Here is a 115,343-nt window from a genome sequence, read left to right as displayed (position 1 = left end):
GGGCAGAGAAAGACCAGATCTTTTTCTTTAGAAGCCGACACGTAGACCTCACCGTTATCAATGTCGCCAGCGTAATACGAACCACTGGAAATCGCCTATTCTAGCCTAGTACTCGGCGTGAGTAACGCAAATTTAGAAAGATCCTGCATGACTTTACGTCGACTTGACCAAGAGGACGCCGGATTGCTTGCTTTACCGCCTGATTGCTTGACGGGCCGGCTGACTTCGCCAAACTAGACGCAGCGAATCTCCTGCTTTTCTCGACCGGAATATCTTCCCTCATGAACAAAATACGCGTTACTTGTCCACATTGCTTCAAACGGTACGACGTCAGCGACAAATTTGCTGGCAAAGAGGGCCCTTGCCCTAATTGCAAAAAAAAGATCCGGATTCCCACCCTGGACGAACAAGTTGTCATTCATGAGAAAGAGCAGTTTGGCGGGGTTAAGGACACGGCTGGACGGCTCGTTTTTGTGCCGGTCAAGCGTGAAGATGCCGTCTTTTCTCCAATCGCTTTGGGGATTGTAATTGTTGCGTCGATCCTGGTGCTGGGGATCGCGTTTGTCGTCCGCGGAATGGAAGATTCGGCCAAGACCCCGATCCTGGTCATCGGTTCGCTGGCGTTGGCCTTTCCGATCGTTTACGGCGCCTACTGGTTTACACGCAATGACGAGCTCGAAGCGTTTCACGGCGGAGAACTCTGGATTCGCGTATCGCTGTGCGCCGTAGCGTTCGCCGCGATCTGGGGACTGTATGCGTTTGTGATCCCTTATATCAATATCCAACCGGACGAGTTTCCTTATCTTTTGATGTGGGTTTCAGTCTGCATCGCCGCCGGTTCGTTCGCTGCAATGGGCTGCTTTGAGGTCGATTTCATCATCGGCTTTATGATCTACGCAACCTATCTGATCGTCACGGTCGCCCTGCGCTGGATCATGTTGCTAATGCCTCATTGCCCGCGGTGGTGGGAGCCTTAGGAAAGCGGACCGGACTGCAACGTTTTTTTGCGTGCCAGATTCTTCGTAGCCCTAGCGAGTGAGAGAAATTCGGTAGCAAGTAAATGACGAAGCACAGATACTGCACATCGTCGATGGGAATCTCTCTTAGTTAGGCATTCGTCATTGGCCTTCCCGAGTGGACTCAGCTACCGCGTTTTTTTCACTGGCCCGCGAATTTCAAAGGCGACGAATCCCGCGCAGCAAACAATCCCGCCAACCTCGCTTGAAGTTGCCGATCTTCAACCACAAAACAGCGCCTCAGTGAGACCAACTGGCGGCACGGCTTCCTTGAATGTGTGAATTAATAATCGCAAAATCCTAAGACTTTGTCAAGGTGCAATCTTCGCCCTCGCCACCTGACCTTGGCCAAAGCGGTTCGGCTTGCGGCAGCTATGCTTTTTCGATGAGCTGACGATGCTCCTCAGTAATCTGCTTGAGGTTTTGCTCGGTTTCTGAGAGCCGATCACGGCATTTATATAATGCGGACGCAACCTTTTGGGTGGCCAAATCACAGGCAGCCAAAGCGTTCTTAATTTTTGACTGCACAACCCAATCTGCGATCAATCCGTCGAAAAAGTAGTCTGCAAAGGTTGAAAATCCACCGATGTCTTCCAATGAAAGCTGAAGACGCAGGTCAGCGTCAGCAAGTTCTGCTTGGAATTCTCGCAGGTGTTGCTGGGCGATTTGTGCTTGGCTTTTGGCAGAGTCGATTTTTGAATGCTTGGCCCAAGTTGTAATTGTCCCGCCACCCAGCATGTCCCATGTGCCCCAATTTTCGGCAGCGTAAAGTTCGGACCGAACCTGTTCCAGCGACTGCTGGGCAGTGGAGCCTGCCTTGGCCGCCTCGCGAAGTTCTTTGCGGTCCGCTGCTAAGTCAGCCAGTTGATCCGCTAGTTTTAGGATCGTAGCGGCATTTGGTGCGCCAGTTTGCGAGAGGAGCTGCTGCTTCTCCTTTAACAGTCGATGATAGTCGCTCTCTGCATCGCGTAGGATCGTTCGTTGGGTGCGCAGCTTTTCGATTTCCTGCTGGGCGTCATCGACTGCTCGAACGCATGCTTCGTACTTCAGCTTTGCGGCGAGATATTCTTGTCGCTCCGTTTCTAGTCGCGCTTCTTTGACGCCGAGGATCGCGTAAAACAAACCTGTTAAACTGTTCCCTTCTAGCCGGTCAACATCCGCTTTTTCTCTGTCGAGAATCTCCTCGAACTGCCTGCAGCGGTGCTGCAATTGTTGGAGTTGAGCTAGCGCCTCTCCCAGCATCGAGTCGAGCTTCTGTTTTTGACGAAACTCTCCCTTCGCCTTACTCAGTTGCTCGCGAATGTCATTCAGCACGTTGGATTCCTTGCAGACCGTTTTGTCGGCGAATTTCTCGAAGTTTGCGATGCGGACCTATACAGCAAGCTTCGCCAGAACTGTCTTTTGTGATCCTGATCGAGAGTTACGGTAGAACTGCCTGATACTGAGACATTACCGCCTGATGGAGCGTTTCACTGGATTTTATGTATAGATAAGGGTCGGCAGCGTGTTGACGTCGAACACGAGTTCTGGATGAATGTAGCCGATCGCGTGGAGAAATCAAAACTTGGTCCAATCGGATTGAAAAGAGCTGCGCTGTTAGACTCGCTGAGGTAATCGGCACACGTAGAGTTCGAGGGCCGGCACACTACGAGCCAGGACGCAGGAAAATGTGTAGCTTTAGCCTCCACGAGTCCTGGGCTGGGGGCAGAGAACGCCTGAGATCAACCGGATGGCTCGCGAATGTAGCTGATCGTCTAGAGCAGCAATCGGTTATGTTGCCGGACTTCTCCGTGGAAGAGGATGAGATTTTGAATTTACAGAGGGGAGAATTCATCGTGACGCATGCCCCAAAAAAAAGGCGGCTTTCTAGGAAAGCCGCCATCTAGTTTACATAGCGCATCTCTAATAACGCTGCTCGTCCTGCTGAGCCCGATCGTCGCTTCGATTACGATTGCTCTGCTTTGAACTTTGCGAGCTTTGATCCTTCAGCGTCTGTTGCGTCGCTTCTCGAATATCGACGCTGCGATCATTCACGCGAATCACTTGAGCTAGAAGAGACTCTTGACCATTGATGTTTCCTTTACGGGCCAACATTTTGATCTTTGTGCCCTTCTGAATGTCGAGATCCGTGATCTCTCGATTCGGTCCAAGGTTCACTTGCATTGTGCCATGATCCTTGGTTTTGACCGTGGCGATCAAGAATTCGCCGTTACGACCCTGGAACGTCGTTTTTCGCGTATCCTGAACTTCGCCTTGGTAGCGTGACAATCCTGTTTTTTGCGGCAACGGGTTCTCGATGGTGTGGTCACCCGTCGAGACGTGGCTCGCCAGCACTACTTGGCGACCGTCAATTCGTGCGCGAACGCCTGTCGCCTGCACTTGATCTCCTGTTTGCAAATCAAGTTGTCGGACCTTGCTTACGCTGCCCAAACAAACGGTCTTTGTTTCACCTTGGTCTGTCGTGACCTTCGCGACTACCTTTTTCTCTTTGGAGCTTACCAGAGACTTATGCTCAAGACTTTTCACCTTTCCCGAGATGTGCACACCCTTCCGCTGCTCCCTATACGCCGAATTTTGTTTGTTTTCAGCGTTTTGAGCGCGGGCACGACTCGCTTTGCGGGCGTTCTCCAGATCAAACAAGTAAATCGTTTCGACCGCATCATACTTGCCGTCACGATCTAAATCGGTCGCAATATGAACCCAGCCATCGAGATTTAGCTGATATTGCTTTTGATCTTCAGACGTGCGTTTTTGAGTATTGGGCTGTTGCGAGTTTTGATTGGAATCGCGCTGCGATCTCTGAGTTTGATTACGATTTGAAGTCCCATCCCGCTCTTCATCTTGCTGCGAGATATGGCTGCTTCGTCGTTGATTGTCATTGAGTTGAGCTTGCGTCAAAGTTGTCAAACCAACCGTTGTTGCCAGGGCGAGAGCGCCAATCTTCCAGTTTTGTAAATGCATAATTAAGTCCTTCTTGTAAGAAGTGCGTAAAGAATAATTGCGTGTCAACTTGATACGCCGTAAGTAACTGTTCTCGACGACGGATTGGGCGAACTAGTCCCAGAACCACCAAGAATCGCTGGAATAATCGTCGTCAAGTTGATCCTGTTGGTCATTGGGGGCTTGAACGTCAGTTTGCAGATCAGCTTCCTGCTCGCTGACTTGCGCCTCGCTGACCTGCTGCTCGTCGATTCGCTTTTTATCAACGCGATGTTGTTCAACATCTTCTTCGTCGCGGCTCCATCCGTTTTTTCCGGAGACATTTAACTCGACTTCCACCCAGTTGTCATTGCCATCCGTATTGGACGGGTCGTTTTTCTTGTCGGTTTCCCACCAGTCGGTGCCCGATAAGCTGAGGTCAACTTTCCACCAGTTATCGCTCCAGTCATCGTGAGAAGATTCGGCTTCAGACCGCTCCGCATTCTCGCCGGACTCAACATTTTTTTGTTTCGTTAAATCGGTCGCGTTCTCACTTCTCGCTGTATCCTGTGCATTCGCTCGCAGAGGAACTCCAGCACACGCAAATATCAACAGAAGCAGTGAAAGTTGGGTCCACTTTGTCCAATTCATTTTTGAACTCCTAAGGGTATGAATGAGTGAAAAACAGAAAGCTCACTGCGCCGCAACAAGCTGGCTACAGCGCGGCTCACAGAAAATAGTTGCGTCGATGAGCGGCTTGTTGATCAATGATTGAACTCCGGATCAAAAACGCAAAGGGTTCCGCAAGTCTCACTTTTCGTTACCTTGCAGGGCCGCAAGTAGTATGCCACTTAGTATTTCTTTCACGATTTTGATGTTGGTTGCGACTGCGTTACTTTTATGGATTTGGGCCGGAAGTAAAGGGATTGTTCGTTGATCTGGCCACGCTCCAGCAACGAGCGTACGAGTAAGAAATCAAGACTTCGCCATCCAAGATCTCCGCAGAGAAAACGCTGATTGGTGACAGGCCGGCCACCGTGAACGAGTAGCTACCATCTTTCATCTTGCACGCGACGGACTGATCGGAAAGCTATCTCAAACGTTCTGGATGCGTTCGTACATGCTCACTAAACTCCAGTAACAGAATGAGCCTTGTGAAGTTGAAGCATGAGGTCGTGATGTCAGATTCGATCTCGGCGACGTTCGGGCCTACGCAGCGCTTCTCAACGAACGGCAATTCCTACAAACCTGAGTAGAGGAGAGCAAACTAGCGCTGCTCCCTCTCTGTCGATGGCGTCTCTGCTGGCTTTGAGTCAGCGCTGGTCTGCGCTGACCAGCCAGAAGACGCTCTAGAGAGGCTTAGACGCGACGTGTACTAGCATCGGCGCCAGGGAGAAGATCGACAATGGACTGCCTCCTGCGTGCGTCGAATATACGCCTGGTTCAATCACTTCGAGTAGAGAGTCTGAATCGATGAACGGCGTCACTTTTTTTGCAGGAACGCAGCGCCGGTGCGGCTCAGCAGGAATCATTGCCTGAACCATTCCTGCGCCACGGTACCGCAGTCTATGAGAGCAGTATCCGAGATTGATTTAGATGCAGAGGGAACCGCTCTCTGCATACCAGCAGCAAGTAGTTAGAAATTAGTTCCGATGAAATATCGGCACGGAGGGCGTTGGTGAACAGCCTGGGATTTGTGTCCCCCCGGCACTTTTCTGACAGCGACTTGGTGCACTGTGCAGCAAGTGCACGGTAGCAATCTAGGCTTGTTCGACCAAGTGGCTAGGATCGCTTTACAAGCAGGGCTATTGTTTATTTAGGTGGCGCCTGGGATGAGATCTCTCCAGCGGTTACTTCCTGACAGAGCCAGCGATGTTCAGGGGGCTCTGGAATGGATTCAAGTGGTTCGCTCTACGGCTGCGCTGGTCTGCGTTGATTTGCATCGACGTCACGGCTTCGTCGCCTTCGGTCATTTGACGCTGCTTGTATGGAGAGCGCTGTAGACGCTATCGCTTCGGGGAAAACGCTGTAGATCGCTGAGGAAGTTGGGCGGAACTTGAACTCGCTTGCTTGGCCCGAAGTTCTCAAAGCAGCGCGTCAGTCTTGGTTCAGCGAGGCAAAGAGACGCAGCAGCTGGGGAAATGGTGGGTTATCCTCTTGAATTGCTGGTTGCGTTTAGATCCACCCCCGCCGAAAGCGTGAGGTTTGGAGCCTGAGCTTGTTTGGCGAGAAAGCTGGAACCGAAGCCAAGAAATAAAAATAGGCTGGATGCATTTGCAGGTATGCATCCAGCCTAACGCGGCAACCTAATGGGGCGACTTATTAGGCTGCCGGTTGTGCGGTTTCGAGTACGACGATGCGGTTACGCACCTTTTGAACTCCCGGTACATGTTGGGCCACGGCGTGCGCGGCCAAGCGGAGGTAATGCGACTTGGTCGATCCACGTAGCGTGATCTCGTCCGCCGAGGAAGCTTCGCACGAGATATGATTTAGATCGGAATATCCCAATAGACCCAACGCATCTCGTACTCGTTTCGCCAATTCAAGGCAATGATCGGCTGCCGACATTAAAGGCATGGCAATCTCCAGAACCAAACAATCGAAGGGGGGAGCAAAAGTTCGGTGAGTCGCACTTAATGCTGACTCGATAAGTAAGCGGTTGGGCGCCCTGAGGGGAGGCGACTTACGCTTAAAATCAAAGAAAATGGCCTGCCGGCGTTTTCTTAACGGATCCAATTAGCAGCTACTGTGCCAGATCGCCAAGATCTGTGGAACGAATTAAAAAATCAGCGTTCCATGCGGAGAAAAGCGACTGTTCGAACGCGCAATGACCTTGGAATCCAGCAGATCGAATGGATGGCTGGCGTTTCAAAAGTGGACGTTTGAAAACCAGAGCGAACGCCTGGCGACCAGCGGTACTGATAGCTAGACGATCTCCTTTACTTCTTCACTTCGACAGAGGGTTTCTCTTCAAAGTAGGCTTCGAGTTTGTCATCAATTTGCCGTCCGAGCGCCGCGGCGGCATTTTCGACCGGATTGTAAACGGTCTCTTTAAATTGGCGGATCTCGTGCTCGACTAGATTAATCGTGCGGTTGGCCTGATAACCGGTCCAGAGTACGCCGATCATGCTGATTAAAGAGAGACTAACGCTTGCTAACATGCACCATTTGATGGTCTCGACCGAGCGGGTCATCTGGCGTCGTGCTTTCTCTCGCCGCAACGCCTTTCGCTTTCGACGCAGATCCCGCTCTTTCTCAGCGGAGGTGGCTTGTTGGCGCTCAACGACCCTTTGGACAATTGCTTCTATGTTCGCCGTGTCAGGCGATTCGGTGGTATTCATACAAATACATGAGAAGCAATATTTATGCCGGCCGATCTGTTTTTGCGGACAAAATAGTGACAGCGCAAAAAAACAGCCGCCAAAGATGCGGCGGCTGGAGTGGGAGCATGGGTTCGCAAAGCGTGTTAGGCCTTGGGGCCAGCTTGCAGTACGGCTGAACTGACGCCGGGGGCGTATTTCTTAAAGTTGTCAATAAAGAGCTGCGCCAATTTATGGGCTGCTTGCTCGTAGTCTGCGGTGTTGGGCCAACTGGTTTGGGGAACTAACAGCTCGCTGGGGACGCCGGGGACTTGGGTGACGGTTTCGAAGCCAAAATAGGGATCGGTTGCGGTCTGGCAGTCGCTGAGCGCTCCGCCGTGAATTGCGTCGATAATTGCGCGTGTGTAACGGAGCTTGAACCGCGAACCAACGCCGTAGCCTCCACCGGCCCAGCCGGTGTTGACCAGCCAAACTTTAGCGTTGTGTTTCGCCATTTTCTCGGCCAGTAGTTCCGCGTACTTACCGGGATGCCAAACCAGGAAGGGACCGCCAAAGCAGGGACTGAACGTCGCTTGCGGTTCGGTGACGCCCATCTCGGTCCCGGCGACTTTGGCAGTGTAGCCGCTGATGAAGTGATACATCGCTTGCTCTGGAGTCAACCGACTAACCGGCGGAAGCACGCCAAACGCATCGCAGGTCAAAAAGATGACGTCATCCGGGTGGCTGGCGATGCAGGGGATCTTGGCGTTGCGGATGAACTCGATCGGATAAGCGCCGCGGGTATTTTGCGTGATGCTGGTGTTGCTGAAGTCGACATGGTGGTCATCTTCGTCGTAGACCACATTTTCGAGCACGGCGCCAAACCGCAGCGCTTGAAAGATTTCGGGCTCAGAATCAGGCGCCAGATCGATCGCTTTGGCGTAACAGCCTCCTTCGATGTTGAAGATGCCGTCGTCCGACCAGCAATGCTCATCGTCACCGATGAGTAAACGTTTGGGGTCGGCCGAGAGGGTGGTTTTGCCGGTGCCAGAGAGCCCAAACATCACCGAGCTGTGACCAGATTGCGGGTCAGTTGTCGCGGAGCAATGCATCGACAGCACACCAACTTTGGGCATGTAGTAGTTCATCATGGTGAAGACGCCCTTCTTCATCTCGCCGGCGTATTCGGTACCGAGGATCACCATCTCGCGCTTCTCTAGGTTGACGTCCACGCTGGTCTTGGAGGTCATGCCGGGAGTGTGCTGGTTGGCCGGAAATTGTCCGGCGTTGTAGATGATGACTTCCGGATCGCCAAAATCGGCCAACTCTTCGTGGGTCGGACGAATCAGCATCGTGTGCATGAACAACGCATGGTACGGGCGTGAGCAGATGACGCGAACTTTCAGCCGATATTTGGGATCCCAGCCAGCAAATGCATCGACCACGTACAACGCTTTACGGGTGTTGAGATAGTCCTTGGCCCGCTCTAGATTGATGACGTAGGAGGCTTCGTCAATGTTGATATTGACCGAACCCCACCAAACCTCGTGGGCCGATTCTTCGGCGCGGACGATTCGTTTGTCGGTGGGAGAACGCCCGGTTTTTTCGCCCGAGTAGGCGATCAAAGCGCCGGAATCAGCGATGGCCGCTTTTTCGTCAACGCGAATCGCTTCTTCATAAAGTCGCGAAGGGGCGAGATTGCGGCGTACATCGGCGACTATAATGCCGTAAGGGGTTAGGTCCATCGTGCCCATCGTCCTGCCTTCTGAATCGAGAATCGTTCCCCAGAGTTGCAGTCACTGATTCTAACCTTTCTGCCCCCAATGCTGGGAGAGGAGACGGCAGGAGCGCGGCGCCATCCGGCGCGATTGCAAAAAAAGGATGGGTGGATGCAAAAAAAAGAGCTGGCCAATGGCCAGCTGAAAGTATTTCGAGCGGTGAGAAATCGCCGGTTCTAGATAATCTCTTTGATCGGTTCAACATGTTCGACGCCGGTTAGTTTTTGATCCAGACCGCTGTAAAAGTAGCTGAGGTGATTGGGATCGAGACCCAATTGGTTAAGCACCGTCGCATGCATGTCTTTGACCTTTAGCGGGCGTTCGACCGCTTCGGCGCCCAGTTCATCGGTCGCGCCCACGGTTGTGCCCCCTTTGATGCCGCCGCCGGCCATCCACATGGTGAAGCCATACGAGTTGTGATCACGGCCGGTCCCTTCGGCATATTCGGCCGTTGGCTGGCGGCCAAACTCACCACCCCAGATCACTAGCGTCTCGTCCAGCAAGCCGGTTCGCTTCAGATCTTGCAGCAGCCCGGCGATTGGTTTGTCGGTACGCCCAGCGTGATAGGTGTGGTTTTTGACGAGGTCGCCGTGTGCATCCCAGTTGGCGTCGTTGTGATGACCGCCGGAGTAAAGTTGCACAAAGCGCACGCCGCGCTGGACCAAGCGCCGCGCCATCAAGCAGCGGCGGCCGAACTCTTCGGTGTCTGGATGGTCCATGCCGTAAAGCTTCAGCGTATCTTCGGTCTCGTCGGCAAAATCAACCGCTTCCGGCGCCGACTCTTGCATCTTGTAGGCGAGCTCATAGCTAGCGATCCGCGCTGCTAGGTCAGAGTTGTCCAGGCGCGACGCCAGATGACGATCGTTGGAGTCTTTCAGCGTATCAAGGATATCACGCTGCATTTCGCGGGTGATCCCTTGCGGCGGTTTCAGGTCAATAATCGGCGCCCCTTTCGATCGGAAGATCGAACCTTGATAGGTGGCCGGCATGAAACCGCTTGACCAGTTCTTGGCGCCGCTGATCGGACCACCGGTCGGGTCAAGCATGACCACATGTCCAGGCAGGTTTTCGTTGACGCTGCCCAGGCCGTAATTGACCCATGAGCCCATGCAGGGGAAGCCGCTGAGGATCCGGCCTGAGTTCATGTTGAGCATGGCCGAGCCATGGATCGGCGATTCGGCGGTCATCGACTTCAAAAAGGCGATGTCATCGACGCAGCCTCCCAAGTGGGGAAACAAGTCCGAGACCCACTGACCCGACTCGCCATATTTTTTAAACTTCCACTTGGGACCAACGACGCGGCCTTCGTTCTTTTCGCCGCCGCGACCTTTGGTTTTGACCGGGATCGTCTTGCCGTCAAGCGGATAGAGATCTGGCTTGTAGTCAAAGGTATCGATATGGCTGGGACCGCCGTACATGAAGAGGAAGATGACGCTCTTTGCTTTGGCCGGAAAATGAGGCGATTTGGCCGCGAGCGGATTCTGGAACGGCTTTTCACTTTCGGAGGCTTGGGCCTGATTGGCCATAAAGCCATCTTTGGCGAGCATCGCGGTCAGCGCGAGCCCGGTGAATTTGCCACCGGTTTCCCAGAGGAATTCGCGTCGGGTGCGTCCGCAAAAATCACCGTGCGGGATATTGTTTTGGGGCATCGTATTTCTCTCCATGTCTGCAATTTAGAGGACCAAAAAGGGTCGTCTTCACGGCAGTTTGGTTAGTCGATAAAAATGAATTCGTTCAGATTTAGCACCATCAAGCAGTACAGATCGAGGGCCCGATCATCGCTGAGAGAGTGCTTCTGTTTGAGTTTGGCGACTAGTTCTTCGCCAGACTGGATGTCGGCGTCAGTCGCCTGGCGTCCCAATCCCTTGGCGATCGAGAGGACAATCTGTTGACGCAAATCGCCTGGCGCTGCTTTGCGAAGCAGATCGCCAAACTCTTTCGCTTGTTCATTGAGAAAGTCGCCGTTGAGCATTCCCAATGCTTGTGCAGGTTGCGTGGTTGCGAACCGTTCAGGGCACAAAGCGTCGGTTTCGGGAAAGTCATAGTTGGCCAGCATCGGCGGAATCAGAGAGCGTTTGACAAAGATGTAGATCGCGCGGCGATTCCGCTCCTCCTCAGACGAGTCGCCCCAGCCGGCGCCGGGCTGCGATTGACCTGCTTTGACTTCGTCAGAAACTTTCGGATAGTAGCTGGGGCCAAACATCTTGTCATTGTAAGAACCATTGGCGACCAGCAGCGAATCGTAAATCTCTTCGGCCGAGAGACGCCGCATATCGTGGCGCCACATTAGATTGTTCGCCGGGTCTTTGGCGAGCTCTTGTTCAGAACCGGCCGACGACATGCGATAGGTGTTCGAAAGCATGATCAGCTTGTGCATCTTTTTCATGCTCCAGCCGCTCTCGACAAACTGGGCGGCCAGCCAATCGAGCAGCTTGGGATGGGTCGGCTGGTCTCCCAGTTGACCAAAGTTATCGGTCGAACGAACGATGCCGCGACCAAAATGATGCTGCCACAATCGATTGACCATCACCCGCGACGTCAGCATGTTGTCGTCCGCCGTGATCCATTTGGCCAGCGCCAAGCGACGACCTGAGGTTTGGCCGTTGGCGGGCGGAATGATCTCAGGCTCGGGCGCTTCAAAAATATCGGGGAAGCCGGGCTTTACTTCGTCGGCGGGAACATGCGGATTTCCCCGCATCATCAGATGCGTCGCCGGCGGAGGATTGAGCGCCTTGTTGATGCTCATAGCAAATTGGCGACTGGGAAGCGCTCGCTGCTCTTTACGCATGTTTCGCAACTCTTGGCGAAGCGTCGCATAGGCTTCGCTTTGAGCCGGCAACAATTCAGGAATTTGCTTTTCGATTTCTGCCCGCTTCTTCGGGTTACGAGCTTCACGGCGTTGATCTTCCGGCAGTTTCTCGACAACCTGATTGTATATTTCATCGAGCCGACCTTGCATCTCGCCGATCTTTTGGTCAAGCGTATCATGCGCCTGCCGGATCTCTTCGCTGGTAATTTCTCGACGACTGTTCGAGATATCGCCGCGTGTTCCATAAGGTGCGACATCGCGCATGAACGCGACCATTTCGTAGTAGTCGGTCTGCGGAATCGGATCGATCTTATGGTCATGGCAACGAGCGCAATTGATCGTCAGTCCCAACATCGCTTTGCCGGTGGTGTTGACCAAATCGTCGTAATGATCGTACTCGTGTTGCAGGGGATCTGCTGGTTCATCATCCCACACGCCCAATCGATAGTAACCGGTGGCGATGATGGTCTCAGGGGTCGGATTGGGAAGCTCGTCTCCGGCCAACTGCTCCAGCAAAAACTGATCGTACGGTTTATCCTCGTTGAACGAGCGAATCACATAATCGCGATATTTCCACGCGTCAGGCTTGTCGCCATCGCGCTCGAAACTGTTCGTTTCGGCGAAACGCACCAGATCAAGCCAGTGGCGCCCCCATCGCTCGCCATATTGGGGCGAAGCGAGTAAGCGATCGACTAGGTTCTCATACGCCTGCGGCGAATCATCGGCGGCGAACGCTTCGATCTCGTCATAGGTCGGCGGCAGTCCGGTCAAGTCGTAATAAGCGCGGCGAATCAGCGTGCGGCGGTCGGCCGGCGGATTCGGTTGGAGCCCGTTGGTTTCGAGACGCTTCAATACAAAGTTATCGATCGGGTTAGCGACCAGGTCGGCGTGCTGCACTTCGGGCGGAGTTTGCGGTTCTGGCTTTTCAAAGGCCCAATGCTTTTTCCAATTGGCTCCTTCTTTGATCCATTGACGCAGCAGCGCTACTTCAGCGGACTTCAGCGGCTTTCCCTCGGGCGGCATGCGTTCGAACTCGTCGGTGGCAAGCACGCGGCGCAGCAGTTCGCTCTCTTCTGGTTTGCCGGGGACGATTGCGGCTAGTCCAGAATCGGCCTCGGCGAGCGCGCCTTCACGCGTGTCGACGTGCAGTCCTGATTCGACATCGCCGGGGCCATGACACGAGTAACATCGTTTGGCCAGCAGCGGCTGTATATCGCGAGCGTAGTCAACTTCTTCCTGAGCGTAGCTAGCGCTGCATAGCGTCAGCAAACCGATCAGTGGGAAAGCGAGTTGGTGGATAAAACGACTCAATTCGAGGCTCCAGGAACGTCGCACGGGACGCATTCGAGGCAGGATGGTGATCACTCGGTAGGCACGAAATCATCAGAAAAGGGAAAGAACGATTCCGTCATGGTCTAATTCTTTCTCTTTTGAGGGTTCGTTTCAATGAGTTTTCGAAACGAGTAATTGAGAAGTTTTGCAGGCTTGACCGGCCTGTTGGAACAGAAATCTTGAAAAAAGGGGATAATCGACCCCAAAAAAGGGTTATCTGGGTCGTAAATGGATTGCGTGTGGCTGTTGGCCTGGGTCATAATTGGCAGATTGGGTTGCTCGCCACTGTTCATTCTTGAGAACTGTTACGCTCTATGCAACGTCGTCGCGTCATGCTGATTGTCGAAACGTCGCTGGTCTACGGCCGCGAGGTTTTACGGGGAATTAACCGCTACGTCGTGGCGAATGAGCCGTGGTCGATTTATGTCGACCTGCGGGAACTGGTTGTCCGGCCCCCCGCATGGCTGGAAAAATGGGAGGGAGACGGCATCATCACGCGGTCGACTACGCCCAGTCTGGCTGAGAAGCTTCGCGCTTTGAAGATTCCGACCGTCGATCTGACGGACATTTATGGGAATCAGGGTTTGCCGCAGATTGGGACCAATCATGAAGCAGTCGGCAAAATGGGGGCGCAGCACCTTCTGGAGAGGGGGTTTCGCCATTTTGCCTTTTGTGGATTCACTGGACACAACTGGTCGGCACGTCGGCAAGAGGGCTTTAAAGCGGTTGTCACCAAAGCCGGCTTCGACTTTCATCAGTATCAATCTCCCTGGGACACGACCACGGCATTGACCTGGGATGAGCAACAAAGCCAGATTGTCCGTTGGTTAGAGTCGCTGCCGCGGCCGACCGGCATCATGGCTTGTAACGACATGCGGGGCCAGCACGTGCTGGATGCATGTCGACGGATCAGCGTCGCCGTGCCGGAAGAGATTGCGGTGATCGGCGTCGATAATGACGAGCTGGTTTGCGATCTCTGCGATCCGCCGCTCTCCAGCATCATGCCGAACCCGCAGCGGATCGGGTACGAAGCAGCGTCGATGCTGGACGCGCTAATGCGCGGCGAACAGCCGAAGCAAATGAACAAGCTGATCGAACCAATCGGCGTGGTCACTCGGCAATCGACCGATGTTTTGGCGATTGATGATCCGTTGGTTGCATCGGCAGTTAAATATATCCGCCAACATGCATGCGATGGCATTTCGGTTGAAGAAGTGTTGAAACAGGTTCCGGTCTCACGCTCCATTTTGGAACGTCGCTTTCGCAAATATATCGGTCGTTCACCACAGTCCGACATTCGCGCTGTGCAACTCAAACGCGTACGGCAGTTACTGCGTGAAACCGATCTGCCGCTAGAACGCATCGCGACGCTCGCCGGTTACGATCATCCTGAATACATGAGCGTTGTCTTTAAACGCGAACTGGGACAAACCCCTGGCCAATATCGGACGCAAAACGTCAAAGGGGCGTCGCGGCGTTTCCGGTAATGTGCGAAGATTCTCGTGCCGGAATCACTAGAGGAGCATCGCCCATGTCGAGCCAACCGCTGCGGATCACCATCTGGAATGAGTTTGTCCACGAGCAATCCAATCCCGAAGTCGCCAAGCTTTATCCCGATGGCATTCATGCGGCAATCGCTGCGTTTCTGCGAGAAAAATTAGGAGACTCCGCTCAGGTCAGTACGGCGATCTTGGGTGAGCCTGAGCATGGTCTAACCGCCGAAAAGTTGGCCGCGACCGATGTGCTGTATTGGTGGGGACATGCAGCCCACAACGACGTCAGCGACGAAGTGGTTGATCGTGTGCAGCAGCGCGTGTTGGAAGGGATGGGCCTTGTCGCGCTCCACTCAGCACATGACTCCAAGATCTTCAAGCGGTTGCTCGGTACACGCTGCAGTCTGCGGTGGCGTGAAGTCGGAGAGCGCGAACGATTGTGGATCACCGCGCCGGGACATCCAATTGTCAGCGGTCTGCCAAATGAGTACTTCGAGTTGCCGCATGCCGAGATGTATGGCGAATACTTTGACATCCCGCAGCCAGATGATGTGATCTTTATCAGCTGGTTTGAAGGAGGCGAAGTCTTCCGCAGCGGATGCACTTTCACCCGCGGCGCCGGCAAAATCTTTTACTTCCGCCCAGGGCACGAAACGTACCCTATCTACTACGACGCGAACATCCAACAAGTGCTGACCAACGCGGCGCTGTGGGCACGGCCCAGCGGCGTGACCTATGCAGGCGAGTGTCGCAATCCGCAGGAATCGCTAAGCCCCATCGAGAAGCGGGATTAGGATCGCGCACCCAAAGTGAGCGTCCCCGCTTACTATCGAATTGCGATTTTACGACCGTCAATTGTGACTCGGCCGGCGGCAAACGCTTGTAGGACCTGCGGGTAAAGTTCGCACTCAACTTCAAACACGCGAGCAGCGAGCGACGCAGCGTCATCATCCGGCAGCACCGGTATCGATTGCTGAGCGACGACTGGTCCATGATCGTAGTGATTGTCGACCAGGTGAACGGTGCACCCGCTCAGTTTTACGCCGTAGTCGAGCGCGGCCTGATGGACCTTGGCGCCGTAAAAGCCAGCGCCGCAGAACGAAGGGACTAGCGATGGGTGAATGTTAATCACGCGATTTTCAAAATCATCGGGGATCAATAGATGCTTCAAAAATCCCCCCATCACCACCAGATCAACATCGGCGGCGCGACACGCGTCGAAGACCGCCGTACTAAACGCTTCGCTCGAGTCTTGCGCGTTCCAGTCGACGATCGTCGAGGGTATATCGGCGTCTGTCGCGTATTGCAAACCTTTCGCTTTGCTCGTGCTCGATACTACAATCGCAATTTTGATCCACAGTTGCTCCGCGGCGATCTTTTCGATCAGGTTGCGCAGAGTAGTGCCGCCGCCTGAGATCAGTACGGCGATGCGCAAGGGGTTTTCTGCGGAATGAGTTGAACCGTTCACGCGTTAAACCTTCTTCACAAACAGCTGCGCTGCAAAATCGCCGATCTCGCACTCGATGGGCGCGACGCCGGCTAGTGCTTTCAACAAAAGCTGATTCCCCAGCGTTTCACCGGTGATGTAGTCGCTGTTCTCGGTCAGCGCCGCCGAGAGTTCCGCCGCATCGGTGTGGACGCCGATTTCGATGCGATCCGTATAGGCCAAGTCCAGCGCTTTGCGTTGATCTTGGATCAAGCGAACCAGGTCTTTGCAGTAACCTTCTCGCAGCAGTTCGGGCGTCAACTCTTTGTTGAGCACAACGACGCACATCTTGCCTTGCGCGGCGGCCCAGCCGGGCTTCGCATGCAGGCGAACCTGGATATCTTCGCTATCAAGTTCGATCGACTCTCCGGTGAGCTGGAGCAGGATCTTGCCGCTTGATTCTAGTTGCGATAACAGTTCGCCGCCGTCTGCTTTGGCGAGCGCACCTTTCACCTGCGGCAACAATTTGCCGATTTTCGGGCCGAGTCGCTTGAGGTTTGGTTGCACCTGATAGTCGATGTACTTTTGACCTTCCTGCGTGAACTGAACCTCTTTGACGTTTAACTCTTCACGGATCAAGCCGCCATGCGACTCGAGCCAGTCTTGATGCGTCGCATCGCCCAGCACTACTTCGACCAGCGACAACGGCTGGCGAACCTTCAGCTTCTCATCCATGCGAGCCTTGCGACCGAGCGACGAGATCTCGCGGATCAAGTTCATCCGAGTCGAAAGTTGCAGATCGATCGCGGTTTCGTCTGCTACCGGGAAATCGCACAAGTGGACGCTTTCGGTAGCGCGAGCGCCGAAAACGCCGGCCAAGCTGCGCCATAATCCTTCGGCCAAAAACGGCGTGAACGGCGCGATCAGTTTGCAGGTGGTGATCAAACACTCGTACAGCGTCCAATAAGCGTCTAGCTTCTCAGGCGACTGTTTATCGCCGCTCCAGAAACGATCGCGACTACGGCGGACATACCAATTGCTAAGCGCGTCGACAAAGCTGGTCAATGCTCCGCAGGCGGCATAATTGTCGTAGGCGTCCATCCGTTCGGTCACGGTGGCGACGGCGACATTCAATTCGCTCAGCACCCAGCGATCGAGCTCGCTGCGCTCGGCGGCTGCGCGATAACCTTTGGCGCCGGCAAGGTCAGCGGCCGACAGTTGTCCTGCTTGTCCGGTCAACGCTTGCTCGGGCTGGAAGCCGTCGATGTTGGCGTAGATCGTGAAGAAGCTGTAGACATTCCAAAGCCGCAACAGAAACTCGGGGATACTGTCTTTGATCGATTGTTCGTTGTAGCGGATTGATGTCCACGGCGGCTGATTGGCGAACAAGTACCAGCGGAGAGCGTCGGCGCCGTACTTGTCGAAGATCTCGTTCGGCTCGCGATAGTTCTTCTTGCTTTTCGACATCTTCTTGCCGTCTTCGCCCAGCATCAGGCCGAGGACGATGCAGTTCTTAAACGGGTGCGGATACTCATGCTGCACCGTTTGACCGTCGCCACCTTGGCCGAACAGCAACGTGCTGATCGCCAATTGGCTATAGAACCAGCCGCGGGTCTGATCGATCGCTTCGCTGATAAAGTCAGCCGGAAACTGCTCGGCAAACCGATCGGCGTTTTGATGCGGATACCCCCACTGCGCAAACGGCATCGCGCCGGAATCAAACCAGCAGTCGATCACTTCGGTGACACGCTGCATCTTGGCGCCGGCGGCGAACGGCGAATCGTAGGTGATCGCGTCGATGTACGGCTTATGGATCTTCAGGTCGTCGACCAGTTCAGGATTTTTTTCTTTGGCCGCTGCCCAAACTTCAAAGCCGGTGGCGCCAGGTTTGGCTTCCAATTCGGCATAGCTGGCGACCGCTTCGGCTTGACCCGTTTCTTCGCAAACCCAGATCGGCAGCGGAGTCCCCCAATAACGTTCGCGCGAGAGCGCCCAGTCGACGTTGGATTCTAGGAAGTTGCCAAATCGCCCATCGCGGATATGGTCGGGCATCCAATTGATCTGCTGGTTGTTGGCCAGCATTTCGTCTTTGAACTGGGTTGTGCGAACGAACCAGCTTTTTCGTGGGTACTGAATCAACGGATCTTCGTCAGCGCGCCAGCAGAACGGGTACTCGTGCAGATATTGATCCAGCAAAAAGAGGAGTCCCCGCGTTTTCAACTCGTGGGCGATGTCTTTGTCGGCTTCTTTGACCCAGCGACCTTTATAATCGGGGGCTTCGTCGGTGAACTTGCCGTCGGGACCAACAGCGCAGATCAAATCGGGCCCCTCGCCGGGGGCAAAGCGATCTTGCTCGGCTTTCAAAACGTCGTAGTCAACTTCGCCAAACGCCGGCGCTTGATGGACCACACCGGTTCCGCTGTCGGTTGTTACAAAGTCGGCCGCGACCACGCGCCATGCAACATGTTGTTTGGTCTTTGGATTGTCGACCAGCGTCCCCTGCGTATTGCCGAGAGTTTTGTAGTAGTAGTCAAACGGCGGTAAATAGCGTTTGCCCAGTAGTGCCGAACCTTGGCAAGTCGCGATTGTTTTCCAGGTCTTCTTCGTTTTGGTCGCCAGCGGTTCGACCAGCGCGGTCGCGACGATCAAATGTTCGCCGGTTTCTTCATCTTCGACGGTCGAGTATTCCAGTTCTGGATGGACCGCCGCAAACTGGTTGCTCGGCAGTGTCCAAGGGGTTGTTGTCCAGACTAGCAGCGCCGTCTTCGGATCTTCGACCAGCGGAAAGCGGACGTAGACGCTGGGATCGGCGACTTCACGATAGCCTTGGCCGACTTCGCCACTGGAAAGGGCGGTTCCTCCTTGGGCCCACCACCAGACGATTTTGTGCCCTTGGTAAAGCAGGCCGCGATCGTAGAAATTCTTCAGCGCCCACCAGACGCTTTCGACATAGCTTTGATGGTAGGTAACGTAGGCTTCGTCCAGTTTCAGCCAAAAGCCGAGACGCTCGGTCAGGCGTTCCCACTCTTGCATATAGCGCCAAACGCTGGCCTGGCATTTGTGGATGAACGGCTCGACGCCGAAGTTTTCGATCTCTTCTTTGGAGTGGATCCCCATCTCTTTGCAGACTTCGACTTCGACCGGCAGCCCGTGCGTGTCCCAGCCTGCTTTGCGCTCGCAGTAAAATCCCTTCATCGTGCGATAGCGGGGGAAGACGTCTTTGATCGCGCGAGTTAGGCAGTGCCCGGGATGCGGCATGCCGTTAGCGGTTGGGGGCCCTTCATAGAAGACAAATTTGGGGCCATCCCGGCGTGCGTCGAGCGACTTTTCATAGATCTTTTGCGACTTCCAGAAATCCAGAACTTCGGTTTCCAGTTGGGGGAACTGCACGTTTTGTTGGTTTTCAGGAAACATGTCGCAGTATTCGGTTTAAAGTCATGCAATCGAACGACTTGGGAAAGAACGTCCCAAGCAAACCAGCGATTTTCCTCTAGAAGGGCCAAAAATGGAATGCCCCCGCCGGAAAGGAGATCCGCCGAGGGCATTGGAGGGTGATGACTGCAGTGTGGTTCGCGCGGCTATATCGACTATTCAGCCGCTAGATCAACGCAGACCAGCTCTTTGTCATTCCTCAGGTAAGCCGATTGGTTGGCGTAGGCGGGATGGCTCCAGACTACATCGCGGCCGAACGCGTTATTAGTGGGTTCCAGAATGTGGGCGCGGTTGATTTCGGTATAACCTTCAGGCGTTAGGTCAGCAAAAATCAGGTCGCCAGTTTCGCTGGCCAGGATATAGCGATTGCCTTCTTTCCCTAGCTTTACCAGAAAGGCGGTCGCATGCTTGGGGCGTCGCTCAGGCGAAGTCGGCTGTTGAGTTTCCCAGAGACGTTCGCCATCTTCGACGGTAGCAGCCATCAGTGCGCCGCTGATTCCGTCGACGCCGTAGATCGTCTTTTCGGTCATGATCGGCGGAGCATTGGCGGTCGCGATCGAAGATTTGCCCGATCCGCGCCACAGGACTTCGGCGCCGGGTTCTGCGGTTAGCTTTAGCATCACGCTGGTGTCAGAGTAACCGCCGGCGAACAACTTGTCGCCGACCAACCGCGGCGGCGAAATCGACATCGCGTACGACGGTTCGAGCGGAACCGTCCAATAAACTTCGCCTGTCGCCGGGTTTAGGCTATTGAGGGACAATGGATGCCAGATCAGCAGTTGCTTTTTGCCACCAAATTCGATCATGGTCGGTGGGCAATAGCCTTGCGATGTGGAAGAGAGTGCACGCCAAACTTCTTTGCCACTATTTTTATCGAATGCGACAGCGATTGAACCTTCGCCCCCCACTAGGCAATAGAGAAGATCACCGTCCACCAGCGGTGCGGCCGAATAGCCCCAGAACGGTGCGTCGCACTTGTACTCGGTACGTAGATCTTTTTTCCAGACGACCGAACCATCTTCGGCGTCCAAGCAGATCAAGTCACCTTCGGCGCCGAGGGTATAAACTTTGTTGCCGTCGACAGTGGGCGTTGCTCGGGGGCCGGCGCCATAGCTGATGCTGTAATTGCGGGGATATTCATATTTCCAAACTTCTTTGCCGTTGGCGGCGTCCAAGCAGAGGACACGCTCGACGCCGGACAACACGTCAGGTCCCCCCGCATTGTTGGTGATGTCGCCTGACTTCTTGATGTAGTCAGTCAGATAGACTCGGCCATTAGAGACTGCTGGTCCAGAGTAGCCATAGCTGACCGGCGCGCGCCATTTGATTTTGGCGCCAGAGCTCGGAAATTGTTGAGCGACGCCGCTTTCACGCCAAATGCTGTCGCGCTGGGGACCGAGCCATTGCGGCCAATCGGCAGCCGAAGTGGGGGCGACGGCCAAGGCCAGCAGCAATAACGAAGCGGACCGAATCATGAGCAAGTTCCTGCGTCTGGAGGGGGGAAATAGGAAAGCGTGTCAGCGGCGCCTGCGAGCGCGTTTCTGTTTAAGATGTCGCCGACGGGCAAAACGTCACACGAAGTTTGAGCAGGAATTGGAGCAGCTATGACCTGATACGCAATGATTATCAGGCGAATTATGTTTTTCCGTTGATTGTCAGCCGCTGATACGCTCGTTGCGAATCAGCGCTATTGCCCGTAAAATAAGAGGTTTTGACGCGCAGCGTTCCCCCTTACTTCTGATCAGAGGATGCCCGCCTAATGCGATATTTGCCTGTCTGGCTCGCCGTTCTGTTGCTGGTATTTACTACCGGATGCCCTACGTCTGAGCCGCAGACCCCTGCCAAGGTGGAGCCTGAGCAGGTCGAGCCGGATGACGCCGCAGCGGTTGCAGCCCTCGAAGAATTGGGTGGCCGGCTGACCAAGGATGATCGGGGAGTGGTCACCGTCGCCGATCTGTCGGTCTCTTCGTTCAGCGATGAGCAGCTGGAACCGCTCTCGAAATTGAAGCATGTCAAAATCTTGAAGGTCTACGGCGCCGACGTCACCGACAAGACGATCGACAATCTCTTGCAGATGAAAGACCTGCGCGACTTTAGCGCCGCGAACACCGCGATCACGGACGCTGGAATCGAAAAGCTAGTAGCGCTCAATGAGCTCTCTGGATTGCAGCTGCGCCGGACCAATATCAGCAACAAGTCGCTGGAATACATGCTGGCGTTGCCCAAACTGCGTTATCTTGACCTGCGTTATGACGACGTCAACGACGCTGGCATGGAAACCGTCGCCAAGATGCCCAACATGGAAGTCTTGCGTTTGGAAGGGGCGATCGTCGGCGATGACGGCTTGGCTCACCTGACGGGGCTGTCGAAGCTGAAGTTTTTGAATGTTCGCGGCACCAATGTTACCGACGCTGGTTTCAAATCAATTGCGAATCTGACCAATCTAGAGACTCTAGAGACCAACGGCACCGCGCTGACGACGGAAGGAATGGAGCATCTGGCCCCGCTAACCAAAATGAAAAGTTTGGAACTGATGCGAGCCCAGATCAAGGACGATGGTTTTGTCCACTTGAAGGATATGAAGCAGTTAAACCATCTGATGCTACGCCAGACGCGCGTTGCTGGGCCGGGGATAGAACACCTGGTCGGGATCGATACGCTCAAATCGCTGGATGTTAGCGAAACGCCGTTTGGCGACGAAGGATTGGTGCACGTGGGCAAGCTCAAAAATCTTGAGTCATTAAATCTTTGGTTCACCAAAGTAAGTCCCGAGGGATTGCCGCACATCAAAGACCTGACAAACATGAAGACGCTGATCCTGGACTATCAAGGGATCACCGACGATTCGCTGGAAAATTTGGTCGGCATGCAAAAGCTGCAAACGCTTTCGCTGAAAGATAATGACATGGTCACCAACGAGGCGATCAAGTATCTGAAGCAACTCAAAGGGCTCAAGAAGATCTCGATCACCTTCACGCAGATCGACAGCAGCGGCGTCGCCGAACTGAAAAAAGCGATCCCCGGTCTAGAAGTCGAACTGTAATCCTAAAGTCGGCCGTGCCTGCCCTACGATTTACATGCGATGAAACAAACAGAGCGAGCTTTCCTAAATGGAAAGACTCGCTCTGTTTTTAGGCGTACGGCGAATTGTCGTGAATTAAAGGATCGAAACGCCGGCCGGGAAGGGGCACGGCGCTGTATCGAGAAATCGACCGCCGTTGTCGTACCAGCCTTGTTTGGTGTAGCGGCACCAGGTGAGGTCCATTAAAAAACTGGCCGTATAACCCCCCTGCGTTTCGATGGTTACGATAACGCGGCGATGCGGAATCGGCTGCTGGTGATAGAAATCCATTCCCCGCTCGGTCAGTGTCTTACCGACGACAACGACGGTTTGTTCTACCAACGGTTGCCCAGCGCGATCCACCGGCGTGATGTAAAGCAAATTGGGAAAGGGATAGCGCTGATCGCGCCGACGATCGGCATAGGCGAGTCTTGCCCCTTTGCCCGCAGCGCCGATGAGTGATCGGACCTGGACGCGCACTTCATTCTCGTGCTCATTCAAATTGACCTTGAGCGGCGCCGCTGTGAACGCATTGGTAGACAAATCGGAAGTCGATAGGTCCATTGTTGTTTTGAATCTCCACAATGCTTGCGAACCACCGCACAACCTGCCCATTCGTTTGTGTAGCGACTCGCCTTGGATGACATATCAGCAGATCGTCCACGCCCGACAAGCCCAGTTGGATGGCCCGCGAGCGCGCAGCGGAAGGGAGTTGGCTGGGAGAAATTAGAGGAAGAGTCGAAGTAGGAAGACGAGTAACAATCCTCGGCACGCAGTGTGATCGGCGTCGGATTGTCGAAATCGCCGCGTAAGGCGGCGGTTGTTTGCTATTTGCGATCGGCGATAGGTAAAGCCTACAGGTCAATGAATAGGTCGGAACTAGCCGGTAAGCAAATAACGAATGCTGATATTTTTACGTTGCCTCAGGTGATCGTAACAATCGTTGCAATCGGGCCGATGCGCGCCAATCGTCGTGGAATTCGATCTCGGCAGTCGCCAACACGCGCTCGGCTTCGTCGGTGCTGCCCGTTTTGACCAGCGACTTGAGCCAGGCTTCATAGACTTCATAGCGAAGTTGTTGTTGGTTCTGCGGATCATCCAGCACTGCAACTTCCAAAGCGCTCGAAAACTCTCCCTGCTCAAGAGTCGAGCGAACTCGCAAGATCCGAATATGGCGGCGATTCGCCAAGAGCGGGCCGTAGGAAGGCGCTGCGAGCGCCACTTCCTCCAGCAGGCGTTCGGCTTGATCGTACTTCGCTTGTTGCGCCAGTTCGACGGCCCAATTGTTTTTGGCGGCGAGCAAGTTTTGCTCGGCGGCGGCGTCGCTCTTGTCGAGGGCCAGCGTTTGATTCAATAGGTCAATCGCCGCCGCAAACTGGCGCTGCTCCAATTGGTCAACAGCGCGATTGTAGTACAGCTTGGCGATCAGTGCTTGACGCGACAACGGACCCGCGGCTGGGCCGGCTTCGATGCCAGGCGCACCGCGGCGCATCGCCTCGGATAACTCGAACCACTCTGGGCAGGTTGACTCAATGTCGATCGGCTGGGCGGCGGCGATGCGGCACCAGACGTGCCCTTCGATTTGCAGCGGCAAGACTGGCAAATCTAGCGAATCGGCAAGAGCGACATACAAAATGGTGCCGCTGACGCAGTTGTAGTCGCCGCCGGCGAGGGCGCTAGAAATGGCGGACGATTTGGCGTCAAAGCGTCCGGTGAGAACTTCGCGATGGAGCGCGTGAAAGAGCCAAATAGCGCGATCTTCTAACAGCAGTTCGGTCCAGTCGTGCGGACGCTGTTGCTTGATCTCGGCACGCAGCATTTCAAACCGAGCGACCACTTCTGCAGAGTTCGCTGGACTGGCATCGGGATCTGCTTCGGCCGCTGCTGCGATCAGCGCGCGCCCCATGTCCAGGGCCGGCGGAGCAGGGCGAAACGCGGCGCTAGCAATCGAACCACAGACGATCAGCAGCAGGAGTGAAAATATGCGCATCACGAATGCCAGGCAGGGGAGGGAAGGGAGCGTCCTACCCAACTATGCGATGCAAAATCACCACGCGCGGCCGCTGGTGTCCTCTTTTCGCAACCTTTTCGCTTACGCAATCCGGGCGAGCCGCATGTCCGCTACAAACCGCAGACTTGCAAGTGCTACGGCAGCGTGTGTCCCATTTTGTCGCGTTTGGTCGCGAGATACTTCTCGTTGTACTCGTTGACCGGCGACACCATCGGCACCTGATCGACCACTTCTAGGTCAAATCCGCCGTAGATGAACGCGTCGGTCTTCTTCGGGTTGTTGGTCAGCAGGCGAATCTGGCGCAGACCGATATCCTTCAGAATTTGAATTCCGATGCCGTAGTCACGCATGTCAGCTTTGAAACCAAGCGCATGATTCGCTTCGACCGTGTCGAGCCCGTGGTCTTGCAGGCCATAAGCGCGAATCTTTTGCGTTAGCCCGATCCCACGGCCTTCTTGCGGCAGATAAACGAGTGCTCCATGTCCCTCTTTGCTGATCGTTTCTAGCGCCAGCTGCAGTTGGTCGCCGCAATCACAGCGGAGCGAACTGATCAGGTCGCCCGTGAAACAGCTCGAGTGGAGCCGAACCAGAGGCTTGTCATGTTTTTCAGGCTCACCGAAGATCAACACAACCGGTTCTTGCGACTCGTAGGCGACCGAGTAGACAATGATTTGGAACTTGCCATATTTGGTTGGCAATTCGGCTTCGGCCGCCCGCGTGACCAGTTTTTCGTTGACTCTGCGGTGAGCGATCAGTTGTTCAATCGAAATGATTTCTAACTTGAACCTCTCGGCCAGCACAAGCAACTGATCTCGATTGGCTCGATCGCCTGATTCATCCAGGATTTCGCACAATACGCCGGCTGGGCGGAGTCCGGCCATGCGAGCCAGATCGACCGAGGCTTCGGTATGTCCGGCGCGGCGCAACACGCCCCCTTCTTTGGCGAGCAGGGGATAGACATGTCCAGGCCGCACAAAATCGTCGACCGTCGTCAGTGGATCGGCCAGCGCCAGGATTGTATCGGAGCGTTCTTTGGCGGTGATGCCGGTTTTGCTGGTGCGATGATCGACCGGGGTATTAAATGAGGTTTGCAGCGGTGCGTTGTTTGTCTCGACGATCGGGTGTAGATCGAGCCGTTGACAAACATCCGGCAAAATGGGGGCGCACAGCATTCCACGGCCATGTGTGATCATAAAATTGACCGCTTCCGGCGTGATTTTCTCGGCCGCGCAGACAAAATCTCCCTCATTTTCGCGGTCTTCCGCATCCACGACGATCACAATTTCGCCTCGGCTGATCGCGTCGACCGCCGATTGAACCGATGAAAAACGATGGGACACGCTAGTTACCTGAATGTTGAAATCGTCAAAGAGTCTCGGGCTACGGCAATTGCTGCGCCTCGATAATATGCGATGCCTGCGGCGCAACACCGTTACGTCAACGCTTGCCTGCGGTTAATAATAACGGCAGGCGAACGTCACCTGTGCATTATAGGCGAATCGCTGGAACAGGGAGTCAGGCAGTATGAATCGATGGCAGATGGCTGCGATTTTGGTGGGGATGAGCCTAATTTTTGGCAAAATCGCCCATGCTCAGCAGCCCGTTAAGATTATCACCGATGTCGTTTACGCTTCCCCTGGGGGGGAGGATTTAAAAGTTGATCTTTATCTGCCTACCGGTGACGGTCCGTATCCCGGCGTTTTGATGGTTCACGGTGGAGCATGGTTGGCTGGCGATCGCAGCCGGATGGCGATTCATGCGTTGCAGTTAGCCCGCAGCGGCTACTGCGTCGCTTCAATCGGCTATCGGCTGGCGCCGGCTCACAAGTTTCCAGCACAGTTACAAGATTGCCGCTCTGCGCTTGCATGGCTCCGTGCTCACTCCGCAGAATATCACATCGACCCCCAGCAGATTGTCGGCTACGGCTACTCGGCCGGCGCCCATCTGGTTTGTTTAACCGCCCTTACCGCGACAGATCCGGCACAAGGGCTAAGTGCGGTTGTCGCCGGGGGAACGCCGTGTGATTTTACGCTGGAACCGCTTGCCAGCGCCCGCCTGGCTTATTTTTTGGGGGGGACCCGTGCGGCGCTGCCGGATGTCTATCGTTCGGCGTCGCCGGCTCAGTTTATCTCGTCGAAGGCGCCGCCGATGTTCTTTTTTCATGGGACCGCCGATAGCCTCGTTCCCTTGGCGGACGTCAAAGCCATGTGCATCGCTCTGGATCAAGCCGGTTGCGACGCGCGGTTGTGCGAATTGGACCATGCGACCCACATCGGTTCGTTCATGAGTCCCCAGGCTCGACAAGAAGCAGTAAAATTTCTGAATGAAGTGCTGCAGACGACTGTGGCCGCTGACCCATAACGTATTTGCGCGGCCGACCGATCTATGACGCAAACTCCGCTGCTGCCGAGCGAAGAGTACATCGAACAAGCTTTTTTCTTCCAATCGATGCGCGAAAAGATCGAGCAGAACGCACCATTGCAAGAGATATTGCAGGGGGTGCGAGAAGAAGTCTTAGCGACCACCAAGTTGCCGATGGCGATCGATTTTCTGCTGGCCGAACTGCGACATTTGGGGCTGTTTCACGCGGGAATGCAGCGACTATCGCACTATTTCGCTCCGTTTCAAACGTTCCTGATCGCTGCTGCCGAAGATGAGCGGGGCCGCTTCGACTTTCGGATTGCGCTGGAGATCTTGAAACTAGAGGCCGAGTTTCGAGCGGCCGAAGCGACGCCGGCAGCGATGTTTGTCTATCAGTTTGAAGTCCTCTGTCGACATCGTTTAAAGTACGATCCCGGGCTCGAAGCGATGGCCGGGGATCCGATTTTTGACGAAAACTGGCGCAACTTTCTGCAAGCACTGCGGCGGCGAATCGGATTGATCGATCTGGCCGATCTGATTTATGTGCGGAGCGACTACTACATCGAGCAGCAGTCGCGCCGCCGTAAAGCCGATATGCCGGACGAGCCCCCGATCTTTGGTTCGCGTGAAGGCCGGATCGCCCTAGCAAACCGGAAGAAAGATCCCTTATTGCTGTTCTCGGCGCTCCAGCGGCAGCTTAAATACCCGTCGGTGCCGAAGCCGAAAAAGCAGGTCGAATCCGCGGATCTTGTCCACAGTCTTGCGCAGCGGATGAATGCAGTCGAACAACGTCTGAAATTGCTCGAAGAAGATCAAAAGGGTGGGTTCGATTTGAGCAAGTTCTATGGCCATCCAGACGATAAAAATAAACCACGCGGCCGCGGATTGGATGATTAATTTGTGTTAACATGGGATTAGATGGGGGTATTCTGCTATTACGAGGCAGCGTCCCGCGTGTTAAACTGCTCGCCAGAAGTGAGGATTCATCCCTTTTTCTTCGACTAACGAGTGATTGGATATTGCCTTGAGGACAGAGCTCTATCCTGGCAGGGGATCGCGTCATGCCAAGCGGCTTTGACAGGGCGAATCACTATGGTCAAGTTTCTGCGATCGGTCGCCACCGGTTCGGTGACGCAACGTCATCCCGACGTATTTCCGATGCTTCCGATCGACCCATTGCAGTTGCTGCTGGGGTTGGTGCGAGATGAAGCACATGGTTCGCTGCTACCACACAATTGCAACGTCGCGACCACGATCAAAAAAATGGCGATCGGGGACGATCGACAGTTACTTGGGGTCGACTTCAACGGTCAGGCAGTGGGAAGGACCACCGCCGTCCAAAAAGTTGCATGAGGAGAGCAATGGTTAAGCAGATCGAGTGAACTTTCGCGCGACTGCGTTGCTCCTATCTTTTGCTTCTGAATGCAAAGCGCGGAATAATTTGTGAAGAGGACAACCCACAGGCATAGCGGCAAGGCGAACCATGTCCACGGAATTTGAAAGCGAAACGGACCAGGCCAAAGCAGTTCTAAAAATCGCAGAAGCGACAGTCCGCTTTTGCGGAGATTCTGGCGACGGGATGCAGCTTGCCGGAACTCAGTTGACCAACACTTCGGCGCTGGCTGGCAACGACGTGGCGACCTTCCCTGACTTTCCGGCGGAGATCCGTGCTCCGCGCGGTACGTTGGCTGGGGTCTCTGGGTTTCAGGTTCATTTTGCTTCGACTGATATTTACACTCCTGGCGAAACGGTCGACGCGCTGGTCGCGATGAATCCCGCTGCACTCAAAACCAACATTTCCGATCTCAAGCCAGGCGGCGTATTGATCGCCAACTCCGACGCGTTTGACAAAAAGTCGTTGGATCAGGCAGGCTACAAAGAGAATCCGCTCGACGACGACTCGCTCGAATCGTTTCAGCTGTTTCAGGTTCCGATGACCGACATAACGCGCCGCGCTGTCGACGGATTGGATCTGAGCCAAAAAGAAGCCGATCGTTGCCGCAATTTTTTTGCAATGGGACTCGCGTTTTGGTTGTATGGAAGATCGCTAGAACCGACGCGGCGGTTTATTAACGCCAAGTTCAAAAAACTGCCAAACATCGCCGAAGCGAACCATCGGGCGCTCGCCGCCGGTCGCAACTACGGCGAAACAACCGACGCTTTTGTCAGCTCGTTTTCGGTTGAGAAAGCAAAGTTGCCCGCCGGCACGTATCGCAATATGACCGGCAATCAGGCGTTGGCCTGGGGTTTGATGACGGCGGCCAAGTTGAGCGGTAAAGACTTGTTTCTCGGCTCTTATCCAATCACGCCGGCCAGTGATATTTTGCACGAGCTGAGCCGCTACAAAAACTTTGGGGTCCGCACCTTTCAGGCCGAAGATGAGATTGCCGCGATTTGCTCGGCGATCGGCGCCGCCTACTCGGGTCACATGGCTCTCACCACATCCAGCGGACCAGGCATCGCGCTCAAAGGTGAAGCGATGGGGCTGGCGGTGATGCTAGAGTTGCCGCTGCTAGTCGTCGATGTCCAGCGCGGCGGTCCCAGCACTGGACTGCCAACCAAGACAGAACAAGCCGACTTGTTGCAGGTAATGTACGGCCGCAACGGCGAATGCCCCATGCCGATTATCTCGGCTCGCAGTCCGGCTGATTGTTTTGACGTCGCGATCGAAGCCTGGCGCATCGCCGCGCGATTCATGACGCCGGTAATGATCCTCAGCGATGGCTATTTGGCGAACGGTTCTGAACCATGGCGCATTGTCAACTTCTCGGATTTGCAACCGATCCCCATCACGCATCCCACCGCGCCGACCAATGGTGAGCCGTTCATGGCCTATGGTCGTGACGAGCTACTCGCTCGACCTTGGGCGATCCCCGGCACGCCTGGCCTGATGCATCGTGTCGGCGGGTTAGAAAAAGCGGATGGAACCGGCAACGTCAGCTACGATCCACTGAATCACCAACACATGATTAACACCCGAGCGCAAAAGGTGGCCAACGTCGCCCAAGTGATCGGCGATCAAGAGGTGATGGGAGAAACGACCGGCGACTTGCTGGTCCTCAGCTGGGGCGGACCCTACGGATCGTGTCGCACGGCCGTCACGCGACTGCAAGCCCAAGGACACAAGGTGAGCCATGCTCATCTCCGCTGGCTCAATCCGTTTCCGGCCAACCTGGGTGAGATCCTGCGGGGGTTCAAGAAGGTGCTGATTCCAGAACTAAACATGGGGCAACTCTCGTTACTGATTCGCAACCAGTTTTTGATAGAGACCATCGGCCTGAACAAAGTCCAAGGGAAACCATTCCAGGTTGCCGAGATCATCGACAAAGCAGAATCGCTGTTGCCGTAAGCAGGCTTGGTTTCGTGGAAAGCGCTCCCTCACAATACATCGCAGAGAACAGACAAGGAATTAATAGCATGGCTTCCGTCGAACTACCGGTGCTCAAGCCTGGCGATTTCGGCAGCGATCAGGATGTTCGCTGGTGCCCTGGTTGCGGCGACTATTCGATCCTCGCCCAAATGAAAAAAGTGATGGCCACGCTGGGTTGGCCGCGCGAAAAGACGGTTTTCGTTTCCGGCATCGGTTGCAGCAGTCGTTTTCCGTACTATATGAATACGTACGGCATGCACAGCATCCATGGGCGTGCGCCAGCATTTGCGACCGGCATCAAGAGCTGCCGTCCGGATCTCAACGTGTTTGTGATCACAGGCGACGGTGATGCACTAAGCATCGGCGGCAACCACTTTATGCATGTGCTGCGCCGTAACGTCAATTTGAATATTATCTTGTTCAATAACCGGATTTACGGGCTAACCAAAGGGCAATACTCGCCGACGTCGGAACTTGGAAAGATCACCAAAAGTACCCCGATGGGGGCAATCGACAACCCGATGAATCCGCTTTCGCTGGCGATTGGCTGCGAAGCGACCTTCGTCGCGCGTTCGATTGACGTCCACATCAAGCATTTGGCCGATACGCTTAAGAGAGCGGCCGAACATCCCGGCGTCTCGTTTGTTGAGGTCTACCAAAATTGCAATGTGTTCAATGACGGCGCCTACAAATACGCGACCGATAAGACGGTGAAAGCCGATAATATTATTGAAATTGAGCACGGCAAGCCGTTGATTTTCGGTAAAAATAGAGACAAAGGAATTCGCCTGAACGGGATGCATCCCGAAGTGGTCGAACTCGGCAAAGGGATCACCGAGGATGACCTCTTGTTTCATGATGAGATGGCGCAGCAGCCGACGCTCGCTTATCTGCTGAGCCGGATGCGATATCCAGATTTCCCAGAGCCGATCGGCGTGTTGCGCTGTGTCGATGCTCCCCGATATGATGAACTTTTAAACGCTCAGGTGGCTCAAGCACGCGCCGATAAAGGAGAAGGGGACTTGGATAAGCTCTTTCGCTCTGGCGATACCTGGACGGTAGAATAGATAATGCGGAATCGAATAAGATTTGTCAGTCTCGCGGCGCAACTACCCCTGAAGGGGAGGGTGAGTTTGCAGCCTGCGGAAATTCACTCTCTACGGAGTCGGCTTTGAAAACCAGCGGCGAAACTTCATCTCGGCGTGATACGATCGCAAAATTGGCGATGAAAACGCCGCTGACATCCTCCCCGGACGCCTCGCTCGGGGATGTATTGTCGGTCTTATCAACCAATGTTCTGGGTGCGGTCGTCATCACCGACGACGATCACCGCCCTATCGGCATCTTCAGCGAGCGGGACGCACTGCTCAAGTTAGGTCCCGACTATCGCGATCATCTTAAGACGCCGATTTCGCAATTCATGACGCTCAATCCGCAAACCATCAACAAGGACACGTCGATTACCTATGCCGTGCACCAGATGGATGTGGGGCACTATCGTCACTTGCCGGTGATCGACGACGACGGCCGTGTCAAAGCGGTGGTCTCGATTCGCGACTTGTTGCGGTATTTGGCCAATCGGCTAGCAGAAGTAGAAGCGCAGGACTAATTCTCGCTTAAAGACGAGGCGTATCAACCGCTCGCCGAGATGTGGAATCATCCGGCCCACAGAGGGTTGAGCGATTTACCGCTCGGCAAGCGGAAAGCTGTCGCAGAGATGTTTTGAGATGCTTCCGAGCGAGTCGATAATTGGATAAGCGACATCCTGCCAACGGCTTATTTCGCGTCTGCTAGAGTTTGCTCAAGATCAGTTTTTAGGGATCGCATGTAGGCGCGCCACTCAGCGTCGAGGGCCTGTTTGTCTTTGCCAAAGACGCGGTCAAACACCTTTTGCAATTCCGCAGGCTTGGCATGGCTTGCCTTGGGAAGCTTGCCTAGTTCACGATAGTAAACGACCAGCTTTTCAAAATGCTTTTCCATTAAGAAGTGGGTAAACGCCCAGGCTTGGCCATAGGCGTGCAGGGTCGAGTAATTATTGGCCGCACGCGTAAAGATCTGATCGGAAGCGATAAAGTCGATGTTGGAGATGCTCCGCAGCGGAGCAAGTTCTCGGTACCAGCCCAGGCGTTCTGCGTTCACGGCGCCGATGCCGCTCCAGGCCGCTTGCTTAGGAGATTCAAAGTAGGTGGCCAGCCCTTCCGCGACCCAGATCGGTATCGGCGAATCGGCCGGCATCAGACCGGTGTTTCCCGCCAATTGATGCGTCGCTTCGTGGCTGACGACTTCGATGTCGAGATTCTCTCGCTTCACGTCAATCAACAGGCTCAGCGTATCGGCAAAGCGGATCACATCGGCCATCCCAGGGATCTTGCGGCGGACGATCTCGTTGCGCTGGGCCTGAATGGTCCTGTTCAGCAGATTGAGCGCTTCAAACGATTCGTCGGTTCCTTGGTCGTAGAAGACGGCTATATTGTCGACGCGATCGTAGAACCCTGCCGCTGACGCTAGTTCGGGACCGATGATATTGACAAACTGCAGGTACTCTTTGTGCTCGGCGAAGAGCAACACCATCAGCAGCTTGTCGGGCACGTCTAGTTCGACTCCTTCTAGGCAAAACTTCATCATGAAGCTTTCATAGACCGTTTCTAGCAACTCTAGACGCTCTTCGGCTCGCGTCATTTCGGTTCGTTCGTCTTTTTTGTTGGAAGTATCATGCAGCAAGAGAAAATGCTTACTTCGCACAAATTTCATGTCTGCCCGGTCGCGAGTGAAATCCCGCATCTGCTTTTCTTGGGCCGGATCGATCGGAACCGGCTTGTCGATCGCCAGCTTTTGTTCGACCAGTCGCTTTACGCGGTAGTCCGTGGGATCAATTTCCCAGGCCGCTTTGCAGGCTTGGTAAAAAAGGTCCAGCTTGCCGATCCGAAGCGCACTGCGGGCCGCATCGAGACAGCCATCCAGATCGCCTGCTGCTTTGGCCGTATTTAACTTGTTCGTGGTCAACGACTGAACGGTGCGGACCTTGTAGATCTTTACGTCCGCGGCATTCATGTACAGATTGCCGAATGTCTGATGCCGAAACGTGACATTCGCCCCGGGATTGACGGTCGCGCGGCCTTGCAGAATAAAGACCAACGTTGTGCCGGGAACGTGATACAGCACAAGGTCTGCAACGGCTTGCGATCCGCAAACCAATCCTAGAATCAGTCCCAAAAGGCTTCGTAAAATCATCACGACCTGACGTAGTAAAAAGTGCGGCGGGTGGTGTGGCCTCACCCGGATTATGCCCGGGAATTCCGATCAGAGCAAAACAGTTTTGGGAGATTCATGAAATTGCAACCGACCGGCGCCTCTACAATCCAACGACGACATTGACGCATCTTTGAACGCGGGGGCCGGATATGCCAGCGGCGCCGATCCTCCCAGCAACGCGGCTTGTAGCGACTCGCTAGCTGAATAGCATCCTTTTGCTTGTCGCGCTCCGATAAACAGAAAAGGAAACCGGGATTTCTCGCATCGGCGGTCGGTATGAAGGAGTAACACCTATGTGGCGGTCGTTTTTCTTAGCAGTTGGAATCACGCTGATCATTGTCGGCGTCGAATGCTTGGTGGTGGATACCGCCAGCATGATTAGCGAAGGGGGCTCACGTAGCGTTACTCCGCCGCCTTGGGCTCCCTGGAGCATGATTTCGACCGGCGCAGTGGTCATCCTCTATTCGTTCTCGATACCGAAGCGGATGAACACGTAATCGTGTGTGGCTGCCGAGCAAGGCTCGGCGTTGGCGCAGCAAAACGGCTTCGACCATCAATATTATCTTGCGGGCATCGCAAGACCGGACTCTGAGCAAGCGGCGAAGTCCTGGCGTGAAAGTACTTTGCCACTCCATGTTAGTGGGGGGCTAGAATCGCGGAATCAAAGAGTTAGGCGCCAAAAGGGTCAGGTCTCTTCTCCACCGTGGAGAAGAGACCTGACCCTTTTGATGCGCCTGCTGCCAATTTGGCACGAATGGGCGATTACCAGAGGATCAGCGGCCAGTCGCCGAAACTTCAAAATCTATAACTGCTTTGCAGTAGGCAAGTTAGCCAAGTTCTCGACACTTTGGCACGGCGGTTGCTTTAGTGTATGCGTCGCTTTGACTGGTCTGCCATTCTAGACGTTGGCTGACTCCGCAGAGTGACCAGAACGAGACAATTCATCCCCATCCGCTGATCGATTCCTGTGGCAATTCGGCCCAGGCGACAGCGAGAGTCGTTGATTCCACAAGAGGAGGATTCCAAACGTGGCGAAACAGATGGTTTTTGGCGACGAAGCGCGCCAACCGCTACTAGACGGCGTAACAAAGCTGGCCCGCGCTGTGAAAAGCACGCTGGGCCCGCGCGGCCGCAATGCAGTATTGGACAAAGGTTGGGGTTCGCCGAAGGTAACCAAGGACGGCGTCAGCGTCGCTGAGGATATCGATCTGGATGATCCTTACGAAAACCTGGCTTGCCAATTGGTCAAAGAAGCCGCCAGCAAGACGAATGACGTCGCCGGTGACGGAACTACCACCGCCACAGTCTTGGCCGAAGCGATTTATCGCGAAGGTTTGAAGATGCTGGCCGCTGGCGCTGACGCGATGGCCCTATCACGCGGCATCGCCAAAGCGGTAGACGCCGTTAGCGATGCGGTCCAGAAGATGGCCGTTAAGATCAACGAGAAGAGCAAGAAAGAGATTGAACAAGTCGCAACGATCGCTGGAAACAACGATCCGGCGATTGGCAAAGTCTTGGCCGAAGCCTTCTTGAAGGTCGGCAAAGATGGCGTGATCACCGTCGAAGAAGGTCGCGGCAACGAAACGACCGTCGAAGTGGTCGAAGGGATGCAGTTTGATCGCGGCTATCTCTCGCCGCACTTCGTGACCGACGAAGACGCCCAAACCGTCGAACTGAGTGACGCATACGTTTTGGTCTTTGAAGAAAAGATCTCGTCCGCCAAAAAGCTGGTTCCGATTTTGGAAGCGGTTAGCAAGGCCAACAAGCCGCTGCTAATTCTGGCCGAAGATATCGAAGGGGAAGCTCTAGCGACCTTGGTGGTCAATAAGCTTCGCGGCATTCTCAGCGTTTGTGCCGTCAAAGCCCCCGGCTACGGCGATCGTCGCAAAGCGATGCTGGGCGATATTGCGGTTCTCACCGGTGCGACCCCGGTCTTCAAGGATCTCGGCATTGATCTAGAGAGCGTCAAGCTGTCAGATCTGGGCCGCACCAAGAAGGTCAAGATCTCATCGGGCAACACGATCTTTGTCGGCGGCGCCGGCAAAAAGCCAGAGATTGAAGGACGCGTCGATCAGATTCGTCGTGAGATCGAAGCGACCGATAGCGAATATGATCGCGAGAAATTGCAAGAACGTCTCGCCAAATTGGCCGGTGGCGTCGCCCAGATCAACTGTGGTGCGATCACTGAAACCGAGATGAAAGAACGCAAGGATCTGTTGGTTGACGCCAAGAGCGCTACCCAGGCCGCGCTGCAGGAAGGTATCGTTCCTGGCGGCGGCGTCGCTTTGCTGCGTGCCGAAAAGTCCTTGAAGAAACTGGGCTTGGAAGGGGACGAAAAGCTGGGCGCTGACATCATCGCCAAAGTGCTGGAATATCCGCTTCGCACGATTGCGGAAAACGCCGGCGTCGAAGGTTCGGTTGTCGTCAACCGCGTTCGTCAGCAGAAGAAGCCGAACGAAGGTTACAACGCTGACACCGGAGCCTACGAAGACCTGGTCGAAGCCGGTGTGATTGATCCTGCCAAAGTGGTTCGCACTGCATTGTTCAATGCCGCGAGCGTTGCTTCGCTGTTGCTGACCACCGACTCGCTGATCACCGAAATTCCTTCGGATGACGATGCGGGCGGCGACCATGATCATCACGATCACGGCGGCATGGGAGGAATGGGCGGCATGGGCGGCATGGGCGGCATGGGAATGCCGGGCATGATGTAAGCCGATTCGGTTTACTCTTCTGGATACCGCTTCTAACAAATTCAAAAAAACATAGACGAAGGATAGACGCATATGGCCAAGAAACTGAAGATTCGCACGCTGGATGACCGCGTCGTCGTGCAACCGCTGGACGCCGAAGAAACAACCGCTGGCGGCATCGTGCTGCCGGGTTCGGCTCAAGAAAAACCGCAACGCGGCACCGTGTTAGCGGTGGGCCCCGGCAAGCTGATGGATAGCGGCGCCCGCGCTGAACTGTCGGTCGCGATCGGCGACGAAGTGATTTACGGCAAGTACGGCGGCAGTGACATCGAAATCGACGGCGAGGAATACAAGATCCTCCGCGAGAGCGAAATTCTCGCCAAGGTCGTCAACGACTAGTCGCCCGTCAGGGAGTTAGTCTTTCTGAATCATTCCATATAAGGACATTCAAGCGTGGCGAAACAACTGCTTTTCGACGATCATGCCCGCAGCAAAATGCTCAAGGGGATCGACAAGCTGGCCGACGCCGTCGCGGTGACGATGGGGCCGACTGGTCGTAACGTCATCATCAACAAGTCGTTCGGCGGCCCAACCGTAACGAAGGACGGCGTGACCGTCTCGAAAGAAATTGAGCTCGAAGATCGCTTCGAGAACATGGGCGCCAAATTGGTCAACGAAGTCGCCAGCAAGACGTCTGACGTCGCTGGTGACGGTACGACCACGGCGACCGTGCTGGCTCGTGCGATCTTCAAAGAAGGTATCCGCAACATCGTCGCCGGCAGCAACCCGGCCGCGATTCGTCGTGGTATCGAGAAAGCTGTCGCCGCCGCCGAGGCGCAACTGCTGGCGACCGCCAAGCCGGTCAAAGGCAAAGAAGAAGTGGCCCACGTCGGCGCGATCAGCGCCAACAATGACCACGCGATCGGCAATTTGCTGGCCGAAGCGCTGTACCGCGTCGGCAAAGATGGCGTGATCACCGTCGAAGAAGGCAAGACCCGCGAAACGACCGTTGAGTACGTCGAGGGCATGCAGTTCGACAAGGGTTACGTTTCGCCTTACTTCATCTCGAATCCGGCTGAAATGGATTGCGAGATGGAGAATGCGTATATTTTGCTGTTCGAGAAAAAGATCAGCAGCATTCGTGACCTGGTTCCGATTTTGGAACAAGTCAGCGGCACCGGCAAACCGCTGTTGATCGTCGCCGAAGACGTCGATGGCGAAGCGTTGACCGCACTCGTCGTCAACAAACTGCGCGGCGTGCTGAACGTCTGTGCGGTCAAAGCCCCCGGCTTTGGCGATCGCCGCAAAGCGATGCTGGCCGACATGGCGATTTTGACCGGCGCAACGGTCATCAGCGAAGACCTGGGCGTGACGCTCGATAAGGTTCAGCTGGCCCAACTGGGTAAGGCCAAGCGGATCACCGTCACCAAGGACAATACCACGTTGGTCCAAGGGGGGGGTGACAAGTCGGCGCTGGAGCAACGTATCGCTCAGCTGAAGAAGCAGATCGAAGACACCGAAAGCGAATACGACAAAGAGAAGTACCAGGAACGCCTGGCGAAACTCTCTGGCGGCGTCGCGGTGATCGCGGTCGGAGCCGAAACCGAAGCGGAAATGAAGCAGACCAAAGCTCGCGTCGAAGACGCATTGCATGCGACGCGTGCGGCTCTGGAAGAAGGCATTCTCCCAGGCGGCGGCGTGGCGCTGGTTCGCTGCAAAGAAGCGGTCGAAAAGGCTCGTTCCTCGGCCAAGGGTGACGAGAAAATCGGCGTCAACATCATTCTGAGCGTCCTGTCCGCTCCGATGAAGCAAATCGCCGACAACGCCGGCATCGACGGCGCTGTGGTTGTTGACGAAGTGATGCAAAAGGGCGCCAACATTGGCTACGACGCTCATAGCGGACAGTACTGCGATATGCTGAAAGCCGGCATCATTGACCCGGCCAAGGTTGTCCGTACTGCGCTGTCGAACGCCGCTAGCATCGCTGGTCTGTTATTGACCACCGAAGCGATGGTGACCAACTTTGATAAGGAAGATAAGAATACCCGCGTCGAAGGCGTCATTCGCTAAGCTCGACGTCGGATCTTCCCGATGGAAAAGGAAGCGGACTACCGGTGTCCGTTTCCTGTTTTAAAAACAGGAATGGGCTGCTTTCCCTCGAAGAAGGCAGCCCATTTTGTTGACTATGCTTCGGACTGAGGACATGGCCGTAAAAACGGATTACTACGAGGTTCTCGGCGTTGCGCGAACCGCGAACGGCGACGAGATTTCCAAGGCTTATCGCAAGCTGGCGATCAAGTATCATCCCGATAGCCACCCCGACGACGAAAACGCTTCGCTCAAGTTCAAGCAAGCGGCGGAAGCGTACGAGGTGCTAAGCGATGGTGAAAAACGGAGTCGCTATGACCAATATGGGCATGCCGGCGTCGAGGGTGGACATCGTCATTTTTCGGACGCGGAAGATATCTTCGAAGCGTTCGGCGATATCTTTGGCGGAGGAATGTTCGGCGACCTGTTTGGTGGTCGCGGTCGTGCTCGCAGCGGACGTCGCGTCAGCAAAGGCGCCGACGTTAAAGTTCAAGTCACGCTTGATTTGGAAGAAGCGGCGCGAGGCATCGAGAAAACGGTCAGCTTTGATCGTCGTGAAGCGTGCGAAACCTGCAAGGGAAGCGGCGCCGCGGCCGGTTCGCAGCCAGAGCGTTGTTCACGCTGTGGGGGACATGGCCAGGTCGTGCAGCAAGCCGGCATCCTGCGCGTGCAGACGACCTGTCCTTCGTGCGGCGGCGCGGGAGCAAAAATTACCGACCCTTGCCGCAGCTGCCGGGGTCAAGGTTTCCAAAGCCGACGCGTCGAACTAGATGTCAACATTCCGGCCGGCGTCGACGACCAGATGCGTGTGCGACTTAGCGGAGAAGGGCAGCCCAGTCCCAATGGCGGACCCGCCGGAGACTGCTACTGCTTTATCTCGTTGCGGCGGCACAAGCTGTTTGAACGAGACGGCGAGCATTTGATTTTAAAAATGCCGATTAGCTATACCCAAGCGGTTCTCGGCGCCCAGATCGAAGTCCCCACGTTGATTGACGGAGCCCACAATCTAACAATTCCTAAGGGAACGCAATCGGGCGAGGTCTTTAAAGTGCGCGGCCAAGGGATGCCTGATCCGCATGGTCGCGGCAAAGGGGATCTCTATGTGCAAACGTATATCGAAGTGCCCAAAAAATTGGATACGCGGCAGGAAGAGTTGCTGCGTGAACTTGCCGAAATCGAGCATGCGAACGTCAGTCCTCACCGGAAGTCGTTCCTAGAATCGATTCGTGATTACTTGTTTTCCTCCGGCGACGATGACGGCGCCGTGAAAGAAAAATAAACGAAGGATACGAGCCTGTGTCGAAAGAATCTTCTCATTCTTCTCCTGAAGAAAAGCCGCTGAACGTCTTCGATAGTGACGCGCTGCAAGAGGATCTCAGTGCAGTCGACGAAGCGCTGGCCAACGACTCTGTGGATGCCGAAGCAAACAAGCTGCGCGACGATTTGGCCGGAGCCGAACGCCGAATCTTGTTGGCTCAGGCCGATATGGAAAATCTCCGCAAGCGCATGCGGCGCGAAGTGGATGACACAATCAAATATGCCGACGTGCCGTTGATTACCGACCTGTTGCCGGTGATGGACAACCTGAATCGCGCTCTTGATTCGGCCGGTCAATCACCGGAAGCGGCCGGTATTATGGCCGGGGTCAAGATGGTCGCTCAAAGCATGCTGGACGTGCTGTCGCGCCGCGGCTGCAAGACCATCGATGCGCTCGGCCAACCGTTTGACCCGCATTTGCATGACGCCATCTTGCAACAGCCGAGCGAAGAAGTCCCCGCAGGCCACGTGCTGATGGTGACGCAAAACGGCTATCAACTGCATGACCGCGTGATTCGTCCTGCTCAAGTTATTGTTTCGACCGGCAGTCCGGCAGCAGCTGCCGACGAAAGCGTTTAACCCAACCGACTGAACACTAGCCCGCAGCGCCAGCGAGGGAATCCGCTTGGCGGTTCCCAACCGGTTCGAAGTAGCCAGCCGGCTTCCCTCGCTGGCGCTGCGGGCTAGTTTCACGGTATTTAACTAGCTCAAATTCCCCAAGGCGGAAACAATCCCGTTTCCGGATCTGACGATGCCGACTTACGAATACGAGTGCGACGCTTGCCAGCATCAGTTTGAAGAATTTCAGAACCTCAGCGATGCGGTGTTAACCAAGTGCCCAAAGTGCAAGAAGAAGAAGCTGCGCCGCTTGTTCAGCACCGGCGGCGGTTTGATTTTCAAAGGCTCCGGCTTCTACATTACCGACTACCGCAGCGACTCCTACAAGAAGAGCGCCAGCAGCGATTCTTCAAGCAGCAGTTCCTCGTCCAGCGATTCGAGCGGTAGTTCCTCCTCAAGCGAAGCAAAAAGCTCGTCCAAGAGCGAAGCGAAGCCGAAAAGCTCTGGGGGCTCGAAAGGCTCGAAAAAATCAAAGGACTAGTCGTTGTCTTCGTTGGCTTTCCATCGCTACGGCTCACAGAGCCGTGGCACGACAAGCAATTTCGCCCTACAATAGTCCATTATGCGATGCCCAACTTGCGAAACAGAGTTTACTGCGGTGACCAAGGCGATGCCGTTCTGTAGTGAACGGTGTCGTCAGATCGATCTGGGCGTTTGGCTCAACGAAGGTCACTCGATGCCGATCGATATTGAGAAGCGATTTGGCCAACTCTCGGGAGAAATTCCGGACGACGACTACGAGTGACGTTTTAACCGCGACGCATCGGTCCTATAATGCTCCCACGCTCGGTTACACCCCCGATGCGTGAGGAGATCTCGAATGACTGCAGACCGTGAAGTGCTCCGCTCCGTTTCCTGGCGCGATGTCTTCCCCTGGCTCTTATTACTACGCACCTTTGGCTTATCCTTTCAGCTGCGCGTGCTGCTATTGGCGATCGCCGGCGTTTTGCTGGTCGATCTCGGCTGGTGGGGCGCCGCCCAGGTTTTTTTGACGCCGGAAGAACGCCCTCAGAGTGAGGTCGTCCATCCGCACCTGCTGGCGCAGCGATCGGTTGAGCAGGCCGCCGAGGGCAAATTAGGGACGATCCTGCTGATTGCCGATCCGATCCAGGAAGTTTGGGTGCATGCAACGCGTCCTTATCGGTTGTTTTTCTCGGTTCACAATTCGCTCCATAGCATGGCGTACCGCGCCTTTTGTGCACTTTGGGCGACCGCCGTCTGGTCGGTTTTTGGCGGCGCGATCTGTCGAATCGCCGCGTTGTCGCTGACTCGGGACGAACGCTGTGGAATCAAAAACGCGCTGCTGTTTGGGCTTTCGCGATTTCTCTCATTCTTTACGGCGCCGCTATTTCCGCTGCTGGGAGTGTTGGCGTTCGCAATTCCGGCGGTGTTGTTAGGTTTGCTCTCTTACTTGGGCGACGTAGGTTTGCTGATTTCCAGCATCCTCTACTTTCTCGCTTTGATCGGCGGCGTGATGACCGCTGCGTTGTTGATTCCACTGTTGTTTGGCTGGCCGCTGATGTGGGGCGCCATCGCGACCGAAGCGTCCGATTCGTTTGACGCTCTCAGTCGTTCTTACGCCTATGTGACGCAGCGTCCGCTCTATTACGCGTTCTATGCCGCCGTGTCTCTGGCGATTGGTACGTTGGGACTGTTTGTCGCATCGCTGATTGTATTTGTCTCGCTGGGTATGACCGACTGGGCGTTCGCCATCGGATCAGGGGGCGAAAGACTCGGCGACTTGCAACTTGCCGGAATCCAACCGAGCGAGAGACTCTTCCGCCAGGTGACGCCCGGCGTTGGAGTTCCGGTAGCGTTGCCAGAGATTAGCCAAGGTGCAAAGATCATTCATTGCTGGCGCAGCCTGGTTGCTCGGATTATCGACGGCTACGTCTACGGCTTCTTCTTTATCGCGGCGACGGCGATCTATTTGCTGTTGCGGTACGACGTCGATCAGGCCGAGCTCGACGAGGTGACGCTCGAAGGAGAAGTCCGCTTCCCACCGCCGGCCTCTGCGACCGAAGCAGGGGAATCAACTGACGAACCGGGGAATATTGAGTCGACTCCGCCACCGGAAAGCTGAGAGCGAGCCAATCGAAGTGAGAGCCTGCGGTGAGTCCGCCGTCTCTCCAGCTTCCAACCGCTTTGCTCGATCTGCTTTCGGCTTTTCTGCGCTTACTCCCCAAACACCATTCGCATTCCGCTGTGCATTTGTCCATTGGTCATCGTTTGAAAGCCGGCTGACTTGGCGGCGGCTAGGCGGGCGACTTGGACGTGCGGACCATAGGCAATTAGCTGCAGATCGGGCTTCTTGGCCAGCAGCGCGGCTGCCAGATCGGCCAGGGAGGTATCGGTCGTAGAGAGATCGACGACTACTTTGGTGGTCTCGTCGTCCACTGCTGTTGGGCATTGTTCAGGCGAGCCGATAACTTGTAGCGTTACGCCACCCAGCCTGGCCGCTTGTTGGGCCTGGCTAGGAAACATCAGGTCGCGAGTCAGATAGACAATTTTCATGGTGCGCTAAACGGCCGCAGGTCCGCGGGCGACTCCTCCGATTTGAATGGTTTGCTCTACCGGCAGAACAAAGATCTTGCCGTCGCCGATACAGCCATCTTGCCCAGTCCGAGCAACGCTCTCGATGGTCGCTAGCGCCTTCTCGACAAAATCGTCGTTCACGACCAGCTCGATAGAGACCTTACGCAACAATCTGGTTTGATATTCAACGCCGCGAAAGGTGGCCGATTGTCCCCGCTGGCGCCCATAACCTTCGGCGTCGGTCACGGTAAAACGTTCAACCGAAATCTCCTTGAGCGCATCACGCAACGAGTCAAGCTTGGTCGGCTGAATGAGAGCGATGATCATCTTCATCGAAGGTTCTCCTGCGGCGCAAAGTTCTACAGCTATGTAGGATAGCGAATCGCCGAGCGATAGGCGACTGGAGCGGAAAGCGGAGAGCGGATGGGTATAAAAAAAGCCCTCTCCTGGCGGGGAGAGGGCTTTTGCGTGTCGGATTGAAAATCGTCGTCTTACGGCGACGCGAAGATCAGCTGAGAGTTGAGCACCTTGTCGATTCGCGCCTTGGTTTCTAGCAGGTGGGCCTGCGAGTAGGCGTCCAGTTTGACCTTCTTCTTCAAAGTGCCGTCGATCTTCTTCGAGAGATCGTGCAACTGAACATAGGCGATCGTTTGGCAATCTTCCGGAGCGTACGAGTCGCCCAGCGCGATGTTGGACAAGCGGCGGAGATAGTTCCGCTGCAAGCCGCGACGCAGACTGCTGATCGCAGGATCGCTGTTGGTGAACTCGTCGTCCCCTTTCTTGATGCCGTCCAACTCGCTGTAGACCGATTTGGTCAGACGCTGGATCAACTCGGCCGTTGTCATTGCTTCTTCGTCTTCGGCGACCTTCAACTCCGAATCGTGCATCCGGGTCAGAGTGCCTGACGATAGCAACTGCGACAAGACGCGATCTTGCCACATCTCGATGTAGCTGTGGATCGGGAAGTCAGGCCGCGTCGTCGAGGATGATCCCCAGTGATCCCAATGCGATGGGGCCAGTTGGTTGTAGATCGAAGGATCGACTTCATAAGGTTTATCGCTAAAGACCTGCTCTTCGAGCAGAGTCAAAGCTTCACGTTGCTTTTCGATATCGACCGCTTTCATCGGCGGCTCGGCATCTTTGTCTCCCTTGTGGCTTCGGCTGGTGTGGACGCCGCCGACATAGCGAGAAACGAAGAACATCGCCTGACCGTGCGTGCTGAGGAGCACGTTGAACGCACGTCGAGCTTTCGAGTAATCGTCGCCATCTTTCACGACTCGATTGACCAAGTCATCCATCGCTTCTTGAACAACTTTCGACTGACGCTCGGCAAACTTGATCGCGTCTTCGCCAAAGTCAAAGCGGTTTGAGTCCGGATCAGGAGCACTGCTGGTCGTGTCTTCGTCGGTCGAGAAGGTCAAACCTGGTTCGCCGCTACGAGTCGCCAGTTTGTCGAGCTCTTTTTTCTCTCCATCGGTTCCGCCTGAGAATGGGGTATAGCCGTACTCGATCGCCCAGACGTCATACTTGCCCAGCGTCTGCGGGAAGTAGTCGCCTTGCTTCTCACCCTTGGGCGAGATGTTGGCTGGCACATAATCCATCACGCTTGAGACCATGCCGTCCGTCGAGTCTTTGAGATCATTCATCTCTTCCAGCGAGCGGAACTTGCTGGCTTTGAAGTTATGACGCAAGCCGAGGGTATGTCCCACTTCGTGCATCGTGACTTCTTTCAAACCTTGCATAAACAGTTTTTCACGAACTTCTTCACGATCTTCCACCGAGGCTGCGCCTTCGGCGGCGATCAGATTGGCGAAAGCCATTTGGCTGGTCATACCGCGACCCAGCATGCAGGCTGAACTGGGAGCAGCGTTCGACGAGCGGCCCGCAACAACGCCGGTCAGCTTGTCGATTTCGGCCTGACGTTCTGGCCAACCGCCAGTCAACGCGGCAATCCCCTGCGGGTTGATATCTTCAAACGTTTGTTGCCATGAGTTGAGGAACGAAGCGTCAAAGATGATGTCCGCGTCCAGGATCTGACCGTTGTACGGGTTGGTGCGCGATGGCCCCATGGCGAAACCGGCGTCCGAGGTGATCCAGCGGAACGTGTTGTAGTTCACGTCCTCTGGATCCCACGTGTCGTCGTCTTCTTGCTGCAACACGCGAACTGCGTCGATGTAGCCAGCTTTCTCAAAGGCTTTGTTCCACTCGACAATGCCATCGCGAATCGGTTTGCGATACTTGTACGGAACGGTGTTTTCTAGGTAAAAACGAATCGGCTCGGCCGGTTCCGACATCTTCTCGCCCGGCTCCGCTTTCTTCAGGTCCCAGCGATTGATGTAACGGACAAACTGGTCATCTTTTGACTGAGAGAAGTTTTTCACCACTGTCAAAAAGTAGCCAATGCGATCATCCGCCAAGCGAGGCGTATAACCGTTAGAAGGAATCTTGCTGATCGAGTAATGAATATCGATCCCCACGCCGCGGCTATCCGGGACCGAGTCGATGCTCATCCGACCGCTGGTTTGGTAAGTCGCTGCGACTTCCAGCTCGATGTTTTTGGCGAAGCCTTTGACTTCGCTGAAGACCGACTTGCTGGGCGAGAACGATGCGCCCGGCAACACGTCCGAGATCATCGGCAGGTCGCTCATAAAGACCGAGGTGACGTCCACCAGATCGCCGCCGTTGGGCCCTTTTTTGTCGGCTGGCAAGCTAAACAAGACGCTGTCGCCGTAGGCGTGCTTGACGGCGCGGGATTCAGGCTTGTTGCTGTCGGCTTTGAAGCGGACATTTTTGCGCACGATATGGACATTGTCGTCTACCTTGCGGAACTGCCAAATCCAGTCGTCGCCAAAACCCCAGCTAAAGCCTCCATACAGCGGGTACTGACCGATACCACGGCTGATCGAGATCAGCACAATGTACTCGCCGCTGTAGTGCTGCGACGAAAGTTCTAGATACAGACGATTCCCCTTGTAGTGCATGGGGATTAAACCGTCGACCTTTTTGAAGTCCTTCAAAATGCGGGTATGTTCTGGCGCACTCGACGAACTTCCACCGCTTTCCTCACCGCCTGAAGGACCGCCGGTGGTCGCCATGACTTTGTCAGCATTCTCATTCGATTTGGCCGTTTCGGCGGCCGCGTCTTTAGCGGCGGCCTCCTCGTCGGCCTGTGCCGACTGCGGACAATAAGCGGACATCAGCCCAGCGGTTATCAAAACCGCAAGAGTTGACCGCAGCAGGGTCGACAGTTTCATTATCATCTTCTCTTTATGCGGGGGAGCTAATTTGTTGGGGGGCAGACGTAGCGACAAGCTGCGAAGTGAAAAGGCGTGTCCGCCGCATGAGGAATATCAGGGTGCTAAAATATACCCCATTTTCACACATGGGCGAATTTAGGAAAAGTTATCCGGCAGTTAGATGACAAAAAATGTGCATAATTCCGCGCAGGGGAATTAGAACGAGTAGACCAATTTTTTCAGTAGCGCCATGTTTGACAACCCTGATCAATCTCCGAATTTGTCTAAATCTGGCAGGAATGCTCGTGTCTTCGACCTACTTCCGCGGTTTCCCGAACTTCAGCGACATTCGAGTCAGATCACTTCGCTGGGTTCGGCCGGTGGTTGGAGCGGCGGTGAAATTTGGCGAATCGATTGCGATTGCCGCTCTTACGCCCTCCGTCGATGGCCGGCAGAAACAACTTCGACCCGGCTACGCCTGATTCACTCTCTACAACGTCAGTGGCGCGAATCGAATCTAAAGTTCATTCCTAAACTGTTTACGACGGCAGAGGGGGAATCGTTCATACAAAAAGCTTTCTGTCTCTGGGAATTGGCCGAGTGGATGCCTGGCGAGATCTTGAACGACAAGCAGATACTGCCCCCCCAGCAGGATGCCGTTGCGGCGGCCATCGCCGCGATCCACCGCGTATCGGCCCAAGATTCTTGCTCGTTAGAACCGTCCCCAGGGCTACAGCAACGTTTGGCGATGCTGATGCGCTGGGAAGCGATCGATTTGGCTTCGGTGCGAGACGCGATCGAGCGTCTTGGTTGGCCCGAGTTTGCGGCAATCGCGCAGCAGGCGCTGCAATGGTTCGCCTACGCATCGTCTGGCATTCGGGACGAACTGCACGCAGCGATCGCGACGCCGTTGCCGCTCTCGGCATCTCTCCGCGATATTCATAGAGAACATATTTTCCTGACAGACAATCTGGTGACCGGCGTGATTGATTTTGGCGCCGTTCGAACCGAATCGAGAGCTGGCGATTTGGCTCGTCTGTGCGGTTCGTTGTTTGAGGATGATCGCGATTGCTGGGACGATTTTCTGACGCGGTATGAGCGTCAACTGCCGCTATCTGCCGCAGAACGTCGAGCGATTGCGGTGTTTGATCGATCTGCGGTTTTGTTAACTCCACTGCAATGGATTGAGTGGATTGCACTCGATCGGCGACAATTTCCGCAGCCGGCGGCGGTTGTTTCTCGGCTAGATATCTCTTTACGTCGACTGCAGTTTCTATTGAAATAGAGTGTCTGCTCCGCTGCTAGCGACGGAACTGTCGATTGTTTCACCGACTTGTGGTGGAGCAAATGAAAGGATGAAGGATAGAATAAAGCGTGTCGCGCAACGCCAGTGCGATCCACGTTACCTACCGCTTGCTGAGTTTCCCGCTGTCCATTCACTCACTTCGAGTTTGATTCAAGCATGTCTTCGAAGCTTGTTTTGCGATTGTCGAGTTGCGTTACTCTCCTGGTCTTGGTGATTGCGTCCCACGTGCAGGCGCAAGGCTTTGATCCGTTCGCCGGATTGGAAGGTCTCGATAACGGACTCGCCGGAAGCGATCCCAACTTGATGATGACCGGCAAGTTTGTCATCGATCCTCAAAAACAAGTTGGCCAGATCGAAGTGACCGCTGCGGTCGCCGATGGTTGGTATCTCTATTCGATTACGCAGAAGCCTGGCGGGCCCTTGCCGTCGAAGCTGACGTTGCCGCCAACTGCCAACGTCACCGCGGTGGGCAAGTTCACCACCGATCAAAAGCCCAAAGTGGTTCCTGCTGACAAGATCATTACGGTTCCGCAAGAGAAGCATTATCACTCGGTCACTTGGAAGGCGCCGTTTAAGTGGGCGGACGCAGTTGATCCAAAAACGCTGAAGCTTGATATTCAATACTCGGGACAAGCTTGCTCGGACACCGGAACGTGCGTGCCGCAGCGGACCAGTTTGCAGGCTGCCTACGCCGGTGAGGCCAAACTGGAAGTACCTGCCGATTTCGGCGCCACTTCAAAGACCATGCCTGCGAGTGCCTACAAAGTCACCGGCAAACTGGGCGACTACAAAACGCCGGGCGGGCACTCGATCATCCGCGGCGCCGTCACGCCGTCGATCGTCGAACCAGGGGGCCGCGTGCGGGTCACGCTGACGATCGACGTGACCGAAGACTATCACGTCTACGCCTACGACACCGTCGATCCATTGATCTACAAGCCAACCGTCATGGGGTTGGCGTCAGCGACGCCGTGGAAGATGACGACGCCGAAAACCGATAATCCGATCGTCTCGCACGAGTTGATCCCTGGCGAAGCGCCGCTGAAGTATCACGTTGGCAATACTAGTTGGTCGTTTGAGATCGCTGTCCCCCAAGATACGCCGCCTGGCGATTATCCGATTGTTGGTTTTCTCGGGTATCAGACTTGCACCGAAGCAACTTGTGATCGTCCGCATGGAATTAAGTTTGAAGCGTTGGTGCAAGTGGGAGCTGCGACTGATCCGACCAGTACGCTGCTCGCGTTGAGCGAAGCGCCCTACAGCGCGGCGGCCGAAGCGGCGGCCGGCGGCGAAGTCGAAACTTCGCTTGAAGTGCCGCAACAGCCCGGCGTAGCAGAGGCCGTAGGCGCCGGCACGACCTGGCAAGTAGTGAACTCTGAAAAGATCACCAGCATTTATATGGCGATGTTGTTGGCGCTGGTCGGCGGCGGTTTGTTGAACTTCATGCCGTGCGTGCTGCCGGTGGTTGGTCTGAAGATCATGGCCTTTGCACATCAAGGGGGCGAGCATCGCGCCCGCGTACTGGGATTGAACGCGGTTTATACGCTCGGATTGCTTTCTGTCTTCTGGGCGCTGGCCTTCTTGGCGATTGGCGCCCATGTATTGGGCGAAACGGCTGCCGGCGACAACGCAGCGCAAGGGTGGGGTTCGCAGTTTGGCAATCCTTGGTTTTCGATTCCGCTGCTGAGCTTGGTCTTTGTGATGGCGCTCAGCTTTTTGGGGGTCTGGGAATTGCAAATGCCCGGTTTTATCGGCGGCACGACCGCCGGCGAGTTGACTTCCAAAGAAGGCTATAGCGGTGCGTTCTTCAAAGGGATTTTCACCACCCTGTTGGCGACTCCGTGCAGCGGACCTTTTCTGGGGCCGGTCTTTGGTTTTACGTTGGCGAGTGAGCCGTATGTCACCTTCCTGATCTTCACCTGCATTGGGCTGGGGATGGCCTCTCCCTATCTGGTTGTCGCAGCGTTCCCGTCGTTGATTCGCTTTTTGCCGAAGCCGGGAGCGTGGATGGAGACGTTCAAAAACCTGATGGGCTTTGTGTTGCTGGGAACGGTCGTCTATATGCTGACGATCGTCGATCAAGACTATCTGTTGCCGACTTTGGCGCTGTTGGTCTTTTTAGGGCTGGGTTGTTGGATTTTGCAACTGACGCCGCCGGGGTCTGAGTTTGGCGTCTCGATGAAATATTGGGGCATAGCGCTAACCGTCGCGATCATCGGCGCGTATGGTTCGTTTACGCTCCTGGTCCATGGAGAGACGCAGATCGCTTGGCAGCATGTCACTGAGCCAGAGTTTGCGACGATTGAGCAAGACCTGTTGTCACTGCAAAAGTCAGGGCAAACGGTGATGGTCGACTTTACCGCGACTTGGTGTCCAAACTGCAAGTACAACTTCGCTACGGCGATTGATACGCAGGAAGTCGCGGCGGTGGTGACTCAAAACAACGTCGTCCCCAAGATCATCGACTACACCAATGAGGATCCACCGCTGAAGAAACTGTTAAACGGGCTCGGCTATAACTCGATCCCGATGTTCGCCGTCTTTCCGGCCAATCGGCCCGGCGAAGTCTACGTGCTAAGCGATGTGATCACCAAGCAAGACGTGATCGACCTGTTACAGGATGCCGGGCCATCTAGCAGTGCTGGGCCGGTCTCTGATTCGGCGGCAACCAAGACGGCGATGGCGACGCATTAATTGTCTACCGCAGCTTCGTCTTGGCGCGATGCTCTTTTCACGAAGACTCGATAAGAGCATCGCGCCTGCGAGATTCCGGATCGCCCACCTACAGGCGGCAGTTGGCGATCTGCGTTTCCAGGATCGCAGAAGCGCCAATCGCTTCTAGCTGCTCCATCGCGGATATCACCTCTTTGCGGTGAACCATCACGCGGACGGCGCACCAGCCGGGGGCTTCCAGTGCGTTGACCGTCGGAGAGTTGAAGCCGGGCGTGATCTGTTCGGCTTCGGCCAGTTTTTCACGAGGGATGTTGTATTCGAGCAGCGAGTAGCTGCGTGCGATCACAACCCCTTCCAAGCGACGGACCACGCGATTGGCCATCTCCAACTGGCGCGGCTCTTTGTTTTGAATCAGGATCGTTTCGTAACGACCGATCTCGTCAAAGATGCGCAGTCGGTTGGCGGCTAGCGTGCTGCCGGTTTCGACCAGGTCGACAATCGCGTCGGCGACGCCGAGCGAGATCATCACTTCGACACTGCCTGACAATGTAACCATGTGGGCTTTGGCGCCATGCTGGGCCAGATAGGTTTCGGTCACATGCGGAAAGCTGGTTGCGATCCTGGCGCCGTTTAAGTCGGCGGCCGATTGGATCTTGCTGTCAATCGGCACGCAAACCGCCAAGCGACAACCGCCAACGCCGAGCGCTAGTCGTTCGACAACATCAACTCCGGCTTCGGCGACCAGATCGCTGCCGGTGATCCCCATGTCGATCGCGCCTTCAGCGCACAACACGGGAATGTCGTCAGTGCGCAAAAAGGTGATCTCTACCGGTGCGTCTTTGACCAGCGCAAACAAGCTGCGATCTTGGCGACGGAAGCTGAGACCCGCGTCTTTCAACAGTTCAGTGGCCAGTTCGGCCAGACGTCCCTTACTGGGAACGCCGATGCGAAGATTTTCCATAAAGCGAATCTATCGGGGGTGGGCGGTCGGCCGCGGTTATTGGTCGGCTGTTCGCGACGCTTTTTCATCAATGCCCGAGACGCCAAATCGTCGGGCCAATTCTTGTTCGACTTCGGTCAGCGAAATATTTTGGTGGCTCAGCAACACAAACAGGTGGTAAATCAAATCGCCGGCTTCGTAGATTAGGTGAGCCCTGCCTGCGTCGCCGGGTTCGCTGGCCGCTTCGACCGTTTCGGCCGCTTCTTCCATGATCTTGCCGCCGATTTTGTCGACTCCACCGGCAAATAGCTTGGTGGTGTACGATTTTTCGGGCGGATTGGCCTTACGGTCCTCGATCACCGCCATCAATTGAGCGAGAATGTGGGATTCGTTGGGCACTGCGAGGCTTCACTACTAGCGAGGGGAATGGGCGGCAAAGGCTCCTATTCTAGCTGGGAAGGGGCAATTGCGAAATTGCTCGCCTTGCCGCGATGGCTGGGAACCACTGAATCTTCTTGAAATTTACCCCGTTACCCCCGCTGATGAACGTTTCCGAAGAGGTCGATTTTCTCGATTGTTGGTATTTAACCGGTCCTACGGCCGGCGGTAAATCGGCGATCGGGCTGCATTTAGCGCGGCGAATCGACGCCGAAATCATCTCGCTTGACTCGATGGCACTCTTTCGCGGCATGGATATCGGCACCGCAAAGCCGACACCTGACGAACAGGCCCAAGTCCCGCATCACCTGATCGACGTGCTTGAACCGAGCCAAGACTCAAGCGTCGCCAACTATCTGGATCTGGCTGCCGAAGCCGTGCGTGACATTCGCATTCGCGGCAAACAGGTGCTGTTTGTCGGCGGTACCCCGCTCTATTTAAAAGGTTTGCTCCGCGGGCTTACCTCGGGCCCGGCCCCGGATCTCGAATTTCGTCGGACGGTGGAAGCAGAAGTTGCTGTGGTCGGCGCCGAGGCGCTGCATCTTCGCTTAAAGCAAGTCGATCCCCTTTCAGCCGCGCGAATCAACGCCAAAGACATTCGGCGAATGATCCGAGCTTTAGAGGTTTATAAAGTCACCGGCCTGCCGATCAGTCATCTGCAGAACGACTTTGACGAAGGCCGCGACGCCGCCGATTGCCGCGTCTTCGCCCTCGATTGGCCACGAGCTGAATTACACGAGCGAATCAACCGCCGCGTCGATCAAATGTTCAGCGCCGGTCTGGTCGCCGAAGTCGAACAACTGCTCGCGCTCGACGCGCCGCTCAGCAGCACCGCCTTACAAGCCGTCGGTTATCGCGAAGTGATCGATCATCTGGAAGGCAAATGCACTCTGAACGCGGCGATCGAAAAAGTAAAAGTCCGCACCCGGCAATTCGCCAAACGCCAGTGCACTTGGTTCCGCAGTCTAGCGGAATGCCGAATGGTAACGCTGACCGGCGAGTTGGACCCGCCGCGAATCGCGGCTGAAATCGCCGGCGGATAAGAAAAGCGGAAAGCGGACCGGACTGCATCGTTTTTTTTGCGTGGCAAGATTCTTCCTATTCCGAACGCGCGAGCGAAGGAAATGTGCTGGCATCTAAATGAAGAAGCACGAAAACTGTACATCCTCGCTGGGGATTTTTTCCGAGTTCGAAATTCGTCTCCCCGAGCCGACTGCACAGCGCCGCGTTTTCAATTGTTCCATCCAATGCATCCCCTTCATAATCGCGTATCCTCAGCGTCCAGCCGATTTGCCGTCAATCCACCTCAAAACCCATTCGCGCAGCAAACGTGCCCGGCAACCCTTCTGAAGTTGCCATCCTTAAACAAACGCTCTGCCCAAGTGAAACCCAACGGGGAACTTGGTGGAATGGAAAGTATGGATATATGGTAAGACAATCCTTAGACTTTGTCAGGTCTGACTGGGCAGCTTGGGCTGGTTAGGTGTCTGCTTAAGGTTCTTCGAGGATTTGTGACACGTAGTCCCAATCCAAGCGATATTCGCGAACGAATTCAGTCGGCTTGCAGGCGTACTTATTAATCAAGCGGACCGTCAGTTCGCGTCCCTGCACGTAAGATTGCAAATGAGGGTGGTCGCTCAGGAATCGCGGAAAGACGCGGATCGCCTCGGAGACGACCAGATTCAGCCGGGCATCCGACTGGTCGGTTGACGGTGACGAGGCATACAGCCGCGACGCATCTTTCAAATCGAGGTAGAACATGATCCCCTCGGTGATGATTTTTCCACCGCGCTCAAAAGGTGGTCCAGTCATCGGCCCGATCAACCAGCGGCGAAGTTTCGACCACCAGGTCTCGTAATCATCGGCGACTGGAGACTGGTAAGGATTTGGCGTTTCAACCACAGGCGCTAAGATGTCCCCAAGCTCTGCACGTCCAGAGAAGAACTTTGTTCAGTTACCGCAGGCGTTGTGCCTGTGATTTTGGTCCCCAACAGTTCGCCACGTAATACCTCGTAAGCGAAACGAACGCGATTCTAAGGTTGTCCAGCGGCCCATGCAAAACATTTTTTGCGTCCGCTTTCGTCGATCTAGCGGCAGTTCACAAGTTGCCCGGCTGGATCCCCAGACGAACCGATCCGCTGAGGTATTCAACGCCACCTTCCATCGACAAGCTGTCTGAACTGCAAAGCTCTGACAGGTGGAACTACTTCTGCTCTGGCTGAAATAACCGCGGCAGCATATCGCTTAAATAGTCCTGGTAAACGGCCCACCCGTTTTGCTTGTCGGTCTCATAGAGATCGACAGGGAACCCATATTTGGAGAGCAGTAAGCCGGTTTCAGTGACGTTTGCTTTTAGCTCTGAATTCTTTTGGCAACCGAGTAAGATCAAGCGAATGCCAGACTTCGCCGAGGTGTCAGTTAACGCGCTCTGGAAATGTTCCTCCCAGGGGGATCCCTCTTCATAGGAGATATCGCGGATCCCACCGCCAAGTAGCGCGACATAAGCGAAGTCGTTTAAATCTTGAAGCGCGATGTCCAGGGATTTGTCGCCTGCAATCGCGCGGTTGGCCTGACCGGGGAGAACGCGGTAGTTCTTTTCGACAAAGGGACGGACCTCGTCGTTCAGGAGATTCGCTTCGGTATAGACCGAATCGGGCGGCCGCGACACGACGACAATCATCGGCTGCGTTTGGCCGGCGGCGATCTGGTTATCGAGGATCATGTTGAGCCGACCGATTTCTAGCAAGCTCTTCCCATCGCCCAACAGATACAGGACCGGATAATCGGCGTCCCCTTTCTCGTAGCCCGGCGGCAGGTAGATGTATAAGTGATCGAATCTTTCCTGGAGGGGAATGTAGCGCGTCATAATATCCGCGACCATTCCATGGGGAACGTCACGCAGCTCTAGCAATGTATCGCCGGGGAGCACCAAGGTATTCCAACCTTTTGTGGAGTAGTCCTCCTCGTCGAGATCAAGGCCGGACATCGCGGAACAGGAGAACCGATAGTGATAAACGCCGGGAGGGATGGGGCCGATCGTTTTTTCCCAATGGCCGTTTTCCACGGATTCCATTTTTGTTCCGAGCCCCAAGTTGAAACTTTTGGAATAAAGATCAGGGCTCATCAGACGCACTGCGTATTCGGTCGGGATATAGGCGTGAAACGTCACCATGCGATCGCCGTTGGCGTCTGGTTCACCGATTTCCGGTGGTCGCGATCTTAGGGGGCTTCCGCCAAACTGGGCCGTAGCGTCGCGGACGCCAAGTGAGAACGAAGTGAGTGCGAGCAAGCACAGCAGAAGTCGTTTCATCGTTCAGCTCTGCAGGAAGGCAGGTTGTGATGGAGTAACGCTGTGGTTGATGGTACCCGATGGCGCAGCAAAAGGCCCGCGTTTTGTGGGGGGAAACGCGGGCTTTGAAGTGGTTGATAGTGCTTGGCAGGCACGGCCTGCTTTACTGGGCGGCGGGCGCTATGGGGGCCGGATCGAGCAGGCGTTTGAGTTCGCTGGTTAGCTTGTCGCCGCGAGCATTGAGATTGACGACGTTGCCATTGGGGTCGACCAAGATCGCTTGCGGGATGCCATCAATGCCCAGGTAGGCGACCAACGGGTGTTTCCAGCCGCGTTCGGATTCTTCGACGGGGAACATCGTCTTCCAGGGGAGTTTCATCTCGGCGATGTAGTTTTCAGCGTTTTCTTTGGAATCATCCAGCGAGATCCCCAAGACTTCAAAACCGGCGTCTTTGTACTTCTCGTACATTTCTAGCACGTGCGGCATCTCGGCGCGGCAGGGGCCACACCAAGTGGCGAAGAAGTCGACCAGCACCACCTTGCCGCGATAGGCGGACCAATCCAGTTCGGCGCCGTCCAGCATGGTTCCGCTCAATTCCAGCGGCTTGCCGATGATGGTCAAACGGCGATGGAGACCTTCGACTTTGGGGAGCGATTTTTGGATCTCTGGATCTTCGGAGGCGGAGTTCAATTCGATTGCTTTGGCCAGTATCGCGATCCCTTGGGGACGATTGCTGCCGACAACGTAGGGACCAACCACTTTTGCCGCAATGAGACCAGGAAGCCCCGGCTGGCTCATGTCAATTTTTTGTTGAGTGTCAGCGAGTAATTTATCAACATCCAGCTTACCGCCGGCCCGCGGGGCTTTCACATTCGCGTCAATCATCATGTAGAGGGCGATCTGCACGGTATCGGCGACGCCGCTATTGATCCCTTCAACCAGGGCCGCGTCAAACGCCGCTGTGTCTGCTGCTGTCTTGGTTGCGCCGGCGATTTCTTTGAGCGAAACAATCTTGAAAGTGCTGGCTTTGGAGAGTTGTACGCCGGTCGCGTTAAGATCTTTGAGCTTTTGGCAGGTGACTGCCATCTCACGCATCAGCTTGACGAACTCTGCTTTGTAGTCGTCGCCGGTACCTTTGATACTGCCAAGTTCATTACGCAGCGTGTCAATGTGGGCTGACAACAGCGTCAAATCTGAAGACGCCGCCGGATCAAAGTCGAGCGCGGCTGACGGCTCAACCACCGGCGGCGCATCGGCGGCAAAAAGGGAAGAAGTCGAAATGCCAAAGGGGATCGGGATCGCGAGCAAGCTGACGGCAAAGAGGGAGACGCGTACGCGATCTGTCAGCCGAACCGGAAATAGAGACATAGAAACCTCAAAGTCACTAGGAAAACAAAACGAAGCGCAAGGTTGCATGAGGAAGTGCTGCGACGTTTGTTTCTGGGCACGCTAACCGGGGATTTTCGCGCCAAGTGAAAAGCCCATTCTAGCAAGGCTGCGGAGGTTTCACGGGCTGATAAATCTCCAAAGTGCCGAGAATACGGCAATTTCTGCGCGATTTTTGAGCGTTAATTTTGCTACAGGGGTGCAAGGCTGTAGTTGTAGAAATAAGCGAAAGAAAAAGACAGCAGTGGCGATTAAAGGGGAGCAAGTCGCGGAAGTCGCAAGAAACAAAAAAAGACGCCGCAGGCGGCGTCTTTTCTGAGGTGCGGTTAACTCGGCTGGCTTAGTTGGCCGCTTTCAGTTCGCGGAAGCCGGCGAGGATGTCGCGGTACTTGGTGCGGAAGTCAACGACCATCCAGCCCATGTAAATGTTGAAGCCAAGCGACAGGAACGCGACGATCACCAGCATCCAGTAAGGACGTTCGACCGGTGCGGCGACGATCGTCACTTTTTCTTCGTCAACTTCGCGATCACGAGCAGGGCGATCGCTGGGGGACGACGTTGGTGGGGGCGTCGGCGTGGTGGTCGGGGGAGGCGTTTGCTGAGCCGGCGGTGCTGCGTAAGGGGGCAGCGCTGCGACATAAGGGGAATAAGGAGCAGCGTAACCGGGCTGCGCTGGATAGTACGGATTGGCCTGGGGAGCGTAAGGAGGCGTCGTCACATAGCCGGGTTGTCCATACGGAAACGGCTGCTGCGGATACGGTTGTTGCTGCGGCGGATAGTTGGGGGCTGGCTGTTGCTGGTTCGAAGGCGGAACGATGTTTCCGTTGTTCGGGGTTCCGTTGCCGTTATTTGAGTTGCCGTTGTAGTTTTGCGAGTTCTGGTTTTGCGCCGGGCTGTTAATCGGCGTTAGGCCATTGTTGTACGAGCCGTTGTTGTTGGTCCCGTTATTATTGTTGCCGTTGTTATTGAGATTGCTGTTGGGGATGGCCGAATAGCCTTGGCCGTTGTTGTAATTGCCGGTTTGGCCAGAGTTGTTGCCGCTGTTGGGCGTCGCGTAAGTTTCGCTGAAACGTTGAAAATTGGGATCGTTGGCGCTATTGCCGTTCTGCTGCGACGTCTGCCCATTACTCGTATTGCTGCCGTTGTTGTTTAGCGGCGGCGGAGAGTAAGCGGGATACTGGGTGCTGGGGTTGTTGATGGGGCTGCTGGAGTAACCACCGCTGTTTTGATAGGTAGTTGAAGAACTACTGCTGGAGGGGAGCGGAGTGGTGTTAAACCGACTTGGCGAAGTAGGAGCCACCGGCGTGGTGGTGCTGCCGGGGATTGAAAAGTTGCTGGTGCTGCCGCCGAGCGATGGATTGGCGTCAGCAGCATTGGCCGTGCGCACCGGATTGAGCGGCGTACCGCCGGTTGCGGCTGAATTGGGATAAGTCGGAGCGCCGGTGGCGCTGAGTCCGTTGGAATACCGGGGGCGCGGCGTGTCGGCCAGTGCGTTCAGTGGAGGAGTCGCCGTGGATGCGGTGCTGCTAGTCGGCGCGGGGCTTAGCTCTTGCGCTTCGACCTTGCGCAGTGTGGCGCTCTCTTCGACCGGCGCTTCGTAGGCGGCTTTGGCAACTTCGGGCAATTCACGCGGGAGTTCTTCTTCTCCCATTTGTACGCGAAAACAGCGAATCACCCCGCCGGGGACATCCGGTGGCACAATGCTGTCGATCGGAGTTCCATCGCGCAACATTTTCGCGATCACTTCCGGTTCGATCTGGATGATGTATTGGACGCTCTGCGGGTCATCCTGCGCAGGGCGCCAACCGGTATCGACTCCGACAGCGGCGGTTGCAACTAATAAAACGGCGGCGTACACGTTTCCATCTCCTCGTACGGCACAGGCGTAAAAATGCCGGCATCATCGTAACTAGAATGCCGGAAACAGGAAAGCGACATTTGACAGCAATCCCTGGCCGTTAGGAGGATTTCGCCAAGTTTGGGACAATGGCGTTCTCCGCTTCGCCCATTTTTACGAGCTCGCCTCGCAACATGTTCAGTAATACTTGCATAAATGCGACTAGCATCGGCCCAACCAAGATCCCAATCGGCCCCAGCGCCGAAACGCCCCCCAATACCGATAGCAACGCCAGCAACGGGTGAAGTTTCGACTGGCCGTGCAGCACAAACGGCTTGATGATGTTGTCAACCAGCGAAATAACCGCAATCCCGTAGATTGCCAAGCCTACGCCGGCGCCGATTCTTTCCTCGGCAATGATCAGCCAAACGCTGACCGGCACCCAGACGGAAGCAGCACCCAAGAAAGGGACCATCGCCAGCGTCATGGTCAAAAACATCAAGAGAAAGACAGATTCGAGCCCGCAAAACCAAAATCCAATGCCGGCCAATAGCCCTTGGGCAAGCGCCGATAAGAGAGTCGCAAGGACAACGGCTCGGCTGACGCGACTGAATTCTTCGATCAGTTGCCGCTCGTATTCGTCATCCAGGGGAGAGAGTCGCATCGCGGCGCTGATCAGTGCAGGCCCATCAAAAAAGAAGTAGTACAGACTCAAAATCAAGATTCCCAGCCCCAGAATCAACGCACCGACAAACGAAGCACCGGCGCCGGTGACCGGCAGGACGACCGTTTCGAGCCGATCGATGGCTAACGCTTGGAGTCGGGAAGCTTCGCGATCGCCGGGATTGGCGTACAGCCGAGCGGTCGCCAGCGGTTGGCCGCCGAGATATTCGACGATTTGCCGGCGGAACATCGTTTGGATATCTTCCATCCGAGACGAGAAGATCAGGTCGCCGGGGGTGAGTTGTTCTTTTTTGACCGCATCGATAATTTCGTCCAATTGGGCGTTTACCACATCGATCCCTTCGGACATTGCGCGCCATCTTTGGATGGCGTCGCCGGTGAGCAGCGACACCGGGGCGGCGTCAGCGAGTTGCGCGGCGATGGGTTCGATCTTGCCTGCTCTAGCGTCCGCTATGAGTTGTTCTCGATTCTCGAGATCCGATCCGCGAGCAGTTTCGATTTCTTGAATCGCGGTTTCGCCCAGATCTTGGCGATAGGCGTTCAGGTCGTTGCGAAGTTGCGAAATCAGCGAGATAGCGGCGTCGGCCGAGCGGCCGGTCGGCGGCGTTTCGATCAGGTTGTCCAGTTCTTCTCCCATCCGGTGATAAAGGGGGGCATTGGGGATGGTCAGCCCTAAGCGTTTACGCAGCCGATCAAGGCGCTCTTCGACCTTGGGCTGGTCGTCGCTGCGGACCAGGTCGATTGTTTCTTTGATCGCCATTGAAAAGATGCCGATCATCGGCGCGAGCACGATCAACAGGATGATCAGCGTGGTTGCGCCGGCCGCTAACGCGTTGCGTCCCTTGAATTTCTCGGTAATCCAGTCATGGAGCGGCCGAAAGATGACCACCAGAATGGCCGCCAAAAACATCGGCACCAGGAACATCGACATGACCTGGTAGGTGAAAAAGGCGGCGACTCCGACGATAGCCAAGAGGGCCCAGAACGAAAACATTTTCGGCAAAGACATACGAAGCAGTTCCGTCGTCTAAAGTAATAGGGAGGGGGAAGCCGCGATTCGGACGCATTCTAACAGACGGAATTTCGCTCGCGACGAGCTGCGCTTGTGGCAAAAACCGTTTCTGCACAGAATAAACGCCGATTGTTACCTAAGATTTACCTAATTTGAGTCTGCCGTTGCCTGAGACATCGCCGAATAGTTCGTGGAAAAGCTGGCTCACGCTTGCGGCGAAGATCGTGATCTTTCTGCTGGTGGTCGCCGGGGTTTGGTACAACGTCGCCAAAGCGGTTCAGGATATGCGCACCCACGGCGATACGGTCGGCGCAATCCAATGGCAGTGGATCGTTGCGGCGGGAGTAATTTATGCGTTGGCCTCACTGCCGATGGCGACTTATTGGTACTGCGTGCTGCGAGCGTTGGGACAGCGTCCAACTTTTGGCCGAGCCGTCCGCGCTTTCTTTATTGGGCATTTGGGCAAGTATGTCCCCGGCAAGGCGATGGTCGTTGTCCTGCGTACTAGTCTGGTCCAGGGAGAGCATGTCGAAAAGACGGTGGCGGCGATTTCTGTATTTATTGAAACGCTGACGATGATCGCTGTGGGCGCCGCCTATTCGGGCGTGATTCTGGCGGTTCTGTTTCGTGAGCAAGCACTGTTGATCACGGTCGCGGTGGTCTTGGGGTTGTGCGCCTTTGTGCCGACGTTGCCGCCGATTTTTCGCAAAGTGGTGGTGCTGTTGCGCGTGACCAAGCTCAATCCGCGCTTAGAAGAGCATTTGGAAGGGCTGAACGTTCGGCTGATGCTGATTGGCTGGGGCGCTTATTTTGTGGCGTGGACTTTGATGGGGCTTAGCTATTTGGCGGTGATGCAGGCCATCCCCGGCGCCGTCGCGACGTTGGCGAACCCCTGGGAAGCGCTGCCGCTGTTGATTGCCGCCGTCGGGTTGGCGATGATCGCCGGTTTTGTCTCACTGCTGCCAGGCGGCTTTGGCATTCGTGAGCTGATCCTGATGCAATTGACCGCTCCAGTCTTTGGCCGGCCCATTGCTGTGGTTGCGGCCGTGCTGCTGCGAGTCTCGTGGATGGTGGCGGAAATTGTAATCTCTATTATTCTATATATCTTGCCTTTTGCTGGGTCAGGACGCAAAGCAACCGCTGCTGCCGTCGATGATTCGGTACCCACCCCGCCTATCGCCCGCTGATTTGGGCCATCGCAGTTCGATCAGAAACGAGACTATTGTGCGTCTATCTGCCGTCATCCCCGTCTATAACGAAGCGGACAGTCTGCGTGAATTGCATCGCGAATTGACCGAGGTCGCCATCGCCCAAGGGTATCACCTAGAAATTATCTTTGTGGATGACGGCTCGAGCGACACTTCGTGGGATGTCGAACGCGAGTTGGCCGAAAGCGATCCCAACGTGAAAGCGATTCGGTTTCGCCGTAACTTTGGCAAAGCGGCGGCGCTGGATGCTGGTTTTCGGGCTGCCCGCGGCGACTTGGTGATGACGCTGGACGCCGACTTGCAAGATGATCCGCACGAGATTCCTCGCTTTTTGGAGCAGATCGCGAGCGGGTTGGACGTGGTCAGCGGTTACAAGCAAGTTCGACACGATCCCTGGCACAAAGTCTTGCCTTCGCGGATTTTCAATTGGATGGTCAGCACGCTGACCGGCGTCCATTTGCATGATCATAATTGCGGTATGAAGTGTTATCGCCGCGAGATCTTTGAAGAAGTCCGTTTATACGGCGAACTTCATCGCTTTGTGCCGGTGTTGGCCTCGGCGCGAGGTTGGAAAATTGGCGAGATCGTCATTCAACATCGGGCCCGGCAGCATGGACAATCGAAGTATGGATTTTTCCGGATCTTCAAAGGCTTTCTCGATCTGCTGACGGTCAAGTTTATTACCGGCTTTGGCCAACGTCCGCAGCATCTGCTGGGCGGAATTGGACTCGCTTTTTTCGCGTTTGGCGGACTAGGGATGACGGTCTTGGCGATCTGGTGGTGTCTGTCGCGAATTCCAGCGTTGGGACTGAACCCGCTCAATATTCATGAAACGGCGATGATCTTCTACGTGATCACGGCGCTGCTGTTGGGGACGCAATTTTTGATGGTTGGTTTGCTGGCGGAACTGATCACAGCGCAAAACACACGCGGACAATCACCGTACTCCATCTCGGAGACTGCCGGTTATCTGAAGCACTCTGAGTCGAGCTCGGACCAAAACGTATGACTGACGCGAACCGACAGTTACGCTTAGCGATTTATGCTTTGCTGATCGCCATGAGCGTTGGCACAATCATCGGCCGCATCGGCCAGATGCGCGCTGACCACGGCAAGCATCCCTTTATGAGCGCCAATGATCGCAGCCGCTGGACGACGATTCGGGCATTGGTCGATCACGGCACGTTCGCCATCGATGAGGTAATTGTCGATCGTCGCTGGGATTCGATCGACAAGGTCTATCACGAAGGCGCCGACGGCAAGCGACACTACTATTCCAGCAAGCCGCCGCTGATGGCGGTGATGATGGCCGGCCAGTACTGGGTCATCAAGAACGTGATGGGGCTGTCGCTCGGCAGTTACCCGTTCTATGTCGCGCGGATCATGCTGGTAATTACCAATGTTGGCTTGTTGCTGGTGATGTTCGCGTCGTTGGTTTCGATCGTCGAACGTTATGGCCGCAGCGATTGGGGCAAGATTTTTGTTGTCGCAGCGGCGGCGTTTGGGACTTTTCTGACTACCTTTGCCATTACGCTCAACAATCATCTGATCGCCGCGGTCGCGGCGATGTTGGCGATTGATTTTGCGCTACGGATTTGGATGGATGGGCGCCGCGAGAGTTGGCTCTTTTTTGGCGCTGGGTTGATGGCGGCTTTCTCGGCAGCAAATGACTTGCCGGCGTTTTCGCTCTTCGGTTTGTTGGGTTTGGCGCTGCTGATCAAATCGCCCAGCAAAACGTTGTTGGCCGGCGTGCCGGGCGCGTTGATCGTCGCGGCTGCTGCGTTTGGAACCACCTATTGGGCGCATGGAAGTTGGAAGCCGCCGTACGCACATCGCAGCGATGGACCGGCGATTACGCAATTGCCGGCCGCTGTCGCCGAGGACGCCGCCAACGAGTTAAACGAAGCCAAAATTCCGCCGGCGGTGCGTGAGGCGTTCGCCGCCCAAGGGATCACGCTCTCCGAAACGCCAGAGCTGCAAGTCCGCGAGCCTAGTGATCGTTGGGTGTTAGATGACGCCGAGGTCGATCGACGCTGGGCGCTGCAAAAAGTAGAGGACGGAATCGAAATCCGCTCGTGGGATCGTTGGTACGACTACGCCGACACCTACTGGCGCGACGGTGTAAAGAAGGGAGTCGACCTGGGGCAAGAGTCCCGCGTCACCTACGCATTCCACATGTTGCTCGGGCATCACGGCGTCTTCTCACTGACGCCGATCTGGATCTTATCGCTGATCGGCGGCGTGATGCTGCTGCGCGGCAATGATCGCCAATGGCGCGAAGCGGCGATCTTGGTCGCGACGCTGACGATTGTTTGCATCCTGTTCTATATCTTTCGCCCGTTGAAAGATCGCAACTACGGCGGAGTCTGCTCTGGCTTCCGTTGGCTCTTTTGGTTGATCCCGCTGTGGCTGGTGATGCTGCAGCCAGCGGCCGATTGGTGCGCCGAAAGGAAGTGGGCACGCTGGATCGCGACGATCTTGCTGGCAATCTCGGCGGCTTCGGCGGCCTACCCGGCGCTTAATCCGTGGGTTCATCCTTGGATCTATCGGTATCTGCAGTATCTAGGATGGATTTGAGCTTGGGCAAATGTAGCATTGGCGTTGCCTGAGTTCTTCGGGGAACGCACTTTTTAGAAGCTGAGCTGCATCTAGCCGGAAGAGTAACGCATCTGAAATCCAACTGCTTCAGTTTGCGCGGGGCGATCTCCATCCAGGATATTCGCTTCGACCCAGCCGGCCTTGCGCAGTATTGTCTCGATGTTGGAGTCGAAGAAATTGTGCTGGGCGATGAGTACGATCCCGCCTGGCCGGACCACGCGGATCCATTCCTGGAGTACTTGAATCTGTTCGGCGGAAGATTCGCGAGGCAGAGCATTGGTGGCGAAGATCGCATCAATGCTCCTGTCGCTCAAAGGGATTTTCATCCAATCACTTTGTGCGAATGTGATACGCTGTAGGAGAGATTTCCTGACGCATTGATCCTCCAGGTCGGGTATCCTTTCGAAGTGGTCCGGATTGCCAAGAGAAGCGTAGCTGGCCGACTGCGCGATGTCCCACCGCTCGAACGCATCTCGCGAATAGAGCCGAGGAGAACGCTCAGGTTCGGAGAGCGTGGTGAGGGCAGACCCAGCAATATCCGTCGCCACAACGGCTAGACCGTGATCCGCGAACAGCCAGGGATGCACGCACAGGCCGACTGAGGGTACTAGAACCTTCGACAACTCGAATTCATCGCACCGGGAGGCGAAGCACTCGGCGAGATCTGAGAACCGGAACACGCTATCCCGGAGCGATTTCCAACTGGCCCGCTCCACTAGAAAGCGGTACCGCTCCTCCCAGGGCAGGTGTTTGACCTCGGAGAAAGCCTCTCTGAACGGGCCACGAAACGGGAACGAAACGTCAATGTAGTTGTTCCCGCCCCAGTAGTGCAGTTCGCCATGATTCTCACCGACCGTGGCGAGGAGGGCTTGAAAGGATGGTTCGAGAGCAGGCTCGATTTGGCCGTTGCGATCCTCACACGGACGGCCCAGGACGAAGCGGACCCACACTTGCCGGTGATCGGTATTGACCTCGGCGCTGACTAGATAATCGTTCCCACTCTGCAGTTCGCGGAATGCACACAGAGCACTGTCTAGACAATCGGTCAGACGCTGCGGGTCGGCGATGTCCACAATGGCTGGATCGTCTGGTAGGCCAATCCTCGCGCCGGGTGAGCAGATGGCCTGAACGGATCGCAACAGGTCTTTGATGTCGATCTTCAATGGCGACTCCCGCCGGCGAACGCACGAATTGTCCGCTATGAGGCATGATTTGTTACGCGACAGCCCATGGTCCAAGTTCGTGGCGTTGTGCCACGTCGTCATTGAACACAATCAGAACATTGTCGGACATGCCGAAAAGCTTGTTAGGATCATCGAGGAGCTGGGCAGCTGAAAAATAGATGCTGCGATTGTTATCGAACGTCATTCGAATATCTTGCGGATAGTAAGTCCGATGGGAATTTGGCGACATGCTGTCGGCCACCCATGTCCAATAACTTTCAATACTGACGATTTTGCGCCACAGAAATGGGGTCCATTCTGGAGCATTTGTCACGTCGTAGGAGACGCCCGAATAAACCTCAGCAGACGGGATATCAACGAACACGCCAAGCCCATATTGAAAGAATGTACCATCCCAAGAGATGCAGACAGATCGTCCATTTGCGGCAATAAGCTCGACTCCGAAGTCGAGAAAATGACCGATTTCGGGATGGTGGCGGAAGTACGGGAGGCCATTTTGGTAGTCGACTTCAGAGTAGATAACCCGGTCAATGGTAAAGCCAACCAAGCGGTTTAAATTATCATCAAACTCGGCTCGTGTATTCATCAGATCTTTTAATGTTATAACACCCGAATCGGCGCCATGAACGCATCGGATGGTTATTCCGCTTCGTGGTTTAGATTTGTCATCGGCGTCAGATGGCCATCTTGTAAAACGTAGAGATCGCAGTTGTACAACTTTGCTCGCATCCGATCGATGTCGCTGTGGTTTAAATCGCAGTCTTCAAAAGCAATGCCTACCGAACCTCGCATCTGATTGGCTACGGCTAGTTGGTTTAGTTGCTCCGCATTGGGAATAGCGGTCAACGTTATTCGATATTCCGTGCCGAGTGGCCAGACTGGAATGGATCCGCTGCGGCCGCCAATTTGGGAAACCGCGCTGGAGAGGAGTTTTTCTTTCCACGTGACGTTCCAGTAGTCGACTTTGAGTGCGATGGCAATCAATAAGACCAGGGAGATAACGATTGTTGCAAATCGATTCATCGCATGCTCCAGGTGCGCACCGGTGATGGCCTCAGTCTACTTCTCTTTTTCTTCGCCAGCAAACAACTTGCCCTATTGGGAGACGCCGCGCCTGTGCGTCACTCTGCGCAAGCGAACAGGCGAACCGGTTGGTCCGCCTGTGGCAGATTGTCATCTTAATTTTATCGGGACCAACGTTCATCAAAAAACGCAGGCTTCCGAGTGATCATTTCTTTTTGAATGACGTGAGATCCAGATCGATAGTGTTATGACCATAGTCGATCGTCTTCACGAGTGTGGCCTCAGCGGATTTTGTAAATTGGGGATTCAATTTCACTTTAGGACGGGGGACATTGTCGATGAACTCAGTCGGTTCGACATAAACCCGATACTCTCCGATAGGGATCTCCGTTTTCCCACGGCCGTAGGTAAGCGTGTATTTGCCGTCCGCCGTGACGCCGCCCACTGCTTCGGCAGTTCCGTCGGCCGGTGAGAAATAGACGTAAAAGCCCCCCAAGGGCTCCCCGTCGACTCGTACTGTCCCTTCGACGCTACCAGTGTTTCCGCCCGAACACCCCAGCGAACCTAGCACCAAGAGCCCGGGAATGATCCAGTTAACTTTCATGAAATTCATAATGACGAACCTTTTCTATGACGGCGCAATTCCAGCGAAGTAGGATCGAGCGCGCTTCGCGTTTCGGCGGATAGATAATTTGCGCCGAGCAAGTTTGCGGTCGAGAAATCGGGAAAAACGAGTGCGTGTGGGCAGTGACTAATAGTTCGAGACAACCTGGCCATCCGCACGTTTGCAGAGCGCTGCGAAGACGTTAGGAATATTCATTGTCTCGGTAAAGAACTGGGTGGAACCATCTCCCATAACGACCTGAACGCCGCCGGGATGCAAGCTGGAGACCCCTTTCCCTTGATTCGCGGCGGAACCGAGCGCGTAATGATCACGATTGATTCCGAACGCGGATCGTGCGAGACAGCGACCATTCCCTTGAGTTGAGTTATGATTTTGTCGACCGTTACCTGCCCAAGCGGCGGCAAAGAAGTTCCCGCCATTGGCCGCCGGTCCTCCGTCTCTTTCGCTGATCAGCACCACATTGGATGTGCCATCGGTCATGTCTCGGAACTTCAAATAGCTATTTCCCCAGAACATTCCGAGGCCATCAAAAGGTTTAGGCGGGCTCACCGAAAAATCGGTCACATTCTGTGATCCGTCGCCTGAGATAGCGACGTAATTGGAGGTCCCAACGGCAAAGTGATTGGATTGCCCAAACGTAGCTAAGTTATTCAGATCTGCGGTAACGTCCGAGGGGCAACGATAGCCGCTAATGACCGTTTGTAATAACGCCTTGTCCGCATCGGAGGCGCCGCTTTTGTAGACCTGTGCCAACGGTCGAGGAGAATGAGGCGCCAAAGCGCTGTACAAGTTTTGCTCTTCTATGAACGGAAGGATCGCAACTCCCCATCCGTACGAGGGGCTGGTTGCACCGCTAATTTCGTCCACGATGTAGCCGGCCGGAAAGGCGCCATACGTATCGTGGTAGTTGTGCATCGCCAGGCCAATCTGCTTGAAATTGTTAGAGCATTGCATCCGCCGCGCCGCTTCGCGCGCTTGCTGGACCGCTGGTAGCAGCAAAGCGATCAGCACCCCGATAATGGCGATGACCACAAGTAATTCGACGAGCGTAAAACCTGAATTTTTGGGGCGAAAGTGTGTGCGATTCATGGGAACCCTTCTGATGAGAATGATCGGGCCTAGACGGTGTGGCGTATAGGCAGGAGGGAATAAATACGTTGTACATGGCCAATTTACGGCCTGGAGGAAGTAGGAAAATGGATTTACCTCCCACTCCGCCTGGCGAATAGCGCGGCCAAAGACTTCTTTTGTTGCGTAAACGGACCCAATTCAGAGCCATGTACCGGTAGCGTCCTGTACAGTTACTGCCACACGGGGAGAATATTCTCGGAAAAAAAACAAGTTTTGCGAAGTTTTCCGGAAGATTCGCCAATTCGGTTTAAAATTTCGACACGTCGGCAGTGAATAAAGGTAGCCGCGAGCTTCACTGGATCGGATGCAATGCAGTGGGCCCGCCGCAGACGAAGACTCCGCAACCGTCGTTTCTTGACGTTTGCTTTTGCAGGAAGGATCGGAGCAGTGACAGAAAATAGTCGCAGACTGGCGGAAACCATGGGCCAGGGACAGCCGGTCGATGCATCCCGTTTCTTGCAGCTTTTTTTGGGGCACGAACGCCAGTTGCGATATTACTTGCATCAATTGCTGCCGGATCGGAACGATGTCGACGAGGTGATGCAGAACGTCAGTATCGTGCTATGGACGAAGTTCAGCGAATTGGAGCAGGAAGAGGGCTTCATTAAATGGGCCTATGTGATCGCTCGGTACGAAGTGCTTATGTATCGGCGTCAGAAGGCTCGCGACCGCTTAATACTCGATCCTGATTTGTTGGCGACCATCGCTCATGAGATCGCGGATTCACCGGAACTTGTTCAAGACTTCCAGCACGCGCTGCACGGTTGTTTGGACAAACTTGTCGAGCAGGACCGGCGGTTGATTCTGCAGGCTTATAGTCACGGACTCAAAGTCACCCAACTCGCCGAAGATCTGCGGCGCTCGGTGCAAAGCATTTATCGAAAACTGTCGGGCCTGCGTCAGCAGCTGGCGCGATGCGTAAGACTAAGTACCGAGCATTGATTGACGAGCCATGAGTGTAAATAAAACAGCGGACGTCAACTCTGAACTGACTCAATTGTTGGGCGAGTACGCCAACGGCGAGATCTCGCCGGCGCGACTTGCCCGGCTCGAAGAGATCTTAAGCGAGAGTCCGGACGCGCGCCGGAACTATATCGACTACTTTCGAATTCACGCCGGGTTGTACGATCTGGTCGATGAATTATCGCAGCGCGATCAACAGTACGAATCGACTGCCTTTGTCGCGGAGGAAAAACGCAAATTCGCGTATCGTGTCTATTGGTTACCGGTGTCGATCGCATTTCTGGCGGCCTGCATTTTGATTGCGTGTTTCGCCCTCCTGCCGGTTTGGCGGGATAGCGCTGCCCCATCGCAATCGATTGCGAAATCTTCTTCGACAAGCGTCAGCAGTAGGCCGGGTTCCTTTGACCTGCCTGCGTTTACGACGTCGCAGCCGATTGCGATCATCTCGCGAATGGCCGATGTCGTCATGGCGCCAGGTCAAGAGTCCTTGCACATCGGTCAAGGCTTGTCATCGCAACAGCTTTCGGTGAAATCGGGATTGTTGCAACTCGATTTTCTTAACGGGGTCACCCTCGTCGTCGAAGGGACCGTCGAATTGGAATTGGTTTCCCAGACGCGATGCAAGCTGCTACGTGGTCAGGCTCGCGTTTATGCGGACTCGCTGGAAAATGGTTTTACTTTGGAAACAGACGAGGCGACGTTTATCGACCGGGGAACGGAATTTGGCGTTCGCGTTGTCCCTGGGAAGAAAGCCGAAGTGCATGTCTTTGAAGGGCAGGTCGACGTACTTCCGCATACCGGCGACCCAGCGACCCGCTCGGTTACGACGGGACGCGCCATGTCCATTTCTTCCCTGCTTCAACCGCAGGACATTCGGGTTCGCCCTGATGAATTTCCGAGCATTCGTGGAATGAACGATCGTCTTTCGGATTTAACGAGTGAGAGATATGCGAAATGGCGGCAGGATCGTCAACAAATCTTGGCGGATGAAGACTTGCTTGTGTTTTATGATTTCCAGTCAGATCCTGATAACGCCCAGCAAGTCATAAATCGCGCCGCCGATGGCCTGAACGGCAATATCGTCGGATGCAATGTCGCTCAAGGTCGTTGGCCCGGCAAGCAAGCTCTCGAGTTCAAAAAGTTCCACGATCGCGTACGCATCAATGTGCCCGGCGAATTTGATTCGATCACGCTTAGCGCTTGGATTCGAATTGACGGGTTCGACCGAGAATTTAACTCGATCATGCTGACCGATTACTTTCAAGACGGGCACATCCATTGGCAATTCCGCTCCAGCGGCATACTGGAATTAGGGATCCGGCCTAAAGATGAAGAGCGGATTTTGTATCTCTCGGATCCTGTCCTCGGATACGAGGATCTTGGTCGCTGGGTCCAACTGGTCACCGTCTTTGATCGCGATCTCGGCAAGGTGTTTCACTATTTGGATGGGAAGTTGATAATGCAAGCTCCCATCGAAACCGGCAGAGAACGAGACTATCGCGCTCCTACCGAAACCTTGGCGAAGCTGCGAATCGGGCATGCTGAACTAGGGAACTGGCGCCGCAAAGACCCTGGCGAGCCCTACTCGATCCGCAGTTTAAACGGTCGCATGGACGAGTTTTCGCTTTACTCTCGAGCACTTAACGAATCGGAAGTCGCCCGTTTGTACGAAATAGGTCGTCCCTAATTGAGGTTGGGCCCGAAACAGCGGAGGAACGTAATTCGCCGTTATTGCTAGCAAGATTGAGGGCTGCGCCTTAAAAAAACGAGCTTGCGTTAAAATCGAAAAACCCCAAAGATAGATGCCAGCAACGTTTGCCGGCATTCCCGCGCGCATGGAGGCGTTTTTTGTGATCCGTTTGTATTCGATTCAATTTTGCTCATTGATTGCTTTGACCTCCTTGTTTGCACTGGGGTGCGGTAGCGGCGAAACGAGTCCGCCTGCGGCTTCAATTGACGCTGACACTACGAATAGCGCGGCGGCGACTGGTGCGCTGGCTGGTTCGCCGGTTTCGGTCGAAGCGAGCGACATGTCTGCGGCGACGCGACAAAACCGCGAAAGCAAGCCTGAAGTGATTCTGGCGACCACTTACGGCGATATCAAGATTCGACTTGATGCAGACAAAGCGCCGGCGACGGTCGATAATTTTTTGAACAACTATCTAGAGTCAGGCCAATACGACGGCACCATCTTTCACTATGTTGCGCCAGGTTCGATGATTTTGGGAGGCGCATTCGCCACTGATCTGCAGCCTAGCCCCACGCGTAGCGAGATTCAGAACGAAGCAGCCAACGGCTTGAAAAATGTACGCGGTACGATCGCAATGACTCGCGATCCGCAGTACATCCACAGCGCAACCAACCAGTTTTTTATCAATCTGGCCGACAACCCCAAATTGGATCATGTCGCCGATGATGAAGAACAATATGGTTACTGCGTGTTTGGCGAAGTGATCGAAGGGATGGACGTGGTCGACAAGATCGCCGCAGCGCCGGTCAAAGATGAAGAAGGTTTCCCCAATCTTCCGATCGAGTCGGTTGTGATCCAATCGGCGAAGCGCGTTCGCTAACAGGCCCCATCGCAAACAATGCTGATCGACTAATTCCCGGCGAAATATTCGTTCCGCAGCGACTCTAACAATTGCTGCAGCGTATAGATGTGGCCGGTAGGCTCATCGATGTTCAACTGCTCGATTTCGTCGGTGATCTCGAGTTGTCCCAGAATTTTGCTCTCGGCGCACAGTTGGGCAGGGTTCCGCAGGATTGCCGTATAAAAGTCATCTCGTTGCGCTAATTCAAGCAGCAGAATTCGCCCCAGCGGTGAGCAAGAAAGTCGCTCCATGCGATTGTAGACGCGCTCGGGTGCAGATATCTGGACTGGCAGTTCGACCGGCGGATGCAGCTTGTAGACGATGCTGACAATAAACTGATTGTCGGCCAAGCTGTGGTGGGGAACGCGTTGATAGGGAAGTGACCACCAACCGAGCAGGCGAAGTTGGGGTAGGAACTCGCGTACTTCGCTTGCTACCAACAGTTGGTCTTCGTTGAATCCGCGGTATGCCAAAAAGTGACGTCGTGCGATCTCTTCGATCTGATCAAACGGTGGCTTCTCGCGTTCTGCAAGATCCTGTGCTCCCGCTCTGGCGGAAGCAGCAATCAGCGCAATTGCGCATCCGATTTGTAGCAGTTGGATACGAAACATTTTTCCGAGTCAAAGTGATGCGGGTTCGCGCAGGCAATGGTGTTGTTTGATGCGTTAGTGTTTCAAAGTTTAGGTTACAAATGGTTGTTTAATGGGGAGAAGGTAAATCGAGATACCGCCTTTGCTTAGCACAAGCCGGGCGCACTTCGAAAGCGTTAAAATCGGCATAAAACGAAGCGGGGCTTGAATCGGATCTACTTGATTAGCGTGCCTTTTGATACCTCTGAACTGATGTGAAAGGAAATTAATCTTGCTTTGGCGATTTAGGCTGTTGAACTCGAGATCAGATTTTTCTAGAATCGGGATCAATCGTCAGTGGGCGAAATTGCTCGTACGGCAGTAGGAGACTCCGTGATGTCGATCGTTACCTATTTTATTCAGCAGTGCCCGACCTGTGGTCGGCGTCTGCAGGTGCGGATTAATGACCTGGGTCGCCATGTCTCTTGCCAGCATTGTCACGCTGAGTTTACGGCAAGTGACCCCAGCATGCCTTCGGAGCCGTTCACCGCTTTGGACTCTGTAGAAAGAGCGCTTCGCAAAGCCGATGCCTTTCTATCGACGCGCGGGCAACATGTGGCGATATTGGCGGCGCCGACTCGTGCTCCGTTGTGAAATCGCGGCAGCAGTTTTGTGATGCTCCTCTGACTTGATTATCCGCACTTCTGCATAAAACGCCCGCGATTAGCGCGGGCGTTGTTCGTTTCTTGGCGAATTGCTGCACATCACGATGCAGAATGCTGGCTTTTCAGCGCGCATCATTTCTGGGATTGCAGCGTCCTGCTTGCTTGTGTCGCTGTGCTTGCGAGTTGAAAATTGCAGCAGTTTAATTTCCTCCGGCTGGAGTTTGTGTGATGAGAAAAGTATTGCTCTACCTAGTTGCTGTGAGCGTCTGCTTGAGCTCGGCCAGCGTGCATGGAAAGTCGCCTGACGTTGCTCAGGCTCGCGCAGCGCTGTGGAAAGCGTGTGAATTTTTTCAAACGCAAGTGAGCGTCGGCGGAGGATATGTTTGGCAATACAGCGGCGATCTTACGCTGAGTGAAGGGGAAGGGAAGACCGCCGGGACGACGACCATCTGGGTTCAGCCGCCGGGGACGCCGACCATTGGCGAAGCGTTCTTGGACGCCTATGACGCGACTGGTGAGAAGTACTATCTTGATGCCGCCAACAAAGCGGGACAGATTTTGGCCACCGGGCAGATGCGAACGGGCGGCTGGTATTACTCGATCGAGACCACGCCGGAGAAGCAGGCCGCATTCGCCTATCGCCATACCAAGCCGCACAAAAAGCAGCAGACTCGCACCACTGTGGATGACAACACAACTCAGGCTGCGCTCCATTTTTTGATTCGCTTGGATCAGGCCAACGGGCAACAGTTGCCGGCGATTCATGATGCGGTGATTTTTGGGATGGATGCGCTGGTCGCCGCGCAGCGTCCCAACGGCGGTTGGCCTCAAAATTGGAAAGAGTACCCGACGCCGGTCGATAAAAAAACATTTCCCGTGGTGAAGGCCAGCTATCCGGCCGAGTGGTCGCGTAAATGGCTCAACGACTGGACCGGCAAATACTATTTGAATGATGACGTGACGGCCGATCTGATCGATACGTTTCTCTTTGCCTACGCCGCCTATGGCGAACAAAAATATCTGAACGCAGCCGAGCAAGGGGGCGACTTTTTGTTGCTTGCCCAAATGCCAGAGCCGCAGCCTGCGTGGGCGCAGCAATACAACGAGCAGATGCAGCCGGTCTGGGATCGCAAGTTTGAACCCCCAGCGATTAGCGGCAGCGAATCGCAACAAGTGATCTCCACACTGCTGCAACTGTATCGCGAAACAGGCAAAGCCAAATATCTAGAGCCGATTCCGGCGGCGCTGCGCTATTTGAATAGGTCGGTTTTGCCGAGCGGCAATTTGGCTCGGTTTTACGAGCTGCAAACCAATCGGCCCCTCTATTTTACGCAAGACTATCAGCTGACATATGACTCCGGTAACGTGCCGGATCACTACAGTTTTACGGTCGACTCAAAGTTAGAGTCACTTTCGCAAGAGTACGAGCGCTATCGGACACGCACGCTGGAGCAACTGAAAGCCGGCCAAGCGAAGAAAGCGGCGAGCTACTCCGAGGATCGGGTCGCTCAAGCCATTGCCGATCTTGACCAGCGGGGCGCATGGGTCGAAACTGGCACGACCAAAAATTACGCCAAAATCAAAAACGCCTCCGGCGTGATTCGTAGTCAGACGTTCGCTAATAATGTGCGGCAATTGTCTAACTATATTTCCGCCAAGGGGCAGGAGTGAGATTGAGATAATGAGTGAAACTCGACAAAACGTGTTGATCGGATTAGCGTTGCTATTTGTCGTGGGCTGCGGTTTTTTCGGCTATCAAGTGTTGGGGAAGTTAGAACGCGTTGTCAACTCTGCCGAGCGAACCGAGGAGAAACTCGATCGTATTATCGAAGCGACAGCACCACTGGGGAGAGCGGCCGTCGAGAAAGGGACGTTGGTGCTGGAGAACATTGACGACCAGGAGATGGCCGATTCCGCATCACGAGGGCTAAAAGATCTTGGTAACGCAGCCAAGCGAAAATTGACCGAGATGATTCAAAACGTCGATTCGAACAGCGATGGGGTCAACGTTGAAATCGAACTGAAAGATAAGTAAAAAGCCGCGAAAGTAAAACTATAAGCCGGGTTTTGTCTCTCCGCACTGGGCGAAGTCGATAGTCATTCCTCTACGACGACGATTGCTCGCCGCCTCTAGCAGCATACCCGGCAGTGATAACGGTTCGGACCAAACCGCGATCGCAACGGCCTAGACCGTCGCGATGCTCTTGCCTGTTTGCCTTGCTCCGGGCGGGGTTTACCAAGCCGAACGAGTCGCCTCGCTCGCTGGTGCGCTCTTACCGCACCGTTTCACCCTTACCAGCCCCAATTGGGACTTCGGCGGTTTGCTTTCTGTTGCACTTTCCCTAGTCTCACGACCGGTCGGCGTTACCGACCGCCCTGTCCTGTGGAGCCCGGACTTTCCTCTCGTCATCGCTCTACCCTGTTGGGTAAAGTGACGACCAGCGACTATCCGTTCTACTTTCGCGGCATTGGGTATTGTATCGTCCTTCGCTGAAGAGGTTCGGCCAAAAACGATAAGCTAGAGTTGAATCTGGTCGAAAATGGTCGACTTAGGCCGCCTAATTCGATTAAAATCGGATCGCGCCCTGTCACAATACCTGCTTTGAAAGACTGCTCATGAAATCGCTGCTGCTAATGTCCGCCGCTTTGGCGACGCTCGCCCTAACTTCCTTGGCCCAAGCCGAAGACAAAACTGTGTACGAACTACGGATCTATACGGCCAACGAAGGGAAGTTGTCCGATCTGAATGCTCGCTTTCGTGACCACACCGTGGCGCTGTTTGAAAAGCACGGCATGACCAATGTTGGGTATTGGACGCCAACCGATCCAGCGCTGAAAGACAACACGCTGATCTACGTGCTGAAGCACGAGAGCCCCGAAGCGGCGAAAAAAAGCTGGGCGGCGTTCCTCGCTGATCCTGAGTGGGTCAAAGCCAAAGCTGCTTCGGAAGAAAATGGCAAGCTGGCCATCAAAGCCGAATCGGTTTATATGACCGAAACCGACTTTTCGCCGCACAATTTGGAAAACGGCGACAAGGAACGGCTGTTTGAGTTGCGCAAGTACACCTGCGATCCAGGTCGCTTGTCCAACCTGCACAAGCGGTTTCGTGATGGCGAACTTGATCTGTTCAGCAAAGCCGGCATGACGCACATCGCTTATTTCACACCCACGGCGACGCCTGAGACGTTGATTTATATCGTCGCCCACAAAGATGACGCGGACGCGAAAAAGTCTTGGGCTGCGTTCCGTGGTGATCCCGAATGGATCAAAATGCGCGACGCGTCGGAAGCCGATGCGCCGATTGTGAACAAGGTCGAAAGCACCATGATGGTTCCGACTGATTACTCTGCGTTGAAATAGTGGCTTCGACCTTTCTTTGATAAGGCAGTGTCAGCCGCTTGGTATTCTTCTGCCAAGCGGCTGATACGCTGGTCCTGTTCAGGCGTCCCGCGAATGATTCAGTTTCGCTGCAACGGGTGTCAGGCTCCGTTCAACGTCTCGCTGGATAAGCAGGGGAAAAAAGCGAAGTGTCCCAAGTGCGGCGAGATTTTGGTGATCCCCACTGCGGACGCGTCGGTTGTATCTGTGCTGCCGCAGACGCAATTGCAACGTAAATCGTCAGAGCCTCTGCAAGTCGCCAATAACCTGGCGTCGCCGATCAAACAGAAATCCGCCACGTTTGCTCCTTGCAAAAGCGAAACCGAGTTACGCCAGGCGGTGATCGGTGCGTTTGTCGGCAAGTTCGAACGGCCCCAGCCCGGCTTTCTCTATGTAATAAGCGTGTTGATCGTTTCGCTGGTAATGATCGCGTTGCCGCTCATCTACCTGACGTTTATCGCCCTGGTAGGTTATGGCGTTTATTACCATCTGCAAAATCATGCCAGCATGCTCGGCGGCGTTCAAGGCAATGGCATGGTCATCGCTTTTTTGCTCTACATTGCTCCGCCGATTATTGCGAGCATCGGCATTTTGTTCATGCTGAAGCCGCTGTTTGCACGGCCTGCCAATCAGCCGCGGACACGTTCGTTGACCGCGAAAAGCGATCCGTTGTTGTTTGAATTTGTCAGCAAGATTTGTGAACTAATCGGCGCTCCCTTTCCAATGCGAATTGATGTCGACGATCAAATGAACGCGTCGGCCAGTTTTCGACGAGGCATGTGGAGCATATTTCGTGGGAATGACTTGGTGCTGACAATCGGAGTGCCGTTAGCTGCTGGATTGACCACACGACAGTTTGCAGGCGTAGTCGCTCGTGAGTTTGGCCACTTCAGTCAAGGCGCCGGCATGCGATTGACCTATCTCGTTCGCAGTATCAGCCATTGGTTTGAGCGAGTGGTTTATATGCGTGACGAGTGGGATGTTTGGCTCAACAAAATGGCGAATGAGCTTGATCTGCGGCTCCGCATTGTATTTCACCTGACCAAACTGTTTGTCTGGATTTCGCGCGGGTTGTTGTGGGGGCTAATGTGCATCGGGCATTTCGCCGCCGGCTTTCTGCTGCGTCAGATGGAATACGACGCCGATCAATACCAGATCCGTCTGGCTGGCAGCGCCGCGTTTCAGCAAACTTCCAATCGGTTGCGGCTGATCAGCGCGGCCTACAAACTTTCAAGCGATATGCTGTCATCCGTGTTTCAACGCGGTGCATTGGTTGACGACATCACCGGATTTCTTCGCTTCCAATTAGAGCGATTTCCTGACGAGATCAAGCAAGAGATCCGCACATCGATCGCTAACGAATCAACCGGTCTGTTCGATACGTACCCCTGCGATCGAGATCGAATCGCCGCCGCCGTCGCAGCTAACTTGCCTGGTGTCTTCCAGTACGAAGGAAATGCGGTCGAACTGTTTGACAACTTTGATCGACTCTCGAAGAACGTCACCTGGGATCGCTATTGCCAACTAACAGGCAACACTCTAAAGCCCGATGCGTTGACTCCCTATAAAGTGTTGATCGCCGAATACGAACTCGATATCTTCGGCAAGCATGCCGCCGAGCATCGCAAGCATGCTGGGACGCTGCCGGCGTTTGAAATTGCTGACCGGGCGAAGATTGCGTTTGATGAGTAACTGCGTGGCGAAATGTGATTGCCGCGAATAGGAATGAGCGTCAAATCGACTTTCTTGCGTAACTATCGCGCGAAAGAATTGATCTGGCAACCAGGCGGGAGTGCAGCAAATGTGTATCTCGCGGCTGCTTGCAATGGTTCAGCGCACAAAAAAACGCGAGGGATGATTCCCTCGCGCTGCGTTCAACTTTGGTCGAAAGCGATTGGTTGAATTCTATTTATTGCTTGGGCACTTCAAAATTGTACTCTCCACCGCTGGCCGGAATATCGATGTCGGTCGCATAGGTCGGAAAGAGCGGTTTGCCTGGACTGTGAAATGGGCTGTTGGACTCGTCATCGCCGTCGATCCCGTCATATCCGCGGATCGTTACATGGTAGGCGCCCCCGACGATTCCCTTGCCGCGAGGAGTTTCGTAACGACCGGCTTCAATTTTGCCGATCGTGCCGGGGCCAGTGGTTCCCTTGGCCGTGTCCGGTTCTAGGATGACGTCCCCTTCCGGAATTGGGTGACCATCGTAGGTGACTGTTCCGTACAGCGGTTCGCCAAATCCAGCTGATCCGCCGCAGCCAACCATGGTTGCAAGCAGTAACGAAGCAAGCAGTAAATTACGCATGATTGCCTCCTTAATTGTTAAAACCAGTGGTCGGGATGCCGTCAGCTCGTTTCGCCAAATTTTGCCCAATCAGCAAATCCAAGGTTTCAGGCAAAAAGTGAACCGATCCGTCATTAAATACAAACTGAGCGCCCCCAGGATGTCGACTATGGAAGACGCTTGTGATCGCTTCGCCACTGCCGCTGGGATCGCTGTTGATTTGGTAGCGGAAACCGGTCAGCGCTAACGCAATCGCATTCCCATCGTTTTTGCCGCTGGCCGCCCATGAGAAAGTTGCTCCCAGATCGCTTTCGCCAATTGCCATGACGTTGGAGGATCCATCGACGATATCCGCGAAACGTGTTCGTGAGTTTACATAGAGCGTTCCGTTGGCATAAAAGCGCCGGACTTTGCTGCTATGGCCTTGGCACGGCGATTCGCTATCGGGTCCGCCACCCTGAACTCCGCGATAGCTGAGCAAGTTGGCGTTCTCTGCGGAAGCCGGATCCGAAGGGCAGCGATATCCGTCGATAGGAGCGACAAACGCAGAATTTGGGCTCGGTACGTTGTAACTATCGCTAAAAAAGCGGCCCGAGTAAGTGCCGGCCAGATCAAACTGAGAATGCATATTCGCTTGTTCGATAAACGGCAAAATCAAGACCGTCCAAGGAGCGTGTCCAATGTGATTGGGCGTCGACATCGAATTGCACCAGTTCGTGGCGCTGTAGTTGATGTTTTTCTGTAGGGAGATGTAGCCCGACGGAAAGCTGCCGAACGTGTCGTGATAGTTATGCAGCGCCAATCCCATCTGCTTCAGATTGTTGCTGCAACTCATCCGCCGAGCCGCTTCTCGTGCTTGTTGCACCGCAGGCAACAGCAGCGCAATCAAAACACCGATAATCGCAATCACAACAAGCAATTCGACCAGGGTAAAGCCACGTCGCTGGGAGCTAATCTTCATGGGGGACCCCGCAAAAAGAGTATAGGAGCAATAGATAACAAAACTTAGGAAATATCGTACTCCGGCACTAGGCGTTCACAAAAGTAGGAAATGCTGGCATTAAGGGAAATAACTCTGCGAAAGTGCCTCCAAAATCACGTTTAAGAGAGCCTTATTAAAAGTCACACAGTGCTTGGTTGCGATTCGCGAGCCGGTTTTTTTGCAATAAAAAACAATCTCACCGCGAATTTTTCCTACTTTTAGCAGTCCGGCATAAGGCAGCCAAAGCAAGCGTGACGCTACAAAGTGAATTCGCAGAACTCCGCCTATAAAAAAACAGAATTCGACTTGACTGCCAAGCCGGGCAGGGAGGCTTGTCTTCTGTTGAGTTTACGGCGATTGAATTGGATGATTCCTTCGCCAGAGCGGCTAGGCAATCACGTTATGAACGCCGCATCTTTGGTTCGAGTTAGGCGAATAAGTCCTCAATTGAACGGCGCGAAAGTCCTTTCTCTCTGGTCCCCCCAGCAAAGATCGCGAACGATTTTCGTCGCAACTCCACCTAAACACTTGAACACCTGTCTGCGGTGTTGCACAATAGTGGCCACGTGGGTGGTTGGATTTTTGGGATAGGGGCCGGCATGCTTGCCAAACTTTTTACATATTCGTTGCTGGGCATCGACGCGGTGCCGGTGGATATCGAGGTCGACATCTCTCCGACGTCGATGCCCAAATTTGTGATGGTTGGTCTCCCCGAAGCGGCGGTTCGTGAGAGTATCCATCGCGTCGAACGCGCGATCGTGAACTCAGGTTACGTTCGTCCGCAGGACCGAGTGGTCGTTAACATGGCCCCAGCCGATCTACCCAAGAATGCCGCCGCGTTTGATTTGCCAATTTCGCTAGGGATTCTGGCAGCCAGCGGACAGATTCGTTCAGAACGTTTTGGTCAGTACGCGGTGGTGGGCGAACTGGCGCTTGACGGTACGATGCGGCCGATCAAAGGGGCGTTGTCGATGGCGATTCAGGCTGCTTCGATGGGGATGCAGGGTATTGTTATTCCAGCCGAAAATGGCGCCGAGGCGGCGGTGGTCGAAGATATCCAAGCCATTCCGGTTCGTTCTTTGACCGAAGCGGTTGGCTTTCTTTCGGGCGCGATCGACATCGACCCGGTCCCGCCGCGGATTGAAGAATATTTTCGACAGTACAGCAGCTACGAAGTCGACTTCGCCGATGTCCGCGGTCAAGAGATGGCCAAGCGCGCGCTGGTGATTGCGGCGGCCGCGGCGCACAATCTGCTAATGGTAGGACCACCAGGTTCGGGCAAGACGATGCTGGCCAAACGTGTCCCGTCGATCTTGCCTGATCTGACGCCTGGCGAGTCGGTGGAGACGACGCGGATCTACAGCGTAACCGGGCGACTTCCCGGCAATCAGCCGTTGTTAACGCAGCGTCCCTTTCGTTCGCCGCATCATACGATTAGCGAAGCGGGGTTGGTTGGCGGCGGCAATCCACCTTCGCCAGGTGAGATTTCCCATTCACACAACGGAGTTTTGTTTCTTGATGAATTGCCGGAGTTTCAGCGGCGCACCCTAGAAGTGATGCGGCAACCGTTGGAAGATGGCCAGGTCACAATCGCCAGAGCGGCCCGCAGCACAACCTTTCCGGCCGACTTTATGCTGGTCGCCGCGATGAACCCGTGCCCTTGCGGTTATCGCAACGATCCCCGTCGCGATTGCCGCTGCAACGTGCCGCAAGTCGAGCGTTATATTGGCAAGATCAGTGGTCCGCTGCTTGATCGAATTGACATTCAGATCGAAGTCCCAGCAGTTCCGTTTAGTGAACTAGCATCCAAGACGCCGGGCATTTCAAGCGAAGAAATGCGCGCTCAGGTGCTGGAGGCCCGCAAGATCCAAGCTCGCCGCTTTGTCGGCAGTCGTACCCGCTACAACGGGCAAATGTCATCCAGAGAGATTCGCAAGTATTGCCACTTGAACGAAGCGTGCGCGGCGCTGTTGAAACAAAGCGTCCATAGTCTGGGATTATCGGCCCGTGCGCATGACAAAGTGCTGCGAACGTCGCGTACAATCGCCGACTTGGATGGCTCGACGGCGATTGAAATTCCCCATATCAGCGAGGCGATAAATTATCGGATGTTGGATCGGGGAGTGGGGTGATATTCGTTATTCGGCCGCTGGGGTGAATTGAAACATGTAGATCTGCAGCGCATATCCAGTTGTTTCTTTGGCAAGCCGATTGCAGCAAGGTTGTTGCTTAGTGAAGATGATGTACACCGAGAGCCTGGATTGCATCAGGAGCGGAATCGCAAATCAACTAATCTTTGTCGGCGGTTTTTGGAATGCTGCGTACCTTTGATGCGCCGTTTGATTTTCATCAGGCTGATGGTGGAAAGCGGAAATTTTGTGAATGGGCGGAATCGCTCGCCGCGGGGTTTCGATCTCGGCCGCAGATCATTTCTGACCCGGTGTTTACCTACAAGTTGGGCGGCAAGTCGTGTCTACGGCAAATCGCCGATTTAAGTGATGCGCAGCCGGCCATTGTCTATCTCTCGAATGTGATCATGCATGCTGCGGTCTTGATTGTGGGAGAGGGGGATGTTTCAGGCGTCGAGCGGCCGTTTCAATACAAATCGATCGCCGCATTTATAGAGTCTCCTTATGTCTGCGGCTACGTGGTCGATCAGGTCAAAGCGGCGTGGGATGATACGACCATCGTCATTAGTGATTTTGCGTGCTTTCAGGACGAGCATGGTGAATTAGCGGACCGAGGGATGTTTCGCGTTTTGGTGAGAACGCCCGAGATTTTTGTATGCAATATCTTCGACTACGGCCGCTACTTTGCTCAGCGCGCCGTCTATGGAGAGCAAGCCACCTTTTTTCTGCCTGGCAACACGGGAGTCGATTATCTGGAGTCCGCTCAGCAGATGGAAAAATACTTGTTGCGCGAGTACTTGCTGGACCAGTCGGTCCCCTTCGCTACGCTAGGGGACGATCACATGGATGATGAGTTCGCCGTTTCTTATGGAATGGATGGTTGGCAGTGCGATGCAGATCAATTAGCGTTTGTCCGTTAGAATATCGACAGAGGTAGGGCTGATGTTATCTCCGATGATTCCAACACAGGAGCGAGTTAAATGCGAGACTCCGTAGTGCTTTTAGGCGCCGTGTTGCTAGGGGCGGCGCTGATGCAGTTTGCGCGTCTTGGTCTGGGCGAAATCTTGATTCTCTATGCGATCGCATTTGTGGCTGTTGTTTATTGGCGCCGATCTCGCGTGGTTGGTCAAAAGAAATAATGGCAAATTGTGGCAAGAGCTCTCCTCAGATCTATGTTTGGGTTAAATAGATGAAATTGCTCGCGAAACAATCGATCTCTAGAGAATTCGTTTCGATCTGCACACTAGTTCTGACCTTGTTCCTTGCACCACCAGCCCTTGCTGCCGAGCCCGAAGCTGCTGACACTGCGAGTGCATTGCCAGTCCGGCGATTGCCGCGCGAGAATCAACTGCTGTTTCATGATGCCGCTGGCAATCTTCAGCCGGTCAAAACAAGGGCCGATTGGGAGTCGCGCAAGCAGGAAACGCTGCAAGCCGTCACTGCGCTAATCGGCAAGCTGCCAGGCGACGAGCGACGTTGTCCGTTAGACGTGGAAGTCGAATCGGAAACCGACATGGAGAGCTATGTTCGCCGGCAGATCACGTTTCAGTCGGAGCCCGGCTGTCGCACCCCGGCATATCTGCTGATCCCGAAAGCGGCGCTGCAGCCATCGGCCGGCAAGTTTCCGGCTGTGCTCGCGTTGCATCCGACCCATAGCCAAGGTCCCCAAGAAATGGTCGGCTTGGGGGAGAGTCGCGAGCGGATGTACGCCAAAGAGTTGGCCGAACGCGGCTATGTGGTGATCGCGCCCTACTATCCGACGCTGGGTGGTTATCAGCCAGAGCTCAAAGAACAAGGGTGGGAAAGTGGTACGTTGAAATCGATCTGGGACAACAGTCGATGTCTGGATCTGCTCGACTCGTTGCCGTATGTGCAAAGCGGCAGGTATGCGGCGATCGGACATTCGCTGGGTGGCCATAATAGTGTCTTCATCGCTACGTTTGATCCGCGCATCGCTGTGATCATCAGCTGTTGCGGACTCGATTCGTTTGTCGACTACTACGATGGCGCCCCCGGAAATTGGGCGCCTGGTCGTGGTTGGTGCCAGGATCGCTACATGCCGAAGCTGGCCGGATATCAGGGGCGGCTGGAGGAAATTCCGTTCGACTTTTACGAATTAATCGCGATGCTGGCGCCGCGGCCGGTGCTGATCATCGCGCCGCTACGTGACAGCAATTTTAAAGCAGCGAGCGTCGATCGAATTGTGGCGGCGGCTCGGCCGGTGTTTGAACTTTATGGAGCGGCTGAAAAGCTTCAGGTCGCGCATCCTAATACCGAGCATACCTTTCCCATGGAGATGCACGAGCCAGCGTATCAACTGATTGATCAGGTGTTAAAACCCGCGGAGTAAATAGCCGCCGCAAATTAAACGCGAAGCCTCTTTAGGTTCGACAATGGATGCTGCAACCCCGGTGATCATGGTTGGTTTTGCGCTGGGGCTTTTCTTGCTTGAGCGTTTACTGCCGCTGCGGCAACCGACGCGTGCGCTTTGGCGGCGAGTCTTGGTCAATTTTGTCGTCTCTGCTTTGGCGCTGTTGGTCGCAGCATTGATTGTACAGCCGGCGGCTGCCTGGATGTTGGGTTCCGAGGCCGTGCGGTTTGGCGTGTTGCGCTGGGTCGAAGTTCCTGCTTGGTTAAATATTGTGATTGGCTTCTTGTTGCTCGATCTCTCGTTTTACTACTGGCATCGGCTCAATCATCGGATCGGATTTCTGTGGCGGTTTCATAATGTCCATCACATCGATCCCGATATGGACGTCTCGACCGCGTTTCGCTTTCATTTTGGAGAAGTGGCTTTGTCGGCGTTGTTTCGCATTGTGCAGGTGACGTTGATCGGCATGTCGCTAGAGGCCTATCTGATTTACGAATTTGTGTTTACGGCCAACACGATGTTTCATCACAGCAATCTGCGCTTGCCGATTGGATTGGAACGCTGGTTGAACCTTTGCCTGGTGACTCCCCGGATGCACGGGATTCATCACTCGCAGCGTGAGCACGAGACGAACTCTAACTATTCGGTCGTGCTTCCTTGGTGGGACCGGCTACATCGCAGCCTTCGGCTGAACGTCTCGCAGGACGAAATCAAGATCGGCGTGCCGGGCTACTCACAGCCAGAAGACAATAGGCTGTGGAGTCTGTTGCTGATGCCGTTTAGGCGTCAGCGGGACTATTGGGACGTGCCAGAGGAGCAAATCGCAGAGCAAGCGAGCGACTCTGGGGCAGCGGATCGTGCCAGGTTAGCAGAATAATGGACAGTGAGCTGTCATTTGTTTGGGAAGAGAAAAGTATGTCGATGACCGATTTGTCTTCGTGCTGCTGGCGATTGCAGGAAGGGATTCTGACGAACGAAGAAACACCAGGTTTACAGGGGGCGAAGTCTGCCGAAATACGAATTACTCGCACGGAGGTCAGCAATCAGCAAATCGATCAATTTGCTGCGATGCTGTACTTTCTGGAAGTATGGAATTGGCGTGACGACTACAATCCTGATGAATGCGGCCTGGCAATCTATGGCGGAACCGGTTGGAGTTTCACCGCCCATCTCGGTCAACAGGCATGTCGCGCCGGCGGTGAGAACGCCTATCCGTCATTCGACGATCCGAAGCACGCAGCTCTGCAGCAGGAGCGGTATGGCGTGCTGTTAAGCGCCTTGCGAACGTTGTTGTGCCGGGATACCTAGCTTTTCTCGGGAGAGTAGGGGGAGTTTTTATCCTACTGTTTTAACCCCTTCGGCACGCCATCCGGATACTCTTCCTTGATCACATCTTTAATATAGGAGACGCGGTTGGCTGGTTTCGGATGGGTGCTAAGAAACTCTGGCGGGCCTTCCCCCCCAGCGCGTTCTAAGATTTCCATCACTCCGATCATCGCGTTGGGATCATAGCCAGCGAGTCCCATGAGCTTGACGCCCCATTGGTCCGATTCTAGTTCGTCTCCGCGGCCATACTTCATGTTGATAAACTGGCCGACCATCTGCGCCATACGGGCACTGTTGACGTCGCCACCGGCGACGCCTGCGGCTCCTGCCAGACCTTGCGTCAGGTTTTGCTTGGCCATTTGTTGCGCGCCGTGACGGGATAGAACGTGTCCCATCTCGTGGCCGAGGACGCCTGCGAGCTGACCATCGGTTTCAAATTCTCGGTACAGGGCCGCTGTCACAAAGACTTGTCCGCCGGGTAGGGCGAATGCATTGACTGTTTGCGAATCGGCTAGCAAGTGAAACTCGAACGGAAAGGGATTCTGACGCCCTTGCTGTGACAAGTCACGATTGAGCGCTTGCAGCAGCTCGCCGCCGATGCGATCGACGCGAGCTTGCGCGTCTTGCTCTGGCAACTCTCCACCATGTTGGGCGACCATTTCTGGCGCCGCTTGCAAACCGAGGGCAATCTCTTGTTCGGTGGTCAGCGCCACGCGTTGGTCTTCGCCGGTGATCGGGTTTTGGTCGCTCGCCAGATAATAGGACACGACCGAAAAGAGGGCGACAATCGCCGCGATAGCAAGCCGTATCTTCCACGAAGAACCGCGCGTATAGGCCATGAGAATCAACCTAAGTTGCAAGAGTGGGACTGGGAGTGACGCTGGGCGATTGTGTCGCCAATTGATGAATAAATCTTAGCTTTTCGATCACTGGCGACGAAAGAACGAACGGATAGCTGTCAGCTTGACCTAGAGAGCGGTTGGCGCTGTTCAAGACGTGAGCCAGTGACAACCAGAGATTTATCATATCATCGATCGAAACCTCTCTTGCAGCGGCCGCGCTGAAATTTAGGCTTAGACGCTCTTTCCGGTTGTGCAGGGAAGGAATCGAAATTCCACACGACGAAGCCATCTCTAACGCATCGACAACGTGCAAATAGTGAGCCCATGATTCTGCCCAATCTTCCCACGAGTGGCTGGCCGCATAAGAGGAGATGTAGTTGTCCTGCCAGCCGTCCGCTGGACCGCCCGCATAGTGCTGTTTTAGCGCTTCGCCGTAATCTTGCGTTTCGTCGCCAAATAGTTTGCGGTAGGCTTCTAGGTGCGGCGTATCCCGAATTAGACGTTCCCAATAGTAATGTCCCGATTCGTGCCGGAAGTGGCCCAGCAAAGTTCGGTAAGGTTCTCCCATCGAGACCCGGCGGCTTTCTCGTTCGGCGTCATCGGCTTCGGCGATGTTTAATGTGATGAGGCCGTCAGCATGGCCGGTAAGAACCTTTTTATCTGACTGAGGATCATCCGCCAGAAATCGGAATGCGAGTCCGGTCTCTGCATCCTTTATTTTAGGAATGGTCGGCAGACCGAGCGACATTAGCGTATAGAGCAGACGCCGTTTGGCGGTTTCGACTTTGCTCCAAAGGGCCAGGCTGGTCGCTTGGCGCAAGTCGGGGATCGTTTCGGTGAACTGACAGGAAAAGCAGATCTTCTGGTCGCTGTCGGCTGCAATCAGCCAATTGCAGACATTATGTTGTACATCGTTCTGACAACGGCGGAAGAGTTCTGGACGGTCTGGCTCGACAGATTTCCAGTGCTCGGCAGAGTCGTCGGTCGGGATGATGGTGGTCATCGCCAGGGTGGCTGGATCAAAAGCAAGTCGCTGTTTACAGCCAAGACACGAGTTGTTTTCAAAATAGACCAGCTCGCCGCAGTCATCGCAGAGAAATAGTCGCATAACAAATCGTCTCGGTTCATAGATGGAAGAAGTTGCGCACGCCGATATCGTATCGATTATCGCCGATGCGGAAGCGGAGATCGTAACGCATCTTTGGGGCCAAGTCTCGTAGAAATCGTTTTGTCCGGTCAATTTGGTCGTACGATGCATCTTTCGGCTTCGCCTGTGGCAGGCGGTTGATCGCCGTGGTCGATCGACTATCGGAGAATATTTTTCCCAGACCCAAAGTGTCGCTTAATGTTGGTAGGCAAGGATCGCCAGCTGGGGTATCCCACGTTGCCGGCATCGCACGACTTCCTAGCGATATATGGGCGTTAGTCGGCTGGAAAATAACATGCTGGGTTAAATGAGTAGAGTGGGCGGGGGTGTTTTGGCTGGTTGGTTACTTTTGCCGGTTGAGAAGCTCTATTTCTTTACCGAAAAGAATCCGGATAGGCGGAATTTTCAAATTCCGCTAAACTGGCCAAATAGGTAGGCGCCAGCACTAAACTTGCTGGCGGCCATCTCGACAGACAACCGCGCAAGGAGGCGCAACAATATGACTCCAGGTGCGTCGTTCCGTTTTCTTCAATCGGGCGACTTCCATCTTGATCAGCCGCTCGGAGGGCTTCCCTCGGTGCCAGACCATTTGCGCACGCTTTTTTGCGAGGCGCCACGTCGTGCTGCGCAGCAAGTGGTCGAGACGGCGATGTTGCACGAGGTCGATTTTGTTGTCTTAACCGGCGATTTGCTCGATCCGCGACTATCTAGTCCGCGTACCATCGGCTGCTTGTTGGAGTTGTTCGCGCAACTAGAAACCGCCGGTATCAACGTCTATTGGGCCGGCGGCGACGCCGATCCTCCTTCGCGTTGGCCTTCGTGCGTCGCATTGCCGAAGAACGTGCATGTTTTTCGGCCCGGCTTGCCGCAGACCGTTCACTTTGAACATGACGGCGAAGCGATCGCAGCGATCATCGGTCAGGCGAACTCTGGCGGAGAGGTCCGCATCGGCGAATTTCGCCCTTCCGCTTCCGGCTTGTTCACCATTGCCGTCGCCTATGGTGAAGTCGAAGATGGCGCGATCAGCCGCCATGATATCCCGTATTGGGCTCTGGGCGGCGAAGAGATGCGCAAGAAGCATCGCACCGCACCAAAGTACGCGATCCATGCAGGATCGCCGCAAGGTCGGCGTCCGCTGCATGTTGGTCAGCGCAGTTGCACCGTGGTTGAGGTCAATGAAGCAGGCGAGATTTCGACCGATGCGATCGCCACCGATGTTGTCCGCTGGCAAAGCGAGCTGGTGGAAATCGCGAACTGCGAATCACCGGACGAATTGGAAAAGGTGCTGAAGAATCGGCTGCGGACGCTCGTCTCAGGCAAAGGTCGCCGACAACTGTTGGTGGATTGGCGAGTTGTCATCGAAGGAAAAGCGTCAAAAAAACTGATGTCCGAGGCATTGTGGCAACACACCATCGACATGCTGAACAAAGAGTTTGGCGGCGAAGAGTCTGGCGCTTGGACGTATGAATTGACGATCGAATCGGCTTCGGTGATTCCCGAAGCGTGGTATCAGGAGCAAACCATTTGCGGCGACTTTTTGCGGCTGACGCGCGAATTGCTCGCGGATCCTGAGATCCCCATTGAATTGACCGAATTATTAGGCGAAGACCGTCGCGGCACGCAGTTGGCCGAAGCGGTGCAGATTGAAACCAGGGAAGTTCGTCGTAAGGCGCTGCACGAAGCACGCCGGATGGGCGTACAAGCCTTGCGGATCGACGACTAGGAACCGCCAACATGCAACTAAATCAAGTCAATATCGATGGTTTCGGCGTTTGGCGTGGGCTTCGTATCGAAGAGCTCTCGCCAACGGTCACCGTATTTTTTGGCCATAACGAAGCGGGCAAAAGCACGCTGCTAAACTTCCTGCGGACGATGCTGTACGGCATCGATCTGTCGGAAGAACGGCGCTATTTGCCGCCGGTCAACGGCGGGCAGCCCGGCGGTTCGCTCAATATCCGCGGCACTCTCGGTCGCTTTCAAGTGGTTCGGCTGTGGGACGAACGGACATTTGAAGAAAACGCCTGGATCGTTGCGCCGGATGGTTCGCGCCAAAGTCGGACGCAGTTGGAAGCGTTGCTCGAAGGGGTTGATCGCTACACCTACAATAATATTTTTGCAGTCGGTCTGCGTGAAATTCAGTTGCTGGCGACGCTGGACGACAGTCACGCAGCACAAAAGATCTACGAACTGACCAGCGGTTTGGATCGCATTTCGTTGGCCGAAGTGGTCCGACGACTCGAAATTTCGCGTGAAGCGCTCATTTCGCATAATGGGGCCGACTGCATCGTTGACCAGTTGCTGGATCAACATCTTTCGCTGAAGAAAGAAGTCGACGAGCTCCGCTCTGCGACCCAACAGTGGGGCCAAGTGCTGCAACAACAGCGCAGCGCCGCCGTCCAGATTGATCAGCAGCAGCAAAAGTCGGTCGCAATTACTGAGCGGACCGAGTTCATCGAACTGGCCGAGGATCTCCGCGGCGAAATCGAACGTCGCGAAGTGCTCTCGACCAAGATCGAGGAAGCCGGCGAGATCCCCGATGTGGTTGAAGAGCGTTTGAATCAGTTGAACCAACTGCGCGAACGCGTTTCACGTCGCAAAGGTCGCTGTACCGAATTGCGGGCCAGTTATAAGGCGCTGTTTACTGAGCACGAGTCGATTCCTCTCAACCGAGAGTTGTCGCGGCATGCCGCGCGCGTCGATGCGTTGGGCGAACAACGCCACTGGATTGTCGCGATTCGCAAGCAGATCACCGGCGTCAAAGAAGAGATCGACGATGTTCAGCGCGAGATCGAAGCGGCCTGGGGCAACACCGGCGTCACGCTGGGCCAAGGTCGCCGTCCCGATCTGACCCCCAAGCAGCTGAAGTCGCTCAAAGCGCCGATGCAGACGCTGGAGCAAGAGGTATTACGGCACGAAGAGTCGAAGCGAACCGTCTCGTCGCATGAAGATGAACTTGAGACGGTAAAGACCGAAGTCGAAAAGTCGCTCGCTAACCTGGGCGAAGAGGATCTCAGCGTCGCGATCGACAGAGCAGGCGAACTAGTCAACTTGCTCCGTCGCCGCATCCAGGTCGAAGAAAAGATCGACAAGCTGGAGTTCCAGCGTCGCGAAGCCGAAATCGAATCGGCCGATTTGCTAGAGAACCAAATCCTGCCGCGGCCATTGTTGGCCCTGTTGGGTTTGACCTTTTCAGTCGGCGTACTGCTGATCTTACTGTTCATTTTTGGCGCCGCGATCAGCATCCCCGAAATCTCCGGGACGCTTCCCTTGTTTGGTTGCGTCTTTATCTTCGGGGTGATCTTCACCAAGGTGACGATGGAACGCTCGGTGAAGCAAAACTTGACCGGCGTCCGACGACAGTTTGAGTTAGTCAATGTACAACTCCGCAAATCGGTCGAAGAACGCAACGAGTTTGATCAGGTGTTGCCGAAAGGGGGTGGCCCGCTGGTGGCTCGTCTGCAATCGGCTGAAGATCACCTGGCCCATCTCGAAAGCCTGATTCCGCTTGGCAATCGTGCCGGCGAAGCGAAGCAAAAGAGCGACTACGCGTCAAAGACGATTCAAGACGCCGAGTTGGCGGTCAACAATGCTCGCCGTCGCTGGCGCGATGCGCTGCGAGCCCTCGACCTGCCGGATGATCTGCAGCCGGATCGGATCAAAGTTCTGGCCCGCATCCTGGCCCATATCCAGGACAAACGCAAAGAACTGAAGACCCTGCAGGATCAAGAGCGGCAGCGTACCGAAGAGCTGAACGCGGTGGAAACCCGTATCACGCAGTTGGCTAGCGAGCTGGGATTGAAGAACGTCCAGGGTGGGCTAGAGCAACTAGATCGTCTTCAGGCCGAGCTTGAGCGTCAACAAACCCAATCTGAGCTGCGTACCGATCTGCGCGGCCGCGCCCAAAAGATCAAAGACGAATTCAAGAAGACTGCCGGCGAAATGCGCAAAGCCGCCAAGCAGCGGCAAGAGATCTTGGACGAAGCTGGTGTCGAAGACGAAGAAGGCTACCGCAAGCTGCTCGACAAAGCGAACCGGATCAACGGCTTGCTGTTGGATTTGGAAGAGGTCGAAGCCAAGATTGTCACCAAGCTAGGCGGTACGCCGCTGGAGATGGTCGAAGAGTTCCTGGCCGAACGATCGGCCGCTGACGCCGAGAAAGAACTGGCCGAGCTGCTGCAAGAGTTTGAACAAACTCAGCGGAGCCTGAAAGAAGGCTTTGAGCGTCGCGGCGAGTTGAAATCCCAACTGGAGGCGCTGGAAGAAAACGATCGTTTATGCTTAGCTCAGTTAGAACTGAATGAAGTCGCCACGCAGATCGAACAAGCGATCGAACGCTGGCAGTCGTTGGCCGTGACGGCCAACATCTTGGATCAGATTCGCCGCATCTACGAGACGCAGCGTCAGCCGGAGACGCTCAAGATGGCGTCGATCTTCATGGACAAGCTGTCGATCGGCAAGTACGTTCGCATCTGGACGCCGCTTAGCGAGAACACGCTTTACGTCGAAGACGCCAAGGGACGCTCCAAGTCGCTTGAGCATTTAAGTGAAGGGACGCGTGAGCAGGTCTTCCTTAGCGTTCGTCTGGCGTTGGTTCGCACCTTCGCTCGTCAAGGTCGCGTACTGCCGGTGATCTTGGACGACGTGATGGTCAACTTTGACACGAAACGGTGCAAAGCGACCGCCGAAGTCTTGATGAGCTTTGCCGCCGAAGGACATCAAACGCTTGTCTTCACCTGCCATGAGCACATCATGGAGATCTTCCAGAACCTTGGCGGAGACGTTCGCGTATTACCGCAAGTGACGGGAGTTTGCCGACCCGAACCTGCTCGTCTGCCGGCGCCTGCGGCAGTCGTGGAGGAAGAAGTTGTCGAAGAGTATGTCGAGCCGGAACCGGTCGTCGAAGAGCCGATCATCATTCCGCCCCCTCCCAAGAAAAAGCCGTTCAAGCTGGTGTTGCCGATCATTCCCTACCTGGAAGTTTATCCGCTCACCAATAGCATCAAGCCGAAACCGATCGTTGTCGACGAAGATCTGTCGCTCGCCGATACAGGCCCAATCGAGGAGCCTGAAATGCAGCCGATCAAACTGATTGACGCCGAGTATTACCTCGAACGGAGCGAGCACGAAGAACCAGAACCGGAACCCGTTTTCGAGCTGGTCGCCAACACCGACTACGAGCTAAAAGCTGCTGCTGAAGTTGACATGGTTAGCATCGCCCTTGAAGACCTGTTGGATGAGCCAGAACCGGCGATCCAGAACATCGAGATCCCGCTGCCGATTGTCGCGATTCCCGAATTGGTCGATCTGGTGATCGAAGTAAAGTCGGAGCCTGAACCTAAGCCGCAACCAGCGCCGCTGCCTGAACCAGAGCCGCAAGTGGTCGCCAAGCCAGAACCGAAACCGGTTCCCCCGTTGCCGAGCCGTCCACGCCCCGCCGAGAGCGGCTTCGGTTGGGATTCGCCGAAGATCTGGTGGGAAGGCCATCCCGATTTGGATCCAGCCCTGTTACGAAAAAAGCAGCAAGAAGGCGCTGCCTAAGATGGGGTCAGGCCTCGCCCTGACCAGGCAGGCCTATCCCCGTTTCTCGCCGCTCTTTGCTTTGGCGCGCGGCGACTTCGCCATTTGGGCAGACTTGGCGGCGCTTTCTGCCTGGCCGGTGATCTCGTATAAAAATCGACTCGTATCGGTAGGGCGTGGTTTTCCCCATCGTTTACGTGATGTCGCAAGTGAGAAGGTGAGTCGATCTTGGGCTCTGGTAATGCCGACATAGCAAAGTCGGCGTTCTTCTTCGACCGCGGCTCCCTCTTCTTTAACACTGCGCGCGTGGGGCAAGATTCCCTCCTCCATCCCGACCAGATAGACGTTCTTAAATTCAAGCCCTTTGGCTGCGTGCAGCGTCATCAGAACGACTCCGTTGCGTTGCAACTGTTTTTCTTTCTCGTTGTCAAAGTCGCCGCCAGAGAGCGCCGAGTCGTCGAGGAATCCGCTGAGCGTCGGCTTTTTCTTATTGGTCTCAAAGGCGCTGACGGCGTTGACGACTTGCTCAATCGCCATCTCGCGCGATTCACGTTCGTTGGGATCGGGATAAAGCCGTTCGAGCTCTTTCTGGTAGGCGATGTCGCCGATCAACGAACGCATCACGTGCGACATGGGTTCGGTTTCAAACCGCTTTTGATATCGGCGAATCAGGGACGAAAAGTCGATCACTGCATTGGCCGCATTCTCGGAGATGTTCCGGATCGAACGCACTTTGGGAAAGACTTCCCACAGTGGTACTCCTTCGGTCACCGCGGTGTCCATCAGCGTTTTGACCGTCTGTTGGCCGATGCCCCGCGGCGGCGTATTCAAGATTCGCAGCAGCGCAACCTCGTCGATCGGCGAATGGATCACCTTCAAGTACGAGATTAAATCGCGTACTTCTTTGCGGTCAAAGAACGACATGCCGCCAATCAAGATGTAAGGGATCTTCATGCTGCGCAGTTGTTGCTCAAACGCGCGCGGTTGCTCGTTGGTGCGAAACAAGATCGCAAAGTCACGCGGCTCAAACTCGGGCTCCAGCAGCTTCCGGCCGATGTCTTTGACCACTTCTTCCGCTTCTTTTTCTTCGTCTTTAAACTGCCAGATCTGCGGGCGATCGCCGCCAAAGCGGGCCGCTTCTAAATCCTTGTCGTAACGTGTCGAGTTAAATTGAATTAGCCGATTGGCCAGCTCCAAGATCGCGGCGGTGCAGCGATAGTTGTCTTTCAGATAAATCACTTTGGCTTCGGGCCAATCGGTCTGAAAACGCAAAATGTGCTGCACTTCGGCGCCGCGCCACGAGTAGATCGATTGATCGTCATCGCCGACCACGCACAGGTTGCGATGCGCTTCGGCCAGCCCGCGTACGATGCGATACTGACTGCCGTTGGTGTCTTGATATTCGTCGATCATCAAGTGATCAAACTGCGACGCTTCTTCGTCACGAATATCGTCATGCTCGGTGAACAGTTCTTCGGTCAATAGCAGCAGATCGTCAAAGTCGACGGCGCCGCAGGTCTTCAGCGAATTTTGATATCGGCGGTAGGCCATCGCTGAGAGATGTTCTTTGTCCGTTTGGGCATGTCCGACTGCTTCTGGTGGACGAATCCCGGCGGTCTTCCAGCGGCTGATGTTGTTCAACGCGTCGCCGGGGCGTAGCGATTCGTTGGGAACGCGAATCTCTCGCAATGCGGCGCGTATCACCGATTCTTGATCGCCGCGGTCATAGATCGCAAATTTCAGCGGATATCCCAGACGGTTGATATGCCGCCGCAACACGCGCACGCAATGCGAGTGAAAGGTGGAAACAACTGGTTGCTCCGTCGCTTTTTTGCCGAGCAAACCGAGTGCGCGTTCGCGCATTTCAGCCGCTGCTTTGTTGGTGAAGGTCACCGCCAAGATCCGGCTCGGCCGGACCCCATGCTTGATGAGGTTAGCGATCCGAAACGTCACGACGCGGGTTTTGCCGCTGCCGGCTCCGGCCAGCACCAACATCGGGCCTGAAAGCGTGTTGACTGCGTCAAGTTGGGCCTGATTAAGTCCGCTCACGGGGGCCGTACTTCCTTGCACCGAGAGAACCAAGAGACGAAGCGTTTACTTCTGACGTGAAAGCATCTGGTCAGTCCTGAAAGATCGTAGTTCGCCAGACGCCGTCTCTGCAACCGGGGGCCGCCTGATGGCCGCTGTGCAAGCACGGGAAATGGGGTTGGATAAAAATGCTTTAATTCGGGTAGACTGCGCCCTTCAGGCGAAACCTGCCAGCTTGGTGTCTCCGCTACTCGGGCTTGACTCCCCTTGCGCAGTGCTTCTATATTCACGGTTTGGACTCTAAATCTAAGTGTCGGTTACTGTTAAGTAGCTTTCCACTCCCATCGATCCCTCTACCCCTCCAACTTCGTCATGAAAAGCGAACGCCGCCACGAACTGCAGAAAAACGAGCTGGAGCAAGCCCTCGAAAAGGGGATGGAGCAGATGGGCCCTCAGGCCAAGATCATCGCCGGCATCACAATTGCGGTGGTTGTCGCGGTGATCGCGGTGATGTGGTTCCAGTATCAGCAAAAAATTGCGCGAGCCAGCGGTTGGGGAGAGCTGTTTACCGCTTCTTCGATGATGATGCAGCAAGGGGCCGAAATGACCCCGGCTCTCGAAGAAGTCAGCAGCGCCTACCAAGGTCGTCCGGCTGGCGCGTGGGCCGATCTCTTTTTGGGATATGACCTGTATCGCCAAGGTTTGGAAAAAGAATTTACGCAGCCGCAAGACGCCAAAGACGCTTTGGAACGATCAATTAAAGCGTTTCAAAGTGCCGACAAAGGGGCCGATGTACCCGAGCTGAAACAACGCGCCTTGTGGGGGATCGGTCAGTCGAGCGAAGTGCTGGCGACGCCCGAAAGCTTGAAAACCGCGCTCGCAACCTACGAGGAACTTGCGACCCAATGGCCCGATTCGCCGTTTGGCAAATGGGCAAGCGAGCGCGTTGAATTGCTGAAAAGCAAAGGCGCCGAGGAATTTTATACCTGGTTTCGCGAACAAGATTTTGCTCCTAAGGCCTCGCCGACTTCCGGCATCTTCAATCAAGACCTGCCGAGTGATCCAGACATGACGTTGCCGTCGCGCGATGCGCTGACGCGACCAGGCGATACGCTGGGCGCGCCTGCTGGGGCAGGCGGGATGAACTCGCCCATCAATCTGCTGCCTGCTTCCGGATTGCCGCAGCCGGGTGAAGGGGACGCGATGCCGAAGCCGGAAACGCCTGCATCTGCTACGGATGCTGCGGCGCCAAGTGCTCCGCCAACCGCCGAAGAAAAATCAGCCGCCGAGAAACCAGCCGCCGAAGTTCCCCAGACTGAGCCGGCCGCCGAAACTCCGGCGAAGACCGAAGAAAAGCCTGCTGCTACCGAACCTGCTACGACGGAGCCGGCGACCGAAGCAGCATCAGCCGCCGAGTCAGGCAAGTAATCGCCGCCCCGAATGTCAACTCCTGACTTAACGACCCACGAGACAATCATCAATGCCGAGCAAGCAGGCCGGCGCGTGGACCAGTTTATCGCGCTGATGCTTGACGGCATCAGCCGCGGGCAAATCCGCAAAGCGATTGACGCTGGCTTGGTGACCATCGATGGCGAGCCGTGCAAACCGGCCCACAAGTTGACCGCCGGCGAGTTGCTGGTCGTCAAGCCGATCGCCGCCTATTCGGACGAGCAGATTGGGCTGAACGTCCATCTCAATATTATCTATCAGGATGACCGGATTGCGGTCATCAACAAACCGGCCGGCATGATTACCCATCCGGCCAAGGGGCACTGGAAGGGAACGCTGACCGAAGGGCTGAAAGGTCAGTTCCCCCAGCTCAGCACCATCGGCGGGCCCACGCGTCCCGGTATCGTGCATCGCTTGGACCGCGACACCAGCGGCGTGATCGTGATCGCCAAAGATGACGCAGCGCATGAGTTTCTCAAAACGCAATTTCAGGATCGCCTGACCGAAAAAGAATATTTCGCAATGGTGATCGGCGCGCCTGATCGTGATCGCGACATGATCAACGAACCGGTCGGTCCACATCCCAAAATTCGTGAACGGATGGCGATCCGCCGCGGCGATGACGAAGGCAAAGACGCCCAAACCTTCTACGAAGTGCTGGAACGCTACGACGGTTTCGCCGCGATAAAAGCGCTTCCCAAAACTGGCCGCACCCATCAAATCCGCGTCCACCTCATGCACGCGGGTCACCCGGTCCTGTGCGACCCGCTGTACGGCAGCCGCCGCTTCTTGTCCCTAGGTGAGCTGCAACACGACGACGATCGCACCGTCTTACTCAACCGCACCGCGCTGCACGCCCATCGCATCGTGATCGCGCATCCCGACGACGGTGAGATGCGCGAGTTCATCGCCCCGCTACCTGCTGATTTAGAGCGGACGCAGACGATGCTGCGACAGTTGCGGCCGGTGCGATAAGTCTTTCCCGTTTTGGGTGCCATGGCCACGGTCTTACGTGGCCATGAATGTGCGCGAGTTTTCTGTTTGATTATACAGCTTAAGTGACGTTGGAATAGTCACGGAAATGCCGTAGCGATGGTATCCATGCTAAGTGACTATAAGTTGCGAGGCTGTTTGAGGTTTACCCAGGTAGAAACAAGGAACATTGCCATCGTTCCAGCCAGATTTACGGCTAATTCTGCGTGGCGAGCGGAAGGGCGGTATTGAGTGATACCCTGCCCGTGTGCATTACTTACGCGATTACGAAGTGCACCAATTCCTTCGACTACTGACGCGCATCCACCAAGGATTCGTCGGAAAATCTCTTCAGTGTGTTGACTTGGAGCCATCTTCAATTGCTCCGCCGTTAAGCGGTAAAGTTTGGGCAAGTCAGCATTTCCATCATACTCGATATCCAAATCGTCAAGGATGTGTTTGCAGACACTCTCCAGCAGCGTGCGAGCCAGCGTAATAGCACCGTCTAGATTCTCCGCACGACGTTCGAGTGCCCGTTGCCATATTTCATGGACGTAGTCGGAGCTAAGCTCCGGCAGGACTGCGCTTATAGTAGTGTCAGACGGACTTTGAACAATTCCCTCAAGTGACTCAAGCAGCGGATTGAACTCTTCCCAAATGTGGGTCCGCCGTTCAGCATACGTCGGAAATTTATACTTTATGTACTGCCAGAACTGTGATGCGGTTCGATTAGTCAGTATGAATCGCGGCAGCAACGCTTTTACACGAGTGTCTCGGATGAGTAGGTGACGAAGGTACTCGTACTCATTGTCGTCGCAACCGCCGGTAGCCCGATCAACGCAGATGTTCTGTAATTGTTCAGTTGTCTCGGTAAGTTTTACGCGATCTTGAGCCATCAATCATGTCTTTCGGAGGTAGGCCGTTTTGTTGAAGACAATAAGATGCCCTGATGGTTCGAATTAATGTATTTCAAATAGGTATGCTGATGCCGTGACACGGCCGTGCGTGTCTAAGAATGGGCGCGAGTGTACAGTTTGATTACGTCGATTTAGTAATGTTGGAATGGTCTCTTCTCGCACTTTTCTCGCCGTCTACTTGATTGTTGCCGCATTCATGGCCACGCAAGGCCGTGGCCATGGCACCCGATACAATGAATGTGCGTGGAAACTCGTCTAGCGCCAGAGATTCGATGTCATCCCGTCATCCAAATTTGTTAATATCGGAACGCTTTCGCGATTCAACATGATGGGCAAATCTAATCCTGATTCCCAGGCCATCGCGCTTGACCACGGCCAGTCAATTGTCCGGCTCACGAGTCCTCGACGGACCGGGTTTTCGTGGACGTACCTTATCTTTTCGTGAACATCGCGAGTCGAACGCAGATTGCGATCGTAACCTGGACCGCGTTGCCAGAAGCGATAACATCGTTTGCCGTTGGGCTGGATATCTTCGATCCGATTTAGAAAATCAGGAGAGTTTTCATGCAGCCAAATTATGGCCCGCTTCGCAACCGACTGCTTAATGGTCGACAGAATCGCAGCAATCTTGACGTTTTCACACGGCAGGACGATCAGGTGAACATGCTCCGGCATGATCACATAGGCCCACAAATCAAAGCCGTTCTTCTTACGACTGAATTCAATCGCGTCAATCAAGTACTGACAAGTTCTGGGGCGGCTGAGCAACGGCAAACGGCGGAAGCAGGAGAAGGTGAGAAAGTGGGCCTCTCCAGCGGTTTCAAATCGACGAATTGTCTTTCGATGAGGAGTTTCCATTGACATAGTATCGAATGTCAGGGCGACGCTTGCAACAATTTCCTGCAGTATTTACGGCCACACAAAAACGGGCGCCATGGCCACGCCCTTGCGTGGCCATGATTGCGTGTGAGTGTACCGTTTGGTCACCGCCGATTCAGAAACGTTGGAATGGTTACGAATTGCTAGGTTCTCGCCGTCGATTTGATAGCCGACCGTATTCATGGCCACGCAAGGCCGTGGCCATGGCACCAAAAATCTGGTTGCCGCGTACTTGCTTACTTCAAAGCCGAAATCTCCCCGCTGGCGACCATCGCTTCAAACTTCTCCATCTCCACCTGGCTACCGACGACCATTGGGGTCCGCTGGTGGATGCTGATTGGTTCGATTTCTAACAGGCGGCCTGTGCCGTTTGACGCTTTGCCGCCGGCTTGTTCGCACAGGAATGCGATCGGAAACGCTTCGTACAATATGCGAAGTTTGCCTTCGGGATTATCGGCCGTCGGCGGGTAGAGGAAAATTCCTCCTTTAAGCAGCGTGCGGTGGAAGTCCGACACCATCGAGCCGATATAGCGCGAGCTGTAGGGATGGTTCAATTGCCCGTCACGGAGCATTTGCAGATAATCGGCGTAGCCCGGCGGGAAACTGGCGGCGTAGGCTTCGTTGACCGAATAATATTTTCCTTGTTGCGGCATCTTGATGTCGGGATGGCTTAAAACGAAGGCGCCGATCGACGGATCGAGCGTAAAGCCATGCACGCCAAGACCGACACTATAGACCAGCATCGTCGACGAGCCGTAGACCACATACCCGGCGGCGACTTGCTTGGTTCCCGGCTGCAGCAGCCAGCGTTCTGGCTCATCGCAAGTTGCTCCCTCAGGGCGTCGCATGATCGAAAAGGTCGTGCCGACGCTCACATTTACGTCGATGTTTGAGGAGCCATCGAGCGGATCGAACACCACCGCGTATTTGGCGCCGTCGCTGCAGTGGCCGACGATCTTGGGATGTTCGTTTTCTTCGGACGCCAACACGCCGACACTGGCCCGCGTACTAAGACAGTGCAGCAGCACCTCGTTGGCGTACACATCCAGCTTTTGCTGCACTTCTCCTTGGACGTTGACGTCGCCTGCGGCGCCGACGATGTCGGTCAAACCGGCCGAGCGAACTTTGGCGCCGATCATCTTGGTCGAAAGGGTGATGGCGGAAAGAAGCCACGAGAATTCGCCCGAGGCATGGGGAAAGCGGCGTTGTTCTTGCAGGATGTGCTGCTGAACGGTGGTGATCATCGGACTTCCTTGAGGGTGCGCGGCTGCCCAGAAATTGGGCGAAATCAAACCAAATTTGCTCTGTTTGAGATAAGCAATTGGAATGCCAAAACTAACTTTTCGAGATTCATATTGAGGGGCGATGGCCAGCACGGTCTCGCAATCGCTTACTGCATCACTCAGCCATCCACCGGCGTCTGCGGCGTTTGCAACAGCAATTGATAGTACCCAGCATCCAACCACCCGCCGAACTTAAACCCTGCTTCACGCATCACGCCGGCCAGTACAAACCCTTGTTTAAGATGCAGCGCAACGCTGGCTTGGTTCGCTTGATCGATGACGCCGATCAGGCTGTGGAGATCGCGGGCAATTGCCTGCGCGATGATCTCTTGGAGCAGGATGCCGCCAAGGCCGCGGCCGCGGAAGTCTTGTTGGATGTAGATCGAATGTTCGGCGGTATACTTGTAGCCCGGCTGTGGTCGGAAAGGGCCCATGGTGGTGAACCCCATCAGTCGGCCGTCGTCCTCTTCGGCTCCGAGCACCGGCCAGTTGGCGGCCGCTTTGTTGGCGAACCATGTTTCCATGGTTTCCATGGTTCGCGGGACGTATTCGTACAGGGAGGCCGAGGTGGCGATCTCATGATTGAAGATCGCCAGAATCGCCGAGCCGTGTTGCTCAAGAGAGCAGGGGACTAGTCGCATACGGAAGAGTGCCTGTTAGCTTTTCCGCTGTGGCGGCATCGGTTTGGAGAGGTCAAACTGAGCAGGGACTTCGAGTCCTGCCGCCCAGTAGATGCTGTTGAGTAGGAGACGCTCGAACGATTTGTTCTGGAACTCGTCTTTGTGGCCGAGCGAGGTGTAGAACGACCAGCCTCCATCGGCGCGGCGGAACGTCCAAGCAACTGGTTCGGCCGGTTTGCCTTCAACGGCGCCGGTTAGCAGCGTGGTCGCGCCGTCCGCCAGCGGCGCCGTTTGATAGAGCGATCCGTTTTGGGGGAACGGTTCGCTTGAGACTCCGCGCAGGATCGGATGCTTGGAGTTGTCGTCAACGATTTCGATGGTTGATTTTAAATTGTTCGCGTAGTGGTTGCTGTAGTTTCCGCCCCAGACTTCTTGGTCGAACTCTTCCCACGTTTCGGCTCCGGCCGGTGGCTGTTTGCCGCGTAGGCCAAACGCGTGACTCGCCGTGCGGATGCCGACCATCGGCTTGCCGGCGGCGACATACTTGCGCAGCGCCGCCATTTGCGCCGGCGGCAAAGCGCGACGGCGGACGCTGATCAGCAGCACATCGGCGGTGGCCAACGCTTTTTCTAAACCGGGGATATCATTGGGATCGGTTTCGCTGCCGTAGACATAGCTAACGCGGAAGTCGCGGCCGAGAAAGTCGCCGCCAAATTGCGGCAAGGTTTGGGCCGTTTCGTATTCACTTTCGGCCATCACCATCACCACGTGCGGACGCTTGTCTGCGGCGTAGGCGAACTGCTCGCCGCCGAGGATTTGATCGCTGGTGACGGTGGGGCAAACGTACTTTTCGATATGCGACACGATCAAGTCGGTGCCGGTAAAGTGATTGACAAAGGGCCATGACGCCGGGTTGTACATGGTGTCAGTCAGGTCACGCATCAAGACGACGTTCTTGCCGTTTTTGGCAAGCTGCCGCAATCCGAACGGGCGCCCGAGCACGCACATGTTGGTATGAACGCCGGTCAGAATAACGTTGTTGATGTTTTTGGCGGCGAGGATGCTCCAGACTTCGTCTCCCTTGTCGCTGATATAGTCGCGGGCCGGATCGATCGTCAACTGATCGGTCTCTTGAATCCAAGGTTGGCCTGGGTTGCGCCCGATCGCGGTCAAATACGCTTTCCACTCTTCGCGTTGTTTCGCCTGATCATCATTGCCGCCATCGGATTGATCGACCGGGTAGACTCCCTTTTCTTCCGCTGGAATTTGATAGCACCAGGTGTTAATCTCGGCAGGAATGTCGGCCGCTTTGGGCGTTTGCTCAGCCCGGTTGCGCGCGGGATGATCGACGTAGTGTTTCATGCAGCCGCTGGGAGCGTGGATGATTGTCACGCCTTGCTCGCGGGCCTGCTTCAGCAGATCGTTTAAGCGCGGTGCGAACTGTTGACCACGCTGCACTGCGTTCTGACAAGTGTGAAGGTCCCACATGTCGCAGACGATGATCGCGGTCTGCTCTGGCTTCCACTGTTCGTTGCGCGTCAGCTGATGATAAAGGCCGCTGTCTGGCTTCGTCTCTTGTTGAAACCTCAGCTTCATCGACAGATCATCGCCCAGCAGCGGTGCAACCAACAGCGAAAGCGTAAACAAGCAGCCAGCGAGACGTTTGACGGCCAAGATCATACGTTGTATCCAAAGCGGGAGAGGGAACAGGCGGGACTTGGTCCAATGTAGCTGAAGCGGGAGCGGAGGGGAAATATTTCGTGGTATCGGAGGGGGAACATCCAACGCTAGGTGGGCGGTGAAGTGGAGTGATCCGATCCCGGCGAAACGGAACGAATTACTGATTGAGCGATTCTTCAAATTCGCTCAAATCGGACTCCAGGCGACTATTTTCCTGTTGTTCGACAAACTTCTGCATTTCCGGCAACGCAACTGCAGATGCAGGACCAAACGCGACCAATGCTTCGAAGGCTGCGATGCGGACGTCTTCGTCGCTGGCTTGCAGCAATTCTCGAGCAACGGGAACCGCCTGCTTGGCGTCAGGTCCCATCTTGGCCAGCGCTTCCAGCGTGTAGAGCCGACACCCCACTTTTTTGACCAATTGCGGCGCTGCGGCGGCTAAGGGGGCGCCTGCCGTTTTCATGTCGGCCAACGCCCAGAGCGCCCACTGTGCAGACTCTTCGTTCTCTTCCAGGGCGATCTTAATCAGCGCCGGTACCGCAACTGGTTCCGCTTTTTCGCCCATCGCGGTCAAGATCTCGATGGCATTGGTACTTTGCTCTTCATCCTGCAGTATCGGAACAACGTGCGATGCGTAGTCGGCCGCCAGCGGACCTAATACTTCGAGGGACAACAGCAAGTAGAAACGCTCGTAGCCTTCCGACTCTGGCAGGCGGTCAATGATGCGCGGCATCAGCTCGGTAGTGTCGCCGTTGCTGGCGGCGATTACTTGGGCCGCAGCATACGTAGCGCCGTAAGAATCGAACCGCAGAATTGGTTGGAGGCAGAGTTCCGGCTGGCTGGCGATGGATCCCAAGGCATGGATCGTGTTTTCCTGGTGCTCAACTTTGTCGGATTCGAGCAGCTTCACCAACGCAGGGACCGCCGCTTGGGCGTCAGGCCCCAGATAGTTGAGAGTGCTGAGTGCGGAGAGGACGATCTCTTTGTCTTGGTCCTCAATCGCTTTGACTAGTTCTGGCACGGCGGAAGCCAGTTCCGCTACTTTTACCCATTGGATCGAAGCTTGACGCAGGGCCAGAAAGCTGCCTTCGTTGACGGAGGGGACAACGACCGGTGCGAACTCATTTGAATTGATCTTCTGCAAGTCGTCGAATTCGCCGGCCGCTATCACCGCTGCCGCGCGCACTTCGGCAGGCTGGGCTGGATCTCGAGCAATTGTGTAGAAATCGGTGACTAGAGCGCTCCAGGGAGGAACAAAGTTCTCCGCTTCGTCATCGCCGTGAAAGCTTTCGATCTCGGTGCTCCCCAAGATCGCGGCTGCACGCCGCTGCGGATCGAGCGCTTTGTCGAACGCTATCTTTTGAATTGTCGGCAGCAGGTCAAGATTCAGGTCGTCAAAGATCCGAGAGTTGGTTCCCTGTTCCATCGATGCGTCCACCAGGGCCAAATAACCTTCCGCCGGTTCCAACGGATATTTGGTCAACGCGTAGGCAGCCGCTTGGAGAACTTCTGGATCCTCATCACGCATGCCGCGCTGCAAGACGGGAATCGCTTCCGAAAGCTTGGGCTCACAATTTCCGAGTGCGCTGAGAGCGGAGATCCGTACATCAGGGAAAGTGTCTTTCAACGTCGTCGCCAAGACTTCGACAATCTGCGGCGTTGCAGGACGCACATTCCCCAAGGCCTCTGCCGCATAGATTTTTGCCGAGTATTGCTCGCTATATTCTTCGGTGGTGGGGCTGTTGGCGATTTCGCAAAGACGTGCGATCGTCGCAGCGTTATGGCTCGGTAGAAAGACGGCTCCTTGAGCGCCCTGCAATTGGAGGGCTGGCGCTGCATCGTTCAACCTCGCCAGCAGCTCGGATTCGGCGCCAATTTTCCCCAGCCCTTCGCAGCCAAGATCGACATACAACTGCTCATGAATCAGATGCAGAAACAGGGGTTTGGCTGCGATTGCTGCAGGGCCGATCAAGGCTAACGCTTGATAGCAGCTTTCAACATCACGATCGGCCTTTTCTTCGGTGATCACTCGTCGCATGAGAGAAGGAACAAGCGGCGCCGCATCGGGGCCGAGATCCGAAACAAGATCGACCGATTGGCTAACGACTTCTTCGTTCGTTTCGCTTAGAAGTCGGTCGGCGATTTCCGGCAGTGCAGGCTTTAGCAGCGCAGGATCTTGATAGCGAATGTTGTACAGTGCTGCCGACGCTGCGACGCGGACCATTTCGTCTGGGTCTACTAGGCCAGTACGCAGCGCCGTGACCGAAGCCACATATTGGTGTTCTTCGACGTTCCCCAACGCTTCGCATGCTCTGGCACGGATTTCGGCTTGAGGGAATTTGCTGATCGCCTCGGCCAGCGGCGCGACTGTCTCTAAAGTCCAGGGACGATCCATTGCCGAAACCAGCTCATCGGAAGGCTCGGCTTGAGGATCCTCATCTCCTGCGAAAGAAGGCAACCGAGCTGGTGAGTTGGCCGCGGAAAGGGGCGGCAAGTTTTTCAGCTGATCGGCCAATTGGGTGAAGAAGTCGGCAGCGGTCGGGTCAACCATCAAGGTCACCTCCTGTTTCGTCTCTTGCGTCATCGCAGGTGCTGATTGGGTTTTGGCAGGCTCGCCGACAGGAACTGGCGGATTAGGCGATTCGGCAATCAGCGGCGCATCAGGCTCAGCGGTTGAAGCCGATCGCTCTGCACCGGCTGGCGGCGCCGTCGCGGGTTCTGGTTTCAATCCACATCCAATGAGGAAGAGGACCAAGAGTAGCAGGGATCGCATGGAAAGCTCCGTCAAGCAAGCCAGTAGTGGGGGGGAGGCTGGCCGTTATTGTGCCAGATCCGTTGGCGTTAAACAACGATTTCTCAGCTGCCAGCCGCCATATTGGCCCAGCAGAACAAGCCGTAGGAACTTCGTGGCTTCCAGCATTAAAAAAAGTTCACAATGGTTTACCTTTGACAGTGCTTCAGGTTTACTGAGATTGTAGCGTTGCTTTCGCCCACCGAGATTTGCATCCAGTCCCCTCAGGCACGCCCCATCATGCTTCGTATCTTTCTCGCGCTCGCGTGCGCTGCCGCCTGTTTTGGTGGTTTTCCTGCTGCGGTTCAGGCTCAACTTGGCCCTTACGATCCCTACGCCAAGCCGGTGGATGACGCACCTGCCGTTGCGGCCGATGGAACGCTGCATTGGCCGGTCTTCTATCGCTCGGCCAAGATGGAGTTGAAGTATGAAAACCTTCACAACATGGGCGCTTGTCTGGGGACGAACAAAGCGGTTACCGTGCCGGTCGAGAAGAACAAGCTGAACATCGATGCATTGCCCGAAGTTTCGATCACCGGCCGTGTGATTCAGGTCGGCCACGGCAGCATCTTTGTGCAGCAGCCCGATGGCAAAGTCGACATGATCGTGACCCATCCCGCAGGCGTTTCACGCGTGGATGTGACCGGCGATGTTCCGGCCAGTTGGATAACAAACGGGATGCTGGTTCGCTTTCTTGGTGAGGTCGATAAAACAGGGCACAGCACCGATCCGGTTGACGCAGTCGACGTGATGAGCACGTTGGTTGATTTTGCGCCGCCAGTAGTGGAGCCCGGCGTTCGACAAAAAATTACCGCCAAGGTGCGCAGCCTGCATGGAAATACGTTGGTGGTTACAGCGCTGAGCGGCTCGCTGCGCAAGTTGACCATCAGGCTAACGGATCAAGCGGTTGCGCATTTGCTGACTAAAGAATTGAAGTACACGACGATCGGCGATGAGCTGACCGCCAAGGGACATCTTTATGCGGTCGCCGGTGGCAAACCAGAGCGTTGCATCTTCGCATCGGACGTGACGGTCAGCAAACAGACGAGGCAGACCGAAGTTAAGCAGGCAGATACCCAGCCGACGCTAACAAATCTGTAAAAAGTGTTCTTGATAGTCCGATGCGTGAGAGCTTGTTACTACTGGGGGAATAAAAACTTCACCAGATCGTTGGTTCCGATCATGCGCGTGGTGTGAAACAACTCGCCGCTCAGAAAGCCGGCTTGCGAACCAATGAACGAGGCGGCGCCGCGGACGCGGTCGAAGACGTAATCTTTTTCAGGCGGAAACTGCGTGGCATAGCAGCGGACGCTGTTGATCTTGGTTTCGAGCGTGTCGCTGATGTCGACAACGAACGAACCAGGCGCTTCGGGATGCTCCATCGGCTCGAAGACTAGCCGATAGTAAAGCTGCTTGGCGATCGTGTGGACCGGCAGCCCATCGAAGTGGTCATCCCATTTGGTCAGACGAGAGTAAAACGTCGCCGCATCGGTGATCTGCATCGCTTGCCAATGGTCAGGCGAAGCAAGCGGCGTCTTGCCGCCAAAGCCCAGCACCACTTTGGGGCGATACTTGCGAAACTCTTTGGCCAGCGCGACGCGCGATTCAAAGCAGTCAAACAGCCGGCGATTCGGAAGCTCTAGCGTGACGCGGACGTCGATGCCCAACACTTGCGCCGCGGCTTGGGCTTCGGCCAGGCGAACCTCGGGACCCGGCGAGCGGGGCGTCGGCTCGCCGTCGGTTAGGTCAATGATACCGACCTTATAACCTTGCTGGCATAGCTTGGCCAAAGTTCCCCCGCAGGCAATTTCGACATCGTCGGGATGTGCGCCGACGGCGATCACGTCAAGCTGTGGAAAGTTGTCGAGGATCGTCACGCGGTTGCGGCTCCTGAAGCTAAGTCAGCGGGCATCGATTGTCTGAAGTCGTTGGTTACGACTTCAGCGGTTTGATCGCGGTGATCAGGAAGGTCGGGTTGAGCGACTCAAATCGATGCCGTTCCAGCTGGTAGGTGCTGTGGGCGATGTTGATCATCGTCGCGCGAGCTTCGCCTGCCAACCGTTGCAGCAACTCGTGCACTTCATGCAGGTTTTCGATGCTGCCGATGTTCAGCACGATCCGCCCGCCCGGTTTCAGCCGAGCATAGGCCGGCTCCGTAATGCCGCGGACATGACGACCAGCGCCGCCGATGAAGATGCTGTCCGGGTCGGGCAGGTCTTCCCAGGCTTCTGGCGCTTTGCCCAAGATCGGGGTTAGGTTGGTGACCCCAAACGAATCGGCGTTTGACTTGATCACGCCGTGATCTTCGGGATCCATTTCAATCGCGTAGACGGCGCCTGCCGAGGCGATCATCGCCGCTTCGATCGAGACCGATCCGCTGCCGGCGCCCACGTCCCAAACGATGCTGGTCGGGCCTAGATCCAATTGCGAGAGCGCGATCGCGCGTGTCTCGGCCGAGGTGAGCAGCCCGCGCTTCGGCTTCGATTGTAGGAAGACTTCGTCCGGGTTGCCAAAGAGTCGCTTGCCGACCAGTGCGATCGGACGATCGGGAACACCGGGCTTGCGAATCAGGATCATCACGTTAAGCAAGCCAAATTGCTGCTCGGCGATTTCGGCCAGCTCGCCTTGCGTGACGCGTTCGTTGGGCGAACCGAGGTTTTCGCAGACATAGGCTGAAAAGTAATCGAGCTTTTGGGAGAGCAGCGCTTTGGCAATTGCCGCCGGCGTATGCTGATCGGTGGTGAACAGGCCGACTTTTTCAGAGAGCCGCGCGTTTTGCACGACGCGCTCTAGCGATTGCGTCGCCAGGTTGGCCAGATAGGCTTCGTCCCAGCTTTCTTTGACGCGGGCAAAGGCCAGCTGCATGCTGCTGACGTGCGGCAACACCTCAAAGTGCTCTTTGCCGATCTCGTCGCACAGATAACGGGCGACTCCGTAAAAGAGCGGATCGCCGCTGGTCAGAACGACAATGTTTTTGCCGGTCGAGCGTTTGACCCGCTCGACAATCGCGTTCAGGTCGGCGCCGACCGGTAGTTTTTCGGCTTTGACCGAATCGACATAGTCCAGCACTTGCGGACTGCCGATAATCAGGTCGGCCGCGCCGATGCGCTGGGTCGCCTGAGCGGTGAGTCCGTCAAAACCATCGTCGCCGATGCCGATAATCTGAATCTTGGCCGCTGAGTTCACGCCGCCCTCGCGTCGATTGGGGTTCGAAGAGAATCCACCGATTTTAAGAGATCGGCGGCGATGCCGAAAGCTGGCGCCAAGGATTGATTGGGAGAAGTTTTGGCGTTAGAACCGGTAGCTTGGCGGATATGAACCTCTGCTCTCCGCTTCCCATCCCCCCGAGCCAGCCCCGATATGCCTACGATCGTCGTGACCGCGTCGCATTACCTGACGACCGACTGGCCGTATTACCAGCGGTTGCGCGCGGCCGGGTTTGAGATCCGCTTTGCCGACTTGTCCAAGTCGTTATGGGACAGCGATTGTCTGGTTGAGGCGCTGGAAGGCGCCGACGCCGTGATTTGCAGCACCGAGCCTTACACGCCAGAAGTGCTACGCCGGACCAAGGTTAGGGTCCTCTCGCGAACCGGGGTCGGATATGACTCGGTCGATGTGGCGGCGGCAACGCAGCGTAACATTATGGTCTGCCGCACGCCGGGCGTCCTGCACCAGTCGGTCGTTGAGCATACGATCGGCATGATCCTGGCCATGTACCGCAACGTCATCCAACAAAACGCCCAAGTCCGCGCCGGGAATTGGGATCGCACGGTCGGACCCCGAGCACTGGGCAAAACGCTAGGGCTCATCGGCTACGGCGTGATCGGAAAAGAAGTCGCGAAAGCCGCGAGCTTGCTCGGCATGCACGTAATCGCCTACGACCCGATCGCGCCGGCGGGCGGACCAAGTGAAGTCGAGCGAGTCGAGCTTGACCAGATTTGGCGCCGCAGCGATGTGGTGAGTCTGCATGCTCCCTGCACGCCGGAGACCGCACAAATCATCAACCAACAAACCCTGTCTCTTATGAAAGACAACGCGATGCTGATCAACACCTCACGCGGCGGATTGATCAACGAAGCGGAACTGGCCGCGGCGATGCAAGCAGGCAAGTTGCGCGGAGCAGCGCTCGACGTCTTCGAACAAGAGCCAATCAACGCAGATAATCCGCTGCTAGAAGTCGATAACATTTACTTCACCGCTCATATGGCCGGACTGGATGAGCAATCGCTCTTGGATATGTCGAACATGGCGGCCCAGAATATTGTCGATCTGTATGAGGGGCGATGGCCGACAGAAACTATGGTGAACGGAGGGGAGTTGCGTGGGTGGAAGTGGTAAGGACGCGCGGGGAAGAGGTTTAAATGGGGCAGTCGATTGGGCCTTGACTTCCAGTTTTTGAAGAGCCCACTTTGTTGCGATGAGGCCCCCACAGGATTGATAAACTATGCACGATTTAACCAATCTCGATCTCCCCAAACTCCGCGAGCGCTGCACCGCCGGCGAGTCGTTTGAGTACGTTCACTTCTGGGGGCATCAGACCAGCAAAGATGGCGTGATGACTCGATCCTGCTTTAGCCAGTGGTTCGCTGCGCCGTTCACCGTAGAAGGCATAACGTATTCTACGGCCGAACATTGGATGATGGCGGGCAAAGCGAAGCTGTTTGGTGATGCCGAAGTCCTGCCCCAGATCATCGCTGCCGCAGATCCAAAAGAAGCCAAGGCCCTGGGACGCAAGGTCGCTAACTTTGATGACGCCGTTTGGAAAGCAAATTGCCGTGCGATTGTGACTGTGGGCAACATTCACAAATTCACCCAGCACGAAGCGATGAAGCAGGTGCTGCTCGATACCGGCGACACGGTGCTTGTCGAAGCGGCGCCGCGCGATCAAATTTGGGGAATCGGCATGGGCGCCGCGAATGAGAATGCGTGTAACCCACTGAAGTGGCGCGGGCAAAACCTGCTTGGTTTTGTGCTGATGGATGTACGCGCAAAGTTGCAGCGGTAGAGAACATTGCTTTAGGCAATCCTGATCCGCGTCGCCATGGTCTCACCTTTTCGTGCTGCAAGACTTGCCAATGGGACGCCCGTCCAATGCGATTCTAGGGCAAAGAACATGATCAATGGTGAAAGTTGATTGGTAGAAGGTCGCGGCACACTTCCCAAGAGAAAAAAAAGGGATCCGGCTATTTATACGGATTGCCCTAAGATGAACGCACCCATTCTTGAGTAGGGTTGTTGGGCCGCGTTCGATTCGATCTTGAGCAAGTCCGCGCAGGCATTCTTATTTTTTCTGAATGAGTCGCCGGTAAATTTTGAAGATCCCCCCAACCGAACCGGTGTTTTGCGGTTCGTGCGCAAACATTTGTCGACGTATCCAATTTGCCTAAGGCACCACGGCCATATTGTCGATCTGGATTTGTAAAGTACCAAGGATGGTCAGAGGCCGGAGAACGCGAAGTCGTTGCGCGTTTTCCATCTGTAAGAGGTAAAGCCTGCGAACACAATATAAAATCGATTTAGTGAGAGCTTTGATACATGACGCGCATCAATACCAACGTTAGTTCTCTTGTTGCGCAAAAGAACTTGGGCCGATCGAATGCTGACCTGAATACGACGCTGACGCGTCTCAGTACTGGTCTTCGCATTAATAGCGGCAAAGATGATCCGGCCGGTTTGATCGCCAGCGAAGCTCTGCGCAGCGACATTACCAGCGTCGAAAAAGCAATTACCAACAGCGAACGCGCCAATCAACTGATCTCGACGGCCGACAGCGCCTTGGGGCAGGTCAGCTCGCTGCTGAACGACATTCGGGGACTAATCTCGGAAGCGGCAAATACGGGCGCACTGAGCGACGATCAAATCGCGGCGAATCAGCTGCAGATTGACTCTTCGCTCGAAGCGATTGATCGGATTGCTCAGGTCACGTCGTTCCAGGGAAAACGTCTGCTTGATGGCAATTTGGACTTCATTACGCAAGACGTCAACACTTCCGGTATTCAAGGTCTGCGAATCGATCAAGCCAACTTCGGTGCGCAAAGCTCGATCGGCGTGAATGTCAATGTAGTCAAGCAGGCGACGCGCGGCGAGCTGAGCTATGGTTTTGGCGCTGTAGCGGACGACCTGGTACTGGAAGTCGGGGGCGCCAACGGCACCGAAGCGTTCAACTTCGCCAAAGGGTCAACGATCGAAGAAATCGCATCGGCCGTCAATTTGGTCTCGGACGCTACCGGCGTCGAAGCAGTGGTGGAAACGGCCGCGACCAAGGGTACATTGACCGTCAGCAGTTATGGTACGGACAACGACATCGTCCTCACCGCCAACGAAGCGGGATTCGATCCGGGCGATGTTCGTATCAAGTACAGCGTCGGAACTTCCACCGCCACAACGGCCTCGTATACCGCGCCGGTTGGTGCTGAACCGGGCAAGCTGGAAGTGACGTTGGGGGTCTCGGATTATGAACCGGCGACATTGCTGGTCGACACGGCGGGGGACAACAACGCCTTCTCTATCACCGCCAATGAAGCGGGCGAAGACTACAATGGCTTGAAGATCCTTTTCGACAACAGCGCCGAATTAGGGGATGAATCGGCTGCGTACTACGCGTCTGACAATAAGTTGATCATCCGCAAGAATGCCAATTCCAATGCGGATGCGATTGTTGCGGCGATCAACAATGCTACCGAACGGACGGCAGCGAGCTTCGTCACGGGCGGCCCTGCAAACGCTTCGCTGACCATCACCTCGAAGCTGCTCGGAGACCAAAGCAACGGAGTCGGCATCGAGTATGTTGACAACGCTTCCCTTACCGGGGGGGCAATCGTTGCGTTTGACGAAACGAACAACAAACTGGTGATCCAGATCGACGACAACGTCACGACCGGTACGGAAATTCGTGATGCGATCAATGCACAATACGGAGACCTCTTCAACGCGGAATATACGGGCGCAGGCACCGGCGCGGCTGCAGTGCAAACTTCGTACATCCCAGGAAGCTCGACCTTCAGCGGCGGTACGGCGCCAGCCCGTTCGGAAGCTTCGGTCTATACTCAAGGGGGTAATGCCGACGCGCAAATTCATGTTCGCGCTCTGTCGGGCGGATCTGATATCGACGGTGTGCAGCTCATCTATTCGACGTCGGCCGGCGTTACGGCCGGTAACGAAACGGCGACCTACGATGCAGACGCCAAAACGCTGACGGTGCAGATTCAAGACAACACGTCCACCGCCAACCAGGTCATTACAGCGATTGACGCGACCGGTCTGTTTGACGCCCGCGCTGCTTTAGGCAGTGACGGCACCGGCGCCGTCCAGACATCCGACCTCACCGGCAGCGAGTTGTTTTTTGGAGGCAATCGCCAAAAGGTCACCGAATTGTTCACGGCGGCGGTCATCGAAACGACCGGCTATGGCGGCGGCGCTGGCATTGTCTCGTACACGGGACACTACGGGGCAACCGCTTCCGGCGGCGTGAAAGGGGGCGAGATCATCGCCACCGCGAATGACGTCATCGCTGCGATTAATGCAGCCACTGGCAACGACAAGGTTACCGCTTCGCTCGCCGTCGGCAACGATGGACACGACACGGTCACCGCGTTCACCAACTTCGCCTATAGCGGCGTCGAAGAGAAGAATACAAGTCTGCAGTTTCTAGCGCCGGACGATTCGCCAAACATTCGGTTTGTTTCCAGCCCCAATAGCGGATTGAGCATCGACACGACGACCGATCCGCGTGTCGAGGGTCTGTCCCAAGCGATCATCCAAAATGCGGACGCGAACGGCACTTTCTCGATCACCAGCAAGCTGAAGGGGACCGACTTCGACGGTTACACGATCAGCTTCGTGGACGACAATGCCCTGTCCGGCGGCGGTGATGAATTCGCCGTACTCGACAAAGAAGCCAAAACGCTCGTCCTGCACATTCAGGACGGTGTTTCCACTGCCGCAAACATCCTCGACTCGATCAACAACGACGAATACGTCAGCGAATTCTTCAAAGCGGAGAATTTTGGCTCCAGTGACGGAACCGATGCGGTGACGATTGCCGACTTGCCCTCCTCGATCACGACAACCGGAGGTCTGGTCAGCGAAGGTACACTAATCGTCAACCTGGAAACCGACGTCGACGGTAATATCAAAACGACGGCCAATGACTTGATCGCCTTCTTTGATGATCCCAGCGAGTTCATCTCGGATCCGACTCAAGCAGCGACTGCCCTGACTTACTTGCAAGATCGCGGTATCAGCGTCACCAACGTGAGCGGCAGCGATGGCAGCGGTAAGCTGTCTATCACAACCGACGATATCTCGTTCGCGACAAGCGGAACCCAACTAGAAAATGCCCAGGCTGCAGGCACAACCTTTGCCGTGAACGGCGCCAACGCCCAAGTGACCTTCACGGCCATCAATTCGGGCGCCGATTACGATGATGTCACCGTTCAGTTCGTGAATGACGCCACGGTTACGGCGGGTGTGGATGAACGGGGCGAATACGATGCGGCGACGAAAACGCTGACCTTCTTCATTCAGGAAGGGGTCTCCACCGCCGCCGATATCAAAGACATCTTCGACTCGAGCGCCGGAAACTACGACGCTAGTCTGTCGCTGCTATTTAGTGCAACAGCCGGCGGCACCGGCGCTGGAGCGATAACAACCGACGACACCGGCACGCTTACCGGCGGAGTCATTGACACCGGTTCGACCGACGGAGCGGCATTGCTCGATAATGAGGACCTTGAGAATACGGGCCTCACATTTCGGGCGACCAATTTCGGTTCGGATGCCTTTGTCAGCGTGAAGGCCCTCAGCGGTACTTTCAGCCTGACCGATCAGAGCGGCAATACCAACGTCGATCGCGTCTCGGGGACTGACGTCGATGTTCGGATCAACGGTATTCAAGCGATTGGCGATGGTTTGAAGGCCGCCATCAATACTTCTTCGCTCGACCTGAGCTTCTCGCTGGGCGAAGACGTCACCGACGACTCGACATTCGACTTTGCTATTGTCGGCGGCGGCGCCTTGTTCCAACTGGGCCCGGACGTGGTCAGCAACCAGCAAGCTCGGCTCGGTATCCAAAGCGTTAACACGTCGACCTTAGGCGGCGTCAGCGGACGATTGTTTGAGATTCGATCGGGCGGCGCCAAGAGCCTTGCGGCGGACGTGGGCGGAGCCGCCAAAATTGTGGACGAGGTCATCTCGGTCGTGACCTCGCTTCGCGGCCGCCTGGGCGCCTTCCAAAAGACGACCTTGGATTCAAACATCTATTCGTTGAACGACACGCTGGCCAATCTGACCGAAGCCGAAAGCTCGATTCGTGACGCGGACTTCGCTGCCGAATCGGCCAAATTGACGCGAGCTCAGATTCTCGTTCAGTCAGGTACGTCAGTGTTGGGCATCGCCAAACAGAACCCGCAAAACGTGCTGAGCCTACTCCGATAACCTAGCGCATAAAAAAAGCCGCGACAAACGTCGCGGCTTTTTTTTGATTGGAACAAGCTGAGCAAACTACGCTTGGAACGAGCTGCCGCAGCCGCAGGTCTTGGCGGCGTTCGGGTTGTTGAACGTGAAGCCGTGACGATCAAGACCCGAATAGAAGTCGACGGTGGTGCCATCCAGGTACAGGAGGCTCTTCTTGTCGACGACGACCGGCAGTCCGTGGAAATCGTACTTGCTGTCTTTTTCGTCATCGTATTCTTGCGACAGCGTGATGCTGTACGAGAATCCGCTGCAACCACCGCCGGTGATGCCAAGACGCAGCATGGTGCTGCCTGGATCTTGCTTCGAATCGGAGATGATGCGTTTGACTTCGTTGGCCGCATTTTCAGTAACTTCAACCGCCATCGATATTCTGCTCCTCAAACTGTTTTGGGGAAATAAGTTTTTCACATATTGTGATGTCTAAATTATACGAAAAGGTACAAGAAAGAAAGTCCGGAGCCCCGTTTTCGCGGCTTCCCCACTTTTGTTTTATGACAAATCAGCCGGATTGGCCCAATTTCCGCAGTCGTGTGACTGCCGCCGCAACGTGGGTCACGGCGAACTCAATATCGTCAGAGCTGGTGAATCGTCCAAGTCCAAATCGCAGACTGCTGCGTGTTGCATCCTCAGAAAGACCGATCGCTTGCAGGACATGGCTTGGCTCGGGATTGGCCGAAGTACAAGCACTGCCAGAAGATACGGCGATTTGGCGGACGTTCATCATTAACGCTTCGCCGTCGACGCCGGCGAAAGAAACATTCAAATTGCCGGCCAATCGCAGGTCAGCGGTACATGCCGGGCCGTTGAGCGTCACCCCGTCGATCGCCGCTTGAAGCTGGGCGAGCAGCTGATCGCGAAGTCTGGCCTGACGCGGGATTTCGGTCGCAAACTCGGCCAGACAAAAGCTCAAGGCGCTGGCCATGCCGACAATGCCGGGGACATTTAGCGTGCCGCTGCGGACTCCGCGCTCTTGCCCGCCGCCGTCAATCTGGGGCTCTAGCCGGATTCGTTTCCCCTGTTTACGAACGTAAAGGGCTCCGCACCCTTTGGGGCCATAGAACTTGTGGGCGGTAAAGCTGGCCAGATCGATGCCCAGAGTATCGAC

The 115,343-nt window shown here is 55.2% G+C and carries 95 protein-coding genes and 1 other RNA gene (2 of these 96 only partly in view); 47 read left to right on the top strand and 49 right to left on the bottom strand.

The genetic code is table 11. From position 1 onward, the window contains the following. Positions 1–41, bottom strand: partial view of a hypothetical protein gene (locus SH421x_RS18475; protein ID WP_488851255.1) — the beginning only. It extends 562 nt beyond the left edge of the window; the window shows 41 of its 603 coding nt (coding positions 1–41); its start codon is at positions 39–41; the stop codon falls past the left edge of the window. A gap of 240 nt (positions 42–281) precedes the next feature. On the opposite strand from SH421x_RS18475, the gene SH421x_RS18470 reads away from it, so the two are divergent. Then, entirely contained in the window at positions 282–977 is a 696-nt protein-coding gene (locus tag SH421x_RS18470; RefSeq protein ID WP_488851253.1) for a zinc ribbon domain-containing protein, read from the top strand. Between the two features lie 411 nt (positions 978–1,388). Here the strand turns inward: SH421x_RS18470 and SH421x_RS18465 are convergent, their stop codons facing one another. The 8 genes from SH421x_RS18465 to SH421x_RS18430 all read right to left on the bottom strand — a co-directional run bounded on the left by SH421x_RS18465 (position 1,389) and on the right by SH421x_RS18430 (position 13,132). Further along, positions 1,389–2,330 carry a hypothetical protein gene (locus tag SH421x_RS18465; protein WP_488851251.1) on the bottom strand — a complete coding sequence of 314 codons (942 nt, stop codon included), beginning with the start codon at positions 2,328–2,330 and terminating at the stop codon, positions 1,389–1,391. A gap of 588 nt (positions 2,331–2,918) precedes the next feature. After that, the gene (locus tag SH421x_RS18460) at positions 2,919–3,977 is read right to left on the bottom strand and encodes a hypothetical protein (RefSeq protein WP_488851249.1); all 1,059 of its coding nucleotides are present in this window, start codon (positions 3,975–3,977) and stop codon (positions 2,919–2,921) included. Positions 3,978–4,070: 93 nt separating this feature from the next. Beyond that, positions 4,071–4,586 carry a hypothetical protein gene (locus SH421x_RS18455; RefSeq protein WP_488851247.1) on the bottom strand — a complete coding sequence of 172 codons (516 nt, stop codon included), beginning with the start codon at positions 4,584–4,586 and terminating at the stop codon, positions 4,071–4,073. Between the two features lie 1,671 nt (positions 4,587–6,257). Beyond that, the gene (locus SH421x_RS18450) at positions 6,258–6,512 is read right to left on the bottom strand and encodes a BON domain-containing protein (protein WP_488851245.1); all 255 of its coding nucleotides are present in this window, start codon (positions 6,510–6,512) and stop codon (positions 6,258–6,260) included. 362 nt (positions 6,513–6,874) lie between these two features. After that, positions 6,875–7,129, bottom strand: coding sequence for a hypothetical protein (locus SH421x_RS18445; RefSeq protein ID WP_488851243.1), 255 nt, complete (start codon positions 7,127–7,129; stop codon positions 6,875–6,877). 272 nt (positions 7,130–7,401) lie between these two features. After that, positions 7,402–8,979 (bottom strand): phosphoenolpyruvate carboxykinase (ATP), encoded by a 1,578-nt coding sequence (gene pckA / locus SH421x_RS18440; RefSeq protein WP_488851241.1) that lies wholly within the window; start codon positions 8,977–8,979, stop codon positions 7,402–7,404. A gap of 209 nt (positions 8,980–9,188) precedes the next feature. Then, positions 9,189–10,661 (bottom strand): DUF1501 domain-containing protein, encoded by a 1,473-nt coding sequence (locus tag SH421x_RS18435; RefSeq protein ID WP_488851238.1) that lies wholly within the window; start codon positions 10,659–10,661, stop codon positions 9,189–9,191. 62 nt (positions 10,662–10,723) lie between these two features. Next, the gene (locus tag SH421x_RS18430) at positions 10,724–13,132 is read right to left on the bottom strand and encodes a PSD1 and planctomycete cytochrome C domain-containing protein (protein ID WP_488851236.1); all 2,409 of its coding nucleotides are present in this window, start codon (positions 13,130–13,132) and stop codon (positions 10,724–10,726) included. Between the two features lie 335 nt (positions 13,133–13,467). On the opposite strand from SH421x_RS18430, the gene SH421x_RS18425 reads away from it, so the two are divergent. Together SH421x_RS18425 and SH421x_RS18420 are read left to right on the top strand one after the other, a co-directional pair. Continuing rightward, a complete protein-coding gene (locus SH421x_RS18425) occupies positions 13,468–14,640 on the top strand; it encodes a XylR family transcriptional regulator (RefSeq protein WP_488851234.1) in 1,173 nt (390 codons plus the stop codon). 44 nt (positions 14,641–14,684) lie between these two features. Next, positions 14,685–15,440 carry a ThuA domain-containing protein gene (locus SH421x_RS18420; RefSeq protein ID WP_488851232.1) on the top strand — a complete coding sequence of 252 codons (756 nt, stop codon included), beginning with the start codon at positions 14,685–14,687 and terminating at the stop codon, positions 15,438–15,440. Positions 15,441–15,472: 32 nt separating this feature from the next. Here the strand turns inward: SH421x_RS18420 and purN are convergent, their stop codons facing one another. From purN to SH421x_RS18405, 3 genes are all read right to left on the bottom strand, one after another. After that, the gene (gene purN, locus SH421x_RS18415; protein ID WP_488851230.1) at positions 15,473–16,114 is read right to left on the bottom strand and encodes a phosphoribosylglycinamide formyltransferase; all 642 of its coding nucleotides are present in this window, start codon (positions 16,112–16,114) and stop codon (positions 15,473–15,475) included. Between the two features lie 3 nt (positions 16,115–16,117). Then, the gene (ileS, locus tag SH421x_RS18410; protein WP_488851228.1) at positions 16,118–19,486 is read right to left on the bottom strand and encodes an isoleucine--tRNA ligase; all 3,369 of its coding nucleotides are present in this window, start codon (positions 19,484–19,486) and stop codon (positions 16,118–16,120) included. Positions 19,487–19,659: 173 nt separating this feature from the next. Further along, positions 19,660–20,979: a PQQ-binding-like beta-propeller repeat protein gene (locus SH421x_RS18405; protein WP_488851226.1), complete on the bottom strand. Its 1,320-nt coding sequence runs from the start codon at positions 20,977–20,979 to the stop codon at positions 19,660–19,662. Positions 20,980–21,263: 284 nt separating this feature from the next. Between SH421x_RS18405 and SH421x_RS18400 the strand changes: the two genes are divergently transcribed. Beyond that, the gene (locus SH421x_RS18400; RefSeq protein WP_488851224.1) at positions 21,264–22,547 is read left to right on the top strand and encodes a leucine-rich repeat domain-containing protein; all 1,284 of its coding nucleotides are present in this window, start codon (positions 21,264–21,266) and stop codon (positions 22,545–22,547) included. A gap of 114 nt (positions 22,548–22,661) precedes the next feature. Here the strand turns inward: SH421x_RS18400 and SH421x_RS18395 are convergent, their stop codons facing one another. From SH421x_RS18395 to ribA, 3 genes are all read right to left on the bottom strand, one after another. Continuing rightward, positions 22,662–23,129, bottom strand: a complete 468-nt coding sequence (locus SH421x_RS18395) for a hypothetical protein (RefSeq protein ID WP_488851222.1) — start codon at positions 23,127–23,129, stop codon at positions 22,662–22,664. Positions 23,130–23,478: 349 nt separating this feature from the next. Further along, entirely contained in the window at positions 23,479–24,555 is a 1,077-nt protein-coding gene (locus SH421x_RS18390; RefSeq protein ID WP_488851220.1) for a hypothetical protein, read from the bottom strand. Positions 24,556–24,710: 155 nt separating this feature from the next. Next, positions 24,711–25,916 carry a GTP cyclohydrolase II gene (ribA, locus tag SH421x_RS18385; protein WP_488851218.1) on the bottom strand — a complete coding sequence of 402 codons (1,206 nt, stop codon included), beginning with the start codon at positions 25,914–25,916 and terminating at the stop codon, positions 24,711–24,713. Between the two features lie 184 nt (positions 25,917–26,100). Between ribA and SH421x_RS18380 the strand changes: the two genes are divergently transcribed. From SH421x_RS18380 to SH421x_RS18355, 6 genes are all read left to right on the top strand, one after another. Next, positions 26,101–26,937: an alpha/beta fold hydrolase gene (locus tag SH421x_RS18380; protein WP_488851216.1), complete on the top strand. Its 837-nt coding sequence runs from the start codon at positions 26,101–26,103 to the stop codon at positions 26,935–26,937. Positions 26,938–26,961: 24 nt separating this feature from the next. Beyond that, positions 26,962–27,834, top strand: a complete 873-nt coding sequence (locus tag SH421x_RS18375) for a hypothetical protein (protein ID WP_488851214.1) — start codon at positions 26,962–26,964, stop codon at positions 27,832–27,834. A 195-nt stretch (positions 27,835–28,029) separates the two neighbouring features. Next, positions 28,030–28,290 carry a hypothetical protein gene (locus SH421x_RS18370; RefSeq protein ID WP_488851212.1) on the top strand — a complete coding sequence of 87 codons (261 nt, stop codon included), beginning with the start codon at positions 28,030–28,032 and terminating at the stop codon, positions 28,288–28,290. Positions 28,291–28,420: 130 nt separating this feature from the next. Continuing rightward, entirely contained in the window at positions 28,421–30,286 is a 1,866-nt protein-coding gene (locus SH421x_RS18365; protein WP_488851210.1) for a 2-oxoacid:acceptor oxidoreductase subunit alpha, read from the top strand. A 68-nt stretch (positions 30,287–30,354) separates the two neighbouring features. Next, positions 30,355–31,374: a 2-oxoacid:ferredoxin oxidoreductase subunit beta gene (locus tag SH421x_RS18360; protein ID WP_488851208.1), complete on the top strand. Its 1,020-nt coding sequence runs from the start codon at positions 30,355–30,357 to the stop codon at positions 31,372–31,374. A gap of 104 nt (positions 31,375–31,478) precedes the next feature. After that, positions 31,479–31,916, top strand: a complete 438-nt coding sequence (locus SH421x_RS18355; RefSeq protein WP_488851206.1) for a CBS domain-containing protein — start codon at positions 31,479–31,481, stop codon at positions 31,914–31,916. 167 nt (positions 31,917–32,083) lie between these two features. Here SH421x_RS18355 and SH421x_RS18350 read toward each other — a convergent pair whose 3' ends face one another. Then, entirely contained in the window at positions 32,084–33,520 is a 1,437-nt protein-coding gene (locus SH421x_RS18350; RefSeq protein ID WP_488851204.1) for a DUF1570 domain-containing protein, read from the bottom strand. 332 nt (positions 33,521–33,852) lie between these two features. Here SH421x_RS18350 and SH421x_RS18345 point away from each other — a divergent pair, with 332 nt between their 5' ends. The 9 genes from SH421x_RS18345 to SH421x_RS18305 all read left to right on the top strand — a co-directional run bounded on the left by SH421x_RS18345 (position 33,853) and on the right by SH421x_RS18305 (position 42,358). After that, entirely contained in the window at positions 33,853–34,056 is a 204-nt protein-coding gene (locus tag SH421x_RS18345; protein WP_488851202.1) for a hypothetical protein, read from the top strand. A gap of 531 nt (positions 34,057–34,587) precedes the next feature. Then, positions 34,588–36,273 carry a chaperonin GroEL gene (groL, locus tag SH421x_RS18340; RefSeq protein ID WP_488851200.1) on the top strand — a complete coding sequence of 562 codons (1,686 nt, stop codon included), beginning with the start codon at positions 34,588–34,590 and terminating at the stop codon, positions 36,271–36,273. A 72-nt stretch (positions 36,274–36,345) separates the two neighbouring features. Continuing rightward, complete coding sequence (locus SH421x_RS18335) at positions 36,346–36,651, top strand: co-chaperone GroES (protein ID WP_488851198.1); 306 nt, start codon at positions 36,346–36,348, stop codon at positions 36,649–36,651. Between the two features lie 54 nt (positions 36,652–36,705). Further along, the gene (gene groL / locus SH421x_RS18330; protein ID WP_488851196.1) at positions 36,706–38,322 is read left to right on the top strand and encodes a chaperonin GroEL; all 1,617 of its coding nucleotides are present in this window, start codon (positions 36,706–36,708) and stop codon (positions 38,320–38,322) included. A 133-nt stretch (positions 38,323–38,455) separates the two neighbouring features. Next, positions 38,456–39,619, top strand: coding sequence for a molecular chaperone DnaJ (gene dnaJ, locus SH421x_RS18325; protein WP_488851194.1), 1,164 nt, complete (start codon positions 38,456–38,458; stop codon positions 39,617–39,619). Between the two features lie 17 nt (positions 39,620–39,636). Beyond that, entirely contained in the window at positions 39,637–40,236 is a 600-nt protein-coding gene (gene grpE, locus SH421x_RS18320) for a nucleotide exchange factor GrpE (protein WP_488851192.1), read from the top strand. Between the two features lie 172 nt (positions 40,237–40,408). Beyond that, a complete protein-coding gene (locus SH421x_RS18315) occupies positions 40,409–40,756 on the top strand; it encodes an FmdB family zinc ribbon protein (protein WP_488851190.1) in 348 nt (115 codons plus the stop codon). Between the two features lie 81 nt (positions 40,757–40,837). After that, on the top strand, positions 40,838–41,020 hold the full coding sequence (gene yacG / locus SH421x_RS18310; protein ID WP_488851188.1) for a DNA gyrase inhibitor YacG: 183 nt from the start codon (positions 40,838–40,840) through the stop codon (positions 41,018–41,020). Between the two features lie 75 nt (positions 41,021–41,095). After that, on the top strand, positions 41,096–42,358 hold the full coding sequence (locus tag SH421x_RS18305) for a hypothetical protein (protein ID WP_488851186.1): 1,263 nt from the start codon (positions 41,096–41,098) through the stop codon (positions 42,356–42,358). Between the two features lie 92 nt (positions 42,359–42,450). Here SH421x_RS18305 and SH421x_RS18300 read toward each other — a convergent pair whose 3' ends face one another. From SH421x_RS18300 to SH421x_RS18290, 3 genes are all read right to left on the bottom strand, one after another. After that, on the bottom strand, positions 42,451–42,789 hold the full coding sequence (locus SH421x_RS18300) for a hypothetical protein (protein WP_488851184.1): 339 nt from the start codon (positions 42,787–42,789) through the stop codon (positions 42,451–42,453). Between the two features lie 6 nt (positions 42,790–42,795). Further along, complete coding sequence (locus SH421x_RS18295; RefSeq protein WP_488851182.1) at positions 42,796–43,143, bottom strand: P-II family nitrogen regulator; 348 nt, start codon at positions 43,141–43,143, stop codon at positions 42,796–42,798. 158 nt (positions 43,144–43,301) lie between these two features. Then, positions 43,302–46,064: a zinc-dependent metalloprotease gene (locus tag SH421x_RS18290; protein ID WP_488851180.1), complete on the bottom strand. Its 2,763-nt coding sequence runs from the start codon at positions 46,062–46,064 to the stop codon at positions 43,302–43,304. A gap of 262 nt (positions 46,065–46,326) precedes the next feature. Between SH421x_RS18290 and SH421x_RS18285 the strand changes: the two genes are divergently transcribed. Continuing rightward, positions 46,327–47,331 carry a phosphotransferase gene (locus SH421x_RS18285; RefSeq protein ID WP_488851178.1) on the top strand — a complete coding sequence of 335 codons (1,005 nt, stop codon included), beginning with the start codon at positions 46,327–46,329 and terminating at the stop codon, positions 47,329–47,331. Positions 47,332–47,508: 177 nt separating this feature from the next. Then, the gene (locus SH421x_RS18280; RefSeq protein ID WP_488851176.1) at positions 47,509–50,046 is read left to right on the top strand and encodes a protein-disulfide reductase DsbD family protein; all 2,538 of its coding nucleotides are present in this window, start codon (positions 47,509–47,511) and stop codon (positions 50,044–50,046) included. An 88-nt stretch (positions 50,047–50,134) separates the two neighbouring features. On the opposite strand, the gene hisG is transcribed toward SH421x_RS18280, so the two are convergent. Both hisG and SH421x_RS18270 read right to left on the bottom strand, forming a co-directional pair. Next, entirely contained in the window at positions 50,135–50,986 is an 852-nt protein-coding gene (gene hisG / locus SH421x_RS18275) for an ATP phosphoribosyltransferase (RefSeq protein WP_488851174.1), read from the bottom strand. A 36-nt stretch (positions 50,987–51,022) separates the two neighbouring features. After that, positions 51,023–51,364 (bottom strand): phosphoribosyl-ATP diphosphatase, encoded by a 342-nt coding sequence (locus SH421x_RS18270; RefSeq protein ID WP_488851172.1) that lies wholly within the window; start codon positions 51,362–51,364, stop codon positions 51,023–51,025. A gap of 116 nt (positions 51,365–51,480) precedes the next feature. On the opposite strand from SH421x_RS18270, the gene miaA reads away from it, so the two are divergent. After that, entirely contained in the window at positions 51,481–52,446 is a 966-nt protein-coding gene (gene miaA, locus SH421x_RS18265; protein WP_488851170.1) for a tRNA (adenosine(37)-N6)-dimethylallyltransferase MiaA, read from the top strand. A 448-nt stretch (positions 52,447–52,894) separates the two neighbouring features. Here the strand turns inward: miaA and SH421x_RS18260 are convergent, their stop codons facing one another. The 5 genes from SH421x_RS18260 to SH421x_RS18240 all read right to left on the bottom strand — a co-directional run bounded on the left by SH421x_RS18260 (position 52,895) and on the right by SH421x_RS18240 (position 59,609). After that, positions 52,895–53,305, bottom strand: a complete 411-nt coding sequence (locus tag SH421x_RS18260; RefSeq protein WP_488851168.1) for a hypothetical protein — start codon at positions 53,303–53,305, stop codon at positions 52,895–52,897. Between the two features lie 301 nt (positions 53,306–53,606). After that, positions 53,607–54,713, bottom strand: coding sequence for an alpha/beta hydrolase-fold protein (locus tag SH421x_RS18255; RefSeq protein WP_488851167.1), 1,107 nt, complete (start codon positions 54,711–54,713; stop codon positions 53,607–53,609). Positions 54,714–54,855: 142 nt separating this feature from the next. After that, a complete protein-coding gene (locus SH421x_RS18250) occupies positions 54,856–56,061 on the bottom strand; it encodes a TlpA family protein disulfide reductase (RefSeq protein WP_488851165.1) in 1,206 nt (401 codons plus the stop codon). Between the two features lie 358 nt (positions 56,062–56,419). Then, positions 56,420–57,937: a hypothetical protein gene (locus SH421x_RS18245; RefSeq protein ID WP_488851163.1), complete on the bottom strand. Its 1,518-nt coding sequence runs from the start codon at positions 57,935–57,937 to the stop codon at positions 56,420–56,422. Between the two features lie 100 nt (positions 57,938–58,037). Further along, positions 58,038–59,609 (bottom strand): AI-2E family transporter, encoded by a 1,572-nt coding sequence (locus SH421x_RS18240; protein ID WP_488851161.1) that lies wholly within the window; start codon positions 59,607–59,609, stop codon positions 58,038–58,040. Between the two features lie 155 nt (positions 59,610–59,764). Here SH421x_RS18240 and SH421x_RS18235 point away from each other — a divergent pair, with 155 nt between their 5' ends. From SH421x_RS18235 to SH421x_RS18225, 3 genes are read left to right on the top strand one after another with little or no spacing between them, the layout of a single operon-like run. Beyond that, entirely contained in the window at positions 59,765–60,799 is a 1,035-nt protein-coding gene (locus SH421x_RS18235; RefSeq protein ID WP_488851159.1) for a lysylphosphatidylglycerol synthase transmembrane domain-containing protein, read from the top strand. Between the two features lie 37 nt (positions 60,800–60,836). Then, positions 60,837–61,829, top strand: coding sequence for a glycosyltransferase family 2 protein (locus SH421x_RS18230; protein WP_488851157.1), 993 nt, complete (start codon positions 60,837–60,839; stop codon positions 61,827–61,829). Continuing rightward, entirely contained in the window at positions 61,826–63,397 is a 1,572-nt protein-coding gene (locus SH421x_RS18225) for a hypothetical protein (RefSeq protein WP_488851155.1), read from the top strand. Before SH421x_RS18230 ends, SH421x_RS18225 begins: the two co-directional genes overlap by 4 nt. A gap of 71 nt (positions 63,398–63,468) precedes the next feature. Here SH421x_RS18225 and SH421x_RS18220 read toward each other — a convergent pair whose 3' ends face one another. The 5 genes from SH421x_RS18220 to SH421x_RS18200 form a co-directional block, all read right to left on the bottom strand. Further along, positions 63,469–64,581 carry a class I SAM-dependent methyltransferase gene (locus SH421x_RS18220; protein WP_488851153.1) on the bottom strand — a complete coding sequence of 371 codons (1,113 nt, stop codon included), beginning with the start codon at positions 64,579–64,581 and terminating at the stop codon, positions 63,469–63,471. A 52-nt stretch (positions 64,582–64,633) separates the two neighbouring features. Then, positions 64,634–65,188, bottom strand: a complete 555-nt coding sequence (locus SH421x_RS18215; RefSeq protein WP_488851151.1) for a hypothetical protein — start codon at positions 65,186–65,188, stop codon at positions 64,634–64,636. A 53-nt stretch (positions 65,189–65,241) separates the two neighbouring features. Continuing rightward, complete coding sequence (locus SH421x_RS18210; protein ID WP_488851149.1) at positions 65,242–65,625, bottom strand: hypothetical protein; 384 nt, start codon at positions 65,623–65,625, stop codon at positions 65,242–65,244. A 205-nt stretch (positions 65,626–65,830) separates the two neighbouring features. Next, the gene (locus SH421x_RS18205; protein WP_488851147.1) at positions 65,831–66,229 is read right to left on the bottom strand and encodes a hypothetical protein; all 399 of its coding nucleotides are present in this window, start codon (positions 66,227–66,229) and stop codon (positions 65,831–65,833) included. Between the two features lie 147 nt (positions 66,230–66,376). Next, positions 66,377–67,339: a DUF1559 family PulG-like putative transporter gene (locus tag SH421x_RS18200; protein ID WP_488851145.1), complete on the bottom strand. Its 963-nt coding sequence runs from the start codon at positions 67,337–67,339 to the stop codon at positions 66,377–66,379. Between the two features lie 429 nt (positions 67,340–67,768). Here SH421x_RS18200 and SH421x_RS18195 point away from each other — a divergent pair, with 429 nt between their 5' ends. The 3 genes from SH421x_RS18195 to SH421x_RS18185 all read left to right on the top strand — a co-directional run bounded on the left by SH421x_RS18195 (position 67,769) and on the right by SH421x_RS18185 (position 70,914). Beyond that, positions 67,769–68,323 (top strand): sigma-70 family RNA polymerase sigma factor, encoded by a 555-nt coding sequence (locus SH421x_RS18195; protein WP_488851143.1) that lies wholly within the window; start codon positions 67,769–67,771, stop codon positions 68,321–68,323. A gap of 10 nt (positions 68,324–68,333) precedes the next feature. Beyond that, positions 68,334–70,031, top strand: coding sequence for a LamG-like jellyroll fold domain-containing protein (locus SH421x_RS18190; protein ID WP_488851141.1), 1,698 nt, complete (start codon positions 68,334–68,336; stop codon positions 70,029–70,031). A gap of 163 nt (positions 70,032–70,194) precedes the next feature. Beyond that, the gene (locus tag SH421x_RS18185) at positions 70,195–70,914 is read left to right on the top strand and encodes a peptidylprolyl isomerase (protein WP_488851139.1); all 720 of its coding nucleotides are present in this window, start codon (positions 70,195–70,197) and stop codon (positions 70,912–70,914) included. A 29-nt stretch (positions 70,915–70,943) separates the two neighbouring features. Here the strand turns inward: SH421x_RS18185 and SH421x_RS18180 are convergent, their stop codons facing one another. Further along, the gene (locus tag SH421x_RS18180) at positions 70,944–71,546 is read right to left on the bottom strand and encodes a hypothetical protein (protein ID WP_488851137.1); all 603 of its coding nucleotides are present in this window, start codon (positions 71,544–71,546) and stop codon (positions 70,944–70,946) included. Between the two features lie 354 nt (positions 71,547–71,900). Between SH421x_RS18180 and SH421x_RS18175 the strand changes: the two genes are divergently transcribed. The 3 genes from SH421x_RS18175 to SH421x_RS18165 all read left to right on the top strand — a co-directional run bounded on the left by SH421x_RS18175 (position 71,901) and on the right by SH421x_RS18165 (position 74,204). Further along, a complete protein-coding gene (locus SH421x_RS18175; protein WP_488851135.1) occupies positions 71,901–72,158 on the top strand; it encodes a response regulator in 258 nt (85 codons plus the stop codon). 239 nt (positions 72,159–72,397) lie between these two features. Then, a complete protein-coding gene (locus SH421x_RS18170) occupies positions 72,398–73,840 on the top strand; it encodes a pectate lyase (protein ID WP_488851133.1) in 1,443 nt (480 codons plus the stop codon). Between the two features lie 10 nt (positions 73,841–73,850). Continuing rightward, positions 73,851–74,204, top strand: a complete 354-nt coding sequence (locus SH421x_RS18165; protein ID WP_488851131.1) for a hypothetical protein — start codon at positions 73,851–73,853, stop codon at positions 74,202–74,204. 5 nt (positions 74,205–74,209) lie between these two features. Here SH421x_RS18165 and rnpB read toward each other — a convergent pair. Further along, positions 74,210–74,630: RNase P RNA component class A (rnpB, locus tag SH421x_RS18160), an RNA gene on the bottom strand. Positions 74,631–74,785: 155 nt separating this feature from the next. Between rnpB and SH421x_RS18155 the strand changes: the two genes are divergently transcribed. Together SH421x_RS18155 and SH421x_RS18150 are read left to right on the top strand one after the other, a co-directional pair. Continuing rightward, on the top strand, positions 74,786–75,529 hold the full coding sequence (locus SH421x_RS18155; protein ID WP_488851128.1) for an NIPSNAP family protein: 744 nt from the start codon (positions 74,786–74,788) through the stop codon (positions 75,527–75,529). 93 nt (positions 75,530–75,622) lie between these two features. Further along, entirely contained in the window at positions 75,623–77,239 is a 1,617-nt protein-coding gene (locus tag SH421x_RS18150) for a hypothetical protein (RefSeq protein WP_488851126.1), read from the top strand. Positions 77,240–77,456: 217 nt separating this feature from the next. On the opposite strand, the gene SH421x_RS18145 is transcribed toward SH421x_RS18150, so the two are convergent. Further along, the gene (locus SH421x_RS18145) at positions 77,457–77,852 is read right to left on the bottom strand and encodes a hypothetical protein (protein ID WP_488851124.1); all 396 of its coding nucleotides are present in this window, start codon (positions 77,850–77,852) and stop codon (positions 77,457–77,459) included. Between the two features lie 10 nt (positions 77,853–77,862). Then, positions 77,863–78,792 (bottom strand): DUF1559 family PulG-like putative transporter, encoded by a 930-nt coding sequence (locus SH421x_RS18140; RefSeq protein ID WP_488851122.1) that lies wholly within the window; start codon positions 78,790–78,792, stop codon positions 77,863–77,865. A 620-nt stretch (positions 78,793–79,412) separates the two neighbouring features. Between SH421x_RS18140 and SH421x_RS18135 the strand changes: the two genes are divergently transcribed. The 6 genes from SH421x_RS18135 to SH421x_RS18110 all read left to right on the top strand — a co-directional run bounded on the left by SH421x_RS18135 (position 79,413) and on the right by SH421x_RS18110 (position 84,621). After that, entirely contained in the window at positions 79,413–80,945 is a 1,533-nt protein-coding gene (locus SH421x_RS18135) for a YifB family Mg chelatase-like AAA ATPase (RefSeq protein WP_488851120.1), read from the top strand. 182 nt (positions 80,946–81,127) lie between these two features. Continuing rightward, positions 81,128–81,862: a hypothetical protein gene (locus tag SH421x_RS18130; protein ID WP_488851118.1), complete on the top strand. Its 735-nt coding sequence runs from the start codon at positions 81,128–81,130 to the stop codon at positions 81,860–81,862. Positions 81,863–81,922: 60 nt separating this feature from the next. Next, positions 81,923–82,081, top strand: a complete 159-nt coding sequence (locus tag SH421x_RS18125) for a hypothetical protein (protein ID WP_488851116.1) — start codon at positions 81,923–81,925, stop codon at positions 82,079–82,081. A gap of 50 nt (positions 82,082–82,131) precedes the next feature. Next, the gene (locus tag SH421x_RS18120; RefSeq protein WP_488851114.1) at positions 82,132–83,292 is read left to right on the top strand and encodes an alpha/beta hydrolase family protein; all 1,161 of its coding nucleotides are present in this window, start codon (positions 82,132–82,134) and stop codon (positions 83,290–83,292) included. A gap of 43 nt (positions 83,293–83,335) precedes the next feature. Then, entirely contained in the window at positions 83,336–84,190 is an 855-nt protein-coding gene (locus SH421x_RS18115) for a sterol desaturase family protein (protein ID WP_488851112.1), read from the top strand. A 44-nt stretch (positions 84,191–84,234) separates the two neighbouring features. Further along, entirely contained in the window at positions 84,235–84,621 is a 387-nt protein-coding gene (locus SH421x_RS18110; protein WP_488851110.1) for a hypothetical protein, read from the top strand. Positions 84,622–84,653: 32 nt separating this feature from the next. Here SH421x_RS18110 and SH421x_RS18105 read toward each other — a convergent pair whose 3' ends face one another. The 3 genes from SH421x_RS18105 to SH421x_RS18095 are packed head-to-tail and all read right to left on the bottom strand — an operon-like array spanning position 84,654 to position 86,875. Further along, positions 84,654–85,478 carry a M48 family metalloprotease gene (locus SH421x_RS18105; protein WP_488851108.1) on the bottom strand — a complete coding sequence of 275 codons (825 nt, stop codon included), beginning with the start codon at positions 85,476–85,478 and terminating at the stop codon, positions 84,654–84,656. 10 nt (positions 85,479–85,488) lie between these two features. Then, on the bottom strand, positions 85,489–86,589 hold the full coding sequence (locus SH421x_RS18100; RefSeq protein ID WP_488851106.1) for a zinc-binding metallopeptidase family protein: 1,101 nt from the start codon (positions 86,587–86,589) through the stop codon (positions 85,489–85,491). A 16-nt stretch (positions 86,590–86,605) separates the two neighbouring features. Next, on the bottom strand, positions 86,606–86,875 hold the full coding sequence (locus SH421x_RS18095; RefSeq protein WP_488851104.1) for a hypothetical protein: 270 nt from the start codon (positions 86,873–86,875) through the stop codon (positions 86,606–86,608). Between the two features lie 252 nt (positions 86,876–87,127). Here SH421x_RS18095 and SH421x_RS18090 point away from each other — a divergent pair, with 252 nt between their 5' ends. Beyond that, entirely contained in the window at positions 87,128–88,351 is a 1,224-nt protein-coding gene (locus SH421x_RS18090) for a metallophosphoesterase family protein (protein ID WP_488851102.1), read from the top strand. An 11-nt stretch (positions 88,352–88,362) separates the two neighbouring features. After that, positions 88,363–92,166 (top strand): AAA family ATPase, encoded by a 3,804-nt coding sequence (locus SH421x_RS18085; protein WP_488851100.1) that lies wholly within the window; start codon positions 88,363–88,365, stop codon positions 92,164–92,166. A gap of 33 nt (positions 92,167–92,199) precedes the next feature. On the opposite strand, the gene SH421x_RS18080 is transcribed toward SH421x_RS18085, so the two are convergent. Beyond that, positions 92,200–94,194: an ATP-dependent helicase gene (locus SH421x_RS18080; protein WP_488851098.1), complete on the bottom strand. Its 1,995-nt coding sequence runs from the start codon at positions 94,192–94,194 to the stop codon at positions 92,200–92,202. A gap of 351 nt (positions 94,195–94,545) precedes the next feature. Between SH421x_RS18080 and SH421x_RS18075 the strand changes: the two genes are divergently transcribed. Beyond that, entirely contained in the window at positions 94,546–95,601 is a 1,056-nt protein-coding gene (locus SH421x_RS18075; protein WP_488851096.1) for a tetratricopeptide repeat protein, read from the top strand. 12 nt (positions 95,602–95,613) lie between these two features. Continuing rightward, positions 95,614–96,597, top strand: coding sequence for an RluA family pseudouridine synthase (locus SH421x_RS18070; protein WP_488851094.1), 984 nt, complete (start codon positions 95,614–95,616; stop codon positions 96,595–96,597). Positions 96,598–96,734: 137 nt separating this feature from the next. On the opposite strand, the gene SH421x_RS18065 is transcribed toward SH421x_RS18070, so the two are convergent. The 6 genes from SH421x_RS18065 to SH421x_RS18040 form a co-directional block, all read right to left on the bottom strand. Beyond that, entirely contained in the window at positions 96,735–97,490 is a 756-nt protein-coding gene (locus SH421x_RS18065; protein WP_488851092.1) for an abortive infection family protein, read from the bottom strand. 276 nt (positions 97,491–97,766) lie between these two features. After that, positions 97,767–98,369, bottom strand: coding sequence for an REP-associated tyrosine transposase (locus tag SH421x_RS18060; RefSeq protein WP_488851089.1), 603 nt, complete (start codon positions 98,367–98,369; stop codon positions 97,767–97,769). Positions 98,370–98,626: 257 nt separating this feature from the next. Continuing rightward, positions 98,627–99,634: a class 1 fructose-bisphosphatase gene (gene fbp, locus SH421x_RS18055; RefSeq protein WP_488851087.1), complete on the bottom strand. Its 1,008-nt coding sequence runs from the start codon at positions 99,632–99,634 to the stop codon at positions 98,627–98,629. Positions 99,635–99,792: 158 nt separating this feature from the next. Then, a complete protein-coding gene (locus SH421x_RS18050) occupies positions 99,793–100,314 on the bottom strand; it encodes a GNAT family N-acetyltransferase (protein ID WP_488851086.1) in 522 nt (173 codons plus the stop codon). 15 nt (positions 100,315–100,329) lie between these two features. Further along, positions 100,330–101,973, bottom strand: a complete 1,644-nt coding sequence (locus SH421x_RS18045) for an isochorismatase family protein (RefSeq protein ID WP_488851084.1) — start codon at positions 101,971–101,973, stop codon at positions 100,330–100,332. Between the two features lie 157 nt (positions 101,974–102,130). Further along, positions 102,131–104,746, bottom strand: coding sequence for a HEAT repeat domain-containing protein (locus SH421x_RS18040; RefSeq protein WP_488851082.1), 2,616 nt, complete (start codon positions 104,744–104,746; stop codon positions 102,131–102,133). Positions 104,747–105,004: 258 nt separating this feature from the next. Here SH421x_RS18040 and SH421x_RS18035 point away from each other — a divergent pair, with 258 nt between their 5' ends. After that, positions 105,005–105,865: a hypothetical protein gene (locus tag SH421x_RS18035; RefSeq protein ID WP_488851080.1), complete on the top strand. Its 861-nt coding sequence runs from the start codon at positions 105,005–105,007 to the stop codon at positions 105,863–105,865. Between the two features lie 38 nt (positions 105,866–105,903). Here the strand turns inward: SH421x_RS18035 and SH421x_RS18030 are convergent, their stop codons facing one another. Both SH421x_RS18030 and cbiE read right to left on the bottom strand, forming a co-directional pair. Continuing rightward, positions 105,904–106,641: a PIG-L family deacetylase gene (locus SH421x_RS18030; RefSeq protein WP_488851078.1), complete on the bottom strand. Its 738-nt coding sequence runs from the start codon at positions 106,639–106,641 to the stop codon at positions 105,904–105,906. A 55-nt stretch (positions 106,642–106,696) separates the two neighbouring features. Beyond that, positions 106,697–107,950 carry a precorrin-6y C5,15-methyltransferase (decarboxylating) subunit CbiE gene (gene cbiE / locus SH421x_RS18025; RefSeq protein WP_488851076.1) on the bottom strand — a complete coding sequence of 418 codons (1,254 nt, stop codon included), beginning with the start codon at positions 107,948–107,950 and terminating at the stop codon, positions 106,697–106,699. 174 nt (positions 107,951–108,124) lie between these two features. On the opposite strand from cbiE, the gene SH421x_RS18020 reads away from it, so the two are divergent. From SH421x_RS18020 to SH421x_RS18010, 3 genes are all read left to right on the top strand, one after another. Further along, positions 108,125–109,102, top strand: a complete 978-nt coding sequence (locus SH421x_RS18020) for a phosphoglycerate dehydrogenase (RefSeq protein ID WP_488851074.1) — start codon at positions 108,125–108,127, stop codon at positions 109,100–109,102. A 106-nt stretch (positions 109,103–109,208) separates the two neighbouring features. Further along, positions 109,209–109,769, top strand: coding sequence for a riboflavin biosynthesis intermediates N-glycosidase (ybiA, locus tag SH421x_RS18015; protein WP_488851072.1), 561 nt, complete (start codon positions 109,209–109,211; stop codon positions 109,767–109,769). A gap of 530 nt (positions 109,770–110,299) precedes the next feature. After that, on the top strand, positions 110,300–114,199 hold the full coding sequence (locus SH421x_RS18010) for a flagellin N-terminal helical domain-containing protein (protein WP_488851070.1): 3,900 nt from the start codon (positions 110,300–110,302) through the stop codon (positions 114,197–114,199). 66 nt (positions 114,200–114,265) lie between these two features. Here SH421x_RS18010 and SH421x_RS18005 read toward each other — a convergent pair whose 3' ends face one another. Next, positions 114,266–114,601 carry a HesB/IscA family protein gene (locus SH421x_RS18005; protein WP_488851068.1) on the bottom strand — a complete coding sequence of 112 codons (336 nt, stop codon included), beginning with the start codon at positions 114,599–114,601 and terminating at the stop codon, positions 114,266–114,268. Between the two features lie 136 nt (positions 114,602–114,737). After that, positions 114,738–115,343, bottom strand: the 3' portion of a protein-coding gene (locus tag SH421x_RS18000; RefSeq protein ID WP_488851066.1) for a cysteine desulfurase family protein. 585 nt of this gene lie beyond the right edge of the window; the window shows 606 of its 1,191 coding nt (coding positions 586–1,191); the start codon falls outside the window, past its right edge; its stop codon occupies positions 114,738–114,740.

This window comes from Blastopirellula sp. SH421, assembly GCF_057808535.1.
Note: the sequence above shows the minus strand (reverse complement) of the source record. Positions and strands in the feature narration are given on the sequence as shown.

What these genes read in the sequence shown, in the direction of transcription:
- SH421x_RS18375 (WP_488851214.1), top strand. Translation starts at nt 26,962, where the DNA reads ATGACGCAAACTCCGCTGCTGCCGAGCGAAGAGTACATCGAACAAGCT.
- SH421x_RS18315 (WP_488851190.1), top strand. Translation starts at nt 40,409, where the DNA reads ATGCCGACTTACGAATACGAGTGCGACGCTTGCCAGCATCAGTTTGAA.
- SH421x_RS18110 (WP_488851110.1), top strand. Translation starts at nt 84,235, where the DNA reads ATGACCGATTTGTCTTCGTGCTGCTGGCGATTGCAGGAAGGGATTCTG.
- ileS (WP_488851228.1), bottom strand. Translation starts at nt 19,486, where the DNA reads ATGTTTCCTGAAAACCAACAAAACGTGCAGTTCCCCCAACTGGAAACC.
- SH421x_RS18045 (WP_488851084.1), bottom strand. Translation starts at nt 101,973, where the DNA reads ATGATCTTGGCCGTCAAACGTCTCGCTGGCTGCTTGTTTACGCTTTCG.
- SH421x_RS18380 (WP_488851216.1), top strand. Translation starts at nt 26,101, where the DNA reads ATGAATCGATGGCAGATGGCTGCGATTTTGGTGGGGATGAGCCTAATT.
- SH421x_RS18085 (WP_488851100.1), top strand. Translation starts at nt 88,363, where the DNA reads ATGCAACTAAATCAAGTCAATATCGATGGTTTCGGCGTTTGGCGTGGG.
- SH421x_RS18300 (WP_488851184.1), bottom strand. Translation starts at nt 42,789, where the DNA reads ATGAAAATTGTCTATCTGACTCGCGACCTGATGTTTCCTAGCCAGGCC.
- SH421x_RS18455 (WP_488851247.1), bottom strand. Translation starts at nt 4,586, where the DNA reads ATGAATTGGACAAAGTGGACCCAACTTTCACTGCTTCTGTTGATATTT.
- SH421x_RS18020 (WP_488851074.1), top strand. Translation starts at nt 108,125, where the DNA reads ATGCCTACGATCGTCGTGACCGCGTCGCATTACCTGACGACCGACTGG.
- SH421x_RS18175 (WP_488851135.1), top strand. Translation starts at nt 71,901, where the DNA reads ATGTCGATCGTTACCTATTTTATTCAGCAGTGCCCGACCTGTGGTCGG.
- SH421x_RS18070 (WP_488851094.1), top strand. Translation starts at nt 95,614, where the DNA reads ATGTCAACTCCTGACTTAACGACCCACGAGACAATCATCAATGCCGAG.
- SH421x_RS18450 (WP_488851245.1), bottom strand. Translation starts at nt 6,512, where the DNA reads ATGCCTTTAATGTCGGCAGCCGATCATTGCCTTGAATTGGCGAAACGA.
- fbp (WP_488851087.1), bottom strand. Translation starts at nt 99,634, where the DNA reads ATGATCACCACCGTTCAGCAGCACATCCTGCAAGAACAACGCCGCTTT.
- SH421x_RS18395 (WP_488851222.1), bottom strand. Translation starts at nt 23,129, where the DNA reads ATGGACCTATCGACTTCCGATTTGTCTACCAATGCGTTCACAGCGGCG.
- SH421x_RS18125 (WP_488851116.1), top strand. Translation starts at nt 81,923, where the DNA reads ATGCGAGACTCCGTAGTGCTTTTAGGCGCCGTGTTGCTAGGGGCGGCG.
- SH421x_RS18145 (WP_488851124.1), bottom strand. Translation starts at nt 77,852, where the DNA reads ATGCGTAATTTACTGCTTGCTTCGTTACTGCTTGCAACCATGGTTGGC.
- SH421x_RS18470 (WP_488851253.1), top strand. Translation starts at nt 282, where the DNA reads ATGAACAAAATACGCGTTACTTGTCCACATTGCTTCAAACGGTACGAC.
- SH421x_RS18155 (WP_488851128.1), top strand. Translation starts at nt 74,786, where the DNA reads ATGAAATCGCTGCTGCTAATGTCCGCCGCTTTGGCGACGCTCGCCCTA.
- SH421x_RS18250 (WP_488851165.1), bottom strand. Translation starts at nt 56,061, where the DNA reads ATGTCTCTATTTCCGGTTCGGCTGACAGATCGCGTACGCGTCTCCCTC.
- SH421x_RS18040 (WP_488851082.1), bottom strand. Translation starts at nt 104,746, where the DNA reads ATGCGATCCCTGCTACTCTTGGTCCTCTTCCTCATTGGATGTGGATTG.
- SH421x_RS18150 (WP_488851126.1), top strand. Translation starts at nt 75,623, where the DNA reads ATGATTCAGTTTCGCTGCAACGGGTGTCAGGCTCCGTTCAACGTCTCG.
- SH421x_RS18035 (WP_488851080.1), top strand. Translation starts at nt 105,005, where the DNA reads ATGCTTCGTATCTTTCTCGCGCTCGCGTGCGCTGCCGCCTGTTTTGGT.
- SH421x_RS18405 (WP_488851226.1), bottom strand. Translation starts at nt 20,979, where the DNA reads ATGATTCGGTCCGCTTCGTTATTGCTGCTGGCCTTGGCCGTCGCCCCC.
- SH421x_RS18115 (WP_488851112.1), top strand. Translation starts at nt 83,336, where the DNA reads ATGGATGCTGCAACCCCGGTGATCATGGTTGGTTTTGCGCTGGGGCTT.
- SH421x_RS18370 (WP_488851212.1), top strand. Translation starts at nt 28,030, where the DNA reads ATGGTCAAGTTTCTGCGATCGGTCGCCACCGGTTCGGTGACGCAACGT.
- SH421x_RS18210 (WP_488851149.1), bottom strand. Translation starts at nt 65,625, where the DNA reads ATGAATCGATTTGCAACAATCGTTATCTCCCTGGTCTTATTGATTGCC.
- SH421x_RS18105 (WP_488851108.1), bottom strand. Translation starts at nt 85,478, where the DNA reads ATGGCCTATACGCGCGGTTCTTCGTGGAAGATACGGCTTGCTATCGCG.
- SH421x_RS18225 (WP_488851155.1), top strand. Translation starts at nt 61,826, where the DNA reads ATGACTGACGCGAACCGACAGTTACGCTTAGCGATTTATGCTTTGCTG.
- SH421x_RS18165 (WP_488851131.1), top strand. Translation starts at nt 73,851, where the DNA reads ATGAGTGAAACTCGACAAAACGTGTTGATCGGATTAGCGTTGCTATTT.
- ybiA (WP_488851072.1), top strand. Translation starts at nt 109,209, where the DNA reads ATGCACGATTTAACCAATCTCGATCTCCCCAAACTCCGCGAGCGCTGC.
- SH421x_RS18180 (WP_488851137.1), bottom strand. Translation starts at nt 71,546, where the DNA reads ATGTTTCGTATCCAACTGCTACAAATCGGATGCGCAATTGCGCTGATT.
- SH421x_RS18010 (WP_488851070.1), top strand. Translation starts at nt 110,300, where the DNA reads ATGACGCGCATCAATACCAACGTTAGTTCTCTTGTTGCGCAAAAGAAC.
- SH421x_RS18170 (WP_488851133.1), top strand. Translation starts at nt 72,398, where the DNA reads ATGAGAAAAGTATTGCTCTACCTAGTTGCTGTGAGCGTCTGCTTGAGC.
- SH421x_RS18060 (WP_488851089.1), bottom strand. Translation starts at nt 98,369, where the DNA reads ATGGAAACTCCTCATCGAAAGACAATTCGTCGATTTGAAACCGCTGGA.
- SH421x_RS18445 (WP_488851243.1), bottom strand. Translation starts at nt 7,129, where the DNA reads ATGACCCGCTCGGTCGAGACCATCAAATGGTGCATGTTAGCAAGCGTT.
- SH421x_RS18280 (WP_488851176.1), top strand. Translation starts at nt 47,509, where the DNA reads ATGTCTTCGAAGCTTGTTTTGCGATTGTCGAGTTGCGTTACTCTCCTG.
- SH421x_RS18335 (WP_488851198.1), top strand. Translation starts at nt 36,346, where the DNA reads ATGGCCAAGAAACTGAAGATTCGCACGCTGGATGACCGCGTCGTCGTG.
- SH421x_RS18190 (WP_488851141.1), top strand. Translation starts at nt 68,334, where the DNA reads ATGAGTGTAAATAAAACAGCGGACGTCAACTCTGAACTGACTCAATTG.
- SH421x_RS18065 (WP_488851092.1), bottom strand. Translation starts at nt 97,490, where the DNA reads ATGGCTCAAGATCGCGTAAAACTTACCGAGACAACTGAACAATTACAG.
- SH421x_RS18365 (WP_488851210.1), top strand. Translation starts at nt 28,421, where the DNA reads ATGTCCACGGAATTTGAAAGCGAAACGGACCAGGCCAAAGCAGTTCTA.
- SH421x_RS18240 (WP_488851161.1), bottom strand. Translation starts at nt 59,609, where the DNA reads ATGTCTTTGCCGAAAATGTTTTCGTTCTGGGCCCTCTTGGCTATCGTC.
- SH421x_RS18290 (WP_488851180.1), bottom strand. Translation starts at nt 46,064, where the DNA reads ATGAAACTGTCGACCCTGCTGCGGTCAACTCTTGCGGTTTTGATAACC.
- SH421x_RS18050 (WP_488851086.1), bottom strand. Translation starts at nt 100,314, where the DNA reads ATGCGACTAGTCCCCTGCTCTCTTGAGCAACACGGCTCGGCGATTCTG.
- SH421x_RS18425 (WP_488851234.1), top strand. Translation starts at nt 13,468, where the DNA reads ATGCAACGTCGTCGCGTCATGCTGATTGTCGAAACGTCGCTGGTCTAC.
- SH421x_RS18200 (WP_488851145.1), bottom strand. Translation starts at nt 67,339, where the DNA reads ATGAATCGCACACACTTTCGCCCCAAAAATTCAGGTTTTACGCTCGTC.
- SH421x_RS18435 (WP_488851238.1), bottom strand. Translation starts at nt 10,661, where the DNA reads ATGCCCCAAAACAATATCCCGCACGGTGATTTTTGCGGACGCACCCGA.
- SH421x_RS18305 (WP_488851186.1), top strand. Translation starts at nt 41,096, where the DNA reads ATGACTGCAGACCGTGAAGTGCTCCGCTCCGTTTCCTGGCGCGATGTC.
- SH421x_RS18075 (WP_488851096.1), top strand. Translation starts at nt 94,546, where the DNA reads ATGAAAAGCGAACGCCGCCACGAACTGCAGAAAAACGAGCTGGAGCAA.
- SH421x_RS18255 (WP_488851167.1), bottom strand. Translation starts at nt 54,713, where the DNA reads ATGAAACGACTTCTGCTGTGCTTGCTCGCACTCACTTCGTTCTCACTT.
- SH421x_RS18360 (WP_488851208.1), top strand. Translation starts at nt 30,355, where the DNA reads ATGGCTTCCGTCGAACTACCGGTGCTCAAGCCTGGCGATTTCGGCAGC.
- SH421x_RS18005 (WP_488851068.1), bottom strand. Translation starts at nt 114,601, where the DNA reads ATGGCGGTTGAAGTTACTGAAAATGCGGCCAACGAAGTCAAACGCATC.
- pckA (WP_488851241.1), bottom strand. Translation starts at nt 8,979, where the DNA reads ATGGACCTAACCCCTTACGGCATTATAGTCGCCGATGTACGCCGCAAT.
- SH421x_RS18090 (WP_488851102.1), top strand. Translation starts at nt 87,128, where the DNA reads ATGACTCCAGGTGCGTCGTTCCGTTTTCTTCAATCGGGCGACTTCCAT.
- SH421x_RS18295 (WP_488851182.1), bottom strand. Translation starts at nt 43,143, where the DNA reads ATGAAGATGATCATCGCTCTCATTCAGCCGACCAAGCTTGACTCGTTG.
- SH421x_RS18135 (WP_488851120.1), top strand. Translation starts at nt 79,413, where the DNA reads ATGCTTGCCAAACTTTTTACATATTCGTTGCTGGGCATCGACGCGGTG.
- SH421x_RS18130 (WP_488851118.1), top strand. Translation starts at nt 81,128, where the DNA reads ATGCTGCGTACCTTTGATGCGCCGTTTGATTTTCATCAGGCTGATGGT.
- SH421x_RS18460 (WP_488851249.1), bottom strand. Translation starts at nt 3,977, where the DNA reads ATGCATTTACAAAACTGGAAGATTGGCGCTCTCGCCCTGGCAACAACG.
- SH421x_RS18420 (WP_488851232.1), top strand. Translation starts at nt 14,685, where the DNA reads ATGTCGAGCCAACCGCTGCGGATCACCATCTGGAATGAGTTTGTCCAC.
- SH421x_RS18215 (WP_488851151.1), bottom strand. Translation starts at nt 65,188, where the DNA reads ATGAATACACGAGCCGAGTTTGATGATAATTTAAACCGCTTGGTTGGC.
- SH421x_RS18100 (WP_488851106.1), bottom strand. Translation starts at nt 86,589, where the DNA reads ATGCGACTATTTCTCTGCGATGACTGCGGCGAGCTGGTCTATTTTGAA.
- SH421x_RS18140 (WP_488851122.1), bottom strand. Translation starts at nt 78,792, where the DNA reads ATGAAGATTAGCTCCCAGCGACGTGGCTTTACCCTGGTCGAATTGCTT.
- yacG (WP_488851188.1), top strand. Translation starts at nt 40,838, where the DNA reads ATGCGATGCCCAACTTGCGAAACAGAGTTTACTGCGGTGACCAAGGCG.
- SH421x_RS18095 (WP_488851104.1), bottom strand. Translation starts at nt 86,875, where the DNA reads ATGCCGGCAACGTGGGATACCCCAGCTGGCGATCCTTGCCTACCAACA.
- dnaJ (WP_488851194.1), top strand. Translation starts at nt 38,456, where the DNA reads ATGGCCGTAAAAACGGATTACTACGAGGTTCTCGGCGTTGCGCGAACC.
- SH421x_RS18345 (WP_488851202.1), top strand. Translation starts at nt 33,853, where the DNA reads ATGTGGCGGTCGTTTTTCTTAGCAGTTGGAATCACGCTGATCATTGTC.
- SH421x_RS18120 (WP_488851114.1), top strand. Translation starts at nt 82,132, where the DNA reads ATGAAATTGCTCGCGAAACAATCGATCTCTAGAGAATTCGTTTCGATC.
- hisG (WP_488851174.1), bottom strand. Translation starts at nt 50,986, where the DNA reads ATGGAAAATCTTCGCATCGGCGTTCCCAGTAAGGGACGTCTGGCCGAA.
- SH421x_RS18400 (WP_488851224.1), top strand. Translation starts at nt 21,264, where the DNA reads ATGCGATATTTGCCTGTCTGGCTCGCCGTTCTGTTGCTGGTATTTACT.
- SH421x_RS18390 (WP_488851220.1), bottom strand. Translation starts at nt 24,555, where the DNA reads ATGCGCATATTTTCACTCCTGCTGCTGATCGTCTGTGGTTCGATTGCT.
- SH421x_RS18205 (WP_488851147.1), bottom strand. Translation starts at nt 66,229, where the DNA reads ATGAAAGTTAACTGGATCATTCCCGGGCTCTTGGTGCTAGGTTCGCTG.